At 35.6% G+C, this 103,219-nt stretch carries 108 protein-coding genes and 1 other RNA gene (1 of these 109 cut by a window edge); 23 read left to right on the forward strand and 86 right to left on the reverse strand.

Going from position 1 to position 103,219, the window contains the following annotated elements; genetic code table 11:
* From AB3M96_RS11255 to AB3M96_RS11285, 7 genes are all read right to left on the reverse strand, one after another.
* Positions 1–438 carry the 5' portion of a dihydrofolate reductase gene (locus AB3M96_RS11255; RefSeq protein ID WP_412967704.1) on the reverse strand. 51 nt of this gene lie to the left of the window's left edge, so only the first 438 of its 489 coding nucleotides appear in the window; the start codon lies at positions 436–438; its stop codon lies off the left edge, out of view.
* 214 nt (positions 439–652) lie between these two features.
* Positions 653–1,609 carry a thymidylate synthase gene (locus AB3M96_RS11260; protein ID WP_412967705.1) on the reverse strand — a complete coding sequence of 319 codons (957 nt, stop codon included), beginning with the start codon at positions 1,607–1,609 and terminating at the stop codon, positions 653–655.
* 86 nt (positions 1,610–1,695) lie between these two features.
* Positions 1,696–2,445: an anthrax toxin lethal factor-related metalloendopeptidase gene (locus tag AB3M96_RS11265; RefSeq protein WP_412967706.1), complete on the reverse strand. Its 750-nt coding sequence runs from the start codon at positions 2,443–2,445 to the stop codon at positions 1,696–1,698.
* Between the two features lie 201 nt (positions 2,446–2,646).
* A complete protein-coding gene (locus AB3M96_RS11270; protein WP_412967707.1) occupies positions 2,647–3,240 on the reverse strand; it encodes a YpjP family protein in 594 nt (197 codons plus the stop codon).
* Positions 3,241–3,589: 349 nt separating this feature from the next.
* Complete coding sequence (locus AB3M96_RS11275) at positions 3,590–3,721, reverse strand: YuzL family protein (protein ID WP_412967708.1); 132 nt, start codon at positions 3,719–3,721, stop codon at positions 3,590–3,592.
* Between the two features lie 65 nt (positions 3,722–3,786).
* Positions 3,787–4,560 (reverse strand): class I SAM-dependent methyltransferase, encoded by a 774-nt coding sequence (locus AB3M96_RS11280; protein ID WP_412967709.1) that lies wholly within the window; start codon positions 4,558–4,560, stop codon positions 3,787–3,789.
* 48 nt (positions 4,561–4,608) lie between these two features.
* Entirely contained in the window at positions 4,609–5,043 is a 435-nt protein-coding gene (locus AB3M96_RS11285; RefSeq protein WP_412967710.1) for a BrxA/BrxB family bacilliredoxin, read from the reverse strand.
* 581 nt (positions 5,044–5,624) lie between these two features.
* Between AB3M96_RS11285 and AB3M96_RS11290 the strand changes: the two genes are divergently transcribed.
* A complete protein-coding gene (locus tag AB3M96_RS11290; protein WP_412967711.1) occupies positions 5,625–6,467 on the forward strand; it encodes a polysaccharide deacetylase family protein in 843 nt (280 codons plus the stop codon).
* A gap of 93 nt (positions 6,468–6,560) precedes the next feature.
* Here AB3M96_RS11290 and AB3M96_RS11295 read toward each other — a convergent pair whose 3' ends face one another.
* Positions 6,561–7,688, reverse strand: coding sequence for a conserved virulence factor C family protein (locus tag AB3M96_RS11295; protein ID WP_412967712.1), 1,128 nt, complete (start codon positions 7,686–7,688; stop codon positions 6,561–6,563).
* A gap of 340 nt (positions 7,689–8,028) precedes the next feature.
* On the opposite strand from AB3M96_RS11295, the gene AB3M96_RS11300 reads away from it, so the two are divergent.
* Entirely contained in the window at positions 8,029–9,045 is a 1,017-nt protein-coding gene (locus AB3M96_RS11300) for a C40 family peptidase (RefSeq protein ID WP_412967713.1), read from the forward strand.
* A gap of 39 nt (positions 9,046–9,084) precedes the next feature.
* On the opposite strand, the gene AB3M96_RS11305 is transcribed toward AB3M96_RS11300, so the two are convergent.
* Positions 9,085–10,965 carry an ABC-F family ATP-binding cassette domain-containing protein gene (locus AB3M96_RS11305; protein WP_412967814.1) on the reverse strand — a complete coding sequence of 627 codons (1,881 nt, stop codon included), beginning with the start codon at positions 10,963–10,965 and terminating at the stop codon, positions 9,085–9,087.
* On the reverse strand, positions 10,962–11,615 hold the full coding sequence (locus AB3M96_RS11310; RefSeq protein WP_412967714.1) for an HD domain-containing protein: 654 nt from the start codon (positions 11,613–11,615) through the stop codon (positions 10,962–10,964). Before AB3M96_RS11310 ends, AB3M96_RS11305 begins: the two co-directional genes overlap by 4 nt.
* A 389-nt stretch (positions 11,616–12,004) precedes the next feature.
* On the opposite strand from AB3M96_RS11310, the gene AB3M96_RS11315 reads away from it, so the two are divergent.
* Positions 12,005–12,319, forward strand: coding sequence for a hypothetical protein (locus AB3M96_RS11315; RefSeq protein WP_412967715.1), 315 nt, complete (start codon positions 12,005–12,007; stop codon positions 12,317–12,319).
* A gap of 6 nt (positions 12,320–12,325) precedes the next feature.
* Here the strand turns inward: AB3M96_RS11315 and AB3M96_RS11320 are convergent, their stop codons facing one another.
* The 3 genes from AB3M96_RS11320 to AB3M96_RS11330 all read right to left on the reverse strand — a co-directional run bounded on the left by AB3M96_RS11320 (position 12,326) and on the right by AB3M96_RS11330 (position 16,002).
* The gene (locus AB3M96_RS11320) at positions 12,326–13,171 is read right to left on the reverse strand and encodes a DegV family protein (protein ID WP_412967716.1); all 846 of its coding nucleotides are present in this window, start codon (positions 13,169–13,171) and stop codon (positions 12,326–12,328) included.
* A gap of 618 nt (positions 13,172–13,789) precedes the next feature.
* Positions 13,790–14,299 carry a hypothetical protein gene (locus tag AB3M96_RS11325; protein ID WP_412967717.1) on the reverse strand — a complete coding sequence of 170 codons (510 nt, stop codon included), beginning with the start codon at positions 14,297–14,299 and terminating at the stop codon, positions 13,790–13,792.
* Between the two features lie 14 nt (positions 14,300–14,313).
* The gene (locus AB3M96_RS11330) at positions 14,314–16,002 is read right to left on the reverse strand and encodes a formate--tetrahydrofolate ligase (protein WP_412967718.1); all 1,689 of its coding nucleotides are present in this window, start codon (positions 16,000–16,002) and stop codon (positions 14,314–14,316) included.
* Between the two features lie 425 nt (positions 16,003–16,427).
* On the opposite strand from AB3M96_RS11330, the gene metA reads away from it, so the two are divergent.
* Positions 16,428–17,336, forward strand: coding sequence for a homoserine O-acetyltransferase MetA (metA, locus tag AB3M96_RS11335; protein WP_412967719.1), 909 nt, complete (start codon positions 16,428–16,430; stop codon positions 17,334–17,336).
* A 59-nt stretch (positions 17,337–17,395) separates the two neighbouring features.
* Here the strand turns inward: metA and AB3M96_RS11340 are convergent, their stop codons facing one another.
* The 13 genes from AB3M96_RS11340 to AB3M96_RS11400 all read right to left on the reverse strand — a co-directional run bounded on the left by AB3M96_RS11340 (position 17,396) and on the right by AB3M96_RS11400 (position 31,597).
* Positions 17,396–18,079 (reverse strand): class I SAM-dependent methyltransferase, encoded by a 684-nt coding sequence (locus AB3M96_RS11340; RefSeq protein WP_412967720.1) that lies wholly within the window; start codon positions 18,077–18,079, stop codon positions 17,396–17,398.
* A gap of 75 nt (positions 18,080–18,154) precedes the next feature.
* Complete coding sequence (locus tag AB3M96_RS11345) at positions 18,155–19,216, reverse strand: SDR family oxidoreductase (protein WP_412967721.1); 1,062 nt, start codon at positions 19,214–19,216, stop codon at positions 18,155–18,157.
* Positions 19,217–19,310: 94 nt separating this feature from the next.
* A complete protein-coding gene (locus tag AB3M96_RS11350) occupies positions 19,311–20,090 on the reverse strand; it encodes an enoyl-CoA hydratase/isomerase family protein (protein ID WP_412967722.1) in 780 nt (259 codons plus the stop codon).
* 3 nt (positions 20,091–20,093) lie between these two features.
* Positions 20,094–21,245, reverse strand: coding sequence for a thiolase family protein (locus AB3M96_RS11355; protein WP_412967723.1), 1,152 nt, complete (start codon positions 21,243–21,245; stop codon positions 20,094–20,096).
* Positions 21,246–21,264: 19 nt separating this feature from the next.
* On the reverse strand, positions 21,265–22,098 hold the full coding sequence (locus AB3M96_RS11360) for an SDR family NAD(P)-dependent oxidoreductase (protein WP_412967724.1): 834 nt from the start codon (positions 22,096–22,098) through the stop codon (positions 21,265–21,267).
* 5 nt (positions 22,099–22,103) lie between these two features.
* Positions 22,104–23,978: an AMP-dependent synthetase/ligase gene (locus AB3M96_RS11365; protein ID WP_412967725.1), complete on the reverse strand. Its 1,875-nt coding sequence runs from the start codon at positions 23,976–23,978 to the stop codon at positions 22,104–22,106.
* 210 nt (positions 23,979–24,188) lie between these two features.
* Positions 24,189–24,554, reverse strand: coding sequence for an SCP2 sterol-binding domain-containing protein (locus AB3M96_RS11370; protein WP_412967726.1), 366 nt, complete (start codon positions 24,552–24,554; stop codon positions 24,189–24,191).
* A gap of 109 nt (positions 24,555–24,663) precedes the next feature.
* Complete coding sequence (locus tag AB3M96_RS11375; RefSeq protein WP_412967815.1) at positions 24,664–25,881, reverse strand: acyl-CoA dehydrogenase family protein; 1,218 nt, start codon at positions 25,879–25,881, stop codon at positions 24,664–24,666.
* Positions 25,868–26,995: an acyl-CoA dehydrogenase family protein gene (locus AB3M96_RS11380; protein ID WP_412967727.1), complete on the reverse strand. Its 1,128-nt coding sequence runs from the start codon at positions 26,993–26,995 to the stop codon at positions 25,868–25,870. Before AB3M96_RS11380 ends, AB3M96_RS11375 begins: the two co-directional genes overlap by 14 nt.
* A 141-nt stretch (positions 26,996–27,136) precedes the next feature.
* Positions 27,137–27,721, reverse strand: coding sequence for a TetR/AcrR family transcriptional regulator (locus AB3M96_RS11385; RefSeq protein WP_412967728.1), 585 nt, complete (start codon positions 27,719–27,721; stop codon positions 27,137–27,139).
* 217 nt (positions 27,722–27,938) lie between these two features.
* Positions 27,939–30,125, reverse strand: coding sequence for a DNA topoisomerase III (locus tag AB3M96_RS11390; RefSeq protein ID WP_412967729.1), 2,187 nt, complete (start codon positions 30,123–30,125; stop codon positions 27,939–27,941).
* A 208-nt stretch (positions 30,126–30,333) separates the two neighbouring features.
* A complete protein-coding gene (locus AB3M96_RS11395) occupies positions 30,334–30,603 on the reverse strand; it encodes a hypothetical protein (RefSeq protein WP_412967730.1) in 270 nt (89 codons plus the stop codon).
* Positions 30,604–30,637: 34 nt separating this feature from the next.
* Positions 30,638–31,597 (reverse strand): HD-GYP domain-containing protein, encoded by a 960-nt coding sequence (locus tag AB3M96_RS11400; RefSeq protein ID WP_412967731.1) that lies wholly within the window; start codon positions 31,595–31,597, stop codon positions 30,638–30,640.
* A gap of 319 nt (positions 31,598–31,916) precedes the next feature.
* Between AB3M96_RS11400 and cspD the strand changes: the two genes are divergently transcribed.
* Positions 31,917–32,117, forward strand: a complete 201-nt coding sequence (gene cspD / locus AB3M96_RS11405; RefSeq protein WP_010283969.1) for a cold-shock protein CspD — start codon at positions 31,917–31,919, stop codon at positions 32,115–32,117.
* Between the two features lie 108 nt (positions 32,118–32,225).
* Here the strand turns inward: cspD and AB3M96_RS11410 are convergent, their stop codons facing one another.
* Both AB3M96_RS11410 and AB3M96_RS11415 read right to left on the reverse strand, forming a co-directional pair.
* Positions 32,226–32,402: a zinc-finger domain-containing protein gene (locus AB3M96_RS11410; RefSeq protein ID WP_412967732.1), complete on the reverse strand. Its 177-nt coding sequence runs from the start codon at positions 32,400–32,402 to the stop codon at positions 32,226–32,228.
* 82 nt (positions 32,403–32,484) lie between these two features.
* Positions 32,485–33,144: a ribonuclease H family protein gene (locus AB3M96_RS11415; protein WP_412967733.1), complete on the reverse strand. Its 660-nt coding sequence runs from the start codon at positions 33,142–33,144 to the stop codon at positions 32,485–32,487.
* Between the two features lie 260 nt (positions 33,145–33,404).
* On the opposite strand from AB3M96_RS11415, the gene AB3M96_RS11420 reads away from it, so the two are divergent.
* The 3 genes from AB3M96_RS11420 to AB3M96_RS11430 all read left to right on the forward strand — a co-directional run bounded on the left by AB3M96_RS11420 (position 33,405) and on the right by AB3M96_RS11430 (position 35,598).
* On the forward strand, positions 33,405–34,097 hold the full coding sequence (locus tag AB3M96_RS11420) for a queuosine precursor transporter (protein ID WP_412967734.1): 693 nt from the start codon (positions 33,405–33,407) through the stop codon (positions 34,095–34,097).
* A 175-nt stretch (positions 34,098–34,272) separates the two neighbouring features.
* Positions 34,273–34,659 (forward strand): reverse transcriptase-like protein, encoded by a 387-nt coding sequence (locus AB3M96_RS11425; RefSeq protein ID WP_412967735.1) that lies wholly within the window; start codon positions 34,273–34,275, stop codon positions 34,657–34,659.
* A gap of 18 nt (positions 34,660–34,677) precedes the next feature.
* Positions 34,678–35,598 carry a DMT family transporter gene (locus AB3M96_RS11430; RefSeq protein ID WP_412967736.1) on the forward strand — a complete coding sequence of 307 codons (921 nt, stop codon included), beginning with the start codon at positions 34,678–34,680 and terminating at the stop codon, positions 35,596–35,598.
* Positions 35,599–35,663: 65 nt separating this feature from the next.
* Here AB3M96_RS11430 and AB3M96_RS11435 read toward each other — a convergent pair whose 3' ends face one another.
* Together AB3M96_RS11435 and AB3M96_RS11440 are read right to left on the reverse strand one after the other, a co-directional pair.
* Positions 35,664–35,948 (reverse strand): DUF6123 family protein, encoded by a 285-nt coding sequence (locus tag AB3M96_RS11435; RefSeq protein ID WP_412967737.1) that lies wholly within the window; start codon positions 35,946–35,948, stop codon positions 35,664–35,666.
* A gap of 55 nt (positions 35,949–36,003) precedes the next feature.
* On the reverse strand, positions 36,004–36,465 hold the full coding sequence (locus tag AB3M96_RS11440) for a divergent PAP2 family protein (protein WP_412967738.1): 462 nt from the start codon (positions 36,463–36,465) through the stop codon (positions 36,004–36,006).
* Between the two features lie 100 nt (positions 36,466–36,565).
* On the opposite strand from AB3M96_RS11440, the gene AB3M96_RS11445 reads away from it, so the two are divergent.
* Together AB3M96_RS11445 and AB3M96_RS11450 are read left to right on the forward strand one after the other, a co-directional pair.
* The gene (locus tag AB3M96_RS11445; protein ID WP_412967739.1) at positions 36,566–36,703 is read left to right on the forward strand and encodes a small, acid-soluble spore protein L; all 138 of its coding nucleotides are present in this window, start codon (positions 36,566–36,568) and stop codon (positions 36,701–36,703) included.
* Between the two features lie 25 nt (positions 36,704–36,728).
* Positions 36,729–36,944, forward strand: coding sequence for a hypothetical protein (locus AB3M96_RS11450; protein ID WP_412967740.1), 216 nt, complete (start codon positions 36,729–36,731; stop codon positions 36,942–36,944).
* On the opposite strand, the gene AB3M96_RS11455 is transcribed toward AB3M96_RS11450, so the two are convergent.
* The 10 genes from AB3M96_RS11455 to AB3M96_RS11500 all read right to left on the reverse strand — a co-directional run bounded on the left by AB3M96_RS11455 (position 36,934) and on the right by AB3M96_RS11500 (position 47,886).
* Positions 36,934–37,797, reverse strand: coding sequence for a 5'-3' exonuclease (locus AB3M96_RS11455; RefSeq protein ID WP_412967741.1), 864 nt, complete (start codon positions 37,795–37,797; stop codon positions 36,934–36,936). The two genes, AB3M96_RS11450 and AB3M96_RS11455, sit on opposite strands and share 11 nt — an antisense overlap.
* 234 nt (positions 37,798–38,031) lie before the next feature.
* Positions 38,032–38,160 carry a hypothetical protein gene (locus AB3M96_RS11460; protein WP_412967742.1) on the reverse strand — a complete coding sequence of 43 codons (129 nt, stop codon included), beginning with the start codon at positions 38,158–38,160 and terminating at the stop codon, positions 38,032–38,034.
* Between the two features lie 197 nt (positions 38,161–38,357).
* Positions 38,358–38,624, reverse strand: a complete 267-nt coding sequence (locus AB3M96_RS11465; RefSeq protein WP_412967743.1) for a DUF2533 family protein — start codon at positions 38,622–38,624, stop codon at positions 38,358–38,360.
* 203 nt (positions 38,625–38,827) lie between these two features.
* Complete coding sequence (locus tag AB3M96_RS11470) at positions 38,828–42,520, reverse strand: dynamin family protein (RefSeq protein ID WP_412967744.1); 3,693 nt, start codon at positions 42,518–42,520, stop codon at positions 38,828–38,830.
* Positions 42,521–43,140: 620 nt separating this feature from the next.
* Positions 43,141–43,311, reverse strand: a complete 171-nt coding sequence (locus AB3M96_RS11475) for a hypothetical protein (protein WP_412967745.1) — start codon at positions 43,309–43,311, stop codon at positions 43,141–43,143.
* 30 nt (positions 43,312–43,341) lie between these two features.
* Positions 43,342–43,914: an isoprenylcysteine carboxyl methyltransferase family protein gene (locus AB3M96_RS11480; RefSeq protein ID WP_412967746.1), complete on the reverse strand. Its 573-nt coding sequence runs from the start codon at positions 43,912–43,914 to the stop codon at positions 43,342–43,344.
* 1 nt (position 43,915) lies between these two features.
* Positions 43,916–45,007, reverse strand: a complete 1,092-nt coding sequence (locus AB3M96_RS11485; protein WP_412967747.1) for a type III polyketide synthase — start codon at positions 45,005–45,007, stop codon at positions 43,916–43,918.
* A 341-nt stretch (positions 45,008–45,348) separates the two neighbouring features.
* On the reverse strand, positions 45,349–45,891 hold the full coding sequence (locus tag AB3M96_RS11490; protein WP_412967748.1) for a GNAT family N-acetyltransferase: 543 nt from the start codon (positions 45,889–45,891) through the stop codon (positions 45,349–45,351).
* A 75-nt stretch (positions 45,892–45,966) separates the two neighbouring features.
* Positions 45,967–47,046 (reverse strand): PRK06851 family protein, encoded by a 1,080-nt coding sequence (locus tag AB3M96_RS11495; RefSeq protein ID WP_412967749.1) that lies wholly within the window; start codon positions 47,044–47,046, stop codon positions 45,967–45,969.
* 66 nt (positions 47,047–47,112) lie between these two features.
* Entirely contained in the window at positions 47,113–47,886 is a 774-nt protein-coding gene (locus AB3M96_RS11500; RefSeq protein WP_412967750.1) for an SDR family NAD(P)-dependent oxidoreductase, read from the reverse strand.
* Between the two features lie 515 nt (positions 47,887–48,401).
* Between AB3M96_RS11500 and AB3M96_RS11505 the strand changes: the two genes are divergently transcribed.
* From AB3M96_RS11505 to AB3M96_RS11515, 3 genes are all read left to right on the forward strand, one after another.
* Positions 48,402–48,563: a cytochrome c oxidase subunit 2A gene (locus AB3M96_RS11505; RefSeq protein ID WP_412967751.1), complete on the forward strand. Its 162-nt coding sequence runs from the start codon at positions 48,402–48,404 to the stop codon at positions 48,561–48,563.
* A gap of 126 nt (positions 48,564–48,689) precedes the next feature.
* The gene (locus tag AB3M96_RS11510) at positions 48,690–49,160 is read left to right on the forward strand and encodes a cytochrome c oxidase subunit II (RefSeq protein ID WP_412967752.1); all 471 of its coding nucleotides are present in this window, start codon (positions 48,690–48,692) and stop codon (positions 49,158–49,160) included.
* Positions 49,160–50,812 (forward strand): b(o/a)3-type cytochrome-c oxidase subunit 1, encoded by a 1,653-nt coding sequence (locus AB3M96_RS11515; protein ID WP_412967753.1) that lies wholly within the window; start codon positions 49,160–49,162, stop codon positions 50,810–50,812. Before AB3M96_RS11510 ends, AB3M96_RS11515 begins: the two co-directional genes overlap by 1 nt.
* Before the next feature lie 47 nt (positions 50,813–50,859).
* Here the strand turns inward: AB3M96_RS11515 and AB3M96_RS11520 are convergent, their stop codons facing one another.
* From AB3M96_RS11520 to AB3M96_RS11570, 11 genes are all read right to left on the reverse strand, one after another.
* Positions 50,860–52,377 (reverse strand): carboxypeptidase M32, encoded by a 1,518-nt coding sequence (locus AB3M96_RS11520; protein ID WP_412967754.1) that lies wholly within the window; start codon positions 52,375–52,377, stop codon positions 50,860–50,862.
* Positions 52,378–52,472: 95 nt separating this feature from the next.
* The gene (locus AB3M96_RS11525; RefSeq protein WP_412967755.1) at positions 52,473–54,404 is read right to left on the reverse strand and encodes an ATP-dependent DNA helicase; all 1,932 of its coding nucleotides are present in this window, start codon (positions 54,402–54,404) and stop codon (positions 52,473–52,475) included.
* 173 nt (positions 54,405–54,577) lie between these two features.
* A complete protein-coding gene (locus AB3M96_RS11530; protein WP_412967756.1) occupies positions 54,578–54,763 on the reverse strand; it encodes a hypothetical protein in 186 nt (61 codons plus the stop codon).
* 74 nt (positions 54,764–54,837) lie between these two features.
* Positions 54,838–55,980: a THUMP domain-containing class I SAM-dependent RNA methyltransferase gene (locus AB3M96_RS11535; protein WP_412967757.1), complete on the reverse strand. Its 1,143-nt coding sequence runs from the start codon at positions 55,978–55,980 to the stop codon at positions 54,838–54,840.
* A 179-nt stretch (positions 55,981–56,159) separates the two neighbouring features.
* Positions 56,160–56,548: RNase P RNA component class B (gene rnpB, locus AB3M96_RS11540), an RNA gene on the reverse strand.
* A gap of 76 nt (positions 56,549–56,624) precedes the next feature.
* Positions 56,625–56,924 carry a cell division regulator GpsB gene (gene gpsB / locus AB3M96_RS11545; protein ID WP_412967758.1) on the reverse strand — a complete coding sequence of 100 codons (300 nt, stop codon included), beginning with the start codon at positions 56,922–56,924 and terminating at the stop codon, positions 56,625–56,627.
* A 238-nt stretch (positions 56,925–57,162) separates the two neighbouring features.
* Entirely contained in the window at positions 57,163–57,720 is a 558-nt protein-coding gene (locus tag AB3M96_RS11550; RefSeq protein WP_412967816.1) for an SLOG family protein, read from the reverse strand.
* Between the two features lie 206 nt (positions 57,721–57,926).
* Positions 57,927–58,163 (reverse strand): CotD family spore coat protein, encoded by a 237-nt coding sequence (locus AB3M96_RS11555; RefSeq protein WP_412967759.1) that lies wholly within the window; start codon positions 58,161–58,163, stop codon positions 57,927–57,929.
* Positions 58,164–58,495: 332 nt separating this feature from the next.
* Positions 58,496–59,773, reverse strand: coding sequence for a ribonuclease H-like domain-containing protein (locus tag AB3M96_RS11560; RefSeq protein WP_412967760.1), 1,278 nt, complete (start codon positions 59,771–59,773; stop codon positions 58,496–58,498).
* A gap of 27 nt (positions 59,774–59,800) precedes the next feature.
* Positions 59,801–62,089, reverse strand: coding sequence for a DEAD/DEAH box helicase (locus AB3M96_RS11565; RefSeq protein WP_412967761.1), 2,289 nt, complete (start codon positions 62,087–62,089; stop codon positions 59,801–59,803).
* Positions 62,090–62,249: 160 nt separating this feature from the next.
* Complete coding sequence (locus AB3M96_RS11570; RefSeq protein WP_412967762.1) at positions 62,250–63,125, reverse strand: GNAT family N-acetyltransferase; 876 nt, start codon at positions 63,123–63,125, stop codon at positions 62,250–62,252.
* A 275-nt stretch (positions 63,126–63,400) separates the two neighbouring features.
* Between AB3M96_RS11570 and AB3M96_RS11575 the strand changes: the two genes are divergently transcribed.
* Positions 63,401–64,267 carry a permease gene (locus tag AB3M96_RS11575; RefSeq protein WP_412967763.1) on the forward strand — a complete coding sequence of 289 codons (867 nt, stop codon included), beginning with the start codon at positions 63,401–63,403 and terminating at the stop codon, positions 64,265–64,267.
* Positions 64,268–64,310: 43 nt separating this feature from the next.
* Here AB3M96_RS11575 and splB read toward each other — a convergent pair whose 3' ends face one another.
* Together splB and AB3M96_RS11585 are read right to left on the reverse strand one after the other, a co-directional pair.
* A complete protein-coding gene (gene splB, locus AB3M96_RS11580) occupies positions 64,311–65,336 on the reverse strand; it encodes a spore photoproduct lyase (RefSeq protein WP_412967764.1) in 1,026 nt (341 codons plus the stop codon).
* Positions 65,337–65,350: 14 nt separating this feature from the next.
* Positions 65,351–65,596 carry a transcriptional regulator SplA domain-containing protein gene (locus AB3M96_RS11585; protein ID WP_412967765.1) on the reverse strand — a complete coding sequence of 82 codons (246 nt, stop codon included), beginning with the start codon at positions 65,594–65,596 and terminating at the stop codon, positions 65,351–65,353.
* A 379-nt stretch (positions 65,597–65,975) separates the two neighbouring features.
* Between AB3M96_RS11585 and AB3M96_RS11590 the strand changes: the two genes are divergently transcribed.
* On the forward strand, positions 65,976–66,341 hold the full coding sequence (locus AB3M96_RS11590; protein ID WP_412967766.1) for a carboxymuconolactone decarboxylase family protein: 366 nt from the start codon (positions 65,976–65,978) through the stop codon (positions 66,339–66,341).
* 44 nt (positions 66,342–66,385) lie between these two features.
* Here the strand turns inward: AB3M96_RS11590 and AB3M96_RS11595 are convergent, their stop codons facing one another.
* The 8 genes from AB3M96_RS11595 to AB3M96_RS11630 form a co-directional block, all read right to left on the reverse strand.
* Positions 66,386–66,598 (reverse strand): DUF7336 domain-containing protein, encoded by a 213-nt coding sequence (locus AB3M96_RS11595; protein ID WP_412967767.1) that lies wholly within the window; start codon positions 66,596–66,598, stop codon positions 66,386–66,388.
* Between the two features lie 183 nt (positions 66,599–66,781).
* A complete protein-coding gene (locus tag AB3M96_RS11600) occupies positions 66,782–66,982 on the reverse strand; it encodes a cold-shock protein (protein WP_412967768.1) in 201 nt (66 codons plus the stop codon).
* A 141-nt stretch (positions 66,983–67,123) separates the two neighbouring features.
* Complete coding sequence (locus AB3M96_RS11605) at positions 67,124–67,330, reverse strand: cold-shock protein (protein WP_412967769.1); 207 nt, start codon at positions 67,328–67,330, stop codon at positions 67,124–67,126.
* A 256-nt stretch (positions 67,331–67,586) separates the two neighbouring features.
* Positions 67,587–68,522: an ABC transporter ATP-binding protein gene (locus AB3M96_RS11610; protein WP_412967817.1), complete on the reverse strand. Its 936-nt coding sequence runs from the start codon at positions 68,520–68,522 to the stop codon at positions 67,587–67,589.
* A gap of 49 nt (positions 68,523–68,571) precedes the next feature.
* Complete coding sequence (locus AB3M96_RS11615; protein WP_412967770.1) at positions 68,572–69,567, reverse strand: ABC transporter ATP-binding protein; 996 nt, start codon at positions 69,565–69,567, stop codon at positions 68,572–68,574.
* A gap of 21 nt (positions 69,568–69,588) precedes the next feature.
* Entirely contained in the window at positions 69,589–70,518 is a 930-nt protein-coding gene (locus AB3M96_RS11620) for an ABC transporter permease (RefSeq protein WP_412967771.1), read from the reverse strand.
* Positions 70,515–71,444, reverse strand: a complete 930-nt coding sequence (locus tag AB3M96_RS11625; RefSeq protein ID WP_412967772.1) for an ABC transporter permease — start codon at positions 71,442–71,444, stop codon at positions 70,515–70,517. Before AB3M96_RS11625 ends, AB3M96_RS11620 begins: the two co-directional genes overlap by 4 nt.
* 75 nt (positions 71,445–71,519) lie before the next feature.
* A complete protein-coding gene (locus AB3M96_RS11630) occupies positions 71,520–73,208 on the reverse strand; it encodes a peptide ABC transporter substrate-binding protein (RefSeq protein ID WP_412967773.1) in 1,689 nt (562 codons plus the stop codon).
* Positions 73,209–73,481: 273 nt separating this feature from the next.
* Here AB3M96_RS11630 and AB3M96_RS11635 point away from each other — a divergent pair, with 273 nt between their 5' ends.
* From AB3M96_RS11635 to AB3M96_RS11655, 5 genes are all read left to right on the forward strand, one after another.
* A complete protein-coding gene (locus AB3M96_RS11635; RefSeq protein WP_412967774.1) occupies positions 73,482–74,177 on the forward strand; it encodes a Crp/Fnr family transcriptional regulator in 696 nt (231 codons plus the stop codon).
* Positions 74,178–74,343: 166 nt separating this feature from the next.
* Positions 74,344–74,817 carry an Hsp20/alpha crystallin family protein gene (locus AB3M96_RS11640; RefSeq protein WP_412967775.1) on the forward strand — a complete coding sequence of 158 codons (474 nt, stop codon included), beginning with the start codon at positions 74,344–74,346 and terminating at the stop codon, positions 74,815–74,817.
* A gap of 77 nt (positions 74,818–74,894) precedes the next feature.
* Complete coding sequence (locus AB3M96_RS11645; protein ID WP_412967818.1) at positions 74,895–75,101, forward strand: hypothetical protein; 207 nt, start codon at positions 74,895–74,897, stop codon at positions 75,099–75,101.
* A 16-nt stretch (positions 75,102–75,117) separates the two neighbouring features.
* On the forward strand, positions 75,118–75,369 hold the full coding sequence (locus AB3M96_RS11650; RefSeq protein ID WP_412967776.1) for a sporulation protein: 252 nt from the start codon (positions 75,118–75,120) through the stop codon (positions 75,367–75,369).
* 35 nt (positions 75,370–75,404) lie between these two features.
* A complete protein-coding gene (locus AB3M96_RS11655; protein WP_412967777.1) occupies positions 75,405–75,551 on the forward strand; it encodes a hypothetical protein in 147 nt (48 codons plus the stop codon).
* Positions 75,552–75,603: 52 nt separating this feature from the next.
* Here the strand turns inward: AB3M96_RS11655 and AB3M96_RS11660 are convergent, their stop codons facing one another.
* From AB3M96_RS11660 to AB3M96_RS11675, 4 genes are all read right to left on the reverse strand, one after another.
* Positions 75,604–75,990 (reverse strand): YppG family protein, encoded by a 387-nt coding sequence (locus AB3M96_RS11660; protein WP_412967778.1) that lies wholly within the window; start codon positions 75,988–75,990, stop codon positions 75,604–75,606.
* Positions 75,991–76,140: 150 nt separating this feature from the next.
* Positions 76,141–76,497 carry a YppE family protein gene (locus tag AB3M96_RS11665; protein WP_412967779.1) on the reverse strand — a complete coding sequence of 119 codons (357 nt, stop codon included), beginning with the start codon at positions 76,495–76,497 and terminating at the stop codon, positions 76,141–76,143.
* 29 nt (positions 76,498–76,526) lie between these two features.
* Positions 76,527–76,784 carry a hypothetical protein gene (locus AB3M96_RS11670; protein ID WP_412967780.1) on the reverse strand — a complete coding sequence of 86 codons (258 nt, stop codon included), beginning with the start codon at positions 76,782–76,784 and terminating at the stop codon, positions 76,527–76,529.
* A 493-nt stretch (positions 76,785–77,277) separates the two neighbouring features.
* Positions 77,278–78,294 (reverse strand): DUF2515 domain-containing protein, encoded by a 1,017-nt coding sequence (locus tag AB3M96_RS11675; protein ID WP_412967781.1) that lies wholly within the window; start codon positions 78,292–78,294, stop codon positions 77,278–77,280.
* Positions 78,295–78,499: 205 nt separating this feature from the next.
* On the opposite strand from AB3M96_RS11675, the gene recU reads away from it, so the two are divergent.
* Positions 78,500–79,099 carry a Holliday junction resolvase RecU gene (gene recU, locus AB3M96_RS11680; RefSeq protein WP_412967782.1) on the forward strand — a complete coding sequence of 200 codons (600 nt, stop codon included), beginning with the start codon at positions 78,500–78,502 and terminating at the stop codon, positions 79,097–79,099.
* A gap of 24 nt (positions 79,100–79,123) precedes the next feature.
* On the forward strand, positions 79,124–81,667 hold the full coding sequence (locus tag AB3M96_RS11685; RefSeq protein WP_412967783.1) for a PBP1A family penicillin-binding protein: 2,544 nt from the start codon (positions 79,124–79,126) through the stop codon (positions 81,665–81,667).
* A 54-nt stretch (positions 81,668–81,721) separates the two neighbouring features.
* Here AB3M96_RS11685 and AB3M96_RS11690 read toward each other — a convergent pair whose 3' ends face one another.
* The 18 genes from AB3M96_RS11690 to AB3M96_RS11775 form a co-directional block, all read right to left on the reverse strand.
* Positions 81,722–82,117: a YpoC family protein gene (locus tag AB3M96_RS11690; protein WP_412967784.1), complete on the reverse strand. Its 396-nt coding sequence runs from the start codon at positions 82,115–82,117 to the stop codon at positions 81,722–81,724.
* On the reverse strand, positions 82,110–82,769 hold the full coding sequence (nth, locus tag AB3M96_RS11695; protein ID WP_412967785.1) for an endonuclease III: 660 nt from the start codon (positions 82,767–82,769) through the stop codon (positions 82,110–82,112). The genes AB3M96_RS11690 and nth overlap by 8 nt, the downstream gene beginning before the upstream one ends.
* Before the next feature lie 25 nt (positions 82,770–82,794).
* Positions 82,795–83,508, reverse strand: coding sequence for a DnaD domain protein (locus AB3M96_RS11700; RefSeq protein WP_412967786.1), 714 nt, complete (start codon positions 83,506–83,508; stop codon positions 82,795–82,797).
* Between the two features lie 200 nt (positions 83,509–83,708).
* Positions 83,709–85,001 carry an asparagine--tRNA ligase gene (gene asnS, locus AB3M96_RS11705; protein ID WP_412967787.1) on the reverse strand — a complete coding sequence of 431 codons (1,293 nt, stop codon included), beginning with the start codon at positions 84,999–85,001 and terminating at the stop codon, positions 83,709–83,711.
* A gap of 203 nt (positions 85,002–85,204) precedes the next feature.
* Entirely contained in the window at positions 85,205–86,392 is a 1,188-nt protein-coding gene (locus AB3M96_RS11710; RefSeq protein ID WP_412967788.1) for a pyridoxal phosphate-dependent aminotransferase, read from the reverse strand.
* A 19-nt stretch (positions 86,393–86,411) separates the two neighbouring features.
* On the reverse strand, positions 86,412–86,882 hold the full coding sequence (locus tag AB3M96_RS11715) for a cell wall elongation regulator TseB-like domain-containing protein (RefSeq protein WP_412967789.1): 471 nt from the start codon (positions 86,880–86,882) through the stop codon (positions 86,412–86,414).
* 13 nt (positions 86,883–86,895) lie between these two features.
* Positions 86,896–87,066 carry a YpmA family protein gene (locus AB3M96_RS11720; RefSeq protein WP_412967790.1) on the reverse strand — a complete coding sequence of 57 codons (171 nt, stop codon included), beginning with the start codon at positions 87,064–87,066 and terminating at the stop codon, positions 86,896–86,898.
* A gap of 450 nt (positions 87,067–87,516) precedes the next feature.
* A complete protein-coding gene (locus tag AB3M96_RS11725) occupies positions 87,517–88,425 on the reverse strand; it encodes a ComEC/Rec2 family competence protein (RefSeq protein ID WP_412967791.1) in 909 nt (302 codons plus the stop codon).
* Positions 88,409–91,174 carry an ATP-dependent DNA helicase DinG gene (gene dinG / locus AB3M96_RS11730; protein WP_412967792.1) on the reverse strand — a complete coding sequence of 922 codons (2,766 nt, stop codon included), beginning with the start codon at positions 91,172–91,174 and terminating at the stop codon, positions 88,409–88,411. The genes AB3M96_RS11725 and dinG overlap by 17 nt, the downstream gene beginning before the upstream one ends.
* A gap of 102 nt (positions 91,175–91,276) precedes the next feature.
* Entirely contained in the window at positions 91,277–91,660 is a 384-nt protein-coding gene (gene panD / locus AB3M96_RS11735; protein WP_412967793.1) for an aspartate 1-decarboxylase, read from the reverse strand.
* Between the two features lie 34 nt (positions 91,661–91,694).
* Positions 91,695–92,540 carry a pantoate--beta-alanine ligase gene (panC, locus tag AB3M96_RS11740; protein WP_412967794.1) on the reverse strand — a complete coding sequence of 282 codons (846 nt, stop codon included), beginning with the start codon at positions 92,538–92,540 and terminating at the stop codon, positions 91,695–91,697.
* Positions 92,537–93,376, reverse strand: coding sequence for a 3-methyl-2-oxobutanoate hydroxymethyltransferase (gene panB / locus AB3M96_RS11745; RefSeq protein ID WP_412967795.1), 840 nt, complete (start codon positions 93,374–93,376; stop codon positions 92,537–92,539). The genes panC and panB overlap by 4 nt, the downstream gene beginning before the upstream one ends.
* 426 nt (positions 93,377–93,802) lie before the next feature.
* A complete protein-coding gene (locus AB3M96_RS11750) occupies positions 93,803–94,801 on the reverse strand; it encodes a biotin--[acetyl-CoA-carboxylase] ligase (protein ID WP_412967796.1) in 999 nt (332 codons plus the stop codon).
* Positions 94,774–95,961, reverse strand: a complete 1,188-nt coding sequence (locus AB3M96_RS11755) for a CCA tRNA nucleotidyltransferase (protein WP_412967797.1) — start codon at positions 95,959–95,961, stop codon at positions 94,774–94,776. Before AB3M96_RS11755 ends, AB3M96_RS11750 begins: the two co-directional genes overlap by 28 nt.
* Positions 95,962–95,981: 20 nt before the next feature.
* The gene (gene bshA / locus AB3M96_RS11760) at positions 95,982–97,109 is read right to left on the reverse strand and encodes an N-acetyl-alpha-D-glucosaminyl L-malate synthase BshA (RefSeq protein WP_412967798.1); all 1,128 of its coding nucleotides are present in this window, start codon (positions 97,107–97,109) and stop codon (positions 95,982–95,984) included.
* Between the two features lie 37 nt (positions 97,110–97,146).
* Positions 97,147–97,560, reverse strand: a complete 414-nt coding sequence (gene mgsA, locus AB3M96_RS11765; protein ID WP_412967799.1) for a methylglyoxal synthase — start codon at positions 97,558–97,560, stop codon at positions 97,147–97,149.
* A 22-nt stretch (positions 97,561–97,582) separates the two neighbouring features.
* A complete protein-coding gene (gene dapB, locus AB3M96_RS11770; RefSeq protein WP_412967800.1) occupies positions 97,583–98,383 on the reverse strand; it encodes a 4-hydroxy-tetrahydrodipicolinate reductase in 801 nt (266 codons plus the stop codon).
* A gap of 13 nt (positions 98,384–98,396) precedes the next feature.
* Positions 98,397–98,732, reverse strand: coding sequence for a nucleotide pyrophosphohydrolase (locus AB3M96_RS11775; protein WP_412967801.1), 336 nt, complete (start codon positions 98,730–98,732; stop codon positions 98,397–98,399).
* A gap of 450 nt (positions 98,733–99,182) precedes the next feature.
* Here AB3M96_RS11775 and AB3M96_RS11780 point away from each other — a divergent pair, with 450 nt between their 5' ends.
* The gene (locus AB3M96_RS11780) at positions 99,183–100,073 is read left to right on the forward strand and encodes a YitT family protein (protein ID WP_412967802.1); all 891 of its coding nucleotides are present in this window, start codon (positions 99,183–99,185) and stop codon (positions 100,071–100,073) included.
* A gap of 90 nt (positions 100,074–100,163) precedes the next feature.
* Here AB3M96_RS11780 and AB3M96_RS11785 read toward each other — a convergent pair whose 3' ends face one another.
* The 3 genes from AB3M96_RS11785 to lhaT form a co-directional block, all read right to left on the reverse strand.
* Positions 100,164–100,841: a zinc metallopeptidase gene (locus tag AB3M96_RS11785; RefSeq protein ID WP_412967803.1), complete on the reverse strand. Its 678-nt coding sequence runs from the start codon at positions 100,839–100,841 to the stop codon at positions 100,164–100,166.
* Between the two features lie 175 nt (positions 100,842–101,016).
* Complete coding sequence (gene ypjB, locus AB3M96_RS11790; RefSeq protein ID WP_412967804.1) at positions 101,017–101,817, reverse strand: sporulation protein YpjB; 801 nt, start codon at positions 101,815–101,817, stop codon at positions 101,017–101,019.
* Positions 101,818–101,880: 63 nt separating this feature from the next.
* A complete protein-coding gene (lhaT, locus tag AB3M96_RS11795) occupies positions 101,881–102,471 on the reverse strand; it encodes a lipoprotein heptaprenylglyceryl N-acetyltransferase LhaT (protein ID WP_412967805.1) in 591 nt (196 codons plus the stop codon).
* Between the last annotated feature and the right edge of the window lie 748 nt (positions 102,472–103,219).

A 103,219-nucleotide genomic window follows, 5' to 3' on the forward strand; every position in this document is an offset into this window, starting at 1 on the left:
ATCCTTGATTCCTTTTTCAGAAGAAATTAGATTCCATTCATTTTTTTTAAATGCCGGAAAATAGGTATCCCCCTCAAACACCTCATCAATTTCTGTAATATACAGACGATCAGCATACGGGAGAATCTCCTTAAAAATTTCAGAACCACCAATTACAAACAGTTCCTCCTTGGTTTCTGAGCCAAGTTGGACGATTTCATCAATTGAATGAACTACCTTACATCCTTCTACTTGGTAATTTCTATCTCGAGTAACAATAATGTTCTCACGTCCTGGTAGTGGCCGGCCAATTGAATCATATGTTTTTCGTCCCATAATAATGGGATGCCCCATCGTAACTCTCTTAAAATAAGCTAAATCTGCGGGTAATCTCCATGGGAGGTCATTGTCTTTTCCTATTAATTGATTTTTGTCCATTGCCAGTAATAATGAAATCATATAATCACCCTTTATAATTAAATGCACTATTTCATAAAAAAATCCTAAGGTAAATTATACCTTAGGATTTATCAAATAGAAATCTTTTCAATATCAAATGCACCTTGGCGTATTTGCCCCCGACTTTTTTCGAACTTGCTCAATAAGGTGAAATTTCAATCAGGGGGTCTTTATTCCCCACTAATAAAAAGTAGGGGACTTCTGCTTAATAAAGTTAAACTGCTACTGGTGCTTTAATAGTAGGATGAGGATTGTATTCACTAATTTTAATATCTTCCATTTCAAACTCAAAAACCGATGCTACGTTGGGATTAAGTTGTAGTGTCGGAAAATGCTTAGGCTCACGTTCTAATTGTATATTAACTTGCTCAATATGATTTGTGTAAATATGTGCGTCACCAATAGTGTGAATGAAGTCGCCGACTTCTAATCCACATTCATAAGCAATTAAATGAGTTAAAAGAGCATAACTAGCAATGTTAAAAGGAATTCCTAAAAATAAATCTCCTGATCTCTGATACAACTGACAACTTAACTTCCCGTCTGCTACATAAAACTGAAATAGGCTATGACACGGTGGTAAAGCCATGAATTCAACATCACCTGGATTATAGCCGACTACTAAATGTCTTCTACTATCTGGATTGTTTTTAATCTGTTCAATTACATTTTTTAATTGATCAATTGTTTCTCCTCGAGATGTTTCCCAATTTCTCCACTGTTTACCGTAAACAGGTCCTAATTCTCCATATTTAGCTGCAAATTCATCATTATTCAATATCATCGTTTTAAACTTGTCCATCTCTTCTTCATAGACTTTATTAAAATCTTCATCAACCTGGCTACGACGTCCGAAATCTGTCATATCAGGACCACTATACTCATCACTTTCTACCCAGCTTTTAAACGCCCACTCATTCCATATATTATTATTGTTTTGAAGAAGGTAACGGATATTTGTATCGCCTTTAATAAACCATAATAACTCACTTGCTATTAGACGAAATGGAACTCGCTTCGTTGTTAATAACGGGAAGCCTTCACTCAGGTTAAACCTCATTTGGTAACCAAAAACAGATACAGTACCAGTACCTGTACGGTCCATTTTCTTTGAGCCAGTCTCAATGACGTGTTTTAACATATCTAAATATGCATATTCCCCATGTTTCAAAACTTTAATCACTCCTACCCTATTGTTTCTATTAATAATACTATATTTCAGCTCGTATTTTTAGTAGAAAATAAGATAGTTAACAATTAAAAGTCATCTAAAACAGTTGACTTACCCGGAGCATTAATGGTTTCTAAGCTCGCAAACAAATCATATGTTAACGGTGCTAGGTCCATTAGTTGCTCTCTCGTTTCTTTAGAATAAAAGTACATAGCGAACGTTTCGGCAAAATACTCCTCTGGATAAGTAAGAAAATAATCCCTATTAGGAAAAACAAATTTAGCTTCTTGTTTCCATATTTCTAGAAAACTAGACTTCTCACGAATAGTATCTAAAACAAAAATATCAATAGAGTGTGCTAATTCATGTAACTCTAGATTTAGTGAACCATGCCCATTTCCTTTTTCGCTGTGGCCTATTTTTGCTAAAACTACTTGAGATCCACCTATTCCAGGCACTGAATCCCATGTCGGTCCATTTTCACTATACCCTCGAGGCTTTTTCCCCTTTAAATACGAAACTGAAGGTTCATCTGTTAAGCTACCTGTAAAAAGTTTTAACTGAACCCCTTCATTGCGAAGACTTTTTAAAATGGGTGAATAGATGTTATTAATTCTTTCTATCATTTCAACTGCTTTTGTTTCGTTAAAGTTTGTTTCTGGTAAAAGAATAATATCTTTTAGAGTTTGATAGTTTGCTAAGTTTGAAGTTTGAGTATAGAGAGTTATAGAATGATAATCCTTTAATAAAACACCGTGTGGGGATGCAATAATTGGTTTATATGAGGTACCAGTTAATATAAGTAATATAATAAAAACTGCTGCCGTTTTTTTCATAAGAATAATGCTCCTTTATGTAAAATCCAATGATGTTTCAAGGAGTGTGTGACTATTTTATAATATTACAAATATTATATCATGTTTAGAAAAGAAGAGATGTAGTGTTATGTGTGAGAATTTCTTCCAAAGGTTACTATTGCATGCGGCTATGTGAGGTTATCATTCTGGATAAAAAAAAGACTACCTTTTAAAGTAGTCTTAGCTCATCCATTTTGGTGGTGTATTTTTATCCCAATAAATTTCTCCTAATGTATGATGAGCTTGAAACCCATCATGGTAGGTATGGTAATGAAAATTAAACCAATATCCTTCTTGTGGTGGGTGATCTTTTCTAACATGAAAACGGATAATGTCACTTCCAGTTGCCGTATCAAAGATATGAAAGATTTTTTCACCATTTCCACCTGAGGGTTGTTCAGAGATTTCTAAACGGTTAAGTTCTTCTGTTGGATATTGTTCAGCGACACTTGCAATTGCACTTTCAATTCCAGGTAAAATATCCTTGCGAAACTCATCTTCAATGACTGGTCCAATTTTGCTGCCAAACTTTTCAAATGACTTTAACTCAGCTTGATTCAAAGCATAATCAATAAACTTCCGGCTATCGTAGCCATAACTTGATTCTTCATATGTAAATAGGCTTTCATCAGCACTCTGGTTATTTATTGGATTTAGCTTGCTCGATTCATCTGAGTTTGCCTGCTCCATTGTTAATGCAGGTGGTGGAGCAACTAGCCCGAAGGTCAGGATTGTAAATGAAACAACTAAAGCCTTGCGCAACCATTTATTCATCGCACACAACGTCCTTTCAAGTAACAACTAACGTTAACACTATTTTACCATACTCTACTAGATTATTTTACTATTAATAAAGGATTTTCATAAAAAATAGTGATACCTACCTATACGGTTGATCTTTAAATTGGTTTCAGGAGTTTCAAAAATTTATATAATAAAAGTTCATAAAAGTTTCAATTTTTGTTAAAATGTAGTTACTATACATATTCGAAAGGGTGTAACATATGAATATTGAATATATTTTTGCCTTCGCAAGTTTTTTAACACTTGGTTATTTCATTTATGCTTGTATCTCGGAATAAACAAAACCCGCATTTGCGGGTTTATTTTTTTCTGTTATAAATTAATTTCGTTTTTGCTTACGTCGTGCAGAATCCATTTTCATGTTACCTGTTTCTTGCTCTGTTGTTCCTTGTCCTTCAACGTCAGAAGAGTTTAAACCCACCTTGGAAGGATCTTTTTTATGCTTTGCCATACTACTCATCACCTCCGTTATTTAAAATAACCAAAGGTGGCATAAAATATCAGTTGAGGGATGGTTTAAACATCGATTACTCCAAAATGAAATTTTGATGTTTTTCTTTTTATAACGGAGAATCCATACTTCTCAAATTGTTCACTTTTCCAATGGTCCTTTAGAACTACCCTCTTCTTTGCAACTCTTTTCGCATTTACTATGATTTCTGTATTTAATTTTGAATACATAGCATATGTACGGAGTCCTTTAATTCCATTTGACTCATCAATTCTTTCCTCGAACATCGGGTCAAAATAAACGATATCAAAGCTTTCTGCAGGACAAGTTTCTAAAAAGCTTTCAAACGTATCATGTTTTACATCGATACTCTTCATTGCCTCATTCATTTCTGCAATACCCGTATCCCAGCTTTGCAGACCAGCTTTTAATAGATAATATAAATACTTGTTTCCTTCTAGAGCCGTTACTCTGCCTGCTTTTCCTGTTACAAAGCTTGCCAAAATACTATCTGAGCCAAGGCCCAATGTACAATCTAAAATAGAGTCACCGAAAGAAAGATTTGCAGCTTGGAGAAATGGGTCATCTTCTCCCCTCATAACTCGTTTCATTCGAAACATTGCTGAATTTGGATGAAAAAAGATGGGTTCCTCACCTTTTATTGGATAAATTTCTAAACGGTTTTTCCCCACAACAAGTACATCTTGGTTAGAATCTTGTTGTATGAACGGTATAGATCTTTTTTCACGGGCGATATAAGAAACCCCTAATTCACCTGCAACTCTTTTTGCTATTCCAATCATTTCTTCATTTGTTCTTCCTGCAGTTGTTACAATCATACAATCACCTATATTTGTGTAAAAAAGGATGTCAAAATGACATCCTTTTTAGCAATACTTTTTGATAGCTGATGCTACATTCTCCATGATAACTTCCATTGGGTTTGATTCAATATCATGTCTTGGAATGAAATGTACCACTTCTTTCCCTTTTAATAAAGCCATTGATGGTGAAGATGGTTCAAATCCAACAAAATATTCTCTCATTTTTGCAGTTGCTTCTTTATCTTGTCCAGCAAATACCGTTACAAGGTGATCTGGCTTTTTATCTGCCGATACGACTGCTTGTGTTACTGCAGGTCTTGCTAATCCAGCTGCACATCCACATACAGAGTTAATAACAACTAATGATGTGCCCTCCACCTTTTCCATGAAGTTCTCAACATCTTCTTGTGTAGTGAGTTCTTCAAACCCAGCAACAACTAATTCCTGACGCATTGGTTTTACAATTTGTTTCATATATTCATCATAAGCCATTGACATCATATCAACCCCTTTTCTTTTCATATTTTAAAAATTACAAAATCTACTGTTGTTAATAACTTTCAGTATAGGTTATCAACTTCCAGCTCCAGCGCCTAGCCCCTCGAGGTCGCTTCACCCCTCCTGCGGCGGCAACACTAAGGAATGGTTCGTGAGCATAAGCCTCGCAGAAAAAATGCTTTAGCATTTTTTAGAGCCTCCTCGTCAGTGTTCCAGCGCTTGTCGGACTTGCACAAGATGTGCTGACATCGACGTTCGCCACAGGACGTGGCGGATTTTAGTCGATGTTCCTTTTTCCAAGGCGCTTGCGCTTTTGTATATTATAAGCATACTATATTTAATTATTTAAAATCAATTTATGCTACTCGTGTGCGAATTGAACTACTACTCAATTCCTAAAATTCTATTTTAGGACAAAAATTATACAAAGACTTCCAATTTTCGACTTTTTATACTATATTGATAGTAAGATATTCTCATATAATACTATTCAGAAAATAGTAGGTTTTGGGTCATTCACTTCTAAATACCTACTTTATCAAAAATAACAACATGTATTAACGAAAGAAAGTGGAAATCGTATGGACGTAAAAAGATATTTATATATTTGTTGTACTATAGCGGTGTGTTCGTTTAGCATGATATTATTCTCGAAATTATTTACAACGATTACTTATGCCAAAGGTACGATTGAACAAAATATTACTTTACATAAGGAACATAGTATCAATATTGCTAAACTTCAAGTAAATAGTGTATATCAAGAAACTAAAACGCAGTCAGCGTCTATCACTACTAATCGCTTTTCTTCACAAGGTCGATCAGCCTATTTAACATTTGATGATGGTCCTACATCATATACAAATGATATTTTGGATATTTTACAAACTCATAATTTACAAGCTACTTTCTTTCTTCTAGACGGAAATATTAATAAATTTCCTAAAATAGTCGAACGAATTGTTACAGAGGGACATGCAATTGGATGCCATGGGGTATCTCATAAAATTGATAAATTCTATGAGTCAGCACAATCGGCATTACAGGAAATAAATACATGTCGGGAGAGCATCAACACTGTAACTGGTGTTACTAGTAACTTGTTTCGCGTTCCTTTTGGTAGTTATCCACATTTAAAAAAATCATACAAAGACGCACTTTCTAATGAAGGCTACATCATGTGGGACTGGAACATCGATAGTTATGACTGGAAAACTGGAGATCCCAACGTTGTTATTGAGAATATCAAGAAGCAAATTCTACCCTTCGAAGATAGTTCTACCTCCCCAGTTCTATTAATGCATGACAAAGAAGTTACTAGTAAAGCATTAGATTCTATCATAACTTTATTAAACGAGAAAGAGTTTACTATGGAGCGCATAACAGAATCCATTCAGCCAGTACAATTTAAGGAAGTTAAATAAAACGACTGTACAAATACGTACAGTCGTTTATTTTTGAAAAGTATATAAATTACACTTAGCGTATAGTGTCTAGCTTCGAACGCCTAGCGCTTTTCAATTTTCATTTCGACTTTCTGTCATTTGCTTCCAAACAGATCCCTTTGCCTCTTCTCCACCTTCGATTCTTTCGATAGCAAGTTTTATTTGCATTTTCACTTCAAACTCTGGATCGTCTTCTGCAGCTTTCAAAGCTGGTAAAGCAGACTCATCGCCTACCTCATATAAAAACATGGCAGCACGCCAGCGAACTAATTTATTTGAGTCTTTTAACGCTTCTGTCATCGGCCTAATTGCATCAGGATTACCGATGTCAGATAAACAGTCACCTGCTGTTCTTCTAACGGTAACAGTTTTATCCTTTAGTGCTTCGTATAAATATGGTAAAACGGAAGGACTTTCAATCATACCTAGGTAAACTGTTGCAAGTCGTCTGATAGATGCTTTCTCATCTTTTAATGCTTTTACAAGAACAGGTAAATCCTCTTCGGTAGGATCCATTTGTTCTAAGCTTGCATACCGTTTTGTCCAATCTGAATCATCTAGCATTTCTAATGTAACTTTATAGGCCTGTCTCTTTTGGACAACTTTTGATGTATCTTGCTGCCCAATTTGAGCGACAAGACGATTTAATCGATCTGTTGGATAGGCTGCAGATAACTCATCCACTACTTCCTTACCAATCTCGTCTAGACTGCCATATCTAACTCCTTGTTCCTTCCATTCTCTCTCAAGCACTACATTCCCTGCAGCTTCCTGCGCTTTTAACAATGCATCTCTAAAATATTCTGGTAGACCTACGCGAACTTCTTTTTCACCATCATGAAGTTTTACCTGCATTGGAATTCCTTTGTACATTTGCACAAATACCTTAACTTCACCAAAATGCTCATCAAGGGTTGGACCTTCCATTTCTCTTTCAGCGATTTCTTCACCAAAAACCTGACGTACTTTTGGCAATAGTTCCTGCCAGTCAAATCTTGCATTTCGTTCAACTGCTAAGAAATCAGCTACATGATAAACACCTTTAATACCTTCAATTGCCATTATTTCTTTTATCAGTGGCGGAGCCTCATCTATATTTTCCTTTTTGTAATTATTACTTTTCCCCTTTGGGAGCTCTTCATCTAGTGTTATCTTCATGGTATTTGGACTAGGTGTAGGTTCAATTGATACAATTTTCATTCCTTCCGCTCCTTTGTAACAAAAATGTAATTATTAAGATTGTAGCATAGGAATCGCCTATATATCCATTGATAACACTCAAATTATGACTTGTCTTATTTTATCGCTTTCATACTAATCCTCTGTCATTTTGTCATAATCTTTTTTTTTTGAAAATAACATAAAGTGAAATTGTGTTTATAGGTTGTTTTCAAAAATCCTGCCACATATGAATCAATAAGCCTAGTACATTTATAAACTTCAGTAAGAGAAATGAAATTTCCATAGCATACATAACCAAAATTTTACGAAAACTTCCTTTTCAAATTTCACCTGCAAAACACCAAGGAGGACATAACAAATGAAAAAACGCTATGGAACACGTGAGGCGATATTTGTTACATCTGTTGCTGCCGGTTTTTTCTTTGGCGCACCACTTGTGGCAGATGCATCAGAGCAACAAAATTTAGATCCCCTCACAGATAAAAATTATCAATTTGATACAGACCAGGTATTACGTTACGGTCACACCGGATATTCTGTTAGATTCTTACAATTTGAATTACAAAAGATTAACCTATACTATGAAACGATTGATGGTCACTACGGACCTACAACACAGGATGCTGTAAAAAGGTTTCAAAAACTTTATGATTTAAAAGTTGATGGAATTGCCGGTTCAAAAACGTTGGAAAAATTAAATGAAGTTATTCTCCAGCCTAAACCACCATTTTTGACAATTGGAGACGAAGGTCCAGCTGTCCTACAAATCCAAGATAAGCTTACTAAACTAAACTATTATAATGGCATAGTTGATGGTGTGTTTGGCGAATACACTGAATCAAGTGTAAAGGCTTACCAAAAGAAATATCGATTAGAGGCCAACGGATTAGCTACAGATGAAACGATTGACCATATTATGAAAAACAAAAATGTAAAAGGGCCAACTATCAGAGCTAGAGCAGCAAAAGTAAAAGTGCAAAATACAAATACAAATACGGAAGTAAGTACGGAGATACGGACTGTTGATACTGGCATTGTAGGAGTAGCAATGAATTATATCGGCACTCCTTATGTATGGGGCGGAACAAGTCCTAGCGGTTTTGATTGCAGTGGATTTCTTCAATTTGTATTTCAACAAAACGGTTATTCAATTCCACGTACTGTTACTGGAATTTGGAGTCATGGTATGAGCGTAGGTAAACCTAGTGTGGGGGACCTCGTGTTTTTTGAAACATATAAGCCTGGTCCATCACATGCCGGTATTTACATTGGTAATAATAAATTTATTCATGCTAGTTCTTCAAAAGGAATAAGTATTGATGATATAAATGCTAACTATTGGAAACCACGATATCTAGGAGCTAAACGTTTGTAATAAAAGAAATGGCCAGGCTAACGCCTGGCCTTTTGTTTATTAATTGACTAGCTCTGAAAGTTCTGTCCATCGCTCAAGTAATTGGTCAAGGATTTCCGTTTCCTTTGCATGGTCTTCCATTGCCTGTTGCGCCTTCTGATAGTCACTACCTGCACTTTCAATTGCCTTAACAAGCTGCGCTACCTTTTCCTCTTGTTCTAGAATCTTATCTTCAATACCTTCCCATTCAAGTTGGTCTTTATAGGAAAGTTTCTTCTTTTTAGGTTTTGTTGTTTCTTCATTTGAAGTTTTAACTACTTTTTCTTTTTGTTTCGGAGGTACTATTTGAGTGCTTTCTTCTAGATAATCTGAATAATCTCCTATGTAGGAAGTAATTCTATGACCGTCCTCAAATATCAGGAGGTGATCAGTTACTTTATCAAGAAAATAACGATCATGGGAAACCGTAATAACAACTCCAGGAAAATCCTCTAAATAATCCTCCAAAACAGTTAATGTATGTGTATCCAAATCATTTGTAGGCTCATCCAATAACAAAACATTTGGTTCATCCATAATGATTTTAAGCAAATACAATCTTCTTCTTTCTCCACCAGAAAGCTTTCGAATTGGTGTACCGTGAGTATTCATTGGAAATAGGAAACGTTCGAGCATTTGAGCTGCAGATATCATCTTGCCGTCTAACGTATGAATAACCTCAGCAGTTTCCTTAATATATTCAATGATCCTTTTATTTACATCCATATCTATGCTTTCTTGCGTGTAGTAGGCCATTTTTACAGTTTGACCTATTTCAATATCTCCGGCATCAATTTGTGTTCTACCCGCAATAATATTAAGTAAAGTTGATTTCCCACTGCCATTTTTTCCAACGATACCAATACGATCACCAGGTTTTACAAGTAAATTTACATTATCTAAAATTTTGGTATCATTATAGCTCTTTGAAACGTTTATAAGTTCAATTACTTTTTTCCCTAGTCTACTTCCACCAACTGAAATATCAACTGTGTCATTTGTCGAAGTTAGCTTAGCATTTTCAATTTCATCAAATCTCTTAATTCGTGCTTTTTGTTTAGTAGTTCGTGCTTTTGCTCCCCGTCGAATCCAAGCAAGTTCACGTCTATATAGGTTCTGGCGTTTCTGTTCAGTAGCCTGTTCTTGTTCAATTCGTAATGCTTTTGCCTCTAGAAAGCTACTATAATTACCTGAGTAACTGTAAAGTTTTCCTTGGTCTAGTTCTATAATACGATTGGTTACGCGATCTAGAAAATACCGGTCATGTGTTACAAGTAATAATGCACCATTATACTTTCCAAGATAATCCTCCAGCCAATTAATTGTATCGTAATCTAAGTGGTTTGTAGGTTCATCTAGAATTAGTAAATCTGGTACTTCGATCAAACTTTGAGCTAAAGCTACACGTTTCTTTTGACCACCAGATAGTTCCATTACATCTTGAGTAAACTGGGTAATCCCGAGCTTAGACAATACTGCCTTCGCATTGGAATTAGCTTCCCATGCATTTGCAGCATCCATTTGTTGTTGAAGGGCAAACAATTTCTCCTGGTATGAAGTATTCATAGAATCTTTCTCAATATCAAGCAACGCAGCTTCGTATTCCTTAAGTAGCCTTAGTAAAGGTGAGTTACCTTGGAATACTTGATCAAGAACTGTATTCCCTTTTTCAAATTCGGGTTGCTGTGGTAAATAACTAATTGTATATCCTTTGGAATGCGTTATTTCTCCTCCATCAGTTTCTTCAATACCCGCAATAATCTTTAACAGAGTCGATTTACCCGTACCATTAACACCGATTATTCCAATTCTCTCGTTATCAGTAATACTAAAAGATATATTTTCAAATAATGTTTTTTCGGCATAGCTCTTTGCCAAACCTTCTACAGTTAAAAGCTTCATAACGTTCCATTCCATTCCTTATAAAATTGTTCCAGAAAATCTAGCATAAACTTGTGCCTTTCTTCTGCAATCCTTTTGGCAGTATCCGTATTGAGTGTTGTTGATAGTTTCAATAATTTTTCATAAAAATGATTGATTGCAGTTGACTTTCCATTACGATACTCTTCCTTTGTCATAGACTCTCTATAAGGGAGGTCAGGATCGTACATTAAATCACCATGTGCACCTGCATAAGCAAACGTTCTAGCTATTCCAATAGCCCCAATTGCATCCAAACGATCTGCATCCTGAACAACTTGTCCTTCTATCGTTCTCACTGGGGGGCGATTCCCACCCTTGAAGGACATCGTTGAAATAATTTCTAGAATATGTTCTTGATCTGTTTCATTTATTTGTAACGATGAAAGCCATTGCTCAACCTTTGCAAGGCCTTCCTTCTCTGAGTTATTAAGTTTCTCATCAGCAATGTCATGAAGGAGAGCAGCCATTTCGATTACAAATATATTGGCACTTTCGTTTGTTCCGATATATAAAGCTAACTTTCTAACTCTTTCAATATGCCACCAATCATGGCCACTACTATCATCTTTTAATATATCTTTAACATAGTTAATTGTTTTATTAATAGCATCTTGCTTATCTAGCTTCATAATAACCCTCCACTACCTTCAGGACTTTCGTTAACATTGTACCATACTGATAAAGAGAATGAGCTTTTTTCCTATTTCGTACCCACTCCAATAGTTGCTGCATACAATGTTTTATAAAGAACAAAAGCGCAAGCGCCTTGGAAAAAGGAACATCGACTAAATAGCCGCCACGTCCTGTGGCGAACGTCGATCTCAGCACATCCTGTGTAAGTCCGACAAGCGCTGGAACCCTGACGAGGAGGCTCTAAAAAATGCTAAAGCATTTTTTCTGCGAGGCTTATGCTCACGAAGCATTCCTTAGTGTTGCCGCCGCAGGAGGGGTGAAGCGACCTCGAGGGGCTAGGCGCTGGCGCTGGAAATAAATAACCCAAGATGAGATTATCCACATCTTGAAATTTTATAGTTTCCTAAATCATAAAAAAGCTGGAAGATTCCAGCTTTGTAAAGGAATTGATTATATTATGTTTTATCAAAACCTACCAAGAGAAATTGGTACTGCATGGTACGGAAGACATGTTGTGTTAATTACTTGTGATCGCGTAAAGAACCAATTTTTATCTTTACAAACAAGCCTACACGCTCCGACAGAACCTCCGAACTCTAACTGTGCAGAAGCACTTTCGCAATTTATTAGCATTGGCTATCAAATAGTATCCGTGGTTGCGCTTTCGAAAATCGAAGTACAATACGTGTTAGTTAAATAATATACTTTACTCTTTATTTATCCAACTGATCCCAATTGTTTCTTCCCCTGCGTGGACACCTAGAGCTACCCCTAAAGGATATGATTCGATAGATAAATGTTCAGCAAACTCGCTGATTTTCTTTTTCCATTCTACTGCCTTTGTGTCATGTAAGCCGTAGAGTAAATAGACCTCATCAATTTGAGATTTCTCGATCGCCTCTTTAAGATAATCAAATATTTTAGTAGTTGCTTTCTTTTCAGAGCGTACCTTTTCTTTTACAGAAAGTGCACCATCCTTTATTGTAATAATCGGTTTAATTTGTAGCATGCTCCCTACATAATATTGGGCTGTATTCATCCTTCCACTACGGTGTAACTGCTCTAAACTTCCAATTAACACATAGGTCTCAATTCTATCTGCCAAATATCTGATTCGATTAACAACTTCATCTATTGTTCCGCCATTCTGCTTTACTTTTAAACCTTCTTTTAATAATGCAGACATTGGATATGTTAAGATTTTTGAATCAATAACAGTCACAGGAATTTTCACTATTTCAGCGGCCTGTCTCGCTGATGAAACGGTACCACTTAGTTTTTCAGATACATGTATTGAAATGATATGATCATAGTTGCTTTCTAGACTATTATATAATTCTACAAAACTACCAATCGATGGTTGAGATGTTTTAGGAACCGTACGTGCCGACTTTAGTCTATCAAAGAATTGAGCAGGTGTGATTGTGACACCATCCAGAAACTCTTCTTCATCAAAAAATATAGTCATAGGGATTACATAAATATCTTTATTATTTTTTAATTCTTCATCCAAGAACGCTGTACTATCTGTGACCCAAGCGATCCTCCCCATGTTTATTCCCCCTAATTAGATTCTCATATACTATTTACTATATACTATGTATTTCATTTTGAAAAAGGATACTATTCAGAAAATTACTTCTTTAGGTGTACAACCTTTGATTTAATTTTTTATGTACTCCATTTTAATTCAAATGGAGTATTTGATAAAAGATTGTTACTTTTAGCGTTGGTTCTTTGAGAGTGAATTTACTAAGTTATGGTGATTTCTGCTCCCTGCACTCGCTTTCCGCGGGCGGACCGTGAGCCTCCTCTACGAAATGCGGAAGCGGCTTGGTCAGAAACGAGGAAATTGGAGACTCCGACAAAAGAGGTGGCTTTTTGCCTCTGAAGGAGGAGTTGAAATTTCTCGAGTCTCTACCACTGAAGCTAGACAAGTCGCAAACTCCTGCGGGGGGGGCTCACCTGACTTGCACAGGATGTGCTGACGTCTACGTTCGCCACAGGACGTGGCGGTCATTAGTAGACGAACCTTTGCTTTTCCCGCAGGAGTCTCGCGCCATGCTCTCCAATCACCCTTGTAAGATTATTACCCAGCTCAAAATAAAAAAAGTAACCAATTTTGTGAAAACAGTATTTTTAAGTATAGGGATACAATTATGCATCCCTATCAAACCTTGTTCAATTGCTGGATTGAATGAATCAAATAATCGATCATTTCAAGTAGGTCATCAACATGGTCTTCGTACATTAAACGGTTGAATAATATTTTTATGTTATTGTGATATTTATTTTCGTTATATATAAATGAAATTTCCTGTCGAATTAGTCTTGTTTCACCCCAGATTTCCTTCAAAACCTCTTCGTATTGGGAGCAAGAATCGATTGAAGGTATATCTAAAATAAAGCCTACTTCGATTTTACAACCTGGTTTACTATTTGGAATACTTTGCAGCTCTGCTGACAAGTTCGCTATATCCATTTTTAAATCAAGATATGCCAGAACTTCATTTGAATATTGTTCTCTTGTTGTAAAGGATATCCTATAGTGTCTGCTTAGTTTAGCTAGTTCCACTTCGTCTGTACGGTCAGTTATAAATATGCTGCCTTCGAGATCTAAATCATATAATGCTCCCTCAACAACCACTTTCAAATTATCAAATACAGTCGGGTCAAACATGTTTTTTTCCCTTCTTAAAATAATCCAACAGCTTTTCCTTCTTCATTTACATCCATTTTTAAAGCGGCAGGCACTTTTGGTAAACCTGGCATTGTCATTACATCTCCTGTAAGAGCTACAATAAACCCGGCTCCAATAGAAGGTCTAAATTCACGAATGGTAATCGTAAAATTAGTTGGTCTCCCTAATAATGTAGGATCGTCTGAAAGTGAATACTGCGTTTTCGCCATACAAATCGGTAAATTGCTCCAACCAAATTTCTCGAAATCAGCTATTTGCTTCTTTGCTTTATTAGAGAATTCAACATCGCTTGCTCCATAAACTTTCATAGCAATGGTTTTAACCTTTTCTTCAATAGTAGAAGCTACATCATAAAGTGGAGCAAACTGATTTTCTACACTTTCAATAACATCTAATACTTTATTAGCCAGTTCAACACCGCCTTCTCCACCTTTTTCCCATACCTCTGCGAGTGCAACAGGATAAGAATTTTCAGCACACCAACTCTCGATTTTTTCAACTTCTTTTTCTGAGTCAGTTACGAAACGATTGATTGCTACAACAAAAGGAAGGCCAAATGTTTGGATTGTTTCAATATGTTTTTGAAGATTCTCCAAACCATTTGATAAAGCTTCAACATTTTCTTCTGTTAAGTTGTTTTTCGCAACTCCTCCATGCATTTTCAGAGCACGAATTGTTGCAACAATAACAACTGCTTCAGGTTTAATTCCCGCAAATCTAGCTTTTATGTTTAAAAATTTCTCTGCACCTAAATCAGCACCGAATCCACCTTCAGTAATTACATAATCCGCTAACTTAGAAGCCATTTTCGTTGCAATTACGGAATTACATCCGTGAGCAATATTAGCAAATGGTCCACCATGAATAAGTGCAGGTGTATGCTCAAGTGTTTGAACTAAGTTTGGTTTTAAAGCATCCTTTAGTAAAAGGGTTAGTGCCCCCTCAGCTCCAAGATCTGCTACTGTAACCGGTTCTTTATGTATATTGTAGGCAACCACTATTTTAGACAATCTCTTCTTTAAGTCCTGCAGGTCAGTTGCCAAACAGAATATAGCCATTATTTCAGATGCTACTGTGATATCAAATCCATCCTCACGTGGTACACCTTGAACAGGACCACCAAGTCCCACAATCACCTGTCTTAAAGCACGATCGTTTAAATCAACAACTCGCTTCCAGACAACTCTTCTAACATCAATTTGAAGCTGATTACCTTGATGAACGTGATTATCAATAAGAGCAGATAGCGTATTATTTGCTGTCGTAATCGCGTGGAAATCTCCAGTAAAATGAAGATTAATATCTTCCATTGGTATTACCTGTGAATATCCCCCACCAGTTGCTCCACCTTTTATTCCCATTGTTGGTCCTAACGACGGCTCACGCATAGCAATCATTGCATTTTTTCCAAGCTTTGATAATCCTTGTCCAAGTCCTACTGTTATTGTAGACTTCCCTTCACCTGCTGGAGTTGGATTAATAGACGTAACAAGGATTACCTTCCCATCCTTTTTAGTCTCTAATCTCTTCAGCACATCTAAGGAAATTTTTGCTTTATAATGTCCATAGGGTTCTAATTCCTCATCATGTAAATCAAGGTTCTTAGCGATATCTTTTATTGGCTTAATAGTTGCTTCTTGTGCAATTTCAATATCAGACTTTATTTTCATTGATAATTCCATGTATGCTTCCCCCAAGTGATTAGTATGAAGATTGCTCAACAGTTATATCTTACCTTAATGTACCAGGAGTTATAAAGGTTTTTCTTTTTAAATAGCTATTAGTATTCATTTTTCAATGAGAGTTTTATAACACCTATTAAAAGATGTTCTCAACCTATTAGTTGCTTAGAAAATTTGATTGCTTCATCGGACTTAGCTAATTTAGACTGGTCTCATCAATCACTTTGATAAAAGAGGAGAAAAGTGAGGAATGGCCCTCTTTCTATATCAAATTTTGCTCAAATGTATTTTAGCAGTATTCGGGAGACAACTATGAACACCAAAACTCCTGTTTTCATAAACTAACACTTTTTAGTTGAATAAAGGATTCAAACTGTTGTAAACTTTCTATTAATAACTGGAATCGATAAGGGGGAAGGTAAATAGTGCCAATTAATATACCTCGTGACTTGCCTGCAAAGGAAATCTTGGAAAATGAGAATATATTTATTATGGATGAAGAGCGCGCCTATAGTCAGGATATCCGCCCTTTAAATATCGTAATCTTAAATATTATGCCTGAGAAAGAACGTACCGAAACACAATTGTTACGTTTATTAGGAAACTCCCCTTTACAACTTAACATTACTTTTTTATTTCCAGAAACACACGAAGCAAAAACAACTGGGAAAAATCACTTAGAAAAGTTTTACACTTCCTTTTCAGCAATAAAGCATCGGAAGTTTGATGGTATGATCATTACAGGAGCTCCCATTGAACACCTATCCTTTGAAGAGGTTACTTACTGGAAAGAATTAAAGGAAATAATGGAATGGACCAAAACGAATGTGACGTCAACATTACATATCTGCTGGGGTGCACAAGCTGGACTATACTACCACTTTGGCATTAACAAACACCCTTTAGCTAAAAAATGTTCAGGTGTTTTTAGTCACCTACTGCTCAATAGAGACGTAAAGCTTGTCCGTGGTTTTGACGACGTATACTTTGTACCGCATTCCCGCTATACTGATGTTTCTTTTGAGGAAGTTACTAATACGCATGGTTTAACTTTGCTCTCTGTTTCAGATGAAGCTGGTGTATGTCTAGCTACCACGAATGATGGTAAGCATATCTTTTTAACTGGACATCCCGAATACGATGTAACTACTCTACAAGAAGAATTCGAGAGGGATTTAGCTAAGGGCGTAGATATAGAGCCACCCGTTAATTACTTTCCACAGGATAACCCATTAAATAAGCCAATCCATACCTGGAGATCCCACGCGAACCTCCTATATGCTAATTGGTTGAATTATTATGTATATCAAGAAACCCCTTATATATGGGAGTAAAAAGAGTGCCTATTAGGTACTCTTTTTACTTTGAAACTGTTTTTCAAATCAACTATCCTCTATTTCTCTTTTCTTAGTATAAACAACCACATAAATGATAGTGCTTGTTGCAAATCCGTTGGAAGTTCCTTTGTATGAACAGGTAATACTGCTTGTTTATTTACGGGTTGTCCAGTAACAATACTCCACCCGTTTTCTTCTGCTAATTTCTCAAACTCCCAAGGCATCATTGTATTACAAATAACCTTTTCTCCATATAAACGAGGATATGCATTTTGCCTTGGGCCAGCCGTTGGACCTAATAAACCTACACAAAATATCCCACCAGACTTAGTTACACGTCGAATCTCATTTAGTGCATCTAATGGTTTTTCTATCCATTCAAGCGAATTAATTGCCATTGCACCTGCAAAAAACTCATCTAAAAATGGAAGTTTTGTTAAATCACCTTGTTTGAAGCTGAGTTTCTCATCTTGATGCCTGCTGTTTGCCTTTTCAATCATCTCAGTAGAAATATCTATACCAACAACTTCGAATCCTCTTTCATACAAAAGATACGAACCAAATCCATCACCGCAGCCAGCATCTAACACCTTAGAATTAGGCACGAGATACTCTTCGATAAATGGGATTATAGTTGATCTACTCCCAGACATCCACATATGCTGACTCTGTTTACTCCAAAAGTTAGCACGCTGATTCCATTGTTTTTCTGCTTCATCATGCCAATCAAATTCTTTCAAGATAGATTTCTCCTCCCAGAATATTCCTTACTTAATTATATCAGCAAAAAACAATGAAGCACTAGCCTCATTGTTCTAGGTTACATTAATTCTTTTTTCTTCGTCATCACGATTTCGTTTATAGTACCTAACAATTTTGCCAACGTATTCTTTAAAGTCCGGACAAATGACTCCTCCCTCTTCAAGAATTTCCTTTGCGACACTGGCATCATATTCAGAGGTACATCTAAAATACTCAATTGCTTCTTTCTCAACTCCAAAAAACTTCCTAAAAGCTGAAAACGATAAGCAGAATTCTACTAATTTGGTTGGTACGGTCCAAATTGGTCGTTTGCCAAGTAATTCTTCACATATCATTCTATAGAGATCTCTAGCAGCATATGGCCGAGGATCTGTTAAATGAAATGTTTTTCCTTTTGCTTTTTCTGAATAAGAAAGGAAAGTAGTAGCTTGTATAATATAATCTACCGGCACTACATTAAATAGTGCCTCTGATTTTCCGATGTATGGAACTGGCAAATGGCTAATTTTATCTAGAAATCTCATAATAAAATAGGGTCCATCAAATTTATCCGTTTCTCCCGATTCGGAGTGTCCAACTGTAATACCCGGTCTAATTATTGTAAACGGTACATCCTGAAGGTTTTTGACCAAAACCTCTGCCTTGTATTTTGTTTCCTCATAATGGTTTTTAAATGTTTGCCCTATTTCCAGCTCTGTCTCTTTAATTACACCTGTTCGAAGACCAGATACATAAGCAGTACTAAAATATACATATCGTTCTAAATTGGCTATTGATTCAACAAAATCATTAATATTTTTAGTACCGTTTACATTAACGTCCTCTGCAATATGCTCGGGTACAGCTAAATCATAAATAGCTGCTAAATGAAAAACATGAGTCAAGTTCTTTCGAAGTGACTCCAGATCCTTCTGGGAAAATCCTAGTGAAGGCTCTGTTATATCTCCAATCTTAACCTCTGTATTTTTTAGGTTTTTGCTACGTTCAACTGCTTTCTCATATTGGCTCGGATGTACTAATAAAATAAATGATGCCCCATTATAATGATTGATTAATGACCTTAAAAGCCTAGTTGCAAGAAACCCAGGAAAGCCCGTCATAAGTATTTGTTTCAATCCATCTCACCCTTTCACGGGAAAACTATAATTGGAATACTGTATGTTAAAATGCAAATGGTCCATAAATGAATACTTGCATGCAACCAAGCTTTTATTCCCCCTTAAATTCAGGTTTTCTCTTTGTAAAGAAAGCAGATATCCCCTCTATAGCGTCTTGGGATGTTGATACTTTCAACACATTTTCCGTTTCAATTTGAAGGCCTTTATCTAAAGTTGATTCTATGCCTCTATGAACTGAATCTAGGATAGCTTTTATCGCTAATGGAGGACCTTCCGCTATGCTTTCGGCCCATTTTAACGTTTCTTTATGCAAGTCCTGATGAGCAACTACCTTATTAATCATGCCGTATTCTAAAGCTTGTTGAGCTGTAATTTTTTCTCCAGATAATAAAAGCTCTAATGCTCGACGACGACCTATTAATCTTGTTAATCTTTGAGTTCCCCCATAACCCGGGATAATTCCTAAACGAACTTCAGGCAAACCGAATTGAGCATTTTCAGAAGCAATTACAAGATGACATGCCATTTGTAATTCGTTCCCACCTCCTAAAGCCTGACCATTAATACTGGCAATAATAGGCTTAGGAAAAGCTTCTATTTTCAAAAAAAGCTCATGAATTGCTTTGGTATTTGCTCTAGCCTTTTGAGGATCAACCATCTCGGCAAACTCAGTTACATCAGCTCCTGCAGAGAACATTTTGTCACCAGCACCTGTAATAACGATAGTACGTACAGAATCATCCCCTTCAACGTCTTCTAAACAGTTCTGAATCTCAAACAGAGTTTCTCGACTTAGCGTATTTAATTGAGGACGATCAATTGTAAGTAATACTACTTTATTTATTTTTTCAACTTTACACTGCTTTCCCATCATTTACACCTCGCGCTCTATGATGACGGCGACCGCCATCCCAAATCCAATACACATTGTTACTAATCCATAACGTCCCTCTGTTCTCTCAAGCTCATTTACAAGTGTTGCTATAATTCTAGCACCACTAGCTCCCAGTGGATGTCCTAAGGAAATAGCTCCTCCGTTTGGATTTACTTTTTTCATATCTACACCGATATCCTTTTGCCAAGCTAAAACGACTGAAGCAAAAGCCTCATTCACTTCAAAAATATCAATATCTGCTAGATTTAGATTCGCTTTCGCTAACACCCTGTTGGTAGCCGGAATAATTGCGGTTAACATTATTTCTGGATCAACACCAGCTAATGCAGTAGCTACTACCCTTGCTCTTGGCTTCAACTCAAGTTCAGCAGCTTTTTTTCTCGAAGTAAGTAAAATTGCCGCAGCACCATCACTGATCTGACTGGAATTACCAGCTGTTATTACACCATCCGGTCGAAAGGATGGACGTAATCCCGCTAATGAGTCTAGTCTTGTGTTAGCTCTAGGTGTTTCATCCTTATCCATTTGAAACTTACTACCTTCTTTGTTTACTGCTTCCAATGGGACAATTTCGTTTTTGAAGTGTCCTTTTTCTTGAGCGTGTACTGCTTTGGCATGGCTTTGAAAGGAGAACTCATCTAATTCTTCCCTTCTTAGATACCATCTCTCAGCAATCAATTCAGCAGAAAAACCTTGCGGGATAATGTTATATTGATCTAGCAATCTTGTACTAAATGAACCTCCATCACTACCCATAGGTACCCGATTCATACTTTCCACTCCTGCTGTTATCACACACTCTGACATGCCTGCCATAATTGCATGCGCTCCCTGAGAAAGTGTTTCCAAACTTGACGCACACATCCGGTTTACACTAACCCCACACACATCTACTGGAAATCCTGCAATTAAACCTGCCATTCTGCCAATGTTATATCCCTGTTCATCAATTTGGGTTACGCAACCCATTTTAATATCTTCAACAAAACGAGGATCTACCTGATTACGTTTTACTAATTCTTTTAGAACATGTGCTGCCATTTCGTCAGGGCGTATTTGGGATAATGAGCCCTTTTTTCTACCTGTTGGTGTCCTAACTGCATCTATAATAACCGCATCATTAGGTAACAATCGTGTACCTCCTCTATGTTTAGAAAGTAAATAGATCTATTCCTCCTGCAACCGGCAAGCCTACTCCCGTAATATAGTTAGCCTGATCTGAAACTAGGAAACTAATAGCATTTGCTATGTCGTCTGGCTCTCCCGGTCTTTTAAAAGCAGTTCTTTGAATCATTCTTTCTCTCATTTCAGGATTCGTCATTTGAAAGGCTTCTGTGTTAATAATCCCTGGAACAATTGCATTGACCGTGATATTATATTTAGCTCCCTCTAACGCCAAGGTCTTCGTTAGCCCTAATATCCCCGCTTTCGTTGTTGAATAACTCGCCTGACCATATCCCCCTAACGTTCCAGCAACTGAAGCCATATTTATAATACGCCCCCATTTTTGCTCTTTCATATATGGCCAAACAGCTTTACTACAATTAAATGCACCTGTTAAATTGACCTTTAAGTCCCGTTCCCAGTATTCTTCGTTTTGATATTCAATTTTTACTGTATGATCTAAAGTCGCTGCATTATTTACAAGAATATCAATTTTCCCAAATTCTTCTTTTACTTTTTTCATGACATTCTCTACTTCTTCACGGTTAGTAACATCCATTTTATACGCTGCTGATTTTCTCCCCATTGCCTTAATTTCATTTGTTGTTGACTTTGTATAGACCTTTTTTGAGTGTGCCATAAATTGTGCAACTGGCCCTAATCGCTCTGAAGTAGTTTCAAGGTTTTCATCATCTTCTATTAAAATATCAGTTACAATTACATCTGCTCCTGCTTTTGCTAAACGTAATGCATCTGTTCTCCCTAATCCTCTTGATGCTCCAGTTATTAATGCAACTTTTCCTTCAAGTGGTAGACTCAATTTCCTCAACCCCTTCGTTGGCTTAATGGAAGAGTAACCGCGATTTCATCACTCGCGTAGGCACTCATTTCATGTTCTTCTTCAGAATAGGTTCTATCTATTAACTCACCATATTTCTTTTCAATTTCGGGAACTCGCACCTTCAAGGAAGGTGTTAGTTCACCAGTTTCAACATCCCAGACACTCCCGACAATAATAACCTTCTTCGGTTGTTCATGACGGGGGAACTCTTTGGTGAATTTTGTTACTTCTTTTCTTAGTAATTCTTGTAGAAATTTACTTTTTATGAGTTCTTCACGATCTGTTGAAAGATGTTTCTTCTTTGCAAGTGGTTCAATATTCTCAAAGCTTGGTGAAACGATTGCAATAACATATTTTTTGTTCTGTCCAATCAAAACTGAGTTTTCAATGAAAACACTTTGATTCATAGCATTTTCAACTGGCTGTGGTGCCACATTTTTACCTGAAGTTAATACAATTATTCGTTTTTTTCGATCGATAATTTTCAAAAAACCATCCTGATCTAGTGCACCAATATCACCAGTTGAAAACCATCCATTGCTCAGGACTTTATCCGTTTCTTCTTGATTCTTATAATAACCCTTCATTACACTTGGTCCTTTTACCATGACTTCACCATCAGAAGCGATCTTTATTTCTAAATTAGGCAATGGTTTCCCGACTGTTCCTATCTTTGACCTAGACATAGGATTTACACAAATAACAGGTGCAGTTTCTGTTAAACCATAACCCTCTAATACTGGTAAATCCACTGCCCAAAAGAACTTTGCAATTTCTGGATTAAGGGCTCCTCCACCAGAGATTAAGCCTCTTAACCTTCCACCAAGTTGACCTTTCACCTTGCTATAAACAACTTTGTTTGCAAAGTTCCACTTTCTTTTTATTGATTTAGGTAGATTTCCATTTCTAAAAAGCTCATCAAATGATCTTTCTAAATAAAATTCATATCTTTCCAGTCCAATTGAAACAGCCCAATCAAAAATTTTCCGCCGTAGGGGCGTACCTGCCTGTATTTTCTTCTGAGCCTCTGCATAAACTCTTTCAAACAAAAGTGGAACACTAACCATTACGGTAGGCTTTACCTCTTGCAGGTTTTGTTGAACCGTATCAATACTCTCTGCATACGCAATGGTAGCTCCTACGTATAATGGCATGAATTGTCCGGCCATCCTCTCAAATACATGTGATAAGGGGAGGTGTGAGAGCAATATATCTGTTGAACGCGCTTCCAAAACCCAAAATTGCACTCCTTCTACATTTGCTAGAATATTGCCATGTGTGAGCATTGCGCCTTTGGGTACACCAGTTGTACCTGATGTATGAATAATAGTAGCAAGATCATCCCTGGTTAAATCTTTCCAGTGGTTTTCCCAGTTAGCTAAAGGGAATAACTCACCAATTTTGCCTAGTCTACTTAACGAAAAAACTCTTTCTGATTCTACGAATTCTGAATTGGGATATAAAACTGCGATGGATTGTTCAAAGGTAATTTGATGCTGTATTTTTTGTAATTGGGTCTCATTTTCAACAAATACAAATTTACAGTCGGCGTTATGTACGATGAATGTTACTTGATCTGAAGGTAGAGTGGAATGGATTGGTACGCTGACAGCTCCAATGCTCATGATTGCAAGATCACAGATGGGCCATTTTGGATTATTTTCAGACAGAATTGCTACTTTGTCATTTTTTCTTATCCCATGATGTACTAAACCTGCTGCAACAAGCTGAACTTTTTCCCAGAATACTTGATAAGAGATACCTTGATATTCCCCATTATTCTTCCATAAAAAGGCATCCTTTTTTGCAAACTTTTCAACAGTCTTATTGACCATTTCAACTAGATTAGCAGCTTTCATCTGACACCTCCATTAAAGTGAGATTGTAAAATCACGGCCCTTTTTAGAATAAACTTAATGGCTATTCTAACTACTCGTTTAATACACAGGTATGGCCTACTTACACTAATACGGTTATACTAAGGATTTTAAGTAGGCATATCCTGCCATTAAAATGAGTTAAGTTTAATAGATTTAGGTCCAGTGAATGATCACTAGACCTATATAATTTTATAGATAGTCTTTTACGTTATATTGACGTAAAATCCCTTCCATTTTGATTGCTTTACCAATATCACCTTTGATTTTTAACTTTCCTGACATAAATGCTACCGTTCCATTTAATTTACCTAAAAGAAACTGTCTAAAGTTAGCTAGCGATAATGTTAGTGTACAATCTGCTTCTGTTTCAGCACCTTCAGTGACTTTTGCTGTACCATCCGCAAGGTGCAGCTGGTAAGTACCTTCTTCTTCACCTGTAATGTTATATTGATAGATTGCATTTAATCCTTCGATTGGAACAGGGTTTTGATTGAGTACCTCTTCGATTTTTTGCATTGCTTCTGCTAATGAATATTCTTCAATTGTTTTTGCCATGTATTATTCCTCCTTTTATAATAAAAACTTATTGTTTTCTATTACTAACTTTAGATGCAATAGTGAGTTATTCTTGCTAATTAACTCACCTCCTTTAATTCTTTTACTCTTACACACGCACTCCATATGGATCAAATAAATGACGAGCAATAATTAGCTGTTGGACTTGGTTAGTACCTTCGAAAATATCAAATATCTTGGAATCACGAAATAGCTTTTCTACAAGATTTGACTCAATACCTCGGGCTCCTAATAACTCTAAACATTTGGACGTAGTTTCTAATGAAATTTTACCTGAGAATGCTTTACAAACTGCTGCCTCTTTAGCATTTGGTTGGCCGATATCTGCTTTCCATGCCGCCTCCCAGGTTAATATTCTAGATGCTAGTATATCTTGACTCATCTCCGCAAGTACCTCACTTGCAGTTTGATAGCTTCTACCATGCTTTGGAAATTCTGTTTTCACAATATCTAATGTGTATTCATAAGCTGCTCTTGCAATACCAGTTGCCATTGCTGCAATGATAGGTCTTGTATTGTCAAAAGTTTTCATTGCTACCCGAAAACCAGCTGGCCCTGTTTCTTTCACCTGATAGTTTTCTTCTCCCCCCAACAGGTTCTCATCTGGTACAAAGCAGTCCTCAAAGACTAATTCAGCTGTCTCTGAAGCTCTGAGTCCCATTTTTTCTGCTAGCCTTGAACAACTAAATCCCTGAGTACCTCTTTCTACAACAAAAGCACGGTGCCCTGCACGGCCTATGCTTCGATCAACTGTTGCAAAAACTACTACCCAAGAAGCCCTTTTTCCATTTGTGATAAATATTTTTTGGCCGTTTAAGATATACCCACCATCTACCTTAGTTGCTGTAGTTTGAATACCTGAAACATCAGAACCAGCATCTGGTTCAGTTAGTGCGTATGCACCCCAGCGTGGCTCTTCATCTCTTGAAAATATCGATAAAAATCGTTGTTTTTGTTCAGGAGTACCACTTGCTTGAATAGGTGGTCCTCCAAGGCCAGGACCAGGAAGCGTTAGGGCTATAGCAGCATCTCCCCATCCAAGTTCTTCTGAAGCAATAACACCAAGTCTGTTACCCTGCCGCTCTTTTCTATCTGAAGTTGACTTTTTGGAAGTACTGTCTGTATTCTCATCAAAAGAAGCTGTGCTTAATTGAATGCCAATTTGGTTTACTTTTTCTAACCAATTCAATGGAACTTCCTTATTTTTTTCTGCTAATAATGAGATCGGTCTCATTTCATTTTCTGCAAACCAATGTACAAGTTCCTTAACTTGGTTTTGATGACTTGAAAGTTTAAACGAAACGATAAGAATCACTCCCCTCAACAATTTCATCTCCTGACAATTGAAGTAAATCTCTCTCGGTGTCATGGTATATGACTTGCGCTTGGGCATCCCTCATCCATTTCTCAACTGGATGTTCCTGAACATAGCCATGACCGCCCAACAATTGAACTGCTGAATCAGTTACAAATTGTAGTGAGCGATGTGAACTACTTAAGCAATTCTTACTTAAAGTGAACCTGTCAGATAAATGTTCATCAAATGCTGTTGCCGCGTATAATGTTAAATTCCTGGAGACCTGTTTTTTTATGGCCATCTGTGCCAAAGTAAATGAAACACCTTGGAACTTTGCGATAACACTGCCAAATGCTTTTCTTTCCGAAGCGTATTGTGTAGCATAAGACAAAGCAGCTGACATTAGTCCTATTTCCTTAGCCGCTTCTAAAATACGGGTTCTTCCTATGGTTTCATTTATTATTTTTTTTGCTTCATCTCCCTTGGAGAGAACGTTTTCATTTGAAACAACCAAATTTTCAAACTCTATTCTTGCAAATCCTGCAGTTAGTAAACCTAGTCGATAATCTCCTTTGGAAACACTCCAATTTTCTTCTAGATTAGTAGTTACAAAGATACAATCCTGACCATTTTCATCTTTAGCAGCTATAATCAATAAATCAGCAGTACTTGCTAATTTATTAGGCTTTGTTATTCCATTCACGACGAATCCAATACTATTAGATTTAACTGATAGATCTATGTCGTGCACAAATGCTATAGTTGGTAATTCCCCCTTTTGATAGCATGCTTTAATTGGGAGCAAAGCCTTATGATTTGGAATCTGACGAATAAGTGAAGGAGCTTCATTCATACCAGGCATTGCCTGAACTACATCTAAATCGCCATGGGTTAATGCCTCTAGTATTTGCACCTGAGAAATTAATTGCATTTCCAACCCACCCCAAGACTCAGGTAGTTCTAATAATGTAAAACCAAGCTCATGAAAGCTATGTAAAAAGCCTGGAGTTATTGCTCCTGCCTTTTCAAATTCTCTGGCATTAGTCCTAATAACATCTTTAGCAAATTCTCTTGCAACAGTAATAAACGCCTGTTCGTCTTCACTTGGTTTAAACGAAATCATATATCGTACCTCCTTTACATATTCAGGCTAAACTAAGAAAAGTTAAAAGCGCTGCTAAATTTATAAAACTAGTTTTATAGTAAGAGTTACTTTATCTTATTTTGGAGTACGAGTACGTATTCGTATTATTTAAAAAAACTTCTACATTGCTAGGTTAACAAAGGACGATATAACAATTCTGTTCAATAGGCGCGATAGCTCCTCAAAATCAACTCGTTCATTTTCTGCAACAAAAAAGTTCTGCATCACTACCTCATTAATTGCCCCCACCATTGCTTGAGAAACAATCTTCATACCTTTTTCAGAAACAGTTGATGGCAATTCAGCTTGAACTGTTTGAAAAATCATAACAGCAAACTCTTGGTGAGCCTTTTGTCTAGCTTTCTCAACATTTCGTGACACACCTACAGATTCAACTAAAACAACCTTTGCTACATCCTTATATTCATAACAAATTTCAATATAACGATGAATTCCTGCAAATGCTTTATAGGTGATCCTATTTTCTTTTGAGATTGATTTTTTAACTTCCTCGATAATTTCACTTGCAAGTACCTCAAATAATGCCACCATGATTTCTTCTTTGCTTTTGAAATGCTGATAAAAGGTTGTCTTTGAAACACGAGCCATTTCTACTATCTCAAGGACAGAGGTTTTTTGATATCCCTCTTCAGTAAATAGCTTTAATCCTGCGTATAGGAGCTTCTTTTTTGCCTCCTTTGGCATTTCAGTTACAAATAACAAATTGATCATCCCATCTCTCAAGTTGAGTACGTGTACGTATCAGTATTTTGTTTTTCATTATACAATCTATATTCTGTGAACACAACATTATTTTTAGAAAATTTCAACAACGGTATTTTACACATTACAGCATAACTGGAAATATTCGCATTACCTATTATTCAACTACTCCCAACCTCATTGAAAAAAGGACAACCACTTAGTTGTCCTTTGTACCTGTTTTTGTTGGAAATTCAAACTCCACTTTACCTGTTTTGTCATTCCAAACAAGATAAGCATCAAAGTTCTTATTTTCTTTTTTAAACCCTTTGATTAAATTCGATTTATTATTTGATAATAATTTTTCAATATTGGTTTTTGTAATTGTCTTCCCTAAGATTTTTCCAGAGAGTGTAAATTGACAACCATTTGTTTTGTAATTTGAGCATCCGTAAAAAGACCCTTTATTTATTACTTGTCCATTACACTTTTTACAAGAACCAACAACTGTTCCAATTCCTTTATTATATTTTGTTGATTCTCTTTTTGTACTAAACTCTTCTTTATTAATCTTTGATATGTCCCACTTTTCACTTTGTTGTTTTGCATCATCTACAATTTTTTGAGAAAGTTTTTTCGTTTGTGTTAAAAATGAACCTGGAGACGCCTCACCTTGTCCTATTTCATGCAATCGTTGCTCCCATTTTGCAGTCATTTCAGGAGATGCCAGAATTTTATCACCAATAATATCAATTAGTAGAATGCCCTTTTCAGTTGCATAGACTTGGTTCTTTTCAACCTTAATGTAATTGCGCTGTTTTAGCATTGTAATAATTCCCGCTCTGGTTGCTTCCGTACCTAGACCTTCTGTTTTTGCTAATATTTTTTCAAGTTCATCATTATCAATATGTTTCCCTGCTGTTTTCATTAAAGTTATTAATTGACCTTCCGTATAGCGTTTTGGTGGCTGAGTTTTTCCTTCTTTTGTATAACTTTTCTCTACAGTTCCCATTTCACTCTCCGACAACGGAGGAAGTATCACGTCATCATCCTTCGAATCATCCTCAAAAAGTACCTTCCTCCAACCTTCCTGTAGTTTGACCTTCCCTTTCGTTTGGAAAGTAGCACGCCCATCAACTAAGGTAGTAACCGTAGTATAATTAAATATAGCTGGCGGGTAATGTGCTGCAATTAACCGTTTTGCAATCAAATCATAGATTTTCTTCTCATCAGCCGAAAGCTTAGTAGGATTCGGAACTTGTTCCGTAGGTATAATTGCATAGTGATCAGTAACCTTTTTCTCATTAACATAACGTGAATTCGTAAGAATAGATGCTATCGGCGTTGGAAAATAATTCTTATATTCCTCGTGGTTTGCAAGCTTTGAGAAAATTTCAGGAATGGTAAGTGCCTCACCTTTCGTGAGATAGCTTGAATCTGAACGTGGATAGGAAATAAATCCTTTTGTATACAGGCTCTGTGCCACATCTAACGTTTTCTTAGGAGAAAAGCGAAATGCTTTATTTGCCGTTGCCTGTAGGTTAGAAAGATTGAATAGGAGAGGAGGTTGATATTCCTTCTTTTCGGTTTCAACACTAGCAATTTCTGCAGGTTTATTTGTACAAAACGCAGCAATTTTTTCTGCAACTTCTTTCGTTGTTAATCGAGATTCATTATCCTTAAACCATTTACCTTCATATTCTTTTCCATTAATCTTAAAACTCGCAAATACTTCCCAAAATGGTTCTGATTTAAAGTTCGCTATTTCCTTTTCTCTTTTTACAATAAGTGCCAATGTAGGCGTTTGTACTCTTCCAGCCGAAAAAACATCTGTAATACCCTTTTGCTTCAATAATAATGTATACACTCTTGACGCGTTCATTCCTACAATCCAATCAGCACAAGCCCTAGCCTTCGCTTCATAATAAAGATTACGAGTATCTTGTTCAGTTCGGAGACTTCCAAAACCTTCCCTTACCGATTTCTCAGTTAACGAAGAGATCCAAAGGCGCTTTATTGGTTTTGACACCTTTGACATTTCGATGACGTTACGAATAATTAACTCACCTTCACGTCCAGCATCTCCTGCATGAATAATCTCTGAAACCTCTGGTTTGCGAAGTAAATTTTTAATAATTGTAAATTGTTTTGCCTTTGACCGCATCACTCGGTATGTAAATTGCTCGGGTATAATAGGTAGGGTATCGATTCGCCAGCTTTTCCAGGAAGGGTTATACTCTTCAGGAGGAAGTAATTCGCATATATGCCCAACTGCCCAAGTAAAAAATGCACCTTTTGGGAATAGTGGATCTGGAGCAACTTCAATATAACCTTGTGACTTCTTAGACCTAAACGGGGCAGCAAGCTTCATCGCTTGGTCCGGTTTTTCTGCAATTATAACCTTCATAGGTATCCCCTTTTTTCTATAGGTAATTAGTATTTTTATTTTATCATAGGTTGGCAAAATAAAGTGTTATAAAAAACACTCCGACTAAGCTAATTATTGGGTTCAGTATTATGTGTATTTACTGGATAAAGTTTGTAAAATTTCAAAAATAAAAAAGGCATTAATTCTATTGAATTAACGCCAACTTTCAATATATTCTATTTGTTACTTACATCGTTATGTTTTCTACAAATACATTGTTTTTATCTATTATATGTCGTACCGAAATTACAAGTAATTCTCCTCTTTCAACCGTTCCGACTACTAATCTACCAATATCATCCACAATAACAAATGATGTGCCATGAGCAGCGTTAATAATCTTGTCACTAATAGACATAATCTTTTTATACAAGAACTCTTTGTTATTATCAATCTTTTGTGTTGTAGAGGTAAACCGAATAATTACTTCTTGTCCGTTGTACGTAAAGCGGTACATATTAACTACCCCCATGATTGATTTATAAGATTAACTATCCAATAACACGGTCAATTTGAATTGTATTATTTGATGACAAATCAATTATCTTGTTATTAACTTCTACTAGAGGTTTTGTTAATTCGTAAGGATTAATAAGTTTGATTACTCCCTTACTCCCATTAGTAAGTAATACCTCATGGCCGATTAATGAGTTCATTATCTGCTTTAAAAACGGTACTAAAATCGTTGGATCCAACTTTCCAAACATATCATCATTCATTTGTCGAATAACCTGATAAAACGGTGTAGCGTCATGATAAACTCGATTTGAAGACATAGCATGAAAAACATCTGCGACAGCAACAATTTTAGATAAGTAACTGATTTTCGACCCTTTTAACTTAAGTGGATATCCAAGGCCATCTTCTCGTTCATGGTGTTGTAATGCTACAAGGCTAATTTCGTGGCTTACCCCTTTAGTATTTTTCAGCAATTGATACCCATAAATTGTATGTTTTTTAACAACTTCATATTCCGATTGAGTCAGTCTATCAGGCTTATTTAATATTTCTGAAGGAATTTTGGTTTTTCCTACATCATGTAATGTAGCCGCTATGGTAAGTTCTGTTAACATCTCTTCTGGTAACGAGAGCCATTTTCCAATTAAGGTTGCAATTACGCCAACCCCAATATTATGACGATATGTATAATCATCTGATGTTTGTAATTGATAAAACAAATGAAAAACTTGAGGTATTTCTGTAGCAGTTTGTATTATTGGTATTATTGTTTTTTTTACTTCAGTTAATGGAATTTCATTATGCTTTTTAATAAAGTAGAAGATATCTTCAACTTGGTCAATTGCCTCCTCAAGTTGTGATGTAACTTTAGGTATGGAAGGGTTGACTTTGTTCAATTCAGACTGATTGTAATCGCTATCAAGTTTTTTAATAATTGTATCGAGTTCGTGCGATTGTAGTGCTTTTGTCTGTATATCTTCTCTATTTATCATCTATACCTCTCCAAGAACCTATTTTCTATAATTATATCAAAAAATGGAAAATCCACAAACATTATTTAAATATACAAAACTATCATAAAACTTTATTTCTACCAGTAGATGCTTAATTCTTATTTTTACCATATATACGTAAATAACCCTTTATTCCCTTGACTTAACAAAGATTTCTATTGTATATTAAAATCATCATTTAGCTAGAAGTTTAGTATTCTTTTTATACATAGATTATTGTAAAGATGCACATTTTTTTGGCTATCTGATAAAAATTTTTACGAGCACGACTGTGCTGCAGGTACTAGGAGGAAGCATAATGCAAAACGGTAAAGTAAAATGGTTTAACAACGAAAAAGGATTTGGATTCATCGAAGTTGAAGGTGGAGACGATGTATTCGTACACTTTACTGCTATCCAAGGTGAAGGTTACAAATCTTTAGAAGAAGGTCAAGAAGTTTCTTTTGAAGTTGTTGAAGGAAACCGTGGACCTCAAGCTGCTAACGTAGTTAAACTATAAATCTTTAAATCTTTTTTAAGATTACTTACTCAAGGCTGATGAATCATCAGCCTTTTTTTATATTCTAATAAAGGTTTGAAATAGACCATTTATTTTTACCTTTTTGAATTAAGACAACCTTTTACCATATTCTTTCAACTTTTGCCCAACCGTACAGTTTTTAATACAGAAAGTTTGTGCAAAACGTTTACCATTTTCTTTTCTGAAGTATTCCTTAACAAAACAATCCTGGCAATAAGTATCTAACATTTCACCAACTTCCGTAATAAGCTTTCTACGTTCCATTTATGTTATCAGCTCCTAATTTTGGTCATAGCACCAATTCAATTCTCACTTTATTAATGAGTATGATAAATGGCTTATTCACTTAACCTTTTATTTCAAATTTACTTGAAACTAACGTTCCTTCAAGTGCTTGAGTCGCTAATTTATCTGCTTCTGCATTTTGCTTTCTACCTATCGGTTCAAAAATCGGATGAATGTTTAGATTTTTTAATCTATCTTCAATTCGATCCAACCATCTGTTAAGATTATCTTCAAAGCATGGCCATTCACCAGAAAGTTGTTTTAAAACAACTTGGGAGTCTCCCCTAAACGTTACAGTACAATGTTTGGCTCCAATTTCCTCTAAAGTGTTTAACATAAGCCAAAATGCTGCGTACTCAGCTTCATTATTCGAATCCATTTCTTCGAATACTTCGTTTACCCTTACCCGATATGGTTGTTTATTTTGTGTATAATAAATTGCTACTCCCAATCCAGCTTTACCAGATTCTATTTCGTATCCTCCATCAAAATAAGCTATAATATCCTGCGGCTCTGTCTCCGTTTGTTTTAGAAGTTTGATAAGCTCTTTTTTTGTCCATTTTGTATTTCGTTCATCATAAAAAACGAGGTCTTTGGTTCGACCAGTCTTCTCAAAGTCATCGGCTATTAGTAATGCTTCTTCGGCTGGTATTTCATCAGAAAACAAAATGATTTCTTTATTTTTGGGTGTTTTGTACGTCCATTCAAGTTTGAGCTTCATTCTGTATCTCCTCTCCTATGGAACTATCCCATTCTCAAAATAAAATATAATTAGACAATTGATATAAGTCTCACTGTATCTTCATTTTTCCTAATTTTTTACTCATTATACACTTTTTCCTACTGGCAATCACGGTTTACTAGCGTTTTTGTTCTTTCTCTTTCTCACATAACGTATTATAATAGTACTTTGACAATTTAATGATGGCTGTTGCGGTTCGTAAACTCCCGCGTTATCAAAACTATAGGAGGAAATTTTTTATGTTTAATGAAACACTTTGGGTTGTTTTTGCAATTGTTAACTTTATTTTAGTCTTGGCAATTTATCGTTTTTTTGGTAAATCAGGTCTATTTGTTTGGATTGGTTTCTCTACTGTTGTTGCAAATTTACAGGTTGTGAAAACCGTTGAATTATTTGGCCTAACAGCAACTTTAGGAAATATAATGTATGGTACTTCGTTTTTAGTTACAGATATCTTAAATGAAAAATATGGTAAGGATGAAGCGAAAAAAGGAGTCTGGTTAGGTTTTTTCACACTACTTGCAATGACGATTATTATGCAATTTGTGCTTTTATTTAAACCGCATGAAGTTGATATTGCCCAAGGCTCGTTGGAAACCATATTTGGTTTACTTCCTAGAATCGCAATTGGAAGCTTATTAGCATTTATTATTAGCCAGTATACTGACGTCCAAATCTACTCCAAAATAAAAAGCATGTTTCCAAAAGATAGTCAGCTTTGGATACGAAATAATGGAAGTACAATGATCAGCCAGTTACTCGATACACTTATTTTCACTAGTGTAGCTTTTATTGGGGTATATCCATTTGAAGTATGGCTTGAAATCTTCTTTACAACCTATTTTATTAAATGGCTTGTGGCTGCGATGGATACGCCGTTCATGTATATTGCAAAGACATTTCATAAGCAAGAAAGAATTGTTAATCAGTAGGGATGTCGTTTTGACATCCTTTTTATATAGGAAGTTAAATTAAAATTTACTTCTAATTATTGAAAGGAAGCATGCACAATAAATAATAACTGATATAATAATGCTATCACTTATATTCACTGCACCTTATTAAAGTGATAAATAATTATTTCACTTTCATATTGGAGGATACCTAATGATTGAAGTGTATATTGATGGTGCTAGTGCTGGAGACCCTGGGCCTTCTGGTGCTGGTGTTTTTATAAAAGGAAATGGTATTGTCGAAAAACATTCCATCCCTCTAGGCAACATGACAAATCACGAAGCTGAGTTGCACGCACTTCTCAAAGGACTTGAAGTGTGTGTACAGAAAGGTTATAGAGTTGTTTCCTTTCGTACAGATTCACAGTTGGTAGATCGGGCCATTGAAAAAGAGTATGTGAAAAACAAAAAATTTGCACCTCTACTTGAAAATGCACTACTTTTATCAAAGGAACTAGATTTATTTTTTATGAAATGGATCCCGAGTGGTCAGAACAAAGTTGCTGATGAGCTAGCTAGAGAAGCTATAAGAAAAAATTAATGTAAAGGAAAGAGTAAATTGCAAAAAACTTTTATTGCTGATATAAGTCTTTTATTTGTTGCATTAATATGGGGGTCAACCTTCGTATTAGTTCAAAATGCTATATCTTTTTTAGAGCCTATGACATTTAATGGTGTTCGTTTCTTCATTGCAGGTCTATTTTTATTTATTTGGCTGATTTTGTTTTATCGTGAACAGCTTAAAGCAATTGACAAAAAACTTTTATTATCTGGTTTTATTATGGGAGTTTGGTTATTTGGTGGATTTGCCCTCCAAACCATGGGTTTATTGTACACGACTTCCTCTAAAGCAGGTTTTATAACAGGTTTAAGTGTTGTACTTGTACCAATATTTTCTCTTCTATTGCTTAAACAAAAGCCGAAATTCAATGGAATTTTCGGTGTTATCATTGCAACTGTAGGACTTTATTTACTAACAATGGCAGATTCTTTTACAATTAACCAAGGGGATTTACTTGTCTTTTTCTGTGCAATATCCTTTGCGTTACATATTGTTTTTACAGGTAAATATACCTCATTATTTCCAACCTTACTTTTAACAGTAACTCAGATTTTTACAGTTGCTTTTTTATCAATCATTTCAGCACTTTTATTTGAGGATTGGAGTACAGCTTTTTCCTTACAAGTATTGCTTACTTCTGAAGTGTTAATTGCCCTTATCGTCACATCACTGTTTGCAACTGCAATTGCATTTCTACTGCAAACGAGGTTCCAAAAATTCACTACTCCAACAAGAGTAGCTTTAATCTTTGCAATGGAACCCGTTTTCGCTGCAATAACCGGGTATTATTTTGCGGCTGAGAGGCTCACGTATTTCGCAATTATTGGGTGTCTATTTATTTTCATTGGAATGATACTTGCAGAGCTCCCTTCAAAAAAAACTCGTCATCACGAAGTAACTGATCAAATTGTAGGTTAGTGGTGCTTCTAGATGGATATAAAAGCAAGACCCCCTAAAATCAGGGGGTCTTTTATGTCTTGTATTTAGATGATTTGTTTTATTTCTGCAAACTTATAGGCTTCTTTGCGATTGATAATTTTATTTTCTTTGAGCATTTCCAAAAAAGAAATAAAAAAGCTTCCGTCAAATTCTTTTTGTGCCTTAAGAGTAATTTCGATTGCTACGTTTACAATATCATCAGTTGCTGCTGTATAATGTTGTCCAAAAGTAATAAATCCAATCGCATCTTCTCCAAAAACAAAGCCTTTTTGTGCTAAGAATTGTAAATATTCCTCTACTCTTTTTTCTAATTTAAACAATTGACCCATCCCCAACAAAAATTACATAACCTACCTTAATAGTATCGTATTTTTTGTCGAAATACTACGATTTTTTTGTAAGCAGATGGCCAATTATTCCAGTAGCTATTCCAAGTAGGGCCCCTCCAATAACTTCTTCTGGTTGATGACCTAGCATTTCTTTTAACTTACGTTCCTTCTTATCATGATAGTGGTGGTCCTCTTGTCCTTTAAGTCTCTCCACTGTTTCATCAATCTCATTTACCTTCAAGGTTAACTCACCTGCTTGGCGCCTAATTCCTTGAGCATCATACATAACAATTAACCCAAAAATACTTGAAAGAGCGAAATCAACAGTAGACATACCGCGCCTTAATGCAATAAAGGTAGCTAAGGAAGATACTCCCGCTGAATGCGAGCTTGGCATGCCACCTGTCTCAATCGCTGTACCCCAATCCCATTTACCTGTTTTAATTTTCTTTATGGGTATCTTTAAAAATTGTGCAAAACCAATTGTTAGTAACGCCGTGTAAACAGCTTTGTTCACGTTATTCACCTCATGATTAGTTTCCTAGTTTGGCTTACTTTCTATTCAAAACATATTCCAAATTAGGTTGGAAATAATACGAAATGGAGGTGACAAGCTAATGGCTCAGAAAGGCAATAATCGTGGTAAAGCTCCTAGAGGTATAAATCCACAAGGCTATGGACCAGATACTGAATATTCAATGGAACCCAAAAGTCAATTAGAACAAAAAGCAAAGAAATCTAATACAAAGAGATAAGTTTGTATGATGTATATAAGGATGGATGTCTTTAGCGTTAGCTTGGGACATCCTTGAAACACTTAAAAACAGGATAAGGTGTGATAAACTTTTATTAGAAAACTCGGCGATTGCCGAGCCTTTAGGCGACAGCAGAGCCGTAGTTGCACTTATCCAGATAGGAAAGAATTTTATACTTTCCTATCTGCTAAAAAAAACACCCACATTTTATGAAGGTGTCAACACTGCTTTTAACTTATAAACTGATCCAAACCCTTAAATTCTAAATCAGTAAACTTTTCAAGAATTTTTTCTCGATTGAATTGCATTAACGCATCCTCAAGGGAACAGTCTATTGGTACTTCACAATGAATTCTTGCGAGTTTTCTTGAGAGGTGTAGCATTTCAAGATCTTCTTTTATCTTTGTTTTTTGAGCTTTTGTCAGATTTTCTACATTTTCAAGAATTCCTTCAATACTACCGAATTGTTGAAGTAAGCGTAAAGCTGTTTTTTCACCAATCCCTCTTACACCAGGATAATTATCGCTTGAATCGCCCATAAGTGCTTTTAGATCGACCATTTGTTGAGGGGTGATTCCTTTTTCTTCAAGGAAATTAGTGGTCGTGTATTCAGCGTAATTGCCAATGCCTTTTTTCAATAGCAAAACAGTAATGTTTTCGTCGAGTAACTGCAGAATATCTTGGTCACCTGTTAGAATCTTCACTTCAGCGTCTTTACTATATTGTTTTGCTAATGTTCCAATGCAATCATCCGCTTCATACCCTTTCAATCCTACATTCGGTATATCAAATGATTCAACAACATCTTTTACAAGATCAAATTGAGGAATTAACTCCTCAGGTGGTGCTCCTCTATTTCCTTTATAATCACTATACATTTCTGTACGGAAGGTTGAACTCCCCATATCCCAGCAGCAAATCACGTGAGAAGGCTTGTACGTATTAATTGCAGTCATCATATGTTTTACAAAACCGTGGATTCCATTAGTAGGTATCCCTTTACTATTTACCATAAAATACCCGCTCATTGCGGTTGCGTAAAATGACCTAAATAAGAGAGCCATTCCATCTATTAACATCACCTGTTTTTTCATAGGTGTACCCTCCTTGTCAAAAATCATGAATACATAATATTATACCATATTTGGACTAGTTAGTTACTGCAATTTCCTTCCATCGATGTATGAACATTAGAAAACTCTGCGATTGCCGAGCCACCTTTAGGCGACAGCAGAGGCGTAGTTGCACTTATGCAGATAGGAAAGAATTTTATGCTTTCCTAACTGCTAAAAAGACCCCTATAAAAGGGGCCATTCACTGGTAAATTTTTATTTACTCCGCATTTTTTCAGCTTCTACTTCGGCATATGAAGCAAAATCGTATGGAGTTGTACCTTTACCTTCTTGGTTCTTTTGACTACGATTATCTTGCTTTTGTTTATCTTGTTTTTTACTCATAAGCATTCTCCTATCTGTTTTATTTAGTATTAGGAGATCTAATGCTCATTATCCCAGTTAATCGTTGCATTCTTTGTTATTGTACCTAATCAGCACCTGTCAGTGACCACCCCTTGCTTCCTTCACCACAGTTGGGCTTTTTTCTGCTCCTAAGTGTTCAACTTGGTGCTTCCTTTATTCAACTAGGCTCACAGCCTTTACCCTCGGTTTCTCCGCTCAGCGTATTCCTTTACCATTTCAATCGTTACTAGTTTGCGTAACGGCACAATTCCTTTTTTCGCTAATTGATTCATTTGGTTCGTAATGGCATTAATTTTTTCTACTGAAAAGTCCTTATTTTGCTCTGCTAAGGTAACCGCTTCTTCAATAGACTCTTCACGTAGTTGTTCTAACTCCACGAACGTTTTGACAATCTTATTTTGTGCGTTTGAGTGTTTTGTTATTGCTTCATGTACATTGCTCATTGTTATTCCTCCGATGTTTGCTTTTTCATAAGCTTTCTTATATGTTCTTTTGGGTCCCAGCAATTAAATTGATACTCCGGCTTTGTTTCATAGCCCAATCTTATGCAACTATAGTTCATCTTACTGTCAATTTTTTCAGCTTTAAAATTCACACAAGTTGCACATGCATGAAATCTAGTACGGCTTGCCTCACACATCTAAAATCACCCTATTTGCTCTTTATAAAAGCTTTTTAACAAAGTACTAGCCTCTTCAAGACTCTGGGTGTCAATATCCTCTGATAAAAATTTCGTAGCACCATCAAAAAATTCATTAACCTCATGCAATGCTTTTTCTTTCAAAAATCCTACTGATTGACTAACCTCCGTGGAATAGGATTCTTGAAGAAATACTTGTTTCTCTTTAAGATAGGTATCTACCGGTGATTGTAATAATACCTCAATGGCATCTAGCATTTGTTTTTTCTCATTTTTTTCAAAAAAGGTCTTTGGACTTTTAAACAATGTCAATGCTTTTTTATACCTAGTCTTGTCTTCCTCTTCCAACCCGTTGTTAAATTCCAGTGACTTGAATTGATGATCAAGAGATTCTGAAATACTAAAATCAGCAGTTATATTTTTGATACTTTCATTAAAATAATGTAACTGTTGATGCAGCCTTTTTAAAATAAAAGATTCAATTCGTAATGAAGTAGCACGCATTTCTTGGGCTAAATCAAAACCTACAGATTCAAGCAATTCATCCAAGCATGATTGTAAAGCCTTTTTAATATCCCTGCCATCATCCCGAAGAGTTGTGGGATTAAATGCCTCTTTAAACATATCAGGTACCCTAAGGAAAATTCGTTGCTTAATATAATAACTGAGTTCGGTAATCTCTTGGTTGACCGATGTTACTAGTTCTTCTTCGTTTGCCTGTCTAATCAAAGCGCTAATTTTCTCATGTTCCTTTTTTACTGTTTGAAGTTTTATTTGCTTCGATTCTTTACTTTCATTTGCTGAAGAAATATACGAGTCAATAATGGTTGAAGCCCTCTTAATATCAACATATGCTTCATTAATAGCTACTTCAGTTAATTCATCAACAATAAAATCATGAAAATCAATTTCAAATTTTTCAATTCCTGATGATTGTAGAACGCCTCTTTCTTTTGTACTATTTTCATTTTGTTTTTCTTTAAGTGCAGCACGACTGGAAACTGTGTAAAGTCGCGGGAATCGAATTCCATAGCTAATTAGTTGAGATTCTACATAATCCTTTACATCTGCAAGCTCATCCATTGAGTTTGCTAAATCCGCTGCATTAATGATAAAGAACATTTTATCCATACTGAAGGTATCTTTTACACGACCTAGCTGGATTAAAAATTCTCGGTCCGCTTTTGAAAAGGCATGGTTATAATACGTTACAAACAAGATTGCATCAGCATTTTTTATATATTCAAAGGCAACGCCAGTATGTCTTGCATTAATTGAATCAGCACCAGGTGTATCAACTAAGGTAATCCCTTGTCTTGTCAAAGGACAATCATAATAAAGTTCAATCCATTCTACAAAACAAGCTTTTTCTTCGTTGGCAACAAAGTCATTAAAACCATCGATATTACTCGTCATTACGGTTCCTATAGCAGAAGAAATTGATTGGTAACCTTTAACAACCGCTTCGAGGAACGCAAAATGTGGCTTTTCCTTTGCCTCGATAGTAGAGATGTTTGTAATTTTGGATGTAATGATATTCAAGGAAGTTTCAATATTTTGTGCCTGTTCTCCAAATACATGTAATGAGTGGTTTATGTCATCTAATAGCTGCTGTTTCGACTTAAGCTTAATAAGAACCGTTCCGTGAGAACGTTCTTTGGTTGGAAAGGTAATTTTATTAATGGTTGCGGTTGTTGGATTTGGTGAAACAGGTAAAACCGCATTTCCCATTAGAGCATTGGCAAACGACGATTTACCAGCACTAAAAGCTCCGAATAATGCAACTGTATAATGTTTATTTCGTAGGCGATATGCCTTTTCTTTCATATCTTTAGCTATTAATGATAACCCAGTTATTGGAGAAATTAATTTATCTGCCTCTTCTAAGTGTGAAATTGCTTGTTCCGCCGTACTTTTTAGTTTTGTGTCCTTCTCAACCTGCTTGGTAGGCTTTTCTAAATTTCCTTCAATTTGCTGCTTCTGAAGATTTTGTAATACCTCTTCAGTTGATGAAACTTCAATATTATCAAGCTTGAGTTTTGATAATAACTCTTCAACAGTTTTTGAAGACATAGACTCTACATTACCATTCATTATATTTTGGAGTTGTGATAATTGTAGATTGCGAGCATGGTCAAACTTTTTTAGCTTTTCAAGTGCTTCTTGGTATTGCAAATAATTCGCCAGCTCCCTTGAAATCTCTTCCTTCTTATTAACTGCCTCTTTTTTTAGTTGAATTAAAATACTCTCAAAAATTGCTAAGGCTTGCTGTTTATATTTTTTCTTAATATACCGGCTTATGTCTTCTGTGTACGTTAAAATATACTCGCCAGTTACTCTTGCACCAGGTTTTACCAAACTTTGTAGATCCTCTGCCAGTATCTCAACTGAGATCTCATCATTACTCTTTTGATAGCGAGACAAGTTTTTGTCAGATATATATTTTGATAAATAGTCCTTTAGATGCCATTCTAACTGGGTAGATACTTTCTCTTTTACATCACTGAAAAAGATCTGTAAACGCTCATCTCGCTCTTTTTCCGTCTTATTCTTTGAAAATAGAAGTCCTACCTTAAACTCTGGCTGGACAGATTCAACGAATCGTTTAGCCAGTTCTCTTGTTTCAAAAGGCATTAGTATTGAATTGGATAGAATAGCGTCTACACCTTTTAGAAACTCTTCTTCAAGTTTTTTCTGTTCCTTCTCAAAGCTATCCCCCTGCTTTGAAAGTGTCTCAATTTTATGAGTAAGTTCACCTAATTCGCTTTGCGACAGAGTGGACAATTTTTCCTTGAAAACTTCAACTTCTGTAGAATTTTTATCATCTAAGAAACTAATATGATCAAGAATGATTTGTTTTGCTGAGTGATACACCCCATCCAGTAAAAGCTCATCCTTATTTTTTATCTTTTCATGAAGTAATTTTTTTACCTGTTGAAGCTCATTATATTGATGTTCATCATCTTTTAAGGTTGTATAATAGATATTTTGATAAGAAACGTTCCAATTTCTAAAAGCTTCTTCCACACCTTGCTTAAATGATTCGAAACTTAATTCAGATTCATTATGCTTATCCACTTGGTTAACTATTAAATAAAGCGGTTTATTTCGATCCGCCAATTCCTTTGTAAATTCGAAGTTCAATTCTGATAATACATGGTTATAATCCATTACATAAAACAGTAAGTCTGCCAAGTGTAATGCGGACTCTGTTGATATCCTATGTGCATCATCTGTGGAATCAATACCAGGTGTATCCATGATGGTTACATTTTCAGGTAACTGCATATCTTTATGGCTAATTTCAATGGAACCAATTGTTTCTCCATCTTTACAGTACGCCTTAATAACGTCATAGTCATAAGGAGCCGGATACTCAATTATCTTGCCATCATTGTAGTACACTCGAGCATATTCTCTACCGGTCTTAACCTTAACTAAGTTGGCACTAGTTGGTATCGGGCTTGAAGGTAAAAGATTTTCACCAATTAATTCATTAATCATACTTGATTTTCCGGCAGAGAAATGACCGGAAAACCCAATCATATATTCTGACTTATGAAGTTTTTCAATTAGTTGAAGAATTTTTTTCCCATTATCTTTATCTTCATTTTTATCAATTAACTCATATAACAAAGACATTCTATTTAAAAGTGCCTCTTTTGTTAGTTGTGTATGAATCTTCTCTGTTTGAATCATATCTAGTCCCCTTATATCCCTTTATCAATAACGCCCTGGCGATTGCACTTGAATTTTCAAGTTTGCTCCTAAAAATTAATTAATCGTGGCATCCTCCATAGGCATTTACTTCATTCTCTCGGGTTCTACCCCACTATTTAATAACGCTTATTTTATCATATAGAATTAGTGCCTTCTGTTGAATAAGTAAAAACTTATATGTAGTATTTTACTCTATTTATATTTGGTTTGACAAAGCAGAAAATTCAGAGCAAAAAAAGTATCTGCATGTGATATTTAATATAAATTCCCTCAAGTATGTATTAGAAATCACATCAGAAAATGCGATTTTCTATCAAAACAAGAACAAAAGCGGAAAGTGCTTGAAAAAAGGAACATCGACTAAAAGCCGCCACGTCCTGTGGCAACGTCGGCACTAGCATCCTGTGCGTCGGAACCCTGACGAGGAGGCTTTTGCCGCCGCAGGAGGGGTGATGCGACCTCGAGGTGCTTGGCGCTGGCGCTGGAAATGGATAACCCAAGAGGAAGTTATCCACATCGTAAACTTTTATAGTTTCCTAAAACATAATAAAAACCAGGTTATCACCTGGTTATATGAACGGAATTATTAGGATCTTTAACTATTGTTGGAAGTGCCCCGATAGTTGCTCCACTTTTCTTTTCTTAGGCTTATTAACATTTTGTAAAATATAGTACATTAAAAAGCTATAAATGCCAATCGTACCAATAATAAAAATAGAGAGCATACTTTCACCAACCTTCAATTGATAGTGATAATTATTTTCATTCAATTAAAATTTTACCAACAACTTTCACTATTTTCAATCTTTTTTTAACGTTCTCATAAATCCAAGTAATCTAACTGTACGACCTCCGACGTTTTGTTGATATTCAGTATGCACTTGCAATGCTTTTTCCTCAATTGGGATACGAACTGATAACACTAATGCATTTAGTAAGGTAAATATAGTGGCAGTATAGTACGCATCAAACAGTAACGGAATCAGTATGAATTCAATTGTAACTATAAAATAATTCGGATGCTTCATAAACTTGTATGGCCCCTTAGCACGTATCTGATTTGCTGGGAGGATTAATATTTTGGTATTCCAGAACATACCTAATGAATAAATAACCCAAATCCTTCCTAGCTGAGTTAGGAAAAATAGAAACAGTAGAAGCGGAAAGATGCTAGAGGCTCCTTTTTCAAAAATGGTCACCTCACATATCAACGACAAAAAAAACGAAAGATGCAGTAACACCATATATTTATAATGACGCTGTCCCACTTCATAACCGCCTTGATTGAGGACCTTTTTTTCATTTCTCTTCGCAATTCTTAGTTCAATCAATCTTTGCACTCCAATTAGCAAGATAACCACCCAAAAAAGCATTTTATGACCTCCACTGTAATAGGATTAATTCAGAGCTAAATCCTGGCCCTAAAGCTGTTACTAAGCCGTAATCACCTTCTACCCCGAGGTTATTCTCCATAAACTGCTTTAGAACGTACAACACTGTAACTGATGACATATTCCCATGCTTCTTGAGAACTTCTCTTGAGATCTCTGTCATTTCACCTGGCAAATCAAGTGAATCTTTATAGGCATCTAATACTTTTTTACCACCTGGATGAGCTATAAAATGCCGCAGTTTTTGTATTGTGATTTCATTTTTATGTAAGAACTCTTCTACATTTCCCTTTAGCCACGACCTGACAATTGAAGGGATGTCTTTTGAAAATATCACATATAAACCATTATTTTTAATATCCCAACCCATTACATCCTCTGAATTTTTCATAAGAGTAGATTGGGAGGAAATGAAAGTCGGTAACAATTCGAAATTGGAATAAGATGTGTCAGCTTCATCACCAATAATACACACACAAGCGGTACCGTCAGCGAATAAGGATGTACCTATCAAGTTACTTTTAGAAAAGTCATCCTTTTGAAAGGTCAGGCTACATAACTCAACAGCAACAACAAGTACTTTTGATTTCGGAAAAGCTTTACAATATTCAAATGCTCTGGCTAATCCCGCTGCACCACCAGCACAGCCAAGCCCCCATATAGGAATTCTCTTTGTGTGCGGAGAAAAGTTCATCTTATTCATGATCCTAGCCTCAATACTTGGTGTGGCGATACCAGTACTAGAAATAAAAAATATAGCTTCTATTTCACTACTATTTAAATTTCTTGAAAGTAACTTTCTATTTTCTAGACAATTTGTTATAGCTTTACTCCCAAATTCAATTGCATTTTCTATGTAGGCATTATTTTTTTCTACAAAGCTATGATCACTTGAATACCATTCTAAACTCTCACTAAAATATCTTTCCTCAATTTCGCCATTTGAGAACACCTTAATTAGACGATCTAAGTCTTTATATTTCTCCTTAAAAAGGTCCCTGATAAATTCAGTTGTTCTATCTTGGGTTATTTTGTTAGGTGGATTATGTATTCCAACTGAGATCACTTTAGGCATAACTTGACCTTCACATCCTTAAGAGACTATGTCAAGGTTACTTTTTCCAATTATGGAAAAAGTATTCTTATAGTCAATAGAAAATATGGATGTATTCCACAAAAATAACAAGCAGTCGATCTAGAACGAAATCTACGTTTATAATAGAAGGCTTCTACGTGACTCAACTCTTTCCCAAACTCTTCCCTCGGTAAGATAGAGGGCTTCTACGTGACCAACTCTTCGCCAGGTGAATTTCGTCTGAAAAAACGCATAAAAAAAGCCTTCCCAGTAGGGAAAGCTAACGTTTTAAAGGAGTTGTTATGTTGTTGTGCATTCTTAGTATAGCGTAAAAGTGACTTTCATTCACTAGTAAATTTATGGTTAAAAAAATAAGCCATAAAAATTTCATCGTCGAACACGCCGTCAATTAACACTTGATCTTTTTGTCTTCCTTCCTCTACAAAACCATATTTTTTGTAAAGTTGGAAAGCTGGTTCATTCGATGCAAAAACAGTTAAACAAAGTTTGTGTAACTGATGTGTTTCACACCACTTTATTGTATATTCCATGATTTTTTTGCCTATCCCTAACCCTTGGACCTCATCAATCAACCATGTTCGAAAAAGACCTGTATGACGTTTCATCGATATTTCACCACGAATAACCCTTGCAATTCCAACTACTTTCCCTTCACATTCAGCAACAGTGTACATATTTTCCTTGGCATTCATTTCACTTATGAATTGCTCTTCTTCAGTTGCTGTACGGGCTTTTTCTTTTTGTATGTATTTTCCTGAACTAATAATACCCTTTACAGCGTCTACTATTTGAGATGCATCATGTTGTTGAGCAGGCCGTAAAGTGACCTGAGAATGATCTTTTGCCGTAAATGTAGTATTCACTATACCTCGACTCCTTTCGGTTTATTATGTGTAAAAAAAGAAAAAGGAACACGCAATGTGCTCCTGTACAAATATCTATAAAATTTCTTTTACAATTTCTTCTCTCATATTATCAATTGCCTCAAAGTCCATTGCTTCTTTATAGTACTCCTCAAGCTTATCATGCAGCCTCTTTGCTTCACTTAAATAATTTGTCGCAATGGTCATTTTACTTTTATATTCCAGATTTAATTCATCGATCTCTTTTTTAAATGTATTTTCAATCTTCGGGTCCATACATAGCGTGAACATGTCAACGACTTCATCATGCTCACGGAAGGGATCAACGACATGGGGTGCTGTACCATCTACAACTGAAACACTTAACTTAGGAATGATAATCATGTCAATACTCTTAGGATCGAATGCACATAGATAGTATTCAACGGATAAACCATTCTGCTCAGCATGTTTGCCAATCTTTTTCATTAGTGTAGACTTGCCGCTTCCCGGTCTTCCCTTAATAATGTACCTTTTATCAAGATCTTCTGTAATATTATCTATAAAATTCACCGCACCCTTTGGAGTTGCCGCTCCAAAAAAACGTTTTCTGGTCGTAGGTTGTTCCTCACGCTCGATAGGTTCACTAAAAATCTTTTCAATTAAAGAATGTAAAACTCCATCTGCCTTTTTAAAGCTCATCGAAGAAACATAGATTTCCTCACGTTTTAAATGAACTTTCTTTGCTTCTGCAAAAGTTTGATACGCATTGGCAAAGCTTCGCGATATTTCATCTGTAAGTTCAATAATTGTTTCTCGATGGTTACTCAAATATCGATCATCCCGAAATTGACCAAGATCAATCACCTTTTCGACAACACCTGGATATCGCGGTTCAATTACATGGGGTGCTGTACCGTCTACAAAGCCTAATTTTCGCTTTGGAACAATAATCCCATCAATGGATTGATTATCAGATGAGCAATGTAAGTATTCAAGGTCATATCCTTTATCCATTAACACAAGTCCAATCTTCCTCATGAATGTGGATTTACCAGTGCCAGGCCCACCCTTTAAGATATAAAGTGTGTCTAGATTTTTTAACGCCTCATCGTATAACGAATAAAATCCTATGCTTGAATTGGAGCCTGCATAATAATTCTTTATCTTTGCCATATGTTATTTTACCTCCTTGTAGACATTAGCCTATATTAGAGTATGGCAAAGAGTGTTTGAGTGTGATTAAAAACCGTGAATCGTCATTCCACCGTCTACAAATAAAGTTTGACCTGTTACATAATTGCCTGCATCAGAAGATAAAAATACTGCCGGTCCAACTAATTCAGGAAGTTCTCCAATTCGTTTGATTGGAGTTACTGCCAAAATGTCATTAACATACTGCTCATCCTGTAATAATTTTTCTGTTAATGGTGTTTTGAAATACCATGGGCCAATTGAGTTAACATTTATTCCATACTGTCCCCATTCCATCGCAAGGACTTTTGTCATCTGGATAATTGCTGCTTTTGTGGCTGCATATACAACTCCAGTACGAAGGGCTACAGTACCAGCTACAGATGATATATTTATTATTTTACCGCCATGATTCTGTTCCTTCATAACCCTCCCAACCTCTTGAGCCATCATAAAAGCAGATGTTAGATTGGTATTCATTATGGTTTGCCATTCCTCATCTGTTACTTCAAGTGCTTTTGAACGAATATTCATGCCTGCATTATTGACTAAAATATCAATCTTTCCAGCTTGTTCAAGTACCCTTTCAACAGCGGAACTAACTTCCTCACGTTTGGTAACATCGGTTTTCACTATGTAAGCTTTCCTACCAAGGTCCTTTATTATTGCTGCTACTTCCTCTAAGTCTTGCTCTGTTCTAGACAATAAAGCAACGTCCGCACCTGCCTCTGCAAATCCAATTGCAATTGCTCTTCCTATACCTCTTCCCGCACCAGTTACTACTGCCACTTTATTCTTTAATTCAAATGATGGTAAATACATATACTTCTCTCCTTATTTGTTGTCACTTAACCGACAATATTTTTATATCCATTCTATTATTATTTCAACATATTAACTAGTTTTTCCTTTATAAAAAAAAATCACTATTTATTGCATAGTGATTTAATGTTGTTTCTTACCATCATTTTTATGAACATTTATATCAATTTGACTTATTTCTTCATTTCCACAAGAGTAACATCTTTCTCTGTTATTCACTAACAGCGTATGACATCTCGAACAATAATATCTGAGCATCGTAACACATCCTTTTTCATTAGAATATGTTCGGGTATGTTTGACTGACATATCATTTGTCACAAATTATACAAATCTCAAGCTACTGAAATGTGATTTATATCACTGTTTTTTAAACTTTACACTATTAATATAGTGATTAGATTAGGAATGAACAATTTGTGAATTCCCAGAAATCAACTGGAATTTATTAAATTGTTTTGTATTATGAAAATGTAAAAAATGTTATTTTTCATCTTTAAAGGAGGGTTATGGGAATGGCAAAAACTGAACTTACTAAATCAAAAATGAAAACAAAAATGAAAACCGAAGATGAGCGTACTTCCTTAAAAGGAACATTGGCATCTGTATTTTTACTTGGACTTTTCTTACTTGTTACATGGCTTGGTGTTTATTTCCTATTCATGGATCGGTTATAAGCAAATACTCAAGGGATAATTTTACTTAGAAGAGACCTATTAAAACATTGTAATAATAATATCGCACTACTAATTTATGAAATAATAATCCGAAAAAGAATTTGAAATTTGAAAGGGGAATAAGCCATGCACTTCCATAAGTTTGAAAAAATATGGCTGACGTTTGGAATTGGTATGTTAATCGTATTTTTAGGAGTTGTTGGTGTCGGTGCTTTCGCAATGGGTCACCAACCTGCAAGTAGTATTAAAACAATTGACCCAGAAAAAGTTAGCGAAACTGCTCCATTTGATAATCCTGGACTTATTCATATTGAAGGCAATAAATATGAACTAAATTTAGTAGCAGAAGCTTTTGCGTATACACCAAATACAATCCAAATACCTAAAGGCGCAGAAGTAACAATTAACGTAACAACAAAAGATGTTGTACATGGTTTTGCAATTGCTGGAACTAACGTAAATATGATGGTTGAACCAGGATATATCAGTACTTATACTCAAACATTTAAAAAGACTGGCGAGTTTTTAGTTTTATGTAATGAATATTGCGGAGCTGGACATCACTTAATGATGGCGAAGGTTGAGGTGACTGAGTAATGACAAACTCTAATGTTAAAGTGGATAAACGTGATGGAAAATTAGCTATGGCGCATTTTTATGTAGCATTTATTGCATTGTTTCTCGGCGGAACAGCAGGTTTGCTACAAACACTTGTACGTTCAGGTAAATTTACATTACCTGCTGGAATTGGTTATTATCAATTATTAACTGTTCATGGTGTATTATTAGCACTTGTACTTACTACATTTTTTATTATTGGATTTTTATTTGCAGGCTTAAGTAAGACGTCAGGAACACTTTCTCCAAAGGTCCGTTTAACTGGTTGGATCGGCTTCTGGACAATGACAATTGGTACTGCAGCTACTGCAGCTACTATACTTGTAGGTGAAGCATCTGTTCTTTATACTTTCTATGCTCCCCTTCAAGCACACCCTGTGTTTTATATCGGTCTAGCATTAGTAGTGGTAGGTAGTTGGATTAGTGGTTTTGCAATGTTTGCTCACTTTGGTAAATGGAAAAAATCAAATCCAGGTGCTGTAACACCTTTACTTAGCTTTATGGCTGTAATGACAATGATTCTTTGGTTAGTTGCAACACTTGGAGTTGCTGCTACAGTCTTAATTCAATTTATTCCATGGTCGCTTGGTATTGTTGACGAAATAGATGTATTAATTAGTAGAACTTTATTTTGGTATTTTGGTCACCCACTTGTGTATTTCTGGCTGTTACCTGCATATATGGCATGGTATGTTATCATTCCAAAAATTATTGGCGGAAAGATATTCTCAGATGCACTTGCAAGATTATCGTTTATTTTATTCTTACTTTTCTCGATTCCTGTTGGATTCCACCATCAGTTAACTGAACCTGGAATTGCACCGTCATGGAAGTATTTACAAGTAATTTTAACATTCTTAGTAATTATTCCATCTTTAATGACTGCTTTCTCTATGTTTGCTTCATTTGAAATGTATGGAAGATCAAAGGGAGCAACTGGTCTTTTTGGTTGGTTCAGAAAACTTCCTTGGGGAGATGCGCGTTTCTTCGCACCATTTATGGGTATGTTAATCTTTATCCCAGCAGGTGCTGGTGGTGTAATTAATGCTAGTCACCAACTAAACCAAGTTATTCATAATACAATCTGGGTTACTGGTCACTTCCATTTAACAGTTGCAACAACAGTATTACTAACTTTCTTTGGAATTGCATATTGGTTAATTCCACATTTGACTGGTCGTGTAATGACAAAGGCAATGAACAAGCTTGCTATTGTTCAAACAATTGTATGGACAATTGGTATGGCATTTATGTCAACATCTATGCACTTTGCAGGTTTACTTGGAGCACCAAGACGATCAGCTTACTCTACGTACGGAGATTCTGCTCAGGCTTTAGATTGGATTCCTTACCAAATTGCACAAGCTGTCGGCGGTACAATCTTATTTATTGGAATCATCTTAATCCTTGTGATTGTAATTAATCTTGCTTTCTTCGCTCCAAAGGGTGAAACTGAATTCCCTGTTGGTGAAGTAGCTGAAGAAGCTGAAAAGACTCCAATGTTATTGGAAAACTGGAAGCTTTGGGTAGGTATTTTAGCAGTTCTAATTTTAATTGCATACACAATACCATTTGTAGAAATGATTCAAAATGCACCTCCTGGAGCAAAAGGTTTTAAACATCTTTTATAAGGTAAGAAAAAGACTACTCAATTGGTTGAGTAGTCTTTTATTGTTAGTTATAGGTTATAAATAGCGCTATATTTTTCCTCTAGGTATTTTACCAAGTGCTCTGCATTTAGCCCTTCTCCGGTTACATCTTTAAGGATTTCTAACGGTTTTTTCAACTTTCCATATTGGTGTACATTTGTTGTCAGCCATTCTTTAATTGGTGTAAGATTTCCTTCTTCAAGTAATGTATCAAAGTTAGGCAATTCTTTTACCATTGCATTTTTTAACTGTGCAGCATACATGTAACCTAATGCATATGATGGGAAATACCCAAAACTTCCTCCTGCCCAGTGCACATCTTGAAGTACACCTTTTGCATCTGTTTCAGGACGGATTCCTAAGTACTCTTCGTATTTTGAATTCCAAATTTCAGGTAAGTCCTTCACTTCTATTTCGTCGTTAAATAGCCCTTTTTCTATTTCATACCGTACCATCACATGTAGTGGATATGTTAGTTCATCAGCTTCAATTCTTATGAATGAAGGTTTCGATTCATTAATTGCTTTATAATAATCTTCAACTTTAACATTATCAAATTGTCCATTTGCATATTGTTTTAATAAGTCATAGTTATTTTTCCAAAATGATAAGTTACGTCCAACAAAATTCTCATAGAAAAGTGATTGTGATTCATGGATTCCCATAGAAGTTCCTGAACATAAATTTGTACCTATTAACTCTTTAGAGATATTTTGCTCATAAAGAGCATGACCACCTTCATGAATGGTACCAAATACAGCCGTTCTAAAGTCCTGTTCATCATAGTTAGTCGTTACACGAACATCTCCAGGATTAAGACCTGTAGCAAAAGGATGTACTGTCTCATCTAAACGGCCAGACTGGAAGTCGTATCCCATTTGCTTAAGGATAGCCAAGCTTAACTCACGCTGTTTTTGCTTTGGAAACTCTTTAGATAAGAATGAAATTTCTGGTTTTTGAGTAGATTCTGATATCGCTTTAACCAAAGGTACAATTTTCTCTCTAAGCTCTGAAAATACTTTATCAATAACATCAACAGTTACCCCTGGCTCATACATATCAAGAAGAGTATTGTACTTGTTGCCCTCGTATCCCCAGTACCCAATAAATCTTTTAGTCGTTTCAACAAGTTTTTCTAAGTATGGACGGAATAAAGCAAAATCTGACTTTTCCTTTGCTTCCTCCCAGATTGATTCTGCCTTTGACTGAAGAATGACATACTCTTTAAATTCATTGGCAGGTATTTTCTTGTTTCGGTCATATTCTTTTTGGCATTCTTCGATCATTTTCTTCGTTACTTCATTAAGCTTGTCCTGTACACTTTCCTCAGATAGTTCTTTTAGATACGTACCCATTTCAGTCGAAGTAGACATTGCAAAAACTTCAGAAGATAACATACCGATAACTTCAGAGCGTTGCTCAACACCGTTTCGGGGAGCACCTGTGCGTAAATCCCAGTACATTAGCCCAATTGCTTCGTTATAACTCGTCATTTTTTTTACAAGTTCAAGAAAATTCGATTCAATTTGTTGTATTTTTTCAGACATAACAACTACCTCCTATAACTTTCACTATACAATAAAAATACTTCATTAAAATACTATTTTTTTGAAGTTATCTGCATTTGTTGCTTCAATTTCGTTTATAGAGTATTTGGTTCAGTTGGTAAAACCTTATTAATCTTCTCGATAACTGACTCCTGAACTCCCTCATCAAGCAAGATACTTACAATACCGCTATCACCACTAGATCGAACCAGTCTACCTACTCCTTGCCTTAGGCGAAGCAGCATATATGGAAGGTCCACATCTTCACATGGATTTGCAGCATTCCTTCGTTTCGCCTGAAATACTGGATCATTTGGAGGGTAAGGAAGTGACCATATAATAACATTTGATAATGATGGACCTGGGATATCTAAGCCTTCCCATAATGAAACTGAACATAAAATACTCTGCTCATCATTTTGAAAGATTGAAACAAGCTTACTAATTTCCTGGTCACCTTCAAATAGTAATTTATATTCTGTCAGTTTATTTACTTGTTTAAATGCAAGCAGTTCTTCCTTTGAATTAAATAATAGTAATGCTCTACCATCCGATTTTACGATTTCCTTCTCTACATACTCCAGCTTCTCTAAAAAGCCTCGTTCACCTAATGAAAACATCGGCATTTGTATTTGCATTTGGTTCTCATAGTCAAATGGAGATTCCACCGAAAACGATTGATAGTTTTTAATACCCAAACTGCTGGCAATATAATCAAATGATTTATTTTCTGATAATGTCGCAGAAGAAAATACAAAAGGAATTCTTTGTGAAAACACTTTTTCACTAAGTATTTTCTCAACTGCTTGAGGCATGATTACTAAGGTATGGCTATCTCCTTCCGCCTCTACCCAGGTTATCACTTCACTTTCACCAGTAAAAAGCTTTAGAGAATATTCCATTTGGTCTAAGTACTCGTCAACAATATGTAGTTCGTACTGGTCAATTGTATATGTCTCCGCTTCAAATACTAGATTGTTTCCAATTTCAACAAGTGATTTATAAAGATTCTTAGCATCTTCAATTAATTCATTTGTAAAATTAACCTGCATTCGGTTCGAACCTTCTACTTTACGACTGTTACTCTTTAGACTCTCATAAAAAAATTCATTTTGCTCCAATGTCGTCTCAACTAATTGTGCAAATTCTTCTCGAATGTCATTTTCTAATAGCCTCGTTAGAAGTGATTCTAAGGTGTTTTCTTTGACACGATATGTAAGTGCTTTTTGAGCCGAAAATTCTAGTAAATGACCTTCATCAAAGATAACACAGCTGCTATCCGGTAAAAATGGCAATTGTCCCTCTCTTTTTCTGGCATCCATTGTCCAAATATGCTCCATATAAAAATCATGAGAACAGATAATAAGGTCGACCGCTTTTCGATAATGGTCTCTTGATAGAGTAAGACCACATCTATGTCTCATATCACATGAAAAACAATCTTGAAAATGGTCATAAGAAATTCTTGTCCATTCTTCATCAGTCAACTCCGGATAGGTTTTTCTATCACCGTAATGATGGAAAGCTTGCATTGTTGAATGGTTTGTAACAAAACTTGGTAACTCTTCATAAACCTTTGCAATTCTTTCATTAGGCATCTGACGATTTGTATCATCTAGCTTCCGTAAGCAAAGATACTGGTCCTGAGCTTTTGCTAGACGAACATCAATTGCTAAATCTAGTGCATCCGCAATCTTTGCAATATCCCCTTCTGGCTTTACAAGCTGTTCAATTAATGATTCGTCAGCACAAGAAATAATGGCTGGTTTACGGAAATACCTAGCATAACAAATTGCATATAATAGATAAACAATGGTTTTTCCAGTGCCAACTCCGGCTTCTGCAAAAACAATGGCTTTATCTTTAAATGCCCTTTCAAGCTGAAAGGCCATAAATATTTGTTCATCTCTTAATTCAAAGCCCTTTTCGGGTAGAATGTCATAAAAAACATCACCGACCCACTCATTTAATTTATCAAAGAAATTTTCATCCTTAGATATTTGAAAGGGTAACCTTTCACCAATCATTTAAATAACCCCCAAAACCAAAATACACGCTAATTGTTAATTATCTACTACAGGAGATTGTAAGTCAATTACGTAAACATGTGGAAATTTATTATACATTATCCTATTCATTTATGTCAGTATGTCTTATTAATCAAAGAAACTCACCTTATGGTGAGTTTCAGTTTTAAGATTCACTTACTTGTATAACGTAGAAAATCAACTTCAATTGATGTTGAATGGGACATCGCATTTAACAGGTTTTGTTTAGCATCTGAAATCGACTCAAGAGGAGTTATTTCTTCCCCCATTTCATTTTGCAGTACTTTATATGTACCGTTTAATGCCTGCTCTATTCTTTTGAAATCAATATAATTCATTCTAGTTCACTCCTGCAAATATTGTTGACACCAATACAGTATATGCTCTTGAGGATTGAACTATTCGAAAAAAATTATTGATTTCTTGGTGGTCGCTTACCCCAAAATTGATAATAATCTGTACGTATAAACCCATTAAACAGCTTTCGTTTTTTTGTTGCTGGTTTTCCATAAAATTGTTCGAATTCCGGATGAGAAGTTAACATGTAAACAGACCATGTTTCATATTTCCGCAGAGCTTCACCCATTTGCTTATACATTTGCTCGACCGCCTTTTTCTCGCCAAGACGTTCTCCATATGGCGGATTACCTACTATAACACCATATTCTTTTGTAGTGGTAAAATCCTTTACCTGCATCTGCTTAAAGTTAACTATATCCCCAAAACCAGCTTCTTCTGCGTTATCCTTCGCAATTTGTATCATACGATGATCAATATCAAATCCGCTAATATCGAGTTCCTGATCGTAGTTCGCAAGGTCCTCAACCTCTTGTCGAGCTTCATCCCATGCCTTTTTGCCAATCCAATCCCACTTTTCAGAGACAAAATCACGATTAAAGCCTGGTGCAATATTTTGTCCGATTAAGGCTGCCTCAATTGGAATGGTTCCTGAGCCACAAAAAGGATCTACAAATGGCTTGTCAGGGGTCCAATTAGTTAATAATACGAGAGTCGCTGCTAATGTTTCCTTTAAAGGAGCCTCACCTTGGCCAGCACGGTAACCACGTTTATGAAGTCCGACACCAGAACAGTCGATAGTGAGAGTAGCAATATCCTTATGTAGAGCAACTTCGATTCGGTATAATGGACCAGTTTCCTCAAACCATCCTGATGTCTTCTTATAGTATCTTTTCATGCTTTCAACTACTGCCTTTTTAACGATACTTTGACAGTCTGATACGCTAAACAGCTGTGATTTCACCGATTTACCAATAACAGGAAACTCTCCGTTTTCAGGTATATAATCTCCCCAATTAATAGCTTTTGTTTTTTCAAAGAGTTCATCGAATGTCGTTGCCTTGAATTCGCCAACCTTCAGTTTTACACGATCCGCAGTGCGTAACCAAAGATTAGTTCGACAGATCGCCTTTTCATCTGCTTCAAATATGACTTTTCCGTTTTCAACGGTACAATCATAACCTAGATCTTTAACTTCTTTTGCTACAAGAGCCTCAATTCCCATTGCAGCTGTTGCAATAAGTGTTACTTTTCCCATAAATTTCACCCTAACTATGTACTCAATTGTATATGTACAAGAATAAAGAAACTCTGTCAGTAAAGCAAGGACACATTCTTGTATAATATCATTTTTAAAAACTTCATTTCCTTTTAGAATACAAAAAGCTCTCCGACTGGAGAGCTTCGTTACTATTCAGATATCATTCATCAATAACGTTCTGTAAGCCATGTTTTGTTCCTTCGTACTACAATCGGCGAAAAGCCTCGTACTCCGGTGGTAATCATCTATCTACAGACGGTAAACCCGTCTGTCCTTCTCTTCGTTCATTTCCTAAGAGAAAGTGCCCCTACCATAATTTGGGTTTCTCGCTCGTGGGGTTTACCTCGTTCCACTCTTGTAATTTCTTACAAGACTCCGTCACTGTGGCACTTTAAAGGTAGTCAAACCATATCCAAAGGACTTAGGTTTTTTCCCTGCCGTTAGCCCAGTAATACCAGACTACCCTAGCTTATTAATTGGCTAGGCACGAACACTACGGACATCTCAGCCCGTGCGAGCATGGACTTTCCTCTGCAAAGCAAGTTTGCAGCGATTACCCGAACGTTATTAATGTGTGCATGAATTAGTATAGTAAAAATACAACACAATTGCAATAGCATTGTTACTAGTAAATATTCACATCAATCATATAATTTACTACCAAAGACATGCTTTTCCAAATTTGATAAACGCTTTAAGATATCAAAATTTGTTGTGCCTGTTTGCGTTTGTGGTTGTTTCTTAAATGAATCTTCCACTTGTCGTTTTAAACGAAGATTTTCTTGTTGTAATTCTTCAATTTCTTGATAAAACACTTCGTAATCTTTAATAATAGTATCTAAAAATTTATCAACTTCTTCTTGCTTATAGCCCTTCATGCCTGTTTTGAATTCTTTTTCTAAAATATCTTTAGCGGTTAATTTTATTTTGTCTGATAACATACTTTTCACCTCGATACACTTTCCCCATTATTCCTATTCTATTTTTTCAAAAATTTCTTAGATTGTCAATTTATCTTTCTGTAGAGTTCTTTGTTTTCTCTTGTGAGAATGAAAAATTGATTTGAGCTTTCATTTGATTTGAAAATATCTACCTTGAATCCACTAAAGATGAGGAAATGCTTTTTCTTTTTGGGAACACCAAGCATTCTTCAGTAGATTCTGTTGAATAAAGCAATAATCAAAAATCATTGTTCGCAAGTTGTTCTTCCTCAACAATTGTTTGAAGGTCGTATCCATTTATAGTTATTAATTCATAGTCACCGTTCTCAGCTCTTTTTTTGGCATCTGCATATATATATTTTGGACTGCCTTCATTTTCTTCATCATATAAAACTAAAAGTCCGTCACTTTTTTCAAGGAAAAATGTATTTTTCAAACGGAACTGTGATGGATTATCATATTTTCGATTTGTAATGCTATTAATATAATCCGCCTGTGACAAAATAAATTGGTAATACTCCTTATTCGTTTCATTCCAATTTTCTTCTTGATCTAAGAATGGTGTGATAACAGCCAACTTAAGTTCTGGATATAATTCCTGCAGTTCATATGAAACTTCTGCCCCCCATAATTCAACCCCTAACTGGCCGCTAATGATTACCCATTCAAGTCCTTCTTCCAGAAGAGGTATGAGCTGTTTTCTTAATGCCGTTTTTATATATCCTACTCCTGGATGGTTCTGTCCAAATATTCCGAGTTCAAATGGCTTATATCCTGTAATCGCTAGTACCTTTATCATTCCATACTCCTTATCCTTTTGCATTTTTGGAATATTGAAGTTTTAAATGTTCTCAAAAATTATGTAGATCGAAATATACAAAACCTTGAATGGCTTTTGCTTTCCAAAAAATCACAAGTAAGTAAAACAGGAACTTATACAGTTCCTGTTGTCTTTACACTATTTGTCTTACTTACATTTCTGCTCATAACAACTAACTTCTTTTATCTACCAAAGAATGGCCCCGGTGGTCTTACTCCACAATTAAAGTGTTGATGTGAAACTTCATTTGCTACAGACTCCGTGTGTGGATAATAGTGCATATGCTGGTACATATGATGATTTACATGTTGAGTATGTGATGGATGAATGTGTGGCACAATTGTTGTTTGACAGTGATGCTGAACACAGCATCTTGTTGGATGAACAATAGGTTGCATTACATGTGGTCTTCCATTCATTTTTTATATCTCCTTTCCTTCATCTGCTTTCACTAATAGCCTATGAAGGAAGGTAGATACATGTACTAATCAAAACACCTATTTTTTATGAAAAAAAGGCATACGAGCCATCACGAATTCCTGAAAGTAATAAGACAATTAATCCTAGGACAACAAAGTAAAGAAATAAGATCTTCTTATACATTTGATTTCCCTCTCCATCTAAAATAATATATCTTTACACAAAACATTATTTTACATGGTATTACAATGTTCTACAATGACAAATGAAGGAAGGAACAAAAGTTCACAATATCGACAAACTTTCGCGCGAAAAACCACTAATCCTGCGCTTACCCGGGTAATATTTTCTTACTATTCCGAAGTTTTCTAGCTAGTCTTGTAATCCTCTTTTCAAGATCCTCTCCTTTTGAGTCAGTTTTGCTATTATCTTTGTAGCTACTTTTCCATTTTATGAAGGCACTTTGCGCAAAATTCCTTGCTCTCTCATAATCTTTTTCATGATGTTCATAGAACTTTGCTAATTCGATACTAGCTGTTATGAAGTCCTTCTCACTTCCGGTTTCAGCAACATGTTGAAAAAGTTCAATTGCATCATCTAACTTTCTCTGTTTTTTATATAGAAAGGCTAGTGCAAGCTTGGCTTTGCTTTCATCCACTTGTTTATTTTCGACAACTTTTTCATATAACTTTTCTGCTCTTGCCGTTTCACCCAATGCCTCTAACCATCTAGCAACCTCGTAGGTTTCTGAGTTTTCGTTATTTTGCTGTGATAAGACTACAACACCTGACAAATGTATATACAATGTTATAAGTGAAAGGATATCAATTTCATTATGTTTCATTACTCCAAAAATCCCATCTGGAAGCTTATTTTCAACATAATCAAAATATAGGATAGGTGCTAAATATCCTGGAACATCATCTTCTCTTGTTATTTCCAAAATGTGTTTTTCGACATTTGCTAACCTTACTGATTCTAGTTTGTTTTTCCATAGCCGTCTAGCAGCATGATATAGATCAAAATGGCCAAAGTCAGGTAGCTTAGGGAGCGAATCCCGAATTAGTGTATGTCTTGTTTTAACTTGCGGCCAATCAAATGATTTTCCGTTATATGTGACAAGTGTAGTATAATCGACACTTGATAAAAAACTTTGGTATAATGCAATTTCTGCACCTGGATTAGGTAAAAAATGCTGAGTTAGAATAACCTTGTCATTTTTTACTCTTGCATGACCTAACAAAAATATTGTATTTCCAGTGCCGCCCCCTAGCCCAGTTGTTTCAGTATCAAAAAAGAAAAGATCTGAAGCTTTATGTCCTTTAGAGGATAAAGGGTGCTTTATCTCAGAAGAATTCCACATATCAACAACATCATTTAATTTCGAAAAATGATATAGACCGTGTAGATAATCTAATGGGTACTCCACTGTCCTTACAAAGCAGTAAGATCCCTCAAAGTAGAATGGCTTTGCGCCAAATTCCTCCCATTTTTCTAAATAAGGAATCTCATTATTGTCTACATGTAACACAGCTGGTTCTACTTCTGCTTTTACTTCTTCCTTTACAATATGACTTTTTAAACGATTAAGTTTACCCTTTAACGACATAATTGAAGCTCCTAACTTTTCCGTTTGTTACGCGGGCTTATTAGTACCTTGCTTTAATTTGGTTATCAGTGTAAGTGCGTCTGTTTTTGCTCGTTCGTGAAGTACATCTGTTCCTATACATGACGGGCAGCCAGATTCACACGCACAGCTAAGAATCATTTCTTCTGACTCTGTGAGAAGTCGTTCCATGATTTCATATACCTTTTCGCTTAATCCAATTCCTCCTGGATAGCGATCATATAAAAAGATAGTAGGCTGTTCATTATGTGCAGCCTTGACTTGAGGTACAACGTGTAGATCTGAAGGATCACACATTGTTAATAATGGAGCAACATGTTTAAGGACATTTGCTACCCCAACAAGTCCTTCTTCGATTCTTTGTTCACTGATACCCTCTAGTTCACTCTTTTGTAAGCTAATCCAGGCTGAAGATGTATGAAGTTCTTCTTCTGGCAAATGAATAGGCCCTGAACCTATGTTTTCGTGTGTTTCAAATTTAATTTTTTTGAATATTGTAGCCATGGCTTGAACGGAAACATCTCCGAAAGCAATCTCTATTGTATCTTTTGTTCTTTGTTTATCAACCTCTAATACCTTTAACTGTACTGCAAGGTTTGCATCTGTAAAATAATCAACATCTACTTCCCGCACGAAAGCTTTCTTTTCTTCCCAATCCAGTTTTTCGACTTGATATTGGACTCCTTGGTGCAGGTAGATTGCCTCATCGTGTAATAGCGTCATTGCACTAAAACGATCCATCTCTCCTATCACCTTAACTGCTGCAATATCAGATTGATCAATTATAACAACATTTTCCTGTGATGCTGAACGTAAACTAATGTTATGTGCCGGGAAAGAATCATTCATCCAGTACCATTTATCACCGTTTTGATGTAGAACACGTTCCTCTGTTAAGAACTCTAAAATATCTTCTAAATCCAGTTCACCAAATGTATCTCCCTGTTTAAACGGAAGTTCATATGCTGCGCATTTAATATGATCGATTAAAATGACAAGATTATTGGGATTAATTCTTGCTGTTTCAGGATTACGACTGAAGAAATAAGTCGGATTTTGAATCATATATTGATCCAAAGGGTTAGAACTGGCAACCATAAAAATCACGGCTTCACCTTGACGTCTTCCTGCTCTTCCAGCTTGCTGCCAAGCGCTTGCAATCGTCCCTGGATAGCCAGTCATGATACAAACCTGCAGTTGTCCAATATCGACACCGAGCTCAAGTGCGTTCGTAGAGACAACTCCATAAATATCTCCATTTCGCAACCCCTGTTCAATCTCACGCCTTTGTTTTGGCAAATATCCTCCACGGTATCCTCTAATTGCTTTTTGGCCCAGCTTGTGTTTAATCAGTTCTTGTAAATAAGTTAGTATTATTTCAACTCTCACCCTACTCCTAGCAAAAACAATTGTTTGGATTTTATTTTTCAAGAATTCGCTTGCTAATCTTCTAACCTCTAAGGTTGCACTTCTTCTAATATTAAGTGGTTTATTTACAATTGGAGGATTATAAAACACAAAGTGTTTCTTCCCTGTTGGGGCTCCATTATTTTCTATGAGTTCCATTTTTGTTCCCGTTAAGTTTTCAGCCAATTCCTTTGGATTTGCAATTGTTGCAGAAGTACACATGAAAATTGGATTACTGCCATAGAACTCACAGATTCTCTTTAATCGTCGAATTACGTTTGCTACGTGACTACCAAACACACCACGATATGTATGTAGTTCGTCTATCACAATGTATTGGAGATTTTCAAACAGAGATACCCATTTTGTATGGTGTGGAAGGATAGCTGAGTGGAGCATATCTGGATTTGTAATCACAATATGCCCTGCTTTACGAACCTTTTGTCTGATATTTGCAGGAGTATCACCATCATACGTATAACTATTAATTGCAACGCCCATCTCTTCAATTATTTCATTTAGTTCACTTTTTTGATCCTGAGCTAACGCTTTTGTAGGAAACAAATATAATGCTCGAGCCTGATCATTTTCGATAATTTTCTGAAGAACAGGTAGGTTATAACATAATGTTTTTCCAGAGGCAGTTGGCGTAACAGCAACGAAATTTTGCCCTTTTTTCGTTGTTTCGTACGCTAAGTGCTGGTGAGTATATAACTGTTGAATTCCTCTTCTATGTAAGGCTTCTTTTAACCTATTATCTATTGAATTTGGCATTTTTACTGTTTTAGCCGATGTAGCCTCTATTGTGTGCCAATGAACAATGTTTTCTGCATATTTTGGATTTTCTCGCACAATATCAATTACTTCTTGAATGTTTTTCCGAAAGTTCATTTTTCATCACCTCAGATTTCTACTATTCATTTTACAGAATAAACGTTCGTTTTTGAAGTGATTTAGTAGAAAGTATAGTTGGTATTTTTTGCGTTAGGGATACCAACAAGTTATAGGTAAACAAAAAAAGGGCTGACACTAAAATAGTGAGCCCTTACTGTTAAGCTTGTGATGTAATTGGGTGTTTAAAATGTTCAGGTAATACTATCTCCTTCTTAAATCGCACAAATAAAACTTCATCTCCATGATAAATGCCTTTCTCTACATGATTTTGTCTGTCAACTGTGAAATGAAAGAAGATCTTTTTTTGTTCTGGTGTAATAGATTCTAAAATATTTTGTAAGTTCACTTCTTTTTTAGATATAATATCAAAAATATGAATACAACCCTTAGTTGCTTGGAAAATGATAATGATATCCTGTTCAGGTAAATAATAGATATCATTTGGAAACGCATATAAACAATAAAATTGTAGCAGTTCCTTAGTATTTACGGCTCCAAACTCCCTCGAAGTGGGAATTCTATCTTTCGCAAAATCATAAATAAATTGACGGTCTATCACACTTTCTACATTTAGCTTTTGAAGTGCTCCTACATTTTTTGTTAGTGGAATGAACTCTAATTCGTACTGTGTTTCTTGAAGGATATTAAACCCAAATTTCGGATAAAAATCTAGAACTGTTTTGTTAGCAAATAAATACATCATGTCATATGTACTTTCATAAGTTTCCATTACCATATTCATAAGTTTACGAGAAAGACCTTTATTACGGTACTCGGGATGAGTCATAACTGTTCCTATTTGAATTCCTTTTATAATTTGATTATTAATAACTAAGTCAATTAGATTAACAGATACATTAGCTATAACTTTATTTTGAGAAACAAATGAAAATGGAATGTATTTATCTGTCCAGTAACCCGCTTCGTACCATTTTTCAAAGTTGATTCCAAAAGTTTGGAAAGCTAAATCGTTAAAACTTTTTCTAAGTTGATTATTATTACGATATTCTTTTATAAAAACTATATCTTCCATATAATTCCCCCCTCTTATATAGTAACTATCTTTTTCACCTTTGTGTAACATTTTTCCAAGGCAACATATTTTAGAACAGCAAAAGAAACAGCAAGTATTATTAAATCAACTATATTTGATTTAATAATTGACACAGGTAAATACTGGGTGTAAGATTAATTCATCAAATATTTTTGATTTAAAGAAAGTATCTCTTTTTTCTTCTCAATAGAGTATCTCGCACTTAATATCAAATATTTTTGATTTATCAACTTAATATCAAGGAGGAAGTATTCATGTGGGTTGAAACACTAAAAAGCTTTTTGTTCATTGCTCTTGAATTAACGCTATTATTTATTGTGATTTCTTTTGCTATTAGTTTACTACAAGGTTATATACCTTACGAAAAAATCGAGAAAAAATTAGCTGGCAGCAATAAGATGATAGCTGCATTTGTAGCAATATTATTTGCATTTATTACACCCTTCTGTTCTTGTTCTACTATTCCAGTAGTTGTTAACATGCTTAAAAAGAAAATGCCCTTTGGAATTGTTATGATCTTTTTATTTGCATCTCCAGTTCTTGATCCAACAATACTCACTATTATGGGTGTAGTGCTTGGCTGGAAGGTCACATTGATTTACACCCTGGTAACAACCGCATTTTCAATCATTATTGGTTTTACAATTGAAGCTCTAGGCTACGAGAAATATGTTAAAAACGTTATAATGACAGGCTATTCTGAGCAACATACAAAATTTAATATCATGTTAGCTATTAGAGAAACAATAGACTTAATGAAAAGCGTTTATCCATATTTGCTAATAGGAGCTGCAATTGGCTCAGTCATTCACGGGTTAGTTCCAACAGAATGGATTGCAAATACATTTGGTGAGGAACATTGGTGGCTAATACCAATTGCTGCTATTATAGGTATCCCACTTTATATACGGCTATCTAGCATGATTCCTATTTCTCAGATACTCATAATGAAAGGTATGGCCCTCGGGCCAGTAATGGCTATGATGATAAGTTCAGCTGGAGCAAGCTTACCAGAAATTATCTTGCTAAAATCAATTTTTAAAAAGCAATTAGTGATTATTTTTATTTTATCTGTGGTAACAATGTCTACAGTCTCAGGGCTTATATTTCATCTACTATAAGTAAGCAAAAACAAAACCAAGAGGATAGCTCTTGGTTTGTTTTTTAAGTAAAATATTCCAGCTTTGCTTGCGGAAAGAACTTCTCCATGTATTTAGATAAATGATCCTTTATATCTGCTTCCTCTTCTTTTTGATAGATGTATTTTCCGATCCCATACTTGCCCCATTTGTATCGTCTTTTTGTTTCATCCAACTCTAATTTTGTCATTGGATAGTTTTTCTCAATTACTCTTTTTGCGGGTTTAGTGAATCTATGTTGAATAAATTCAAATGTAAGGTCTTTCTTTGCTTCAGGTGGCAATTCAGATTCTAGTCGCTCAAACATTTCATAATAGCCTTCTTCCCAACCCTCATGTAGATAGATGGGGGCAACAATAAAACCTAGAGGGTACCCTGCTTCTGCGACTTTACGTGCTGCTTCAATACGTTTATCAAGTGGAGACGTCCCAGGTTCAAAGTTTTTAATAATATACTTTGCATTAATACTAAAGCGAAATCTTGTCCTACCGTTATGCTTTGCGTCCAATAAATGATCAACATGGTGGAATTTTGTAACAAAGCGAAGTTTTGCAAAATCTTTTTCTCCGAAGTATTCAATTGCCCTTTTTAATGTATGAGTTAAATGATCAATACCAACAATGTCCGATGTACATGATGCCTCAAATCGTGTTACTTCTGGCGCGCGTTCCGCAATGTATTTATCTGCCTGTTCGAAAATATCATCTACATTTACATATGTTCTAATATAAGGCTTACTCCCCATTGTTGTTTGTAAATAACAATAATGACAGTGACCCATACACCCAGTCGCAAATGGTATGGCATACTCTGCAGATGGCTTGGACGTATCGAACTTAAGAGTTTTTCGGATACCAACTACTAAGGTAGACTTTGCAACACGATACTTTTGGAAATCATTATCCCCAGGAAGGTTCCTGATTTGATTGTGTGAAGTCGTCTCACGTATTTCCAGTCCCATATTATTAAATTTTTCAAAAAGCTGTTTACCAAGTGGATAGTCTAACGCTTTAGGTTCAAAGTATACTAATTGAGGTGTAAATGGTTTCATCTAGTTTAGCCTCCTCAATATCCTTCGAAGTATTGCTGATAAGCCTCTTGCGCTGATTCTTCGCTACTATACACAGCCAACTCATTGGTTAACGGATAGTATGTATCATATAAAAATAACGCTAATTCGTTTGGGTTATCAGGACTGCTTACAACAGCTGCTTCTTGAACATTTGCTACATCCTGGGTATGAGGATTACGATAAAACACATATACAATATCGCCAGGTTTATATGAAGAATTTTCTTGTTCTATGTTCATAACTGGTCCACCTTCTCAATTAAATTATCCCGGTGTAGCCGTCCGGAAGTTGCCCACCTAACAAATAAGTAATAGTATTTTAGTGGGGAGCTATCAGATGCTAACACCCTGATTTCTTTCAGGTTTTTATTAGGGCTTTAGCCTTTAGAAAAAACATTTAATCTTTTCGTGACTTTTAACAAGTGGTAAATAACTAAACCCACACTTAACTTTATATTCATTTTGCCTATTGATATAAAAAATATGTTTCCTTTATTCTGGAAACACTGATTATAACTGCGGGATTAAATTTCACAGGTTTTAACAGGTTATTCCGTGGTTGTTTTGCTCATACTATCTTTGATTTTAGTACTATAGATAGAATGGAGATGAGTAACAGATGCAATATGAACCTAGAAACTCTACTGAAGCTGCACTGCATCACTATAAATCTGGGTTAGGTGTATTCACTGAAAAAATGCCTGAACTTGCTTCAAAATTTAATTCATTTACGGAAGAATGCTTTAGTGAAGGCGTTCTTTCCCAAAAAGAAAAGCAACTAATTGCTTTAGGCATAAGCCTCTATTCTCAGGATGAATACTGCATTATTTACCATACCAAGGGATGTTTAGATCGAGGTTGTACAGAACAAGAAATACTTGAAGCTGTAGGGGTCACTGCAGCATTTGGTGGAGGAGCAGCAATGAGTCAAGCTGTCACACTTGTTATGGAGAGTATCGAAGAGTTGAATCAAATAAAACAATAAGTTTTAGGATAATTGTAAAGGACAGCCAGAATATAGCTGTCCTTTTATATTAGATGTTCATAACTATTGTTGTAGATTTTATCAAGTTCATCAATTTTATAAATGAGAAGTTCATGATCATCGTTATGTTCCAGTCGATTATCTTTAACATAATATTCTCTAGCATCTATTGCTTTTTCCTTAGAAGAGAATATCCCCACTATATTAGATGCTTCCCCACATTCACTACAACCTATATCAACAACCACATAATACATTAAAACACCAGCTTTCTGTTAGTACAAACTTATATACTGTTATTGTATTTATAATTGGTTAAAACACAAAAAAAATTGCTTACTTAATAGTTACGAAATAACATCCTATCTAATATAGCCTTTAAATACAAAAAAACAGATTCTTATGAAAGAATCTGTTTTGTACAGTTTATATATGGGTTATTATGCCTTGTGAACATTAGCAGCTTGTGGTCCACGACTACCTTCTTCGATATCGAAAGTAACTTCTTGACCTTCTTCTAACGTTTTGAACCCTTCACCTTGGATAGCTGAGAAATGTACGAATACATCGTCTCCACCTTCAACTTCAATAAATCCAAAGCCTTTTTCACTGTTAAACCATTTTACTTTTCCTTGTGCCATTTTGCTTCCTCCTATGTAATGCAACAAAATTTTGTTGCAAGGTATTGCATGAATTATTATATCCACTATTACATTTTTTATAACATAAATTATTTAAGTTTATTTTTTAAAAACTTTTCTACTAGAGAAAGCCTCTTAAATCTAAGCTAAATAGCTTTTACAATGGTTATCTACAACCTGAAGTAATTTAGTTGTTGATTCCATTTGTGAATTACAAAGAGGGCATAATGGTTCTTGAGTACTTTTAAAATTATCACGTAACCAACCGTTACAATCCTCTGATGAACATTCCCAAACTTTAGTTTCCTCTGTAACAATCTCTTCGACTGGTCTTCTTCCAAATGCCATTCAAATCATCTCCTTAAGTTAGGTTGGAACGAATCAAGAACAAACGGAAAGAACCAACCATGTTCTAATTGTTGAAACTACACACACAGAGTTACTTATGCCCGTAAGAACAACAATATATCCAAACATAGCAAAAATAAAAAAACTTATTATAAAAAGCACTTCTTAGCAGAAACTTCTTATAATAAGCTTCACTTATTAATTTATCTTACGTTTCAATTATTATACCACTTCTTACCTATAATTGTAAAACTCATCAATCATCATATAAATGACAGGCAGTGAAATGATTTGGTTTTACTTCCTTCCACTCAGGTATATCTGTAGCACATTTTTCCATAGCAAATTGACATCTTGTTCGAAACACGCAACCTGAAGGAGGTGATAAAGGGCTTGGAACATCTCCTTCTAATACTATTCTCTCACGCTTTACTGACGGATCTGGAATCGGAACTGCTGATAACAATGCTTGCGTGTATGGATGTAGTGGTTCTTCATGCAATGTATTACTATCCGCAAGTTCAACCATATTACCTAAGTACATAACTAAAATTCGATCAGAAATGTACTTCACCATTGATAAATCATGAGCGATAAAGAGATATGTTAAATCCATTTTTTCTTGCAGGTTTTTCAATAGATTTACAATCTGGGCTTGAATTGATACATCAAGTGCTGAAATAGGTTCATCACACACAATAAATTTTGGATTGAGTGCTAATGCTCTTGCAATGCCGATTCGTTGTCGTTGTCCCCCACTAAATTCATGAGGAAAGCGATTAGCATGCTCTGGTCTTAGACCGACTAGCTCCAAAAGCTCTCTTATCCTTTCCTTTCGATTCTTACCTTTTACAATATGGTGGATATCCAGAGGCTCTCCAATTATATCTTCAACCTTCATCCTTGGATTAAGCGAAGCATAAGGGTCTTGAAAAATAATTTGGACATGTTTCCTTAGCTCCTTTAGGTCTCTCGAGTTAAAGTTGTAGATGTTTCTTCCTTCAAAAAGGACCTCTCCTTCTGTTGGTTCTAGCAAGCGGATAATGGTTTTACCTACTGTTGATTTTCCACATCCGCTTTCACCAACTAGACCCACTGTTTCCCCTTTGTTAATTGATAAATTTATATTATTTACTGCCTTTACCGGTTTATCTTGGGTAAGAAAATACTTTTTCACATTTTTTATTTCCATTAACGGACTTTTTTGTTCACTATTTGCTCCCACTTATTTTGACTCCTCCTCACACCGCATTGTTACTTTTCGCCATCGGGTGATTCAACCAGCAAGAACTGTATTGTGTATTTCCTACTGATTCACTTCCTGGTCTGTGCTCTTTACATATTTTCATTGCCTTCTCACACCTCGGGAAAAAGGAACATCCCTTTGGTGGTTCAAGTAAATCTGGAGGAGTACCTGTAATTGTAGAGAGCTTTTCGTGTTTAGCCATATCTAATCTTGGGACTGATTTTAATAACCCTTTTGTATAAGGATGTGTCGGGTTTGAAAATATTTCTTCCACACTGCCAGATTCAACAATCTCCCCGGCGTACATCACAACTACCTTACTACACATTTCTGCAACTACTCCAAGGTCATGTGTTATGAGGATGATAGACGTATTTGTTTTTTCCTGTAGCTCCTTCATTAATTGTAGAATTTGTGCTTGGATGGTTACATCCAAGGCCGTTGTAGGCTCATCCGCAATTAATAGTTTTGGCTGACAAGCTAATGCTATAGCTATCATTACTCTTTGTCGCATCCCACCAGAAAACTCGTGAGGATACTGATTAATTCTTTTATCTGGCTGAGGAATCCCTACAAGTTCCAGCATTTTTATAGCTTTCTCTATTGCATTCTTCTTTGAAACCTTGTTATGGCGCATAATTCCTTCTGCAATTTGAATTCCTATCTTTGCTGTTGGATTTAAGGAAGTCATTGGGTCTTGAAATATCATACCAACTTCATTACCTCTAATTTTTTGCATTTCTCTTTCTGATTTAGCTACAACATCTACCCCATTTAGCAAGATGGAACCCTTTTCAATGTTAGCTTGTGGGGAAGGAAGCAATCTCATGATAGATTTTGCTGTAACACTTTTTCCGCAACCTGATTCACCAACAATTGCGACCGCTTCTCCCTTTTCAACTGAAAAGGAGATACCTCGGACAGCTTTCACTTTACCTGCATTCGTATTAAATGTTACGTGAAGGTCATTTATCTCAACTATATTTTCCATTTTCATACCCCCTCTATCAATCTATTTACGAAGTCTAGGATCGAGTGCATCTCTTAAACCATCACCAAAAACATTAAAAGCAAACATCGTGAGGGAGATCAGAAAAGCTGGAATAAACAATTGATAGAAATTTCCTATTAAAATACTACCTAGTGCATCATTGGCCATCGTACCCCAACTAGCCTCAGGTGCAGGAATGCCTAAGCCTAAGAAACTTAAGGTTGCTTCCGCAAAAATGGCTGTAGGAACAGTAAGAGTCACATTAACCAAAATTGGTCCCATGGTATTTGGAATCATATGCCTACGTAATATCCATGACGTCTGTGCTCCCATTGCATTTGCCGCTTGCACATATTCATATTCCTTAAGCTGCAGTACCTGTCCTCTGACTAATCTCGCCATAGGAATCCAGCCGGTTATTGTCATTGCGATAATAATCGTCCATAGACCTCTTCCAAGGACAATCATCATTAGAATCACCATTAATAAGTATGGAATAGCGTATAATACTTCTGCTACTCTCATCATAAAGTTATCAACCTTGCCTCCGCGTATCCCTGATATTCCGCCATATATAACACCCATTATGAAATCAATTAATGCTGCCATTATCCCTATAAATAGAGATATTCTAGCTCCGTACCATGCTCTAGTAAATAAATCTCTACCTGACGAATCAGTCCCAAACCAATGTTCACCATTTGGGCGTAAGTTCTTTTTGGTGAAATCTTGTTCATAGTAGGTATAACCATTTAGATAAGGACCAATGATAGCCATTATCCCAATTACAATAATAATAATTAGGCCAATAATAGCTAATTTATTTTCTTTAAGCCGCTGCCATACATCTGACCAATACGAAATACTTGGTCTAGCAATCTTTTCCGCATCTTCAAATTTATGTTCTGCAGGAGTAAACATTTCTTGTGTATACTGTGATTCGTTTTTCATTTGCTCTCCCCCGTTACTTTAATTCTTGGATCAATCCATGTATAGGCAATATCTACGATAAGAATTAAAAGAATCAGGATAGCAGCGTAAAAGATGGTAGAACCGAGAATTACAGGATAATCACGATTAAAGATACTTGTAACAAACATCTCCCCCATACCCGGTATTCCAAAGATTTTTTCTATAATAAAACTTCCGGTAACAATATTAGCAATAAGTATTCCTAGTACCGTAACGACTGGCAAAATAGCATTACGTATTGCATGCTTGAGTATTATAGTTCCTTGTTTTAACCCTTTTGCTTTTGCGGTTAAAATATAATCTTGGCCCATCACTTCAAGCATGCTTGATCGCATTAAACGAGCGATAAAAGCCATTGGCATCATTGCAAGCGACAGAGAAGGTAAAACTGTATGAGACCAAGATTTCCAAGTAGCAACCGGGAACCATCTTAGCTCAACGGCTAAGTAATTAATAAGGAAGGAAGCTAATATGAAGTTTGGAACGGAAATTCCAATAATCGCTAAGATCATCGACGAATAATCTGGCCAGCGATTACGGTATAAGGCTGCAACAATTCCAAAAAATAAACCCAACGGAATAGCGATAAGCAAGGCTTGGGTGCCTAAATGCAGGGATACCGGAAACCCATTAATAATTAGATCGTTCACTGTAAGTGATGATGATTTATAAGAAGGACCAAAATCGAATTGTAAGATAGATAGTAAATAATGACCATATTGAACAAGTAAAGGTTTGTCCAAATTGTAGTAGCTTTGTAGATTATTATAGACAGCCTCCGGCATGGTACCTTCTTGAGCAAATGGATTTCCAGGAATACTATGCATTAAGACGAATGTTAATGTAATGATTACCCATAGAGTGAGAAATGCCAGGCCTATTCTCTTTATGATGTATTTAAGCATGTTATCCCCCTTTTCATTTTTATGTAAGAAAAATCGGGGTATGCCTGTAAAAGCATACCTCGATTAACTAATTAACTAGTTTTTAATATCAGCATAAATGAATTGAGGGTAACGATTTATCGGTGTATAAATACCAGTTACATGTGGCTTCACAGTGTAAGGTTTAGTATAGAAATATACAGGAATAACCGGCATTTCATCCATTAAGATTTTTTCCGCGTCATGCATTGCCTTCATTCTTTCTTCTTGGTTCATTGTTGTCTTGGCAACATTGATCAATTTGTCATATTCTGCATTACCCCAGTTTGCATCGTTATACGGTCCATCTGTTACCCATAGGTCCATAAATGTCATCGGATCTACATAGTCTCCGACCCAGCCAGCCCTTGAGATTTCATAGTCTCCAGCTTTTTCACGGTCAAGCTTTACCTGGAATTCAACATTTTCAAGTGTAATTTCAATTCCAAGGTTTTTACGCCACATTTCCTGAACTGCCTCGGCAATCATTTTGTGACCTTCTGAAGTATTGTACGTAAGTGTTACATTTGGGAATTCATCCAAGCCCTCTTCAGCCAAGCCTTCTTCTAAAAGCTTTTTAGCTTCTTCTACGTTTTCTTCAAAAAGTTTACCAGTATTCTCTTGGTAATCTCCTGATACATCAGGGATTCCTGGTGGAACAACAGAAAATGCTGGTGGTTGACCACCTTGAGCGACATGCTCAACAATTGTTTGGCGATCAATTGACATAGCTAATGCTTTTCTCACCTTTACGTTATTAAAAGGCTTCTTCTCAGTGTTTAAATTATAGTAGTAAACTGCCAAATCAGTTCCAATTTGGAATTCTGGATCTTTTGTTTCTACCAACTGTCCAATTACGTCCTGTGGAAGTGGATATACTAAGTCAAGTTCATCAGACTGATACATTTGCCAAGATGTATTTTCATCATCGATGATTACAAAGTTTACTTCATCTAGATTTATACTATCCTTATTGTAATAGTTTTCATTTTTCTCAAGCTTCATGCTTTCTTTGTGTTTCCACTCCGTTAACTTAAAGGCACCATTTGATACGTACGTATCTGCTTCTTTATACCAATCTGGGTTTGCCTCTTGCACTGCTTTATTAATAGGATAGTAAGTGTAGAAAGATGTTAAGTCTAGGAAATATGGTGTTGGTTGTGCCAGTTTCACTTCTAATGTAGTATCATCTAATGCTTTTACCCCTACCTCAGCTTCCAGCGCTGCTAAGTCAGCACCTTCTTTGGCTCCATTATATTCAGCTCCACCTGCTATGTAGTAGAGTTGATACGCATACGTAGATGCAGCTTCTGGACTAAGTGCATATTTCCATGCATATTCAAAGTCATGAGCTGTAACTGGATCACCATTTGACCATTTGATATCTTTACGTAACGTAAAGGTCCAAGTTAATCCGTCTTCACTTGTTGTCCATTCTTCAGCCATTCCTGCGACAATTTCACCTTCTTGCGTCTTCTTAGTCAATCCTTCAAAAGCATGCTCAAGGATCCAAGAATCATGAGTACCTTGTGCGGTACCAGGATGTAGTGAACCTGGTTCTGAACTATTGTTTAGACGAAGAATTTTAGGTCCATTGTTCTCTTCTTGTTGTTCATTTTGACCTTCTTCGCTTGGTTTTGATGGTTCTTCTGGTTCATTTGTTGAACTCTCACCACTAAAGCAACCCGATAAAGCTAGAAAGATAGAAAGCAATAATACTAAACCTACTGATAACCTTTTTTTCAAGTAATTCCCCCCCTATACTCTTAAAAAAATTTGAAATCATATATTTTGATTTCTACAACTAATCTATAATTGGATTTTTAAAAATATTACATAGGAGACAAATTTCTTTATTAAAAAATAGTATTTTGGTTTCACACTAAAACGCATTACTAGACTAAAATCATATTAATTATGATGTCCCAACTTTTTTAAATGCTTCTGCAATACTAATTCTTTACCCGTAATCTATTAGTTTGGTACACTAAAAGTAAGCGCTATTATTGGAGTGATATTATGAATCGTGTTGAGATAAAAGAAGTTTTACGGACCGTTCCTCTTTTTAAAGAATTAACCAGCGATGAATTGGATGAGATTGTAAACATTGCACAAAACAGACAATATGCAAAGGGCTCACATGTTTTTATGCAAGAAGATCCATTGGAAAATGTTTACTTTATTTACAACGGGAGAGTTAAAATCTATAAAAATGACGTAAATGGGAGAGAACAAATTGTTTCGGTATTAAAGGATGGCGATATGTTCCCTCATGTAGGTTTCTTCCGAAAAGGTACATACCCTGCATATTCGTATGTAATAGAAGATACAATTGCAGTAGTTATTTCTATTTCGCACTTTGAGCAAGTTCTATTACAGCACCCGCAAGTATGTATTAAACTTTTTAGAGTTATGGGTGAGAAAATTGTTGATTTACAGAATCGACTTGAAGCCCAGATCTTAAATAACTCGTATGAACAAATTATTAAGCTAATTATTAGACTATGTAATACCGATGGGAAACAGGAAGGTGACGGAAGAACGACGATTACAACTCAATTTACAAATAGAGATTTAGCAAACATGATTGGCTCTACTCGTGAAACAGTAAGTCGAACCTTAACTAAGTTAAAAAAGAAAAAATTAATTGATGTTGATGAATCAGGAAACTTTATCGTAGATGTAGAAGCTTTAGAAGATGAGCTTTTTGTATAAGTCTCATACTTCAAAAATAAACTACTTTCTCTTAAATATAAGGAACTAAGACATTTATGTTTTAGCTCCTTTTTTCATGCCCAAAAGAAAAACATTTCCCACCTAGATTGAATATAGTGACAGTAGTACCATATTACAATGAAATATTTTAGAGAGGAGCATCCTTATGAAAGAAGATAATTCGCAAAAGCCAATTAAAAAGTATCATACTGAGCCCTTTGGACCATTAATCCGGTCAATGAACGAATTTTTTACACAACAACCCGTAAAACGTCTACTCGACACAATTGATGAAGTTTTTGATAAACCTTTTCCTTTTGCAACTATTCCAATTGACATGTATGAAACTGATACTGATTTAGTAATATCTGTGGACCTGCCAGGAGTTAAAAAAGAGCAAATTGATATTGAATATGCTGAAAAATACGTTACTATTAGCGTAAACCATATGGAAGAAGTAGAAGAAACAAATGAGAAAATACACTATTATATGAAAAAACATTCCTATAATAAATCAAGCAGAACAGTATCACTCCCCTATCCAATTTCAAATAAAAATATTAAAGCCTCCTATAAAGACGGTGTACTTAAAATCCTCATTCCAAAGCAACACAGAAAAAAACTATATATCGATGAGTAAAAGCACCTATTTTTAGGTGCTTCTTTTATACATACTTTTTCCTATTAAATAGCAAGATACACTTAGGAGGTGCTATCTTGGAAAACAAACAACCTGGGAATAAAAACATGCCTGATTTTAAGGAATTAAACGACAGAATTATTGCAGATGCTGGTGATCAACCCTTCCTAGTTATTAAAACAAATCTCGATCCTAAAAGTGCTGTAGAAGATAATCCTTATTATAAAGAATCAGACTCTGAGTCTAAAAAACAGTCCTTTACATCTTATTTTGAAGAATCATAGGAAATGGTGATATACATTGGATAAAACACTAGGCTATTTAATTGAGGCTATCTCAAATTACGATGAAGAACAAAAAGCATCAAAAACAATTTTAACGAAGATTATGAAACATCAATATCATTCTGAAGAGGCATTTGTTAGAGACCTTAATGATCAAGAAATTGAGTTCTTGAATCATGTTCTCCCAGATGAGATTAATTATGCTATGGAGGAACGGGATTTTAAACGTGTTCAAGAATTAAATGAGGTATACGAATTACTAACTTAATCCATTTTGTACAATGAAAAATTGAAGGTGAAAACATGAATTCTAAAGGATTTAGCACTAAGCAATATTCTGACACAAATGTGGAAGAGGTAAAGATATTAAATGCAAATTCTGGTTTATCATACAATGAAGCTTTGCAATTGCTAGCTAAACAATACAATGAAAAAAATGGCAAAAAATAATATTATGAATGTAAAAGAAAGCTGTACAAGAACAGCTTTCTTTTACTATATATTACACTTTAAAAGTTTTAGTTAACCCTTTAACAATCGAGTTTACCTGGTTAACTGCTCCCATCATTTGTCCTGCTGTATCCATCATTTTGTTAATATCGTATGTTCCATCCTTTTTCTTAAACTGTGAAAGTATCCCTTGAACCGCCTTTTGTTCTTGCTTTGTAGGAATCCCCTGTTGCATAGGGTACGGTGTTGGATAAGGACTATATTGCATATGTCCTTGAAAACTGTTTGGTTGAAAAGGTACTTGAGGAAACGCTGTGAAGTTATTTGGGTATGGGAGATATCCATTTGTGAAATGCTGATAATTTGGTTGATTATAATATGGCCAAGAGTAACCATACTGTCTAGCTGTATATTCTTTCCTCCTATTGTTATAATACATTTCGGAACAAACCTCCTATATATTCTTTGTTACAGTTTATGAAAAAGGTAGGTCTTTTGTGTAATTAATGACTCTGTTTTCTAGGTACCTGTCTAAAAATCGGCATATAAAAAAGATACCCGTTTTTAAAGGCATCTTAATCGTCAGTAATTATGAAAGATTATCTATAATACTATCGAGTACGTACAGTATTGATTCGTACATATTCTTAAATCGTTTTTCTTTCGTGTCGGTGTAAAAACTTTGAATTGAGATTAATTGTATATTCTCATGAGTTGCATCAATCTGATTTATATGGATATTTTTGGGTCTCTCACTTATAATCCAAGCCTTTGACAGCTCACTCCAGCTATCCGCCACTTTCATTACATCATCAACAAACGGCTTTACATCATTATAAAAGTCTGCTTCATAAGTTTCACGTGTCTTGACTTCTTCATGTCTGGCTACTGATTGATTGCAGAGCTCCTTCAATAATTTTGACTTTGCCAGCAATTCTGTATACATACTCTCACCTCAACATATATCATACCTTGTTAATAGCTATATGTTAAGTGAAAAGAGCGTCCTGTTTTTTCTTTTGAATTATTCTGTTCCTTATTATCATAATCCACTTTTGCTACTGATAGTAATTGATTTTCTATTTGTTTTACTTTTTGCAGATTTTTATTTCCTTCTTCATATGCAGATTGATTAACCTCTGCTTGTAAGACCTTTTCCATTTTAGATAAAGTTAAAATAATTTCGTCCAGTCCGTCCAGTACAATGTCTTTATTGGATAGTTGTTCTTTCAACACCTTCATCCTCCTCAGTACTCTTTTCCAAATGTATTCTAGCCTCTTTCTCTAACTCCTTCACACTTGACAAAACTAGTTTCTATTCGTCAAAGAAAGTGGTTTTCCACATGCATATCGTTGCCAATTCGACATTCCTTATCCTCTCCTCTAGCTTTTAGATTTCCGGTAAACATCTTGTAACCAAGGGAATGTTATCTTATGAAGTTGCTCACACTAGTTGTAGGAGGTGAATTATCCGTGGCTAAAAAAGACAAGAAGAAAAACAAACAAAGACCAAATGAAGAAACTGCAACAGGTTATGGGGATAAAAAATTAGAAGGACCTAACCGACCAGCAGAATAAGAATATGACATGGAACGTTACATACAAAGGCTGAATTCTCAGCCTTTGTTTTTTATTAAGAAAAACTAGCGGCACAAGATCTATAATTACACATATCTAGAAAGGAATGAAATTTAAACTTTTTTACATGAATTACAACAATGGCTTACTAAAATAATTCCTTCAAAAGGATTCCCGCTTGTAGTTGCTTTTGTTTCTTTAAATACCAATCTGTTATATCTAACTGACTATCTAGTTTGACTTCATGAAACCACCTCTTATTTCGTTTACCTCTGTACCAATCCTTAGTTTCATCTCTATGATGTTTGATCACGGGATAAGTTGTCCGTAAAAAAGGTGTATTACGAAATTTTTTCCCAATGATAAAACGTTCATAATCAAATCTTGATCCAGTATGCTCAACCTTTTTAGAAAATTGATAAAAGGATGCAAAGAGTTTTTGATCGAATAATAGTTCAGCTAGCTTTTTCCCAAGCTCTATTCTTTGATTTAGGTTAGTAAAGTCATGAACTGAGAATCCATACAACCTGCCACCTAATGTTGGGAAAACTACAGAACTGAAATGCAAATAATCCTGTAGGTTATAAAAAAGGGTCCTAAATACCTTTCTCTTATATATTGGTTGTTCAATCACTGGCATTTGAATAATATTTTGCTCATTTATAATTTGAGAAGCAATTAACCTCTTCCCCTCTCGAAATCTCCAATAATACTCCCACTCCGCCTCAATAAATGTTGAAACTGAAAAGGATTTTAGCAGATAAAACAAAGGTATATTAAACTCTTTAGAGTATTGATAAATTAGTAACTGCGGATAAGCATCAGAAAAAATGAGCCAATTTGCTCTTTCATAGGTTAAAAACACCATTTTCCTTTCATTATTTGTTAAAACCTTTGGAAACCATTCACCTTCCAAATCCGTCATATTCCATCCTGCATTTCTTGATACCATACTCGCTAGAAATGACCATTTAATATCATTATTTTTTTGAAAATATCCTGCATATGATTTTGTTCTTGAGATATTATCTAGGTTCCCTTTATCTGTGCTTTTCTGTATCTCGTTAATTATTCCTCTTTCAAAATTTGAATAAACATGCTTTTTCTTTCTCCTTATTCTTACCTGTTTTTCAATATCTGCAATTGTTGAATTACCTGTAATCATAGTCAAAGCACCTCACCTATTAGTGTAACCAACCTCATGCTGAGAAAACGCCATAAACCTATATATTCACTCGTATAGTATGGTATAGTGTACGTAATCGGATATAGACCAGTAATGTAGTTGTAAGTCCTGAGATAATTTCTTTAAACTATTTCATGGCATTTTCTGATATGATAGATTATAGGTTTTTTAAGGGGGGAGTATAATGGAGTTCCGTTATCCCAATGGGAAAATCTATAAACCTCAGGAGGTAAAAAAGACACCTTATCTAAAACAAAAGCTCTATAGTAACAGGGGTATGACGTTAGAGGAAGACCTTAATGAAACCAATGTCTACTACCTAGAACACAAGATTGCTGTGATTCACAAAAAACCAACACCTGTACAAATTGTTAGTGTTGATTATCCCAAAAGAAGTGCTGCTGTGATTAAAGAGGCATATTTTAAACAAGCATCCACAACTGACTATAATGGTATTTATAAAGGGCGATATATCGATTTTGAAGCTAAGGAGACAAGGAATAAAACATCTTTTCCTCTGCAAAACTTTCATCAACATCAGATTAAGCATATGTCCGATATTTTACAGCAAGGTGGAATTTGCTTTGTCATCTTACGTTTTACCGTCTTAGATGAAATTTACTATCTTGATGCTTCACATTTATTATCATTCTGGGAACGACAAAACGCTGATGGTAGAAAATCAATCACCAAGAAGGAAATCGAAACATTCGGTCATCTATTAGAAATCGGCTACCATCCAAGAATCGATTATATTAAAGTAATTAATCACCTTTATTTTTAAAGCACTGAAAGGTAGGAATAAAGTATGTCTGAAAAATATAAAACACGTGAAGAACGTCGACATGCTCAAGGTAGCAAAACCAAGAAGAAAAGTACTAAAAAACCTAAACATTCACTATTCAAAAGAATATTATTGATATGTTTTGCACTAGGTATCATTGGTATTGTAACCGGTGTAACAACATTTTTTGTTCTTGCGAGTGGAACTCCGCCATTAGATGATTCTTTACTTAAAGACCCATTATCTTCAAAAGTATACGACATAAATGGTGAGCAAATTTTCGAATTTGGAGCAGAAAAGAGGACCTATGTACCTCTTGATGAGATACCTGAGGATTTAAAAAATGCTGTATTAGCAGTTGAAGATGCTCGTTTTTATGAGCATCATGGTTTGGATATTATCCGTCTAGGAGGGGCAGTAATTGCCAATATTACCAATGGATATGGTTCTGAAGGTGCAAGTACAATTTCCCAACAGGTAATTAAAAATTCCTTCTTTACTGAAGGTGAGAAAAAACTGAAAAGAAAGGTACAAGAGCTCTGGCTTGCTTTTCAGTTAGAACGTAAATATTCTAAAGATGAAATCCTGGAAATGTATTTAAACAAGATTTACTACGGTGTGGGTAATACATATGGAGTTGCCCAGGCATCAGAGTTATATTTTGGAAAGCCATTGGACCAACTTGAGCTTCACGAAGCAGCTTTTATTGCAGGAAGTGGACAGAACCCAGGAATTCATAATCCATTTAAAAATCCAGAAAGAGCACAAAACAGACGTAATGTCGTCTTAACTCTTATGGCACGTCATGAGTTTATAACTGAGGATGCGGCAAAAGCTGCAAAAGAGATTCCATTATCCTCTTCAATTGTGGAGTCAACAGAAGAATCTCTACCCATTGATTCTTTTCTTGATCAAATAAAGAATGAACTTAAAGAATATGGAGAAATTGATGTTTACAATTCAGGTGTTAAGATTTATACAACCTTTGACCCTGATGCTCAAGCTCACGTTGATTCACTGCTTGCAAATGAAAATCCTGATATTCAATTCCCTAACGATGAGTTTCAGGCTGGAATTGCAGTTGTTGACACTAAAACCGGAGAAATCAGAGCCCTAGGTGGTGGTAGAAATCAATCAGCGAACTCTCGGATTAATTTTGCTGTCGATCCACTTAACCAACCAGGGTCTACTATAAAGCCAATTATTGATTACGGACCTGCTGTTGAGCAGTTCAAATGGTCAACTTACCATCAAATCAAGGACGAACCGTATACCTATACAGGTGGTAAAGCAATAAATAACTATGATAGAAAATTCATGGGGCAAATTAGTATTAGAACTGCCTTAGCACATTCTAGAAATATTCCTGCTCTGAAAACATTCCAGGAAGTTGGCCCTTCTAAAGCCAGAGATTTTGCTGTTTCTTTAGGAATACCTTTAGAGGAACAAATTAATGAAGCGTACTCTATCGGTGGTATTGAAGGTGGTATCTCTCCTCTTCAAATGGCAGGAGCATATGCCGCATTTGGTAATAAAGGAAATTATATTAAACCACATGCCGTAAAGAAAATTGTTTTTCCTGATGATACCGAGGTCAATTTAGCACCTGAACCAGAACCAGTTATGTCAGAAGCGACCGCATTTCTGATTACAGATATGTTAAAATCAGTGCTGGACTTTGGGTCTGCACGTGGATATGATGTATCAGGATTACAAATTGCCGGTAAAACTGGTACAACGAATTATGACCCTGCAGTTGCTAAGGAGAATAATATTACTTCTGGGGTACCAGATGTCTGGTTTAGTGGATATACACCAAACTATACAGTCGCTATTTGGACTGGTTATAAGGACAATAACACACCAATTCAAGGTGGCGAACAGAATATGGCTAAGAAATTATTCAGAGACATCATTACACATGTTTCTGAAGGTGATGATGCTGGGGACTTCCCAATGCCTAAATCTGTTGTTCGTGTTGGAGTTGAAAAAGGTTCAGACCCAGCTAAGCTTCCTAGTGAGTTTACACCTAAAGAAGAAATTGTTTATGAATACTTTGTCAAAGGAACAGAACCAACAGAGGTTTCTGACAAATACGATAAGTTAACTACACCAACAGACCTTTCTGTTATGTATGACCAAGTTCAGAATCAAATAAATCTCTCGTGGGCTTACTCTGAGGCTGAGCTTGAGAAAATTAGCTTTGAAATAAGTGTCTCAATCGATGAAGGACCTGCAAAAGTACTGACTACAACTAAAGAACTCACATACGTTGTTCCAGATGCAATTCCAGGAGCGATTTATAGCTTTAGTGTTGTGGCCGTAAGTGATGAAAATCCTGAAAAACGAAGTGAGTCAATTACAAATACCATTGAGGTACCTGAACTACCTGAAGAAGAACTTGAAGAACCACTCCCACCAGGAAATGGTGATGGCGATGGCGATGGTGACGGAGAAGGTGATGGGAACGGAAATGGCGATGGTGACGGTGGAGAAGGCGATGGAGTGGGAGGTATTGGATTACCTACTTTCCCCCCCAATCCCCCTGGAAATGGTAATGATCGCTAAAAACAAAATTTAATACAACAACTGCAAAAAAAAAATAACGCACATTTACGTGCGTTATTTTTTTTGCTTTGATCTTATAATCTTGCTTTTAGCATATAGTTTTATTTGTTCATTGTAAAGTTCGCACAATTGAACAAATGAATGATGGAGTTTTGGATTGTTTTTAATAAACTCGAAACGTTCAGTAAAGTTAATTGGTTTATATTCTAGACTATTCGCTTCTTCAATAAGGTTTTCTTCACTAGTGAAGTCCTTAAGGTTTGTTATGGATAATAAAATTAAAAACTGGTGAATTGACGCGCACATCAATTCTGCAACAGCTGATTTATTTCTAGCGCTAAAAAGTGCGCTAAGGCTCGTCTTTTGTTTTTCCCAGTTTGTTAGAAGTAAAGCAACTGCACTTTCTCTATCGTCGTCTGTAACTACTTCTAGAGTTTGATAGTTATCCAACCTTCTCTTTCCCCTTCATTCGCTTCTTACCTTCCCTACAGACCTCCAACAAAGGACAAATCTCACATTGTGGTGACTGTGCCTTACAATGATATCTTCCAAAGAAAATCATTCTATGATGAGTTACTGACCATTCTTCCTCAGGAACCTTTTTCATCAAAGTTTTTTCAACTTCTAGTACAGAGTCTTTCCATTTACAAAAACCTAATCGTTTACTTACTCTTTCCACGTGTGTGTCTACAGCAATTGCTGGAATCCCAAATGCTACAGAAACAACAACATTCGCTGTTTTTCTTCCTACACCGGGTAATTTAGTTAATTCATCTCTATCCCTTGGTAATTCGCCACCATATTCTTCAAGTAACATTTGACATAATTTACGGATATTTTTTGCTTTATTTCTAAACAACCCGATTGAACGTATATCATTTTGTAACTCTTCTAAAGACACTGCTAAATAATCTTCAGGTGTCTTATATTTTTCAAATAAAGATGCAGTTACCTTGTTTACTAATGCATCGGTACATTGTGCCGATAAAGACACTGCAATAACTAATTCAAATGGATTTCTGTGATTTAATTCGCAATGTGCTTCTGGAAACATTTCTCCCATTGTATCTAAGCAAAATTGTATTTGTTTTTTCGTAAGCATATAATCACCTTGTTCTAAGAGCTAATTAATTTTCCAACCAATTATAAAACGGTATTGTGCGTTTATATTGTTCAGAATTGTTGTTTGTATCAGCCTGCTTTTGTTTATGTTGAAACTGACGAAACTTTTGTGAATGAGACTGAGCTTGAGCAATAGTACGGACTCCGTTCTTCTTCCATTCAAATAAGATTCGGTCTATATAGCGGAAATTCAACTTTCCGGACATAACAGCTTCTCTTAACGCTGCCTTAATTATTGTCGGATCATGGTGATCTTGGTCTAACCACATAGCAAGTGACTCACATTCAAATGGGGATAGTGGTCTTCCAAATTCTTGTTCAAATACCGTATATAAGTTTGTTTCAGTTTGCTCTTTTTTTTCTTTATCTTCATTCATCGATTTATAAAAAAGAAACTGCACCACTTTTTCCCATAGTGGTCTTAAAGAGTATTTTTCATATATTACGCGATTTTCATCGTTATCCTCATTTATTTCAAGATACCCGCGTTGAATAAGTTGACGCAGTGTTTCAGAACATTTTGATTCTGAAAGTGTCATTCTACTAGCTATTTCAATAGGAGTCGGAAAAAAGTTACCACTCTCCATAAAAGTTAAAATATGAAAAAGAACCATCATTTCTTCTTCATTTAATTGTAATTGTCGATACGAAGACATAAGTATTTTAGGAATTGAAATACTTCCTTGTTCGAAAAAATCTATCAGATTATCTTTATTCATACACATACCCCTCTTCCTTACCTAGTATAACATGAGATTGTCTATACGACTAAGTAAGAAATATTTGGTGAATTGAATAAAATTCATAGTATTGTTAATTACAACTACAAATTATGTAAAAAAGTAAATGGTTTTTAGAGTGGAAAATGACAAAGAAAAAGTGTCTTGAAATAATCTTCAAGACACTTTTAAAAATTTTATTAAGGATATAAGCGATTTAATAGACGTGGGAAAGGTATGCTTTCACGTACATGTTCCACTCCACTTATCCAAGCTACAGTTCTTTCTAAGCCTAACCCAAAGCCTGAGTGTGGAACAGCTCCGTATTTACTTAGTTCAAGATACCACTTATATGCATCACTTGTTAAACCGTGCTCCTCTAATCTTTGCTTCATCAACTCATAATCGTGAATTCTCTCTGAGCCACCAATAATTTCTCCATAGCCTTCAGGAGCAATTAGGTCAGCACATAGTACGACATCATCACGATCTGGAGCTGGTTGCATATAAAACGGCTTGATTCCTTTTGGGTATTGAGTGATGAATACTGGCTTATCGTAACTTTCTGCAATGGCAGTTTCATGCGGAGCACCAAAATCATCTCCCCATTGAATATCGGTAAAGCCTTTTTCATGTAAAAATTTAATAGCATCATCATACGATATACGTGGGAATGGTGCCTTAATATGTTCAAGTTTTGATGTATCCCGGCCTAATGTCTTTAATTCTAATTGACAATTTTTTAATACTGATTGAACGATATAAGAAACATATTCTTCTTGTACTTTCAAACTATCATCATGTTCATAAAATGCCATCTCAGGTTCGATCATCCAGAACTCAATTAAATGACGTCTAGTTTTAGATTTCTCTGCTCTGAAAGTTGGTCCAAAGGAGAATACCTTTCCTAACGCCATTGCTGCTGCTTCCATGTACAACTGACCACTTTGAGATAGGTACGCGTCTTCATCAAAATATTTTGTATTAAAAAGCTCAGTTGTTCCCTCAGGCGCGCTACCTGTTAAAATAGGTGGGTCAACTTTTACAAATCCGTTATCATTAAAAAATTCATATGTAGAGCGGATAATTTCATTTCGAACTTTCATTACAGCATGCTGTCTCTTTGAGCGAAGCCATAAATGACGATTATCCATTAAAAACTCTGTACCATGTTCTTTTGGTGTAATAGGATAATCCACTGATTCATTAATAATTTGTATATTTGTAACTGTTAATTCATAGCCAAACGGAGATCTCTCATCTTCTCTTACAGTACCACTTACATATAGCGATGTTTCCTGAGTGATCGATTTTGCCTTCTGAAATACCTCTTCTTCCACCTCAGCCTTTACCACAACTCCCTGAATAAAGCCTGTCCCATCACGAAGTTGTAAAAAAGCAATTTTACCGCTTGAACGCTTGTTTGCCAACCAAACTCCAATTGTTACTTCTTCTCCAACATATTTATTAACTTCCGATATAGTTGTTTTCACTACTGTCCCTCCAAAACCCTTAAGCCTTATGTATAGTTCTAACTAAATTCTTTTATATTATACATTTCTTATATAACTGAATCAAGGAATGACTAGGAATGCCTTTGTATTCCTAGAAATAAGTTACCGTAATTTACATAATCCATTTTAAAATTTTGTATTTCATTTTGAAAAGGCATCTAGTGAAGAGATGCCTTAGGAAATTACTTGGTCATTTTTTCTTGAACAAATTTATGAATGCGATCAACTGCTTTTTCTAATTGCTCTAGTGAAGTTGCATATGATAAACGAATGTTATTAGGTGCTCCAAAGCCAGATCCTGGTATAACCGCAACCAAAGCTTCCTCTAATAACGCAGTAGCAAATTCATCTACATCTTTATAACCCGATAGTTCGGCTGCCTGTTTAGCGTTTGGAAATAAATAAAATGCCCCCTGTGGCTTAATACAAGTAATTCCAGGGATAGTAATTAATTTCTCATATATGACATTTAATCGTTCTTCAAAAGCCTTTCTCATCATCTCAACAGGTTCCTGTGAACCTTCATAAGCTGCAATCGATGCATATTGAGCAATTGTAGTTGGATTAGAAATACTATGACTAGACAAGTCTGTCATGCTGTTTATCAGTTCCTTTGGTCCAGCTGCATACCCAATTCTCCATCCTGTCATTGAGTGAGATTTTGAAAGACCGTTAATTACAATTGTTTTCGATTTAACTTCTTTGCTCACTTGGGCAATTGAAAAATGACTGGCATCCCCATAGACTAGCTTCTCATATATTTCATCCGAGATTATCCAGATGTTATGCTTTACACATAATTCCCCAATTGCTGTTAACTCTTCTTTTGAATAAAGCATACCAGTAGGATTGCTGGGAGAGTTTATGATTAGAGCAACTGTTTTAGGTGTAATTGCCTGCTCAAGCTGCTCAACAGTTATTTTATATTCGTTTGCTTCTGTACCTTCTATATAAACGGGTACTCCCTCTGCAAGCTTAACTTGTTCAGGATAACTAACCCAGTAAGGTATCGGAATAATCACTTCGTCATCCTTGTTCAAGAGTACTTGGAACAAGGAGTACAAAACAAATTTCGCCCCAGTTCCAACAATGACTTCGTTTGGCATATATTCTAACTGCTGATCGTCTAAAAGTTTTTTACAAATTGCTTTTTTCAAGGCAGGAAGACCTGCAGAAGCCGTGTATTTAGTTTGACCTTCTTTCATTGCAGCTATAGCAGCCTCAATAATATGTTCTGGTGTGTTAAAATCCGGCTCTCCTGCACCTAGACCAATAACATCAAGACCTTTTTCTTTTAATTCTTTCGCTTTTGCTGTAATTGCTAATGTAGATGAAGGAGTGAGTGCTGCTACGCGATTTGCTAATTTCATGATTTTTCCCCCTGTGTATTTAAGGTTTAATTGAATTACGATATTTACCTGTTTCAAAATACAACTTATGATAGGTTAAGCGGTTGTCATTTGCAATATAAACGATTTCCCATATTGGAATATTATCTTCGATACCTAATTTAACAGAACGAATTTCCTTAGGATTTCGTTCACTATTTACGATTTTTACAGCTTCCTTCTCAGAAATTCCTTCTTCCATAAAACGGGTAATAATTTCTCCGTCTTTTTCAGGGATCCACACTATCATTTCTTGATTATCTTTATTACTTCCAACTACAACTTGATATGCTGACGTTCCATAATATGTATAACTTTCTATGACTGTTTCCAACTCTGTCTTTTCCAAAGCAATTGTATTTGCTTTTGCTTGTGCGGTTTCAACAGGTTCCAGTGTTGATTTATAAATACTAAAACCTCTCCAAGCAATAATTATGAGTATAATAAGTATAAGGATTATCCACTTTTTCATAACATACACTTCTTTATGTACGATATATTGTAAAAACTGCTGTATTTTGATCCTCTTTGTCTAGAGCAAGCCCAAACATCAAGTTGTCATGCTTCAATGTTCGATTAAGACTGTCAACTATCTTATATAAGTCAGGTGTATTCTGTATTTTTACTGTTGATAAAATTTCTATCTTACTTTCCACAAGTAAGCTCTCCCTTCAATTCATCACAAATTTTACTACTCATACGATAATAGGTGAGCGGTAACAATAGTAGTACTACAACATTACGTTGAAGTTGTCTTACCTCATTATAACAGGTGAATTACCATATTCGAAATAAATTTTAACTAAAATAACTCCTTATCCCATGCCCTTAACCTGTCATTTTTGACAGGTCTTTTTTTACAAGATAAGAAAGTATAAATGTTTATACCAAATTTCGGTGTCTAGCTCAGCGCCAGAGGTTGCTTCACCCCCTCCTGCGGCGGCACTAAGGATTGCCTCGTATCTCGTCAGGGGTCCTCCGCACAGAATGTGCTAGTGCCAACGTTGCCACAGGACATGGCAGATTTTAGTCAATGTTTCTTTTTCAAAGGCGCTTGCGCTTTTCTTACAATTTATGGCATGGAAATTAATTATTAATAATACATTTTAACTCGGCTCAATTTGTGGCTTGTTACTTTTTAAAGGAATCGTAATTACCTCATAATCTGATGGAGTTAACTTTATCGTTACACTTCCAAATTGTTTGGTGTAGTATATATCGATCCAAGTATTATTAAGTCTTTCAAGTACATCTTGACTTGGAAGCAATCCTCTTTTGTGATAAATAATTGCAATTTGAGGATTAACATATTCGATAAACCGTTCCCCCGTTCCCTTCGAATCGCCGAAATCTGGCACCTTGATTATGTTGGTACTAGGCAATTTTTTATTAGTTAACAGTTCATGCTCAAGTGCACTATCTGAGCTTGTCATATATAGAATTTGATTCTTACCAAATCTGAATAATAAGTCCATCCCCAATGTGTCGTCTTCATTAACTTCTTCATGAATAACATGTATACCTAACTCACCATACTTATATTCATTTCCCTCTTTCCATTTTTCGATTTCTGATTCAGCGAGAATCTGGCTAATTAAACTGTGTTCACCCGCTATAAGCTGTGCATCTTTATAACGTTCAAGTAACCATTTTAGATTAGAGGTATATAATGGTTCATCCTTCGTTACTATTATTGCCTTTAGATTTTTCACTCCATAAATATTAAGAAATTCTTTTAGTTCGGTCTCAGACCTTTTACCTCCGGTATTTACCAAAATAAACTCTTCATTAGGAAAATGAAGTAAGGTTGCCTCTCCATTAGGAATATCCAAAAATGTAATTGCAATCTCATCCTCAGATAATTTCACATTTATTTTTTCTATGTCTGTCTCAATTTCTTCAGTTGCCCAACCAGATAAGAGCATTACCATAGAAATTAACAGCAAAACAACCTTATTTTCCACTGTAAACCCTCCAGAAATTGAAAAGTTAACCTTATCAATTAATCCAATCATCAATTTGCACAATTAATTGTTTCAATGGTCTTTGAATAACCTTCATAGGCGGTATTGACGATAGGAATTTATTTCCGTATCTAGTTGTAACAATTCGACGGTCCATAATAAAGATAATTCCTTTATCATTTTCAGAGCGTATTAACCTACCTACACCTTGTTTAAAACGAATAACAGCCTCAGGAAGAGATAATTCCCGAAAAGAATCACCACCACTTTCCTCAATTCGTTTTGCCCTTAATTCAAAGATCGGATCATTAGGGGAGGTAAATGGAAGCCTCATAATGACCAGTGCTGATAGGTCTTCTCCGGGTATATCAACACCTTCCCAAAAGCTGTTTGTACCGAGGAGAATTGCCTTTTCAAATGCTTGAAAATTCTTTGTTAATTTTGCCCGACTTCCACTACTAATACTCTGTGCAATTAAAACAAATTCCTCTAACATTGGTAGTTCCTTTAACGAATTAAAGGTTTGCCTTAACATTTCATATGATGTGAACAAGACAAGCATTCTTCCCTTTGTTTTAATGGCTATTTCAGCTATTTGTTTTGCTATTAGTTGTACATATTCTTCAAGAGAGACAGAATTAATTAATGGTACATCAGTTGGGATCATGACTGCCGCTTGATTAGTATAATTAAAAGGTGACGGTACTGACAGAGTAATTGGGTTAAAATCAAGAAGACCGTTCCGTTCAATTGAATATTCAAAGGAATTGTCAACTGTCAAAGTTGCTGATGTCATTATTACACTTTCTTTATTTGCAAAAAATTGGTCTGCTAAGTAATCTGATATGTCGGATGGTTCAACATATATATTTGCAGAATTAACTGGACCTTTAGGGTCTAGCTCTATCCATATTATTTCATTTTCACCATAGGAGGTCAGTACATTTTCTAATGACCTTAGATCGCCATCCATTACATCAAAACAATTCAAATAGTCATTGAGCACACCTTGCTGTAAAGGGGTAATCATAGTTATCAAGCTGGTTATAAGGGTTTCTTGTCGTTGAACAGCAAGAAACAGCTCTCTTTTCTTTAACCTAAGTGCTAGTAAATTTTCAATAACTTCATCCCAGTACTTGCCTGTTTCGTTTTTAGATAATAAATATTGGACCCGATTTGTCGTTGTGTGATCATTTGTCATTTCTAAGACATGATTTCTAAGTGTACGAAATAAGTCATTCACACATACTCTTATGTCCTTTAACAACTGATTTATTAAATTAAAATGTTGAATTTCAAATCCTGTCTTATTGAATATTTTCTTAGCTTTGGCAACTAAGTGGTCAGTCTCTAAATGTCCCAAAAGCGACAGGCTAGTGTGTATAGTTAAAAAAGAAGTAGATGTACCTACATGCTTCTTAGCCTGCACTTCTAGATGGTGTGCCTCATCAATGATAACTCGATTATATTGAGGTAAGAGAGTGTTACCACTTGATATATCCCTAAGTAGTAAGGCGTGGTTTATTATGAGTACATCAGCTTTTTCGGCTGCTTTTCTAGCCTTCTCATAGAAACATCTGGAATTCCAAATAGAGTCATCCATTTTAAGATGAGACTGTGTACATTTCACTCTCTCCCAAAGTAACATTCCACCAGAAGGTAAGTTAATTTCATCGATATCTCCTGTCTGTGTTTCAGTCAGCCACACTAAAATTTGAGATTTTGCTAAAATCTCATCATAATTATTTGAACTTTCATAGAGAACCTGTTCAAATCGACGCAACGATAAGTAATTTCCTTTTCCCTTCAATAATTCTGCAGTAAATGGAAAAGGTAAAACACTACGTGCTAACTCAATTTCTTTCTCAATTAATTGTTGCTGTAACTGTAGAGTATTGGTGCTGATTATACAACGGCCTTTTATTTTCGCTATAAAAATTGAAGGTAAAAGATATGCAATCGATTTGCCAATACCAGTGCCAGCCTCAATCAATGCATGTTGATGAGTCTCAAAGGCATGGAGGATGAAATCCAATATCTTTCGTTGACCGTTACGAAAAGGAAAGTCCTTTATGTAAGTGGATAAACTATCTCTATTTATGTCTACTTTTTCTACTTTATTTAGTTTCGGCTGTCTACGTAAAGCGATTCCCCGGAATATGTCATAGTGTTGAGAGTCATTTGCTACACTTAATTTTTTTTCAATTATGTTACTTAATATTTCAACAATATCACTTTTAAAATGCTTTGAAAGAGTATAAAGTTTTTGCAATGTAACAAGTGGTATATTGTTCATTTTCTCAAGTATTTTCAGAAGAATTTCCGCAGTTACCTCAGCATCACTATCAGCCTGATGAGGATTTTCATGTGACAAAGACAGACTTTCTGCGAGTTGACCCAGCTTGTAGCTATCTTCTAACGGCATCATTACTCTTGAAAGCTCAACCGTATCAATTGTAAGACATTCAAAGTTTGGATAACCACTATTAGATAGCTCCTCTTGTAAAAATGAATAATCAAAAGGCACATTGTGTGCTACAAAGTAGGAGTCTTTACACATTGATATGATTTCAGGTGCAACCAATGAGAAATCCGGAGCATTTGCAACAACGTCGTCATTTATCCCAGTGAGTTGTTCAATAAATACGGGAACTTTCCTTCCAGGATTAACAAAAGTCGCAAACCTTTCAATTATCTCACCGTCCTCAATCACAACAGCTGCAAACTGTATAATTCGATCGCCCTTTTTAGGGGCGTTACCTGTTGTTTCTAAATCAACTACTACGAACCTTTCCTTCATGTATCACACCTCCTTTTACGTTATATTTAAAATGCAGCTACTCTTTTTAGCTTGCCCCGCATGCAAATTAATACAAAAGCCCCCAAGTTGGGGGCTTTTTCTTTACAGTACAGTTGCAGCTGGTTCTTGAAGTATCAGTTCTTTAATTTGGTTTTGTTCATTCATAATAGCTACCCTTGGTTTGTGTGTAGCAAGCTTTTCTTCGGGTACAAATGCATATGAAATTACAATAATGATATCGTCCTTTTGAACAAGACGTGCTGCTGCACCGTTTAGGCAAAATACACCACTGCCTCTTTCTCCTGGAATAATATATGTTTCAAGACGTGCCCCATTGTTATTATTAACAATTTGCACTTTTTCATTTGCAACCATACCTACTGCATCAAGAATATCTTCATCTATTGTAATACTACCAACATAATTTAAATTCGCTTCTGTGACACGTGCTCTATGAATTTTTGCGTTCATCATTGTACGAAACATGATGCTCCCCCTAATTAGGTAATGTATCTATTAGTTACACAACAAAAGTAATATTATCAATAAGTCTAGCTTTTGTAAACTTAACCGCAATTGCAATAATAATTTTTCCAGATAGAAATTGAAGCGGCTTTAGTTCTGGATAACTATATATTTCGACATAATCAATTTCACCTGATGTGTTTGAACTTAAATGATTTTTTATCAATTCCTCTATTTTGCTCGTATCTCGTTCTCCTGCCTGGATTGCTTCCTTTGAAAGTTTAAGACTTTCATAAAGTCTTGTGGCTTCAACTCTCTCCGATTCTGTTAAGTTAACGTTTCTAGAACTTTTGGCAAGTCCATCTTCTTCTCTAACAATATCGACTGGTACAAGTTTTATTGGAAAATTAAAATCGTTTATAAGACCATCTACTACCGCCACTTGTTGTGCATCTTTTAGACCAAAGTAAGCTCGATCAGGCTGAATAATAGTAAATAATTTTAGTAAGACGGTTACTACACCATCGAAGTGACCACTTCTCTTTTTTCCGCATAAGACATCTACTCTTGATGTTACGTACGTCTTAATCGACATATCATTTGGGTACATTTCATCTGTACTAGGGCAAAAAAGAACATCTATACCATTATTTTGTGCAAGCGCTCGATCTCTTTCAAAATCACGAGGATAGGAATCAAAGTCCTCATTGGGACCGAATTGTAAGGGATTCACAAATATACTGACTACTACTAAATCATTTTCTCCCCTTGCTTGTTTCATCAATGTTAAATGTCCTTCATGCAGATACCCCATGGTCGGTACAAAACCGATTGATTGCTCCTTTTTTTTTGCAGAAAGAGTATATTGTTGCATTTCCTTAATAGATGTAATTATAATCATTTCCCTTTTCCTCCGTAAAGACCTGACAGTTCCTCTTCCTTCATTGTATACATGTGTTTTTCTTCTGGGAAAAGACCGGCTTTTACTTCAGAAACATACGATTGCAAGCCTTCGAGAATTTTCTCATTAACTGACGTATATTGTTTAACGAATTTAGCTACTCTTTCTACGCCATAGGATATTACATCATGATAAACCAAAACCTGACCATCTGTTTTGTCACCCGCACCTATTCCAATAGTAGGGATGGAGATACTTTTTGTGACTTCTTCACCTAACTGTTTTGGAACACATTCTAATACTAAAGCGATTGCTCCTGCCTGCTCACACTTTTTTGCGTCCTCTATGAGCTGCTTGGCACTTTCTGCATCTTTTCCCTGTACCTTATAGCCTCCTAATACACCAACAGCTTGTGGAGTCAACCCTAGGTGCGCAACGACCGGAATACCAGCCTCAGTTAATGATGAGATTGTATAAATTACATCTTTAGCTCCTTCTACTTTAACAGCGTGTGCACCAGACTCCTGTATAATTCTAGCAGCATTTTTAAGTGTTTCTGAACGGGAGACATGATAAGACATGAAAGGCATATCGGTAACAATAAATGTATTTTTTGCGCCACGTTTTACGGCTTTTGTATGATGCACCATATCTTCAATTGTTACCGGTATTGTCGAATCATACCCTAAAACAACCATCCCTAAGGAATCCCCTACTAGGATCATATCCACTCCTGCATCTTCAGCTAATTTCGCAGAAGGATAATCATATGCTGTTAACATCACAATAGGTTCTTTCTTTTGTTTCATTTTTAAAAAATCTGTTGTTTGCTTCATCATTCTTCCTCCTTTTTTTAGCTTTAGGAAAGATTTATCCTAAAGACAAAAGCATAACTACAGCGGACCGAGGTCTATACACTTACAACTATCCATGTACTCAATAGTGTTTTTTGTACCTTAACGCTGAGTTCCTTAAAGAGGAGATGAAAGACCGAGTATTAATACTTTATATACTACGTCAGCAATTGCGATAAATAGAAAACCTTGCCAACAAGAGTACAAATAAAAAACCTTCTTTCACGAGAAAGAAGGATTAGTCATTACTGTTCGGTTAATTTCATCCCTCTGTCCCAGTCCAATGGATCAAGGCAGAATACATTCAATTTAGGTAAAAATGGCATTGCTAAATTGGTGCAGTTCCAAATGGATACCACCCATCACTTACTTGAATTATATAAAAATTTTAATTAAATTACTACTTTTTTATTTTTTCGGTAATTCAATGTCTGCAGAGTAGATATGATGAATTGTTCCAGATGAATCTTCAATCATTAATACACCCTCATCTGTAATCCCGATCGCTTGACCTTCAATAGATCCTTGTAGTGTTCTAGCGACGATATTCTTTCCGATGCTGGTAGCATAGCTCTCCCACAATAATTTCACAACTGTAAAACCACTTTTTAAATACTCATTATACAAGTTTTCTATCTTTAGAAGAATACATTGAATAAGTCTTGCTCTATCAATTTTAACTCCTTTTTCGATTGCTAATGAAGTAGCGATTTCTTTAAGTGGTTGGGGAAAATCATTAGACTGTTGATTAACATTTATTCCAATACCAATTATGACAGAATTTATGCGATCTGTTTCTGCCTGCAGTTCTGTTAATATACCTACTACTTTTTTACCTTTTAACAGAATATCATTTGGCCATTTTATATCCGGCTCCATGCCAGTAACTTCTTGTATGGCTTGGACTACTCCCACAGCAGCTAAAAGTGTCAATTGAGGTGCTTTAGAAGGTGGGATAGATGGCCTGAGGACAATGCTCATCCAAATACCTGTGTGTTTTGGAGAAAACCAAACTCTATCTAACCTACCGCGTCCAGAGTTCTGCTCTTCTGCAACTACAATTGTTCCTTCCTTAGCACCCTCATATGCTAGACGGTGTGCAATCTTTTGTGTAGAAGTTACAGTTTCTTCAAAGTGAATATTTCTGCCCATAAATTTAGTTTCGAGCCCTAATTGAATTTCATTGCTACTAATTTTGTCAGGTTTAGTAATAATCCGGTAGCCTAATTTGCGCACTGCTTCTAATTCATAACCTTCGTTGCGCAAATCCTCAATATGTTTCCATACCGCTGTACGTGAACAACCAAGCTGCTCACTGATCTTCTGCCCAGAAATAAACCCACCATTAGCATTCGAAAATACCTCTAGTAATGTCTTTCTTATTTCAGATTGCAAGAGAAAAGCCACTCCTTTATCTTTTGCTTATTGTTATCGATGTTCTCATTTAAGATTGCATTTTCAATTTTTTCCAATAGTTCAGAAATCCACTTACCAGGTTTTTTTTCATACCAATTAATTAAATCCTGACCAGTAACATTCATGTCAGTTCGTTTTTTTATTGGCAACCTTCTGTATAAATCAATTGGAGCTTCCACCCCAATAGTGCCGCCGATGACATCTATAATTCTCTCAACTTGATGTATACATTCCTCTCCACTTTCATATAAAAGCCTACTGGTCCACCCTTTACTATTTACTTCGGAAAGACAAACTAAATTTTGTATCGTTTGGTCAATAACCTTGTTTGGAAGTTTCCATAAACGTAAAAAAGCTGTAATGTGCGGAACTTGTAAGAGGTAACAAACAAGTGTCCAATATTCAGACCTATTTAGTAGAGAATCCCACTTATAACTCTTAAAGGTTTTCAGGGACTCTCGATAACTATCAATCCCAGGTAAATACTTATATAATAATGTCTCTATAAGGTATGGTACTGCTTCTTGACAGTTTGGACCTTTTAGGAGTTTCTCAAATTCAATTGTAATACGTTCAATAGAAATTTTTCTTAGAAGAGAAGCATTTTCTGTAATCGCAAGTTTTGTTTCTTCACAAAGACTAAATGACAATTGACTGACAAAACGAATAGCTCTCATCATCCGCAAAGCATCCTCACTAAATCTTTCCAATGGATTGCCAACTGTTTTTATCAATCTATTTTTGATTGAGTCTGTTCCACCGAATGGATCGATAATTTCCCCATCGACGCTCATTGCAATTGCATTCATTGTAAAGTCTCTTCTCTTCAAATCTTCATATAAAGATTTGACAAATTGTACTTGTGACGGTCGTCTAAAATCATTATAGTCATCCTCGGTCCGAAAGGTGGTAACTTCATATTGCTCATTTTCATATAGAACAATTACTGTCCCATGAACTGCCCCCACGTCTACTGTTTTCGGAAAGAGTTTCATAATAACTTCAGGTAATGCAGAAGTTGCTATATCTATATCGCCAATTTGCCTCCCCATTAGAAAATCTCTTACTGAGCCTCCAACAAAGAATGCATCATAGCCATTATCATGTAATTTTTTTAGTATTGGTTTTGCTTTTAAAAACGGTTCGTCCATCTTCAAGAGCCCCTAACTAGTTATTTATTAATGACAGAGTGGTAAAAGTCCTCATATTCACTAACAATTTTCTCAGCATTAAATTTCCGGTTAACAGATTCAATTGCTTTTCTTGACATATCAATATGTAAGGATTCATTTGATAGAAGTTCAAGTGACTTTTTTGCAATTTCTTGGATATCTCCAACCTCGCACAGGTAGCCGTTGCTTCCATCTTCAATCACTTCCGGAATTCCTCCAATATTCGTACCGATTGTTGGTACACCACAAGCCATTGCTTCAATCAGTACTAATCCAAAGCTTTCTTTTTCAGATAGCAATAGTTTTAAATCACTGATAGAGTATAATTCTGCTAAATTTTCCTGTTTACCCAGTAAGAGAACCTTATCTTCTAAACCTAATTCATTAATCATCTTACATACTACCGTTAATTCTGGTCCATCACCCACTAGTAGAAGCTTGGAAGGAAGTTTTTCTTGAACTAGATGAAAAGCTTTAATTACATCTCTTACCCGTTTTACTTTACGAAAATTTGAAACATGTATAATTACTTTTTCATCATTTTTAATTCCGTATTGATTTTTCAAATCATCAACTTCACGTTTGTAGTAAATCTTCTGATCGACAAAATTATATATTGCCTTTATTTCTTTTTTAGGCTCTATTACGTCATACGTCTGATTAACCAGGGATTGAGACACTGCTGTCACAGCATCAGATTGTTCAATACCAAAACGAATTAAATCTGTTAAAGAAGGGTCATGTCCTAAAACGGTTATATCAGTTCCATGCAGGGTTGTTACGATTTTTAAATTTCCTCCCACCATCTGTTTAGCTAAATAAGCACAGGCGGCATGTGGAATCGCATAATGAACATGTAATAAATCTAAGTTTTCTCGTTTTGTCACTTCTGCCATTTTACTAGCAAGTGCTAAATCATAAGGAGGATACTTAAAGACTGAATATTGATTAACCTCTACTTCATGGAAATAAATATTAGAATAAATTTTATTTAAACGAAAAGGAAGACTTGAAGAAATAAAGTGAATTTCATGTCCTCTCTCAGCAAGAAGCTTCCCTAATTCTGTTGCTACAATTCCTGATCCACCTACTGACGGATAACAGGTTATACCGATTTTTAATTTCATTGCAAATCTCCCACTTTACCATTCACTATTTATGTATTTAATTGCCTTCCTGTCGTTCGCGAATAATTTCTCTCCACGAAAAGAATCCACTAGATAGACCTTGAATTAGCACCTCAGCAGTTCCCATATTTGTTGCTAAAGGTACAGCATACACATCACAAAGTCTAATTAGAGCTGTAACGTCCGGCTCATGTGGTTGCGCAGTTAACGGATCTCTAAAGAATATCACCATATCCATTTTGTTCTGAGCAATCATGGCACCAATTTCTTGATCTCCTCCAAGAGGGCCAGATTGAAAACGGTGAATCTTTAGATCAGTAGCTTCCGATATCTTTAAACCAGTTGTACCTGTCGCAAATAATTCGTGTTGCTCTAAAATATGTTTATAGGCAGTTGAAAATTGAATAAGATCATTTTTCTTCTTATCATGTGCTATCAAGGCAATCTTCATAGTTTCATCTCCTCTTTATCGGTTATTCAATAATATTTTCTAGTCCATATACTAGTAAGTCTAGTTTCATGACCGTATCTACTGATAATTTTACACCAGACATAAATGAGGCACGATTAAAGGAATCATGGCGAATTGTTAACATCTGTCCGTTACCACCAAACATGACCTCCTGATGAGCAATCAAACCTGGTAAACGCACACTATGTATCCTAATTCCATCTTGTTCCGCCCCTCTTGCTCCCTGAATTGTTTCCTTTTCATCTGGGTGTCCTTGTTTTTTGGGTTCCCTAACTGTTGAAAGTAACTCAGCCGTTTTGACAGCAGTACCAGATGGAGCATCAAGCTTTTGGTCATGATGAAGTTCAATAATTTCAATATCTTGAAAGTATTTTGCAGCCATCTGAGAAAATTTCATCATTAATACGGCTCCTACAGCAAAATTCGGAGCAATAATTGCACCGATTTGGCGTTCTTCAGCTAAGGCAGATAAACGTTCTAACTCTTCGCTTGAAAAACCTGTTGTACCAACAACTGGACGAACACCATGCTGTAATGCAACTTCAGTATGATACTTACCAGTTTCCGGTGTTGTTAAATCAATCAATACGTCTGGTTTCGTTTCTTGGAAACACTCAACGATATCAGTGTAAATAGGTACATCAACATTTTGAAATCCATCAATTTCATGTAAAAGTGTCCCATTATTTATACGATCTATAGCACCAACAAGCTCAAAATGCTCTGTGTTTTGAACAAGTGAAACAGCTTCTCTCCCCATTCTGCCTCTTGGACCTGCAATTACAATTTTAATAGTCTCCACTGGAATTCCTCCCCTATTCAATCTCTTCAATTCTTGTCCATCTATCTTTGTCTCTAGAATTAAATTTATGCATAACTGTATTATGAGCTTTTTCGAGGTCAATGTTTAAAGAATTAGCTAGACATATTAAGACAAATAATATATCGCCTGTTTCCTCTTCTATACTCTTTTCTGTTTCTGAATCTTTTTTTGGTTTTTCCCCATAATAATGGTTAATCTCTCTAGCTAATTCGCCAAGTTCCTCAGTTAATCTGGCCATCATAGCAAGTGGACTAAAATAACCCTCTTTGAATTGGCTTATGTATGCGTCTACTTCCTGTTGTAAATCTTTCATTGTTTTATCTGACATATATTATCACCTCGTAGCAGATGTTCAAAAAGCATCTGAATAATCAATGACCCTGTTCTACAATACTTTTGTGTTATATCTTCTGAAGAATATATTGAGCGTTTGATATTGTTTAGTAATCTCCGGCTCCTGGTAATCACTTTCTTGTCTGGATCGTGTCTTGCACTCCAGTCACCTTCATTAATACACAATATACAACTTATTATAGACTCTTTGTTGGCTGAACTTAAAAACAGTTTACAAAAGAAATTAATATCGAACATTTTCGCCTCTTGTATTGGTAGACTGAACATTTTTGTCTTCATAATTAATACAGTGTTTTTTTAGAAAATTGACTAGCGCAACAGTCTATTCCTATGTTAGCTTAAAATAGGGAAATTTGCCAAATTTTTATTTTACTTGACATGATTTGCCGGTTTATAAAACATACTCTATAATAAGATAGCTATTATGTCGTTTTCGGGGGGCTTTATTTTGAAGTTTTCTTTTAAAAACATATTTTTTATTTTACTGGGTTCAGCCATTTTTGCTTTTGGACTTGTTCATTTTAACATGCAAAATAATCTTGCAGAGGGTGGTTTTACAGGGATAACCTTATTACTCTTCTTTCTATTTGAGTTCGACCCCTCTTATTCAAACTTACTACTAAACATTCCACTCTTCATTATCGGATGGAAGATGCTTGGGCGGGTTGCTTTCTTTTATACAATCCTCGGCACGGTAAGTCTATCTGTATTTTTATGGTTTTTTCAAAGATATCAATTTCATTTACCTTTAGACGGAGATTTAACATTAGCAGCTCTATTTGCAGGTGTTTTTATTGGTGTTGGCCTTGGAATCATTTTCAGATACGGTGGGACAACCGGCGGGGTAGATATTATTGCGAGGCTTGTAAGAAAATATGTGGGCTGGAGTATGGGAAGAACCATGTTTCTGTTTGACGCAGTAGTAATCACTGTTTCACTAATTTTTTATCTTTCTCCTCGTGAGGCAATGTATACTCTTTTAGCAGTATTTATAGGTGCACGAGTTATTGATTTTATGCAGGAAGGTGCATATGCTGCAAAGGGCGCTACCATTATATCTGAAAGAAATGATGAAATTGCTAATCGAATCTTAACTGAGATGGAACGGGGTGTAACCATCTTAAAGGGGATGGGTTCTTTTACGAAGCAAGAAAAACATATTCTATATTGTGTTGTTGGACGAAATGAAATTGGTCGTTTAAAACAGGTAATTACTTCTGTAGATCCTCATGCATTTGTTGCAGTAAGCGACGTACATGACGTTTTAGGTGAAGGCTTCACTCTAGATGAAAATAAAAAACCTATTGAGAGATAATAAAGAAAAACGCAAGCGTTTAAAAAATCTAGATCATTTTTTAATTAAAAAGACCTGTTATTCAATTGAATAACAGGTCTTTTCACAATTCTATTCTTCTGAACGAAACATTCCTGTGTACATTAGGATCAAACGTAAAAGTTCTAATACAGCTACTGCTGCGGCCGCAACGTACGTTAATGCTGCAGCATTTAAAACCTTTTTAGTTTCGCGTTCTTCGTCGTTTCGAATGACACCAGCAGAAACAATCTCATTCATTGCTCTAGATGAAGCATTGAACTCTACAGGTAAAGTTACCAATTGGAACAATACTGCTGCTGCCATAAAGATAATTCCGTAAAGCATAAGACTTGGAATAGTAAAAATCATTCCGGCAATAATTAATATCCAAGAAAAGTTCGAGCCAATGTTCGCTACTGGAACTAGTGCATGGCGAAAACGTAGAAAAGCATAGTTTTGTTGATCTTGGATAGCATGACCAACTTCATGTGCGGCTACAGCAGCACCTGCAACAGAGTTACCGTAATAATTATTTGTTGAGAGTCTTACGGTTTTTGAGCGTGGATCATAATGGTCTGATAAGACACCTGGAGTCTCTTCTACTCTAACATCGTATAATCCATTTTGATCTAGAATTCTTCTAGCCACATCAGCACCAGTCATTCCAGATGAGGATGGAATTTGAGAGTATTTCTTGTATGCACTTTTCACCTTGATTTGTGCATAGATTGGAATTATAATGATCAACGCAAAATAAATCAGAATCATTCTTTTTATTCCTCCATACTATAATATAGTTTTATTGTAGTAAGGCGCTGGATGAAAGTCAATTTATTTGCTTACAAACTCAGGTCAAACATATACAAATATCACTGAAACTTTCGATAAAAACTAAGAACAGTGGAAGATGTCAAATACACTCCACTGCTTTTAGTTTCACCATCTATCGATCATCATACTCTCTTTGAGTTTGTCGCTTTTGTTTATCGGCTTTATATTTCTTCCAGCCTACATAAGTTAGCGTGAGAATAATAGCACTACCTGTTAATATCATAACCCAAATTAATGAAGGGTCTGCATCGTCTTTTGTCATTCTTTCGAATAAATCTCTTAAGTCCATTTCCATCTGTTCTAGTTGTTGTAATCTAGTTGCCTTTTTTAGCTCTTGATTTCGATAATGATCTAGAAATGTTATATGGGAATCTAGCTTTTGAACATCTTCAGGGGTCATATCAACCCTTATACTAGGATGAATCAATTCGTATTTTGAGAGAAAGATATTCAATTGATAATTAAAGGTTTCTTGGTCCCCTTGTTCTACTGTTTCCTTCATTTGCCCGAAAGTGGTCATAATGGAATCTTCCATCTCGGTCCACATTGGTTGATGTTCTGTTCTCATAGCATCAATTACCAGGCGAAACTGAGTAACTGCGTTAACACGCTCCTCTATACTCAGTGATGAAGATGTCACAGCTTCTAGCGCCTTATTATGGCTTACTGTTATAACCCTAAGTTCATCCATAGAATAGGCTCTCTCGTGCTGGTTGATTTCCAAAAACTCATTTGAAAAATGACTTAATAATTGCTTTGCATCCTTGTATCTCTCTTGCTTAACCATCTGAAGGGCTTGGTCCGAAATTTGATCAAGTTTTTCCCAATTATCTTCGTTGGAGGTAGCGAATATGGATATAGGATGGATTAAAACAATAAAACAAATAACACATATAATACTAGAAACTTTCATACTTGTCCCTCCCCAAACATCTATTAAAATGTATGTTAGGTTGGACAAGAATAGACCAATTTTTTATGGAAGTTGAAGTTTATAACTATCTTTTTTCACACATAGAACATACGTAATTAGCAACGAAGTAATACTTAACCAGAACGTAAAGTACCCAATCTGTGGAATGAATTGATCCAATACACTGTATCTTGGCATCATAAAAAAGACATAATCAATCACATCGTTATGAAGTGTCCACACCGCTGCGATAATTAAATGAATAGGTTTAATTCGATAATATGGCGCATATAGCAAGCCTTGAATTGCCATTCCTAAGTGAGAGAGGATTAACATATACCCATATATATTTAATTCATCTACATACAATGTTAATACATTCATAACGACTGCCCATATCCCATATTTAAACAGGGTAACAATTGCAAGTGCCTCAATAAGCGGCCAATTTTTTCTTAGTAAAAAAGCTATTAATACAAAGCAGAAAAATAAACTTGCTGTCGGGCTATCTGGTACAAAAACCAGAAACTTCGGTGGTGTTGTGACTAATTGACTTTCATACCAAATATAGCCGTAGATTGTTCCGGGGACATTAATTAACAATAAAGTCCATAAAACCCACCGTTGTCCCATTAAATACATAATCCATTTCATGTATGTACCAACTTTCTTTTTCTTATATATAAAGATTCGCCTAATCATAGTATGCTTGTCAAGAACAATGAAACAAATTTATCAGTACACTTTATAAAAGAATTCGACAAGTTATTTTACAAGGAGGTTTTTATTATTAATTAGACTTTATTACTGAGTAACCGGTGGAGATTACCCCTTTTATTCTAAACTTTGTTAAATTATTAAGAAAAGCGCATGCGCCTTGGTCAGCCCCGACAAGCGCTGGAACCCTGACGAGGAGGCCGTTGCCGCCCCGCAGGAGGGGTGAAGCGACCTCGAGGGGCTAGGCGCTGGAGCTAGACACCGAAAACTCGGTTGAAATTTTATACTCCCTCATTAAAGTAACGTTTTTCTCTTGTTTTCTTCGTTTTTCTCAGTATTTTATATTCATGAAGAATGTCTAACATGTGAACTTAGCTATCACACTAGCTATTTTTATGGAGGAGGGTATACTTTAATAAGCCCTCTTCTACTCTTTTACAATAAAAGGGATTAATTGAATAATATGGTCGCTAATAGATCCCACAATATTCATGGCGGCGTACCCTCCCAGTTCTCACGGCGTCATAGCTGTTCTATGCGCAAACATTCCTTCGTTCTGCCTATCCATGAAGCGGGGTCGGCGATGCTTTCTTACAGGGTCTTTGCCCAATTCAAAAACTACTAACGAATAGAAATCAATCCCAAAGTAAACCTTTCCTTAATTGAGGATAAATTGGTCCTTACG

Source organism: Ferdinandcohnia jepli, assembly GCF_047246645.1.
In the GTDB taxonomy this organism is placed as follows: domain Bacteria; phylum Bacillota; class Bacilli; order Bacillales; family Bacillaceae_L; genus Ferdinandcohnia.

Coding starts and splice junctions, on each gene's coding strand:
- AB3M96_RS11265 (WP_412967706.1), bottom strand. CDS start 2,445: ATGAAAAAAACGGCAGCAGTTTTTATTATATTACTTATATTAACTGGT.
- AB3M96_RS11270 (WP_412967707.1), bottom strand. CDS start 3,240: ATGAATAAATGGTTGCGCAAGGCTTTAGTTGTTTCATTTACAATCCTG.
- AB3M96_RS11275 (WP_412967708.1), bottom strand. CDS start 3,721: ATGGCAAAGCATAAAAAAGATCCTTCCAAGGTGGGTTTAAACTCTTCT.
- AB3M96_RS11280 (WP_412967709.1), bottom strand. CDS start 4,560: ATGATTGTAACAACTGCAGGAAGAACAAATGAAGAAATGATTGGAATA.
- AB3M96_RS11285 (WP_412967710.1), bottom strand. CDS start 5,043: ATGTCAATGGCTTATGATGAATATATGAAACAAATTGTAAAACCAATG.
- AB3M96_RS11290 (WP_412967711.1), top strand. CDS start 5,625: ATGGACGTAAAAAGATATTTATATATTTGTTGTACTATAGCGGTGTGT.
- AB3M96_RS11295 (WP_412967712.1), bottom strand. CDS start 7,688: ATGAAAATTGTATCAATTGAACCTACACCTAGTCCAAATACCATGAAG.
- AB3M96_RS11300 (WP_412967713.1), top strand. CDS start 8,029: ATGAAAAAACGCTATGGAACACGTGAGGCGATATTTGTTACATCTGTT.
- AB3M96_RS11305 (WP_412967814.1), bottom strand. CDS start 10,965: ATGAAGCTTTTAACTGTAGAAGGTTTGGCAAAGAGCTATGCCGAAAAA.
- AB3M96_RS11310 (WP_412967714.1), bottom strand. CDS start 11,615: ATGAAGCTAGATAAGCAAGATGCTATTAATAAAACAATTAACTATGTT.
- AB3M96_RS11320 (WP_412967716.1), bottom strand. CDS start 13,171: ATGGGGAGGATCGCTTGGGTCACAGATAGTACAGCGTTCTTGGATGAA.
- AB3M96_RS11325 (WP_412967717.1), bottom strand. CDS start 14,299: ATGTTTGACCCGACTGTATTTGATAATTTGAAAGTGGTTGTTGAGGGA.
- AB3M96_RS11330 (WP_412967718.1), bottom strand. CDS start 16,002: ATGGAATTATCAATGAAAATAAAGTCTGATATTGAAATTGCACAAGAA.
- AB3M96_RS11350 (WP_412967722.1), bottom strand. CDS start 20,090: ATGGGAAAGCAGTGTAAAGTTGAAAAAATAAATAAAGTAGTATTACTT.
- AB3M96_RS11365 (WP_412967725.1), bottom strand. CDS start 23,978: ATGAAAGCTGCTAATCTAGTTGAAATGGTCAATAAGACTGTTGAAAAG.
- AB3M96_RS11370 (WP_412967726.1), bottom strand. CDS start 24,554: ATGGCAAAAACAATTGAAGAATATTCATTAGCAGAAGCAATGCAAAAA.
- AB3M96_RS11380 (WP_412967727.1), bottom strand. CDS start 26,995: ATGATTTCGTTTAAACCAAGTGAAGACGAACAGGCGTTTATTACTGTT.
- AB3M96_RS11385 (WP_412967728.1), bottom strand. CDS start 27,721: ATGCCAAAGGAGGCAAAAAAGAAGCTCCTATACGCAGGATTAAAGCTA.
- AB3M96_RS11390 (WP_412967729.1), bottom strand. CDS start 30,125: ATGAAGGTTATAATTGCAGAAAAACCGGACCAAGCGATGAAGCTTGCT.
- AB3M96_RS11395 (WP_412967730.1), bottom strand. CDS start 30,603: ATGTACCGCTTTACGTACAACGGACAAGAAGTAATTATTCGGTTTACC.
- AB3M96_RS11400 (WP_412967731.1), bottom strand. CDS start 31,597: ATGATAAATAGAGAAGATATACAGACAAAAGCACTACAATCGCACGAA.
- cspD (WP_010283969.1), top strand. CDS start 31,917: ATGCAAAACGGTAAAGTAAAATGGTTTAACAACGAAAAAGGATTTGGA.
- AB3M96_RS11410 (WP_412967732.1), bottom strand. CDS start 32,402: ATGGAACGTAGAAAGCTTATTACGGAAGTTGGTGAAATGTTAGATACT.
- AB3M96_RS11415 (WP_412967733.1), bottom strand. CDS start 33,144: ATGAAGCTCAAACTTGAATGGACGTACAAAACACCCAAAAATAAAGAA.
- AB3M96_RS11420 (WP_412967734.1), top strand. CDS start 33,405: ATGTTTAATGAAACACTTTGGGTTGTTTTTGCAATTGTTAACTTTATT.
- AB3M96_RS11425 (WP_412967735.1), top strand. CDS start 34,273: ATGATTGAAGTGTATATTGATGGTGCTAGTGCTGGAGACCCTGGGCCT.
- AB3M96_RS11435 (WP_412967737.1), bottom strand. CDS start 35,948: ATGGGTCAATTGTTTAAATTAGAAAAAAGAGTAGAGGAATATTTACAA.
- AB3M96_RS11445 (WP_412967739.1), top strand. CDS start 36,566: ATGGCTCAGAAAGGCAATAATCGTGGTAAAGCTCCTAGAGGTATAAAT.
- AB3M96_RS11450 (WP_412967740.1), top strand. CDS start 36,729: ATGTCTTTAGCGTTAGCTTGGGACATCCTTGAAACACTTAAAAACAGG.
- AB3M96_RS11455 (WP_412967741.1), bottom strand. CDS start 37,797: ATGAAAAAACAGGTGATGTTAATAGATGGAATGGCTCTCTTATTTAGG.
- AB3M96_RS11460 (WP_412967742.1), bottom strand. CDS start 38,160: ATGAGTAAAAAACAAGATAAACAAAAGCAAGATAATCGTAGTCAAAAG.
- AB3M96_RS11465 (WP_412967743.1), bottom strand. CDS start 38,624: ATGAGCAATGTACATGAAGCAATAACAAAACACTCAAACGCACAAAAT.
- AB3M96_RS11470 (WP_412967744.1), bottom strand. CDS start 42,520: ATGATTCAAACAGAGAAGATTCATACACAACTAACAAAAGAGGCACTT.
- AB3M96_RS11480 (WP_412967746.1), bottom strand. CDS start 43,914: ATGCTTTTTTGGGTGGTTATCTTGCTAATTGGAGTGCAAAGATTGATT.
- AB3M96_RS11485 (WP_412967747.1), bottom strand. CDS start 45,007: ATGCCTAAAGTGATCTCAGTTGGAATACATAATCCACCTAACAAAATA.
- AB3M96_RS11495 (WP_412967749.1), bottom strand. CDS start 47,046: ATGGCAAAGATAAAGAATTATTATGCAGGCTCCAATTCAAGCATAGGA.
- AB3M96_RS11500 (WP_412967750.1), bottom strand. CDS start 47,886: ATGTATTTACCATCATTTGAATTAAAGAATAAAGTGGCAGTAGTAACT.
- AB3M96_RS11505 (WP_412967751.1), top strand. CDS start 48,402: ATGGCAAAAACTGAACTTACTAAATCAAAAATGAAAACAAAAATGAAA.
- AB3M96_RS11510 (WP_412967752.1), top strand. CDS start 48,690: ATGCACTTCCATAAGTTTGAAAAAATATGGCTGACGTTTGGAATTGGT.
- AB3M96_RS11515 (WP_412967753.1), top strand. CDS start 49,160: ATGACAAACTCTAATGTTAAAGTGGATAAACGTGATGGAAAATTAGCT.
- AB3M96_RS11520 (WP_412967754.1), bottom strand. CDS start 52,377: ATGTCTGAAAAAATACAACAAATTGAATCGAATTTTCTTGAACTTGTA.
- AB3M96_RS11525 (WP_412967755.1), bottom strand. CDS start 54,404: ATGATTGGTGAAAGGTTACCCTTTCAAATATCTAAGGATGAAAATTTC.
- AB3M96_RS11530 (WP_412967756.1), bottom strand. CDS start 54,763: ATGAATTATATTGATTTCAAAAGAATAGAGCAGGCATTAAACGGTACA.
- AB3M96_RS11535 (WP_412967757.1), bottom strand. CDS start 55,980: ATGGGAAAAGTAACACTTATTGCAACAGCTGCAATGGGAATTGAGGCT.
- gpsB (WP_412967758.1), bottom strand. CDS start 56,924: ATGTTATCAGACAAAATAAAATTAACCGCTAAAGATATTTTAGAAAAA.
- AB3M96_RS11555 (WP_412967759.1), bottom strand. CDS start 58,163: ATGAATGGAAGACCACATGTAATGCAACCTATTGTTCATCCAACAAGA.
- AB3M96_RS11560 (WP_412967760.1), bottom strand. CDS start 59,773: ATGTCGTTAAAGGGTAAACTTAATCGTTTAAAAAGTCATATTGTAAAG.
- AB3M96_RS11565 (WP_412967761.1), bottom strand. CDS start 62,089: ATGAACTTTCGGAAAAACATTCAAGAAGTAATTGATATTGTGCGAGAA.
- AB3M96_RS11570 (WP_412967762.1), bottom strand. CDS start 63,125: ATGGAAGATATAGTTTTTATAAAAGAATATCGTAATAATAATCAACTT.
- AB3M96_RS11575 (WP_412967763.1), top strand. CDS start 63,401: ATGTGGGTTGAAACACTAAAAAGCTTTTTGTTCATTGCTCTTGAATTA.
- splB (WP_412967764.1), bottom strand. CDS start 65,336: ATGAAACCATTTACACCTCAATTAGTATACTTTGAACCTAAAGCGTTA.
- AB3M96_RS11585 (WP_412967765.1), bottom strand. CDS start 65,596: ATGAACATAGAACAAGAAAATTCTTCATATAAACCTGGCGATATTGTA.
- AB3M96_RS11590 (WP_412967766.1), top strand. CDS start 65,976: ATGCAATATGAACCTAGAAACTCTACTGAAGCTGCACTGCATCACTAT.
- AB3M96_RS11595 (WP_412967767.1), bottom strand. CDS start 66,598: ATGTATTATGTGGTTGTTGATATAGGTTGTAGTGAATGTGGGGAAGCA.
- AB3M96_RS11600 (WP_412967768.1), bottom strand. CDS start 66,982: ATGGCACAAGGAAAAGTAAAATGGTTTAACAGTGAAAAAGGCTTTGGA.
- AB3M96_RS11605 (WP_412967769.1), bottom strand. CDS start 67,330: ATGGCATTTGGAAGAAGACCAGTCGAAGAGATTGTTACAGAGGAAACT.
- AB3M96_RS11610 (WP_412967817.1), bottom strand. CDS start 68,522: ATGGAAATAAAAAATGTGAAAAAGTATTTTCTTACCCAAGATAAACCG.
- AB3M96_RS11615 (WP_412967770.1), bottom strand. CDS start 69,567: ATGGAAAATATAGTTGAGATAAATGACCTTCACGTAACATTTAATACG.
- AB3M96_RS11620 (WP_412967771.1), bottom strand. CDS start 70,518: ATGAAAAACGAATCACAGTATACACAAGAAATGTTTACTCCTGCAGAA.
- AB3M96_RS11625 (WP_412967772.1), bottom strand. CDS start 71,444: ATGCTTAAATACATCATAAAGAGAATAGGCCTGGCATTTCTCACTCTA.
- AB3M96_RS11635 (WP_412967774.1), top strand. CDS start 73,482: ATGAATCGTGTTGAGATAAAAGAAGTTTTACGGACCGTTCCTCTTTTT.
- AB3M96_RS11640 (WP_412967775.1), top strand. CDS start 74,344: ATGAAAGAAGATAATTCGCAAAAGCCAATTAAAAAGTATCATACTGAG.
- AB3M96_RS11655 (WP_412967777.1), top strand. CDS start 75,405: ATGAATTCTAAAGGATTTAGCACTAAGCAATATTCTGACACAAATGTG.
- AB3M96_RS11660 (WP_412967778.1), bottom strand. CDS start 75,990: ATGTATTATAACAATAGGAGGAAAGAATATACAGCTAGACAGTATGGT.
- AB3M96_RS11665 (WP_412967779.1), bottom strand. CDS start 76,497: ATGTATACAGAATTGCTGGCAAAGTCAAAATTATTGAAGGAGCTCTGC.
- AB3M96_RS11675 (WP_412967781.1), bottom strand. CDS start 78,294: ATGATTACAGGTAATTCAACAATTGCAGATATTGAAAAACAGGTAAGA.
- recU (WP_412967782.1), top strand. CDS start 78,500: ATGGAGTTCCGTTATCCCAATGGGAAAATCTATAAACCTCAGGAGGTA.
- AB3M96_RS11685 (WP_412967783.1), top strand. CDS start 79,124: ATGTCTGAAAAATATAAAACACGTGAAGAACGTCGACATGCTCAAGGT.
- nth (WP_412967785.1), bottom strand. CDS start 82,769: ATGCTTACGAAAAAACAAATACAATTTTGCTTAGATACAATGGGAGAA.
- AB3M96_RS11700 (WP_412967786.1), bottom strand. CDS start 83,508: ATGAATAAAGATAATCTGATAGATTTTTTCGAACAAGGAAGTATTTCA.
- AB3M96_RS11710 (WP_412967788.1), bottom strand. CDS start 86,392: ATGAAATTAGCAAATCGCGTAGCAGCACTCACTCCTTCATCTACATTA.
- AB3M96_RS11715 (WP_412967789.1), bottom strand. CDS start 86,882: ATGAAAAAGTGGATAATCCTTATACTTATTATACTCATAATTATTGCT.
- AB3M96_RS11725 (WP_412967791.1), bottom strand. CDS start 88,425: ATGATTGGATTAATTGATAAGGTTAACTTTTCAATTTCTGGAGGGTTT.
- dinG (WP_412967792.1), bottom strand. CDS start 91,174: ATGAAGGAAAGGTTCGTAGTAGTTGATTTAGAAACAACAGGTAACGCC.
- panD (WP_412967793.1), bottom strand. CDS start 91,660: ATGTTTCGTACAATGATGAACGCAAAAATTCATAGAGCACGTGTCACA.
- panC (WP_412967794.1), bottom strand. CDS start 92,540: ATGATTATAATTACATCTATTAAGGAAATGCAACAATATACTCTTTCT.
- panB (WP_412967795.1), bottom strand. CDS start 93,376: ATGAAGCAAACAACAGATTTTTTAAAAATGAAACAAAAGAAAGAACCT.
- AB3M96_RS11755 (WP_412967797.1), bottom strand. CDS start 95,961: ATGGACGAACCGTTTTTAAAAGCAAAACCAATACTAAAAAAATTACAT.
- bshA (WP_412967798.1), bottom strand. CDS start 97,109: ATGAAATTAAAAATCGGTATAACCTGTTATCCGTCAGTAGGTGGATCA.
- mgsA (WP_412967799.1), bottom strand. CDS start 97,560: ATGAAGATTGCCTTGATAGCACATGATAAGAAGAAAAATGATCTTATT.
- AB3M96_RS11775 (WP_412967801.1), bottom strand. CDS start 98,732: ATGTCAGATAAAACAATGAAAGATTTACAACAGGAAGTAGACGCATAC.
- AB3M96_RS11780 (WP_412967802.1), top strand. CDS start 99,183: ATGTCGTTTTCGGGGGGCTTTATTTTGAAGTTTTCTTTTAAAAACATA.
- AB3M96_RS11785 (WP_412967803.1), bottom strand. CDS start 100,841: ATGATTCTGATTTATTTTGCGTTGATCATTATAATTCCAATCTATGCA.
- ypjB (WP_412967804.1), bottom strand. CDS start 101,817: ATGAAAGTTTCTAGTATTATATGTGTTATTTGTTTTATTGTTTTAATC.
- lhaT (WP_412967805.1), bottom strand. CDS start 102,471: ATGAAATGGATTATGTATTTAATGGGACAACGGTGGGTTTTATGGACT.